Here is a 112194-nt window from a genome sequence, read left to right on the forward strand (position 1 = left end):
ATCCACCCGCTCGTCTGCACCGCGTTCAACGCGGACTTCGACGGTGACCAGATGGCCGTGCACCTGCCGCTCTCCGCGGAGGCGCAGGCCGAGGCCCGCATCCTGATGCTGTCCTCGAACAACATCCTGAAGCCGGCTGACGGCCGTCCCGTCACCATGCCGACCCAGGACATGGTGCTGGGCCTCTTCTTCCTCACCACGGACGAAGAGGGCCGCAACGTCAAGGGCTCGGACCGCGCGTTCGGCTCCACGGCCGAGGCCACCATGGCCTTCGACGCCCGCGAGCTGTCGCTCCAGACGAGGGTCGACATCCGCTTCCCGGTGGGCACCATCCCGCCGCGTGGCTGGGTGCCGCCGGTCGCCGAGGAGGGCGAGCCCGAGTACCAGCCGGGTGACACCTTCCGGCTGCGTACGAGCCTGGGCCGCGCGCTCTTCAACGAGCTGCTGCCCGAGGACTACCCGTTCGTCGACTACTCGGTGGGCAAGAAGCAGCTCTCCGAGATCGTCAACGACCTGGCCGAGCGCTACCCCAAGGTCATCGTGGCGGCGACGCTCGACAACCTGAAGGCGGCCGGTTTCCACTGGGCGACCCGCTCCGGTGTGACCGTGGCCATCTCCGACGTCGTCGTGCCCGAGGCCAAGAAGGCCATCGTCAAGGGCTACGAGGAGCAGGACGAGAAGGTCCAGAAGCAGTACGAGCGCGGTCTCATCACCAAGGACGAGCGCACGCAGGAGCTCATCGCGATCTGGACCAAGGCGACCAACGAGGTTGCCGAGGCGATGAACGCGAACTTCCCGAAGACGAACCCCATCTTCATGATGGTCGACTCGGGTGCCCGAGGAAACATGATGCAGATGCGTCAGATCGCGGGTATGCGTGGTCTGGTGTCGAACGCCAAGAACGAGACGATTCCTCGTCCCATCAAGGCGTCCTTCCGTGAGGGCCTCACCGTTCTGGAGTACTTCATCTCCACGCACGGTGCCCGTAAGGGTCTGGCGGACACCGCCCTGCGTACCGCCGACTCGGGTTACCTGACCCGTCGTCTGGTGGACGTCTCGCAGGACGTGATCATCCGCGAGGAGGACTGCGGCACCGACCGCGGCCTCAAGCTGAAGATCGCCGTCAAGGGCGCCGACGGCGTGCTCCGCAAGACGGAGGACGTCGAGACCTCGGTCTACGCCCGCATGCTCGCCGAGGACGTCGTCGTCGACGGCAAGGTCATCGCGCCTGCCAACGTCGACCTCGGTGACGTCCTGATCGACGCCCTGGTGGGCGCCGGCGTCGAGGAGGTCAAGACCCGCTCGGTCCTGACCTGTGAGTCCGCGGTCGGCACCTGTGCCTTCTGCTACGGACGCTCGCTCGCCACCGGCAAGCTGGTCGACATCGGTGAGGCGGTCGGCATCATCGCCGCCCAGTCCATCGGTGAGCCCGGCACCCAGCTGACGATGCGTACCTTCCACACCGGTGGTGTGGCCGGTGACGACATCACCCAGGGTCTGCCGCGTGTCGTCGAGCTCTTCGAGGCGCGTACGCCCAAGGGTGTCGCCCCGATCTCGGAGGCCAAGGGCCGTGTCCGGATCGAGGAGACCGAGAAGACCAAGAAGCTCGTCGTCACGCCGGACGACGGCAGCGAGGAGACGCCGTTCCCGATCTCCAAGCGTGCCCGTCTGCTGGTCGGCGAGGGCGACGCGGTCGAGGTGGGCCAGAAGCTCACCGTCGGTGCCACCAACCCGCACGACGTGCTGCGGATCCTCGGTCAGCGCGCGGTCCAGGTCCACCTGGTCGGCGAGGTCCAGAAGGTCTACAACTCGCAGGGCGTGTCGATCCACGACAAGCACATCGAGATCATCATCCGGCAGATGCTGCGCCGTGTGACGATCATCGAGTCCGGCGACGCGGAGCTGCTGCCGGGCGAGCTCGTCGAGCGGTCGAAGTTCGAGACCGAGAACCGTCGTGTGGTCCAGGAGAGCGGTCACCCCGCCTCCGGCCGACCGCAGCTGATGGGTATCACCAAGGCCTCGCTGGCGACGGAGTCGTGGCTGTCCGCGGCTTCCTTCCAGGAGACGACCAGGGTCCTGACGGACGCGGCGATCAACGCCAAGTCCGACTCCCTGATCGGCCTCAAGGAGAACGTCATCATCGGTAAGCTCATCCCGGCCGGTACGGGTCTGTCCCGCTACCGCAACATCCGGGTCGAGCCGACCGAGGAAGCCAAGGCCGCGATGTACTCGGCCGTCGGCTACGACGACATCGACTACTCGCCGTTCGGCACGGGCTCCGGCCAGGCCGTTCCGCTGGAGGACTACGACTACGGTCCGTACAACCAGTAGAAGTGAGTGAGAAGGGCGCCCACCCCGTCGAGTACCGCGACGGGGTGGGCGCCCTTCTGTGTGGCTGGCGCAGGAGGCCGTGAGGTCGGTCACCCCGGGTGACCGGAGACCGGAGGGTGACCTTCGGGGCGTATGACCTGATGCGGGCTGCCGTCAGGTCGTTCAGGCTGGTCGGAGGGGTTGTGCCGGCCCTGCGGCCGCCGCCCGGGGTGGTCCGTGCGTCCGGTCGCGCCGAGTCATCAGGGCCGGGGGCTCGGGGTGGACGGCATTTGTTTTGACCCAGCTCCGTGAGGTAGGTACGCTCAAGCCTTGTGCCTGGGGTGTGCCTGGGCTCGGGTGCGTGTCCTCAACCGCATGGCGAGTCCGTAAGTGGCCACCGCAATCTGTCATTCTCCTGCCGTTCGGCAGGGGCTTGCAGTATTCGACACACCCGACCGCGTGGGTCGGCGAGTGTTCCAGGTTAGTTTCACGAACGGCACACAGAAACCGGAGAAGTAGTGCCTACGATCCAGCAGCTGGTCCGGAAGGGCCGGCAGGACAAGGTCGAGAAGAACAAGACGCCCGCGCTCGAGGGTTCGCCCCAGCGGCGTGGCGTCTGCACGCGTGTCTTCACGACCACCCCGAAGAAGCCGAACTCGGCGCTCCGTAAGGTCGCGCGTGTGCGTCTGACCTCCGGTATCGAGGTCACGGCCTACATCCCGGGCGAGGGACACAACCTGCAGGAGCACTCCATCGTGCTCGTGCGTGGCGGCCGTGTGAAGGACCTGCCGGGTGTTCGTTACAAGATCATCCGCGGCTCTCTCGACACCCAGGGTGTCAAGAACCGCAAGCAGGCCCGCAGCCGCTACGGCGCCAAGAAGGAGAAGTAAGAATGCCTCGTAAGGGCCCCGCCCCGAAGCGCCCGGTCATCATCGACCCGGTCTACAGCTCTCCTCTTGTCACCTCGCTGATCAACAAGATCCTCCTCGACGGCAAGCGTTCCACCGCCGAGCGGATCGTGTACGGCGCCATGGAAGGCCTCCGCGAGAAGACCGGCGCTGACCCGGTCATCACGCTGAAGCGCGCGCTTGAGAACGTCAAGCCCTCGCTCGAGGTCAAGTCCCGCCGTGTCGGTGGCGCCACCTACCAGGTGCCGATCGAGGTCAAGCCCGGTCGTGCCGCCACCCTCGCCCTCCGCTGGGTCGTCGGTTACTCCCGCGCCCGTCGCGAGAAGACCATGACCGAGCGCCTCATGAACGAGCTGCTCGACGCCTCCAACGGTCTTGGCGCTGCCGTCAAGAAGCGCGAGGACACCCACAAGATGGCCGAGTCCAACAAGGCCTTCGCGCACTACCGCTGGTAGTCGCTTTCCCCATCGAGACCGAGAGAAGATTGAGCCTTATGGCCACCACTTCGCTTGACCTGGCCAAGGTCCGCAACATTGGGATCATGGCCCACATCGACGCGGGCAAGACGACCACCACTGAGCGGATCCTCTTCTACACCGGCGTTTCGTACAAGATCGGTGAAGTCCACGACGGCGCAGCCACGATGGACTGGATGGAGCAGGAGCAGGAGCGCGGCATCACGATCACGTCCGCCGCGACGACCTGTCACTGGCCGCTCAATGATGTTGACCACACCATCAACATCATCGACACCCCCGGTCACGTCGACTTCACCGTCGAGGTGGAGCGTTCGCTCCGCGTCCTCGACGGTGCCGTCACCGTGTTCGACGGTGTGGCCGGCGTCGAGCCCCAGTCCGAGACTGTCTGGCGTCAGGCGGACCGCTACGGCGTGCCGCGTATCTGCTTCGTCAACAAGCTCGACCGGACCGGCGCGGAGTTCCACCGCTGCGTCGACATGATCGTGGACCGCCTCGGTGCGGTTCCGCTGGTCATGCAGCTTCCCATCGGTGCCGAGTCCGACTTCAAGGGCGTCGTCGACCTCGTGTCGATGAAGGCCTTCGTGTGGTCGGAGGAAGCCGCCAAGGGCGAGATGTACGACACCGTCGAGATCCCGGACACCCACAAGGAGGCCGCCGAGGAATGGCGCGGCAAGCTCCTTGAGGCCGTCTCGGAGAACGACGACCAGATGATGGAGCTGTACCTCGAGGGCGTCGAGCCCACCGAGGACCAGCTGCACGCGGCGATCCGTCGGATCACCCTCGCGTCGAAGGGCACGGCTGACTCCGTCACCGTTTCCCCCGTCTTCTGTGGCACCGCGTTCAAGAACAAGGGCGTCCAGCCCCTGCTCGACGCGGTCGTCCGCTACCTGCCCTCTCCCCTGGACGTCGAGGCCATCGAAGGCCACGACGTGAAGGACCCGGAGAAGGTCATCGCGCGCCAGCCTTCGGACAGCGAGCCGTTCTCCGGCCTGGCGTTCAAGATCGCGAGCGACCCGCACCTGGGCAAGCTCACCTTCGTCCGGATCTACTCCGGTCGCCTCGAGGCCGGCACCGCGGTGCTGAACTCGGTCAAGGGCAAGAAGGAGCGCATCGGGAAGATCTACCGTATGCACGCGAACAAGCGTGAGGAGATCCCCTCGGTGGGCGCCGGCGACATCGTCGCCGTCATGGGCCTGAAGCAGACCACCACCGGTGAGACGCTGTGTGACGACAAGAACCCGGTCATCCTGGAGTCCATGGACTTCCCGGCGCCGGTCATTCAGGTCGCCATCGAGCCCAAGTCCAAGGGTGACCAGGAGAAGCTGGGTGTCGCCATCCAGCGGCTCTCGGAGGAGGACCCCTCCTTCCAGGTGCACTCCGACGAGGAGACCGGCCAGACCATCATCGGTGGTATGGGCGAGCTTCACCTCGAGGTGCTCGTCGACCGCATGAAGCGCGAGTTCCGCGTCGAGGCGAACGTCGGCAAGCCCCAGGTCGCGTACCGCGAGACGATCCGCAAGGCCGTCGAGCGCGTCGACTTCACGCACAAGAAGCAGACTGGTGGAACCGGCCAGTTCGCGAAGGTGCAGATCGCCATCGAGCCGATCGAGGGCGGCGACGCGTCGTACGAGTTCGTCAACAAGGTCACCGGTGGCCGCATCCCCCGGGAGTACATTCCCTCGGTGGACGCGGGTGCTCAGGAAGCCATGCAGTTCGGCATCCTGGCCGGTTACGAGATGGTCGGCATCCGTGTGACCCTGCTCGACGGTGGTTACCACGAGGTCGACTCCTCGGAGCTGGCCTTCAAGATCGCCGGTTCGCAGGCGTTCAAGGAGGGTGCCCGCAGGGCGTCCCCCGTGCTCCTCGAGCCGATGATGGCCGTCGAGGTCACCACGCCCGAGGACTACATGGGCGATGTGATCGGCGACCTCAACTCCCGCCGTGGCCAGATCCAGGCCATGGAGGAGCGCAGCGGCGCTCGCGTCGTGAAGGGCCTCGTGCCCCTCTCGGAGATGTTCGGCTACGTCGGAGACCTCCGCAGCAAGACCTCGGGTCGCGCAAGCTACTCGATGCAGTTCGACTCCTACGCCGAGGTTCCGCGGAACGTCGCCGAGGAGATCATCGCGAAGGCCAAGGGCGAGTAACTCTTCCGAGCTCACGCTTTAGGCTTGTCACCGGAGACCGGTCGGGCATTCGTCGCAGCGCGTAAGCAGCGTGGCGGTTGCCCCCGGCACCGGCATTCCAGCAAAGATCACCTGGCGCCGATGAAGCAAGGCGTACAGAACCACTCAGGAGGACCCCAGTGGCGAAGGCAAAGTTCGAGCGGACTAAGCCGCACGTCAACATCGGCACCATCGGTCACATCGACCACGGTAAGACGACCCTCACGGCCGCCATTACCAAGGTGCTGCACGACGCGTACCCGACCCTGAACGAGGCCTCGGCCTTCGACCAGATCGACAAGGCTCCTGAGGAGCGTCAGCGCGGTATCACGATCTCGATCGCGCACGTCGAGTACCAGACGGAGTCGCGTCACTACGCGCACGTCGACTGCCCGGGTCACGCGGACTACATCAAGAACATGATCACGGGTGCGGCGCAGATGGACGGCGCCATCCTCGTGGTCGCGGCCACCGACGGCCCGATGCCGCAGACCAAGGAGCACGTGCTCCTGGCCCGCCAGGTAGGCGTGCCGTACATCGTCGTCGCGCTGAACAAGGCCGACATGGTGGACGACGAGGAGATCCTGGAGCTCGTCGAGCTCGAGGTTCGTGAGCTCCTCTCCGAGTACGAGTTCCCGGGCGACGACCTTCCGGTCGTCAAGGTCTCGGCGCTCAAGGCTCTTGAGGGCGACGCCGAGTGGGGCAAGACCGTTCTCGACCTGATGAAGGCCGTCGACGAGTCCATCCCGCAGCCCGAGCGTGACGTCGAGAAGCCGTTCCTCATGCCGATCGAGGACGTCTTCACGATCACCGGTCGCGGTACGGTCGTCACCGGCCGCATCGAGCGTGGTGTCCTCAAGGTCAACGAGACCGTTGACATCGTGGGCATCAAGCAGGAGAAGACCACCACCACGGTCACCGGCATCGAGATGTTCCGCAAGCTGCTCGACGAGGGCCAGGCCGGTGAGAACGTCGGTCTGCTGCTTCGTGGCATCAAGCGCGAGGACGTCGAGCGCGGCCAGGTCATCATCAAGCCGGGTTCGGTCACGCCGCACACCGAGTTCCAGGCCCAGGCCTACATCCTGTCGAAGGACGAGGGTGGCCGTCACACCCCCTTCTTCAACAACTACCGCCCGCAGTTCTACTTCCGTACCACGGACGTGACGGGCGTTGTGACCCTTCCCGAGGGCACCGAGATGGTCATGCCGGGTGACAACACCCTCATGGACGTCGCGCTGATCCAGCCGGTCGCCATGGAAGAGGGCCTGAAGTTCGCCATCCGTGAGGGTGGCCGGACCGTGGGCGCCGGCCAGGTCACCAAGATCGTCAAGTAATCACCTGACTGTCTGACCTGGTTGCTCCGCACAGAGCACCGAGAGGGGCCCCGGCCCACCGCGCGAGCGGTGGGCCGGGGCCCCTCTTCTGTCGTGTCTTCTGTCGTGGCGTACGGGCTACGGGCGCCACGCCCAGGGAAGGGCGTCCGTCCCCAGCCCCACCACCACCGGGCGCCCGTCGTCACCGGGGCGGAGTGCGGCTCCGTCCAGCGCGCCGGGCCCGTGCGACCGTACGGAGAGGCGCGTGCCCGTGCGGAGCTGGATCAGGCCGTCCGCGGTGCGGCCGAGCAGGGCGGGGCCGGCGGCGGTCAGTTCTCCGTATCCGTCGAAGCCGGTGAGGTCCGTGGCCGTCCCGCCCCGCACGGCCGTCGTCACGGCCCGCGCCTGGCCCCGGTAGAACAGGTCCACGGATCCGTCGGCCGCCGGCAGCGCTGCGGGGGTGTCGCCGCCCGGCACGGGCCCGGCGTCGATCTGCGTACGGGCGGTGAGTCCGGCACCCGGCGTGTCCTGGGTCCAGTGGTGCACCGCGTGGTGGCCTGCCCCGTACACATGGACCCGGCCGACACTGTCCACCACGGCGCTCAGGCCGTCCTGGACCTCTCCGCCGCCCAGGTCGCGCCATCCGCCCCAGGTCCGGTCCGCCTCCCGTACGCGCGCGCTGAGCCCCTTCTCCGCGTTGCGTACGAAGAGGTGGACGCGGCCGTCCGGCGCCGTGACGGCGACGGGTACGCCGATGCGCCGTCCGTCGTCCCGGCCGGGCGAGGGCGTGCCGAGACCGCGCCAGGCGCGGAAACCGCCGCCAGGGGCGCTCTGCTCCAGCAGGACGATCTCGCGCTCGTTGTCGGCCCCGTGTCCGCCGAGCGCCGCGAAGCGCAGCCCGAACAGCAGCAGCGCGCCGTCGGCCGTGGCCGTCGATCCCAGCGCCGGGGCGAGCGGTCCGCCGCCGAGGTCGGCCGGCGGGCCCCAGGTCCCGCCGGCGGCGTCGGTCTCGCGCCACCGGACGAGGCGGAGCCCCACCACCGCGTACGCGGCGAGCGGTCCGCCGGGTTCGGCGGCGACGACGGTACGGGCGCCCGGATAGCGGTGGTGGGTGGAGCGGACCCAGCCCTTCCTGTTGGTCAGTGGCCGGTCGCCGCCGACGTTGTAGTCGCCGCACCCCGATGGGTTGCCGCAGCCCCAGCCGGGCGAGCCACCGTAGGGGACGAGAGGGGCGGCCTTCCCGTCGAGCACGCCGGGCGGCAGGTTCTTCGGCCAGTGCCGGTTGTAGTACCCCCGGAACGAGGTGACGGCGAAGCCCGGTATCCGCCCGCCGTCCCGTGTGCTCCTGGCGACCCAGCGGATCATCGCCGCCCAGGCGAAGCAGCCCGCCGCGGTGTGGTCGGCGTGGTCGGAGTACCCGCGTTGCTCACTGTCCGCCCGCCGGACCGCCTCGGTGCTGTGCTGGATGTCCGGATCGGGGTCCAGGGTGTGCACGACGGTGGGTCGGCAGCGTTCCAGCAGCCCGGCGATGACGTCTATCAGCCCGTCGTACGTGTACGAGCCGGCGCGCCGCAGTGGTGAACCGTCGGCGACGACGGTACGCAGCACGAGCCGGCGGTCCTGCCAGAGGCTGGGCAGCCCGAGCCGGTGGTGGCCGGTGTGCATGGCCGTGTTGAGGAAGATCAGTTCGACCCGGCGGTCCCCGGCGGTCAGGGTGTTGACCTCGGCCCGGTGCCCGTCACCGAGCTCGGCGACCGATATCTCCCAGGGGGTGAACTTCTCCAGCCCGAGGAGGGTCGCGTACGCCTGTCGTAGCCCCTGGTGGCGTGCCGAGGAGTAGGCGGCCTTGTCCGGGGCGGGTCGGGCGCGGCCGGGGACCTTGTTGACTCCGTCGGCCTCTCCGGCCGTGAGGTACACGCAGACCAGCGGTGTCCCGTCGTCGAGGGCGCGCCGGGTGTCCGGGTTCATGAAGTACAGGTCGTCGTCCGGGTGGGCGAGTATCTGCATGACCAGCGCCCGCCGCGCGGTGCTGACGGGCAGGCCGGGTGCGGGATCCGGGGCGGGGTCCGTGCGCCGGGGTGCCGGGACGGAGCAGGCGCTGAGCGCCGCGCCGGCGGCGGCCATGGTCATGACGGTGCGTCTGCGCACACCGTTTCCGGGCAGGGCAGGTCCATTCGTCACGCCACGCACTCCGTCCGCGTCCCCCCGCAGCGGGCGGGCGGGTGCCCAGAGCTGCGTGCTGTCGGTCAGCGCAGGTCAGGGCTTTGCGCCTCTTCCTGCGGGGGGATAGACGGGGATCCGGGTGGCGAGGTTGCCCGGCGAGATGCGCGGTGCCCCCACGGGACGATCACAAGAGCGTCACGGAATGCTGAGTTCTCTTGTCCGTGTTCACACGCCCCGGATGAAGTTGCCCTGACAACTGCATGGGGGAGTGGGCAGAACGATGAGCACGAGCACGCCAGAAGGATCTCCTGATCACGGGGAGGGCGCGGTTCCCGTCTCCGACGAGCAGTGGGCGGAGCTGATCCGGCGGGCGGAGGAGGGTGGGGCCGACGCTCCGAAGGAGCCCTCGGCCCGCGCCCGGATGGTCACCGCGCGGCTGCGCGCGCTGGACGAGCAGGCGGCGGGCGGGCGGCGCCGGAGCCGTAAGGGCAAGCCGGCCGAGCAGTGGCAGCCGGAGGGCTGGCGCACGGGCCCGCCGACCGGGGGCGGCCGTTCCCGGAAGAGACGGCGCCTCGCGGCGGTCCTGGGGTTCCTCGTGGTCCTGGGGATCTTCGTGGTCGCCATGCGGCCGAGCCTCCTGACCGATCACCTGCCCGGCGGGGACGACGAGCCCGGCCGGGCCGGGCCGACCCCGGAGCAGCCGTTCCTCGGGTCGCCCGCGGCCGACTGGGCGGACGGGGCGACGGGGATCGAGCTCCCCGAGGCCGAGGCCGTCGGAGGGATGAGCAAGGACGAGGTCGAGCAGGCCCTGCGGGCGACCCGGCAGCTGATCATCGCCGCCAACCTCGACCCGGCCACCCTGCGGGGCGAGAAGCCCGACAGGGCGCTGGAACTCCTCGATCCGATGCAGAAGGGGGAACGGGAGCGGCTGGAGCGGTCGTTGGCGGAGCCCTCCGAGGAACAGGACCCGCTGATGCTGTTCAGCCGGTTCGACCCGGGCGAGACGCGGCTGGTGGGGGAGGTCGTCAAGACCCTCGGGCAGACGACCTTCGAAGCGGGCGACGCGGGGTCCGTGGAGGTGCACTCCGACTACACCTTCGTCTATCCGCTGGTGCGGCCGGGCGGTGACGAGGTGGCGCGCACGATCGTGCGGCGGCGGCTGACGACGGTGCTGCACGACCCCCAGCGGTTCGAGGCGACGCGCGGCAAGCTCTCCGTCCTCACGTCGGAGCAGAACTTCGGTAACACCGCCTGCGAGATCAACGACGGCTTCCTGCACCCGTCCTTCCCGAGCGACACCCCGGCCCCGGGCCCCACCGGAGACGACGTGGACCCGTACGACCGGGGGGAGTGGCAGCCGGACGGGGCCTGCGGCACGCTCACGCGTACGTGACGCACGCGTGGGCCCGGGTCACTCGTCGCCGAAGATCTCCTCGGCGGAGGTGGCGGTGACGGCGCGGCTGAACCACCGGTCCAGAAGTCCTCCAGACGCAGGTCGCGATCCTCGGGGTAGACGGTGTGCAGGACGGGGCGCCGCCACCGCAGGCAGGGCCCCAGGTTCCGGAGGACCCCCTCGGCCCCGTGGGCGAGGACGGCGCGGGCGCGGGCGGAGCGCTCCGCCTCTACGCGGGCCTGGGCGTGGTCGCTGTGCGGCGCGATGATCGTGTCGTAGTAGGTCCGCATCGCCCGGACCAGCTCCTCCCGCATGTCCGGCTCGGCCAGGCGCGGCGCCCACGCAGGGGCTCCGGTGCGCCCGAGTACGCCCACCTCGTCCAGGACGCGGCGTGGCGGGGTGGCCCGGATGGCTTCCAGGCCGCTGTCGAGGCCTTCGGATGCCTCGGGCGGGGTCAGGAAGTCCGGGAAGTAGGCGGCCCGGGGGACCAGAGGCAGCAGGAGCGTGCGCAGGGTGCGGGTGAACTGGCCGGCGTGCAGCCGGTCGCGGGACGTGCGGTACCAGTCGGCGTAGGCCCAGCGGCCGTGGCGGGTCTGTAATCGGTGCAGGCTCGTGCAGATCTCCCACAGCGGGTCCGGCCCGGCGGCCATGCGGGTCCTGATCAGGTCGGCGTCGGTGAAGTGGATACGGAGCACGGCATCTCCCCCTGATGCGGCGGGCCCGTCGGTCCGTACGAGGAGCCCCTGTCGGTCATGCTCCCGCCGGGCAGGGGCACCGCGCAAAGCGGCGCGAGGGGGATCGTGCGACCACCTGCGGGACCGGCAGACGCGTGCCCGGCCCGCGTACTGCTCAGCGGGCCGGGCACGCGTGCGCTGTCGGTGTCAGGTCAGCAGGCAGGGCAGGCGTTGGCCGCCCGCTTGAAGGCGGCCTGGGTCCCCGATCCGGCGACTCCGTCGATCGCGCCGGTGTAGCCGAAGTGCTTCTTGAGGTAACGCTGCAGAGCCTTCACGGTGTTGGGGCCGACGACTCCGTCGATCGCGCCGGTGTAGCCCCAGCTCTTCTTGAGGAAGCGTTGCAGCGCCTTCCAGCTGTTCGTGCCGAGCTGCCCGTCGATCGCCCCGGTGTAGCCCCAGTTGGCCTTCAGGACACGCTGGATGGCCTTGGCCTGCGTGGAGCTCAGCCCGAGGTTGACCGTCGCGAGCACACCGGCCTCGGCGCTCGCCGCCGTCGTGCTCTGCGCGGGTGCCGCGAAGCTCGCGCTCGCCCCCGCCAGGCTCCCGGCGGCGATCCCGACGACGGTGGTGAGGCTGACGAGCGTCCTTGTCAGAACCTTCTGTCGCATGCGTTCCCCCATGGGTCCGTGAAGCGGCCGCACCGTGCACCGGCCCCGCCCGCTCCGTGGTGCGGCAGGGGCGGCGTTCCCCCTGCGGCGCTGGACCTGAGCTTCCCCGGAACAGCGGGACCGGACCAGGTTCTTCGGCGCCGCCCGAAAAGCCCAGAACAGGGGGGAGGAGGCGCATGCTCCGGGTCTACGGCGTCCGCACCATGAAGACGTCCACCGCGTCCTCGCGCTCCAGGGTGAAGCCGTGCCGTTCGTACAGCCGGCGGGCGGCGCTGCCCTGGAGGACCTGGAGGCGGACGGGCACGCCCTCGGCGTCCGTACGCGCCAGGAAGCCGGCCAGGACGGCGGTGCCGATGCCCCTGCCCTGGAGCTCCGGGGCGAGGTAGAAGTGCTCCAGCAGCCGGCCGTCCTCGAAGGGCCGCAGGGCGACACATCCGGCCGGGGCCCCGCCCGCCTCGATGACCGAGGTGTGCTCGGGGGCGTAGGCGTCACGCAGGCGCTGCCGGACGCGGTGCTCGGCGTACCGCCCCAGTCGCTCCAGGTCGGGGCGCATGACGACGGCCCGGAGCTCGGCTATGGCCTCGATGTCATCGGGGACGGCGGGCCGCAGGGACCACACTTGAGTGGTACGTACAGACATGACGGGAGTCTCTCAGAGGCGAACGCCGGGCCCCCGTCCGACCGGATGGTGGACAGGTTCAGGCTCGGCGGAGCCCGTCGGGCCCGGTCAGCCAGCGCATGTGGTCGACCAGCCTGCCGACCGCGCCTGAGTCGCGAAGGATGACACCGATCTCGACATTGCGGCTCAGACCGCGACCCGTAGGTTCGCGCTGCCCAACAGGGCTGTATGGCGGTCTGCCGCGATCACCTTGGCGTGAAGGCTCGTGCGCCCTCCGTAAGCCGGACGCGCGCGGAGACTTCGGACGGTAGCGGCGTGGCAGGGCTCCCCGCTACCGTCCGGGCAAGCCGGTCAGTGACCCTCGGCGAAGACTTCTTCGGCGGTGGTGACGGTGGTGGCGCGGTGGAGCCACTGGTGAAGGAGCTGGGGATCGGTGCAGGTGGTGATCTTCTGCCGGAGCTCGTCGGTGAGGGCGATGCCGCGTGCTTCGAGGATCAGCAGGAGGCCTTCGGCTCGGCCTTGGGCTCGGCCTTCGTCCCGGATTTCTTCGGACATGAAGGACTTGTAGAAAGACGTGTCCACGGCCACCAGGTGCCTCCACTGTTGTGCGGCCGGGCGGTTGCCCAGGCCCTGTGCGATCAGTTCAGCGATGGGTTCGGCGATGCTTTCCGGTGTGTCGCGTAGTGCGGCGGAGAGCGTTTTCAGTATGGCATCGACGTCCGGATTGTCGGCGTGTGTGATGGCCGCGAGAGTGGCGAGCGCGAGGTCCTTGCGGGCCTCGGCGACGTTCTTGATGACGGGCATGTTGTGCGGGCCGGCGACGAGTGGGTTGAGGGTGAGTGTCTGCCATTGGCGGAGGCCGATGGTGATGGGGCGGGCGGCCCATTGGGCGGTGGCGTGGTCCTGGCAGACGACCAGGAGCAGGACGGGCAGGGCGCCGTATCTGTTGTGGAGATAGCTGACGTAGTAGGGCCAGCTTGCGGTCTTGCGTGGGTCCTTCTTGCCCTGGGCCTCGATGGCGAGGAGGAAGGGGCCGTCGCCCTGCGTTTCGATGCGCAGGAGGGTGTCGACACGGCGTTCGACAGGGCTGTTCTCGGTGAGGTCGGTGGCAAGGACGGTGGCTGAGGTGGGCGTCGGGATGTTGACGCCGAGGACTTCGGATACGCGGGAGAAGAGGCCGGGGTACTCCTGGAAGATGCGGTGCATTGCTTCGTGGGGTGAGCTGACCATGTGGGTCCGTTCGGGGTGAGGGTGGCCGTGGCTGTCAGGCTGCGGCTGTGTGCAGGTCTTGGCGTGCGTCGATTCGGCAGTCGCGGCAGTGTCCTGGCTCGGTGGCGCGGAAGGCGCGGTCGCAGGTGTCGCAGTTCTGGAGCGGGATCACGATGACCTTGCGACGGGGCGGCGGGGTGAGGTCTGCGGTGCCGGGGAGTGGGGGCGGCAGGAGCGTGGTGATGCGGCTGCGGACGAACTTCGCCGGGTGTTTGACGGGAGTCGGGAGGTCGCTGGTGAGGGCGTGGCGGATGGTGTCGGGGTGGGCGTCGCGTTCGAGCCAGACGGCGACACCGGGGGTGAGTGCTTCGATGTCCGCTTCGGCGAGGGTTAGTTGGGGCGCATGGCGGCGGAGGTCGGCGAGGAGCGCTGTGGCGGCCCGGCGGAGTTCCTCGGTGGGTGCGTGGGGGTGGGGGAGCGGCGCGGGCTGTCTCCTCGGGGCCGTGGGAGCCGGTACGTGGACGGGGGTGGCCGGCGGCAGGAGTGCCGGGGCTGCGGGTGGGGCAGCAGGCGGCGGAGGTGGTACCTCGACGGCAGCCGGGGGTGGGGCCGCTGCCTCGCGGGGCGGTGCGGGCGTTGGCAGGACGGCGAGGACGGATGGTGGCTCGCTGTGGCGGGGCTGGGGGCGCGGCGCGGTGGCCGTGGCGCCGGGCCGGTTGTACGAGACCGTGCGCGTGACCAGGCGGCCGTCGGGGAGGCGTACGCGGCTGCGGTGGAGGTAGCCGGTGGCTTCCAGCTCGTGCAGGGCGGCGGCGATGCGGGCTTCGCTCTCCGGGAAGCGGGCGGTCAGGGCCTTGATGCCGACCTTGGCCCCGGCGGGCAGCGACTGGATGTGGGCGGCGAGCCCGATCGCGACGAGGGAGAGGCCGCGGTGCTGGGCGAGGTGGTTGCCGATGACCGTGAAGCCGGAGACGTGGCGGACGGTGACGTGGAGGACGCCGGATGTCGGCGTGACGTCGGGCTGAGCGCCGGGGGAGCCGGGCTGGGCGCACGGGGGCGCGGTAACCTGCGGGGTATCCATCGGGAAGGTGATCTCTTCCTCGTGGTCAGGCCTCCGGTTGAGATTTGCCGTCTCGGTCGGGGGCCGTCTCGTGTCTGTGGTTGTCGCGGCGAGCATATGCCAGCCAACCCGCCCCAAATCCAGCCCTGTTGCGATATGTCACCCGTGCGAGTGATGCAGGTCAGGACGGGGGTGGGGTGGGGTTTGGTCGGGTTTCTTTCCCGAGTTCTTTAAAAGCCTTTAGACGTCGTGGGTGGCCGCGTCGCGGGTCACCGGGTCGTGGCCGACCGGGTCGTGGGTGCCCGCGACCCGGTGGAGCCGGTCACGGCGTGAGGTCGAGCTCCGCCCAGACCTTTTTGCGCGGGACCGGGCCCGGGGTGACGCCCCAGCGGTCGGCGAGGGCCTCGACGATGAGCAGGCCGCGCCCGCCCCCGGCGGGTGGGGGAGAGCAGCACCGTGAACGTGCGTTCGGTGGCCGGGAGTTGAGGGGTGGCGGTTTGTTGGTTCATGTCACTCAGCGTGGCCGGGTCTGCGTACCGTGCCCAGTGACTGAGCCCTTGCGTACGGTGATTGTCCCGGGCTTGTCCAGTGCTGTCCCAGCTGTCCGGAGTGACGTGCGGGGAACAGAGGCGGTTGAGGGAGAACGGCACGCACGTCGGAAGTGGGGCACGGATGAGTGTGGACGGGGTCGGTACGGAGCAGGGTGGCGGCGGGGCGGACGAGCCCGGCTGGGATGTCGATCCCGATGACGAGTCGGGCGTTGCGGTGGTCGCCGCCGTGGGGCGCCAGATCAAGGCGTGGCGGGAGGCGGCCGGGATGCGGGCTTGTGAGTTCGGAGCCGCGATCGGGTACGGGGAGGACCTGGTCCGCAAGGTGGAGGGCGGGCGGCGGATCCCTCGGCCGGAGTTCCTGGACAGGTCGGACGAGGTCCTGGGAGCGGGCGGCAAGATCGCCGCGATGAAGCGCGATGTGGCGGCGGTCCGGTACCCGAAGAAGATCCGGGAGCTCGCGAAGATGGAGGCGCAGGCGGTGGAGCTCTCTGCTTACGGGAGTCACAACCTCCACGGCCTGTTGCAGACGGAGGAGTATGCACGGGCGCTGTTCGGGATGCGCCGGCCCGCCTTCTCGCCGGATGAGGTGGAGAGGCTGGTGGCTGCCCGTATGGCCCGGCAGTCCATCTTTGACCGCTCTCCCGGACCGGAGCTCAGCTTTGTCCAGGAAGAGGTGACGCTGCGGCGGCACCTCGGGGGCAGAATGGTGCTACGGCCACAGCTCGAACGGCTCTTGGAGGTGGGGCAGTTGCGGAACGTCGAGATCCAGGTGATGCCGACCGGCCGCGACGATCACGCCGGAATGGGCGGGGAGATGCAGGTGCTGAAGTTCAAGGACGGCTCGGCGGTGGGGCGCTCCGAGGGCGACTTCGGCAGTCGCCCGGTCTCGGACCCGAAGCATCTCCGGATCGTTGAGCTGCGCTGTGGCATCATCCGGGCTCAGGCTCTCACGCCTCGGGAGTCGCTGGCCTTCATCGAGCAAGTGCTGGGAGAGACATGATCAGCGAGACCTCTGCTGGAGACGCTTCCCGGCTGGAGTGGTTCAGGAGCAGCTACAGCGACAGCAGCAACAGCAACGAATGCGTAGAGGTTGCGGCTGCGCCTGACTCGGTGCACGTGCGCGACTCCAAAGACGTGCAGGGGGGCCGTCTCGCCTTCGCCCCCGACGCATGGGCGGGCTTCGTCCCGTACGCCGCCGGGCGCTGACCCCCCTATATACGTACCGGGACCAACGACGCGTCCCGGATCCCCCGCAGCGCCTCCGCCCCGATCTCCGCCAGCCGGTGGGCCGATGGCGGGGTTGCGCCGAGCCCGATCGCGTACCCCGTGCGGCCGTCGGCCGTGAGAGGGCGCGGCCAGATGCGGCAGTCGGCGGCGCCCGCCTCGGTGAGGGCGGCGGCCAGGGTGAGGAGGCGGCCGCGCAGGCGCCCCTCGGCGGGTCCGCCCGTGGGTACGGAGGCGAGGGCCCAGGACGGGTGCAGTTCGGGGAGGCTTGACGGCGCGCACAGCAGGGGACGCGGGTCGTCCCCGTCCCCGGCCGACTCCAGGATCTCCCAGGCGCGGTACAGCTCGGCTGAGAGAAGATCGCGGCCTGCGGCGGAGACCTGCGTGGTGCAGGAACGTACGGGGGGAGTCGGGGCCAGCACCGTGACGGGGGCCCCGGTGGGGGCAGCAGGGCCCACTGGCTCTACCCAGTCCCATGCCGCCCAGATCGCGAAGAAGTGCCGGAGCAGCGCGCGCGGCGGAAGGTTGCCCGCCTCGTGTGCGGTACGGGCCGCGAGCACCGCGTCGGCGTCGCTCACCGCGCTGAGCGCGATCGCCGCCGAGTGCGTCCGCATGTTCCGTGCCCCCGGTGAGTAGCCGTCCCGGCCGGTCACACCAGGGGCGGTGGCGTGCGGCCCCCGACCGAATATCGCGGCACGGTGCACGAGCCGGCCGTCGCGGGTCGCGCCCGCGTTTGAGCCGTCCCTCGCAGGGGGTAAGATCCCCGGCCCGATTGGCCAGCGCCACAGCCCGTGTGGCACACTAGCCAGGTTGCTCGGTTGAGTGTCAATGCTGCGCGCCTCCCGCCGGGAGGACCGGAAGCGAGTCCCACAGTACTCGTCGACCCCCAGGGCCGGACGTACGGGAATCTTTCGGGAAGTTCAGCAGGGCGCAGACCAGGCACCCGGTGGGTGTTCTACCCCCGGCCGCGAGGTCTCAGGCCCGCACCCCCTTGGTTGGGATCTCCTTCGGGAGATCTTCGTAGAGGGGATGCGACACGCCCGACCGCGTGGGTCGGAGGTGGAGTTACGAGAACTCCCGGGTTCCAGAGCGTTATGAGAGACAGGACTACTAGTAGCCATGGCGGGACAGAAGATCCGCATCCGGCTCAAGGCCTACGACCACGAGGTCATCGACTCCTCGGCGAAGAAGATCGTCGAGACGGTGACGCGCACTGGTGCGTCGGTCGCGGGCCCGGTGCCGCTGCCCACTGAGAAGAACGTGTACTGCGTCATCAAGTCGCCGCACAAGTACAAGGACTCTCGCGAGCACTTCGAGATGCGCACGCACAAGCGCCTCATCGACATTCTCGACCCCACGCCGAAGACGGTTGACTCGCTGATGCGCCTCGACCTGCCGGCGGGCGTCGACATCGAGATCAAGCTCTGAGGGGACGGGCCGAGATGAGCAAGAACATCAAGGGCGTCCTGGGCGAGAAGCTCGGCATGACCCAGGTCTGGGACGAGAACAACCGGGTTGTCCCGGTGACCGTCGTCAAGGCCGGGCCGTGCGTCGTGACGCAGGTTCGTACGAACGACAGCGACGGCTACGAGTCGGTCCAGATCGCCTTCGGCGAGATCGACCCGCGCAAGGTGAACAAGCCCCTCAAGGGCCACTTCGCCAAGGCCGACGTGACCCCGCGCCGCCACCTGGTGGAGCTCCGCACCCCTGACGCCAGCGAGTACACGCTGGGCCAGGAGGTCACTGCCGAGGTGTTCGAGTCCGGCGTCAAGGTTGACGTCACGGGCAAGAGCAAGGGCAAGGGCTTCGCCGGTGTCATGAAGCGTCACAACTTCAAGGGCCTCGGCGCCGGCCACGGCGTCCAGCGCAAGCACCGTTCCCCCGGTTCGATCGGTGGCTGTGCCACCCCTGGGCGTGTCTTCAAGGGCATGCGCATGGCCGGTCGTATGGGTAACGAGCGCGTCACCACCCAGAACCTGACCATCCACGCGGTTGACGCGGAGAAGGGTCTGCTGCTCATCAAGGGCGCGGTCCCCGGTCCGAACGGCGGCCTCGTCCTGGTCCGTACCGCGGCCAAGGGGGCTTGAGGTAATGAGCACCATTGACATCCTTTCGCCGGCAGGCGACAAGGCCGGTACCGTCGATCTCCCCGCGGAGATCTTCGACGCGAAGACCAGCGTTCCGCTGATCCACCAGGTCGTTGTCGCACAGCTGGCAGCTGCCCGTCAGGGCACGCACAAGACCAAGCGCCGCGGCGAAGTCCGTGGTGGTGGCCGCAAGCCGTACCGCCAGAAGGGCACCGGCCGCGCCCGCCAGGGTTCGACCCGTGCGCCGCAGTTCGCCGGCGGTGGCGTCGTCCACGGCCCGCAGCCGCGTGACTACTCGCAGCGCACCCCGAAGAAGATGAAGGCCGCCGCCCTGCGCGGTGCCCTCTCGGACCGGGCGCGTCACTCCCGCATCCACGTCGTCACCGGCGTGGTCGAGGGTGGGATCTCCACCAAGGCCGCCAAGACGCTGTTCGGCAAGATCTCGGAGCGCAGCAACCTGCTCCTGGTCGTCGACCGCGCCGACGAGGCCGCGTGGCTGTCCGCGCGCAACCTGCCCCAGGTGCACATCCTGGAGCCGGGCCAGCTGAACACGTACGACGTGATCGTCTCTGACGACGTGGTCTTCACCCAGGCCGCTTTCGAGTCCTTCGTGTCTGGCCCCCAGACCGCTGAGACCGAAGGGAGCGCCGCCTGATGAGTGAGGCGACCGTTACCAGCAAGACCTACTCGGACCCGCGTGACGTTCTCGTCAAGCCGGTTGTCTCCGAGAAGAGCTACGCACTGCTCGACGAGAACAAGTACACGTTCATCGTCGCGCCCGGCTCCAACAAGACCCAGATCAAGCAGGCCGTGGAAGCGGTCTTCTCGGTCAAGGTCACCGGGGTCAACACGATCAACCGGCAGGGTAAGCGCAAGCGCACCAAGACCGGTTTCGGCAAGCGCGCCGACACGAAGCGCGCCATCGTGACCCTCGCCGAGGGCGACCGTATCGACATCTTCGGCGGCCCGACCTCCTGACGGAGGTCGAGTCGTCCGGAATCGGACGAGGACTGAGAAATGGGTATCCGCAAGTACAAGCCGACGACCCCGGGCCGTCGTGGCTCCAGCGTCGCCGACTTTGTCGAGATCACGCGGTCCACGCCGGAGAAGTCGCTGGTCCGCCCCCTGCACAGCAAGGGCGGCCGTAACAACGCCGGTCGTGTGACCGTTCGCCACCAGGGTGGTGGCCACAAGCGCGCCTACCGCGTGATCGACTTCCGTCGTCACGACAAGGACGGCGTGCCGGCCAAGGTCGCGCACATCGAGTACGACCCGAACCGCACCGCGCGCATCGCGCTGCTGCACTACGCGGACGGCGAGAAGCGTTACATCCTCGCCCCGCGCAGCCTGACGCAGGGTGACCGCGTCGAGAACGGTCCGGGCGCAGACATCAAGCCGGGCAACAACCTGGCGCTGCGCAACATCCCGGTCGGTACGACCATCCACGCCATCGAGCTGCGGCCCGGCGGCGGCGCGAAGTTCGCCCGTTCCGCGGGTGCCTCCGTGCAGCTGCTGGCGAAGGAGGGCACGATGGCCCACCTTCGTATGCCTTCCGGTGAGATCCGGCTGGTCGACGCACGCTGCCGCGCCACGATCGGTGAGGTCGGCAACGCCGAGCAGTCGAACATCAACTGGGGCAAGGCCGGCCGTATGCGCTGGAAGGGCGTCCGCCCGACCGTCCGCGGTGTCGCGATGAACCCGGTTGACCACCCGCACGGTGGTGGTGAAGGCAAGACCTCCGGTGGACGTCACCCGGTCTCGCCGTGGGGTCAGAAGGAGGGTCGTACTCGCTCGCCGAAGAAGGCATCGAGCAAGTACATCGTCCGCCGCCGCAAGACGAACAAGAAGCGCTAGGAGCGGGTTTAGATGCCGCGCAGTCTCAAGAAGGGGCCCTTCGTCGACGGCCACCTCGTCAAGAAGGTGGACGTACAGAACGAAGCAGGCACCAAGAACGTCATCAAGACCTGGTCCCGTCGCTCGATGATCATCCCGGCCATGCTGGGTCACACCATCGCGGTGCACAACGGCAAGATCCACGTCCCGGTGTTCGTCACCGAGTCGATGGTCGGCCACAAGCTCGGCGAGTTCTCGCCGACTCGCACCTTCCGCGGCCACGTCAAGGACGACCGGAAGTCGAAGCGCCGCTAGCGCGGGGTGGAAACGACTATGACTCACACCGAAGGGACAACCATGGAAGCCAGGGCCCAGGCGCGGTACATCCGCGTCACGCCCATGAAGGCCCGCCGAGTGGTGGACCTCATCCGTGGCATGGACGCCACGGAGGCTCAGGCGGTCCTGCGTTTCGCCCCGCAGGCCGCGAGCGTGCCGGTTGGCAAGGTGCTTGACAGCGCCATCGCCAACGCTGCACACAACTACGACCACCCTGACGCCTCTTCGCTGGTCATCAGCGAGGCGTTCGTGGACGAGGGCCCGACCCTGAAGCGGTTCCGTCCGCGTGCTCAGGGCCGTGCCTACCGGATCCGTAAGCGGACCAGCCACATCACCGTGGTCGTCAGCAGCAAGGAAGGAACCCGGTAATGGGCCAGAAGGTTAACCCGCATGGGTTCCGGCTCGGCATCACCACGGACTTCAAGTCCCGTTGGTACGCCGACAAGCTGTACGCGGACTACGTCAAGGAAGACGTCGCCATTCGTCGCATGATGACGAAGGGCATGGAGCGGGCCGGCATCTCGAAGGTCGAGATCGAGCGCACCCGCGACCGCGTCCGTGTTGACATCCACACCGCCCGCCCGGGCATCGTCATCGGTCGCCGTGGCGCCGAGGCCGACCGCATCCGTGGCGAGCTGGAGAAGCTGACCGGCAAGCAGGTCCAGCTGAACATCCTCGAGGTCAAGAACCCCGAGGTGGACGCTCAGCTGGTGGCCCAGGCCGTCGCCGAGCAGCTCTCCTCCCGCGTCTCCTTCCGTCGTGCCATGCGTAAGAGCATGCAGAGCACGATGAAGGCCGGCGCAAAGGGCATCAAGATCCAGTGCGGTGGCCGCCTCGGCGGCGCCGAGATGTCCCGCTCGGAGTTCTACCGCGAGGGCCGCGTGCCCCTGCACACGCTCCGTGCGAACGTCGACTACGGCTTCTTCGAGGCCAAGACGACCTTCGGCCGTATCGGTGTGAAGGTCTGGATCTACAAGGGCGACGTCAAGAACATCGCCGAGGTCCGCGCCGAGAACGCAGCGGCTCGTGCCGGCAACCGTCCGGCCCGTGGCGGCGCTGACCGCCCGGCCGGCCGTGGTGGCCGTGGTGGCGAGCGTGGCGGTCGCGGCGGCCGCAAGCCGCAGCAGTCCGCGCCGGCAGCGGAGGCCCCCAAGGCCGACGCTCCCGCCGCCGCTGCTCCGGCTGAGAGCACCGGAACGGAGGCCTGACCGAAATGCTGATCCCCCGTAGGGTCAAGCACCGCAAGCAGCACCACCCGAAGCGCAGCGGTATGTCCAAGGGTGGCACGCAGGTTGCGTTCGGCGAGTACGGCATCCAGGCGCTGTCCCCGGCGTACGTGACGAACCGCCAGATCGAGGCAGCTCGTATCGCGATGACCCGCCACATCAAGCGTGGCGGCAAGGTCTGGATCAACATCTATCCGGACCGCCCCCTGACGAAGAAGCCTGCCGAGACCCGCATGGGTTCCGGTAAGGGTTCTCCCGAGTGGTGGATCGCGAACGTCAAGCCCGGTCGGGTGATGTTCGAGCTGTCCTACCCGAACGAGAAGATTGCTCGTGAGGCGCTCACCCGCGCTGCTCACAAGCTTCCGATGAAGTGCCGGATCGTTCGGCGCGAGGCAGGTGAGTCGTGATGTCGGCCGGTACCAAGGCGTCCGAGCTGCGCGAACTGGGCGGCGAGGAGCTTCTCGACAAGCTTCGCGAGGCCAAGGAAGAGCTGTTCAATCTCCGCTTCCAGGCGGCGACGGGCCAGCTCGAGAACCACGGTCGGCTCAAGTCCGTCCGTAAGGACATCGCCCGGATCTACACCCTGATGCGCGAGCGCGAGCTGGGCATCGAGACGGTGGAGAGCGTCTGATGAGCGAGAAGACTGTGACTGAGACCACTGCAGACAAGAGCGGTTCCACCGTGGGTGACCGCGGATTCCGCAAGACCCGTGAGGGTCTGGTCGTCAGCGACAAGATGGACAAGACCGTCGTCGTCGCTGTCGAGGACCGTGTCAAGCACGCGCTGTACGGCAAGGTCATCCGCCGTACGAACAAGCTCAAGGCACACGACGAGCAGAACGCTGCAGGCGTCGGCGACCGCGTTGTCATCATGGAGACGCGTCCGCTGTCCGCCACGAAGCGCTGGCGCATCGTCGAGATCCTCGAGAAGGCCAAGTAATTCCTGAGGGGCATCCCCCGCAGGTAAGTTCCGCCAGGCTCGGTGGGGACTCCTTCACCGGAGTCCCCGCCGGGAACCGGCAGACGATCAGGAGATAGACGTGATCCAGCAGGAGTCGCGACTGCGCGTCGCCGACAACACGGGTGCGAAGGAAATTCTCACCATCCGTGTTCTCGGTGGCTCGGGTCGCCGCTACGCGGGCATCGGTGACGTCATCGTCGCCACCGTCAAGGACGCGATCCCCGGTGGCAACGTGAAGAAGGGTGACGTCGTCAAGGCCGTCATCGTTCGCACCGTCAAGGAGCGTCGTCGTCAGGATGGCTCGTACATCCGCTTCGACGAGAACGCCGCTGTCATTCTCAAGAACGACGGCGACCCCCGCGGCACCCGTATCTTCGGCCCGGTGGGCCGTGAGCTGCGCGAGAAGAAGTTCATGAAGATCATCTCGCTCGCGCCGGAGGTGCTGTAAGCATGAAGATCAAGAAGGGCGACCTGGTTCAGGTCATCACCGGTAAGGACAAGGGCAAGCAGGGCAAGGTCATCGTTGCCTTCCCCACGCAGGACCGTGTCCTCGTCGAGGGTGTCAACCGGGTCAAGAAGCACACCAAGGCCGGTCAGACGGCTCGCGGTTCGCAGACGGGTGGCATTGTCACCACCGAGGCCCCGATTCACGTCAGCAACGTACAGCTGGTTGTGGAGAAGGACGGCAACAAGGTCGTCACCCGCGTCGGTTACCGCTTTGACGACGAGGGCAAGAAGATCCGCGTTGCCAAGCGGAACGGTGAGGACATCTGATGACGACCACCACTGCGCCGCGTCTCAAGACGCGCTACCGCGAGGAAATCGCCGGCAAGCTGCGTGAGGAGTTCTCGTACGAGAACGTCATGCAGATCCCCGGTCTGGTCAAGATCGTGGTCAACATGGGTGTGGGCGACGCCGCCCGCGACTCCAAGCTGATCGACGGGGCCGTCAAGGACCTCACCACGATCACCGGCCAGAAGCCGGCCGTCACGAAGGCCCGCAAGTCGATCGCGCAGTTCAAGCTGCGCGAGGGGCAGCCGATCGGCTGCCACGTCACCCTCCGTGGTGACCGCATGTGGGAGTTCCTGGACCGTACGCTGTCGCTCGCGCTTCCGCGTATCCGTGACTTCCGTGGCCTGTCGCCGAAGCAGTTCGACGGCCGTGGCAACTACACCTTCGGTCTCACGGAGCAGGTCATGTTCCACGAGATCGACCAGGACAAGATCGACCGGGTCCGGGGCATGGACATCACCGTGGTCACCACGGCGACCAACGACGACGAGGGTCGTGCCCTGCTTCGTCACCTCGGCTTCCCGTTCAAGGAGAACTGACCGTGGCGAAGAAGGCTCTGATCGCTAAGGCCGCCCGTAAGCCGAAGTTCGGCGTGCGCGGTTACACCCGCTGCCAGCGCTGCGGCCGGCCCCACTCCGTCTACCGCAAGTTCGGTCTCTGCCGCGTGTGCCTTCGTGAGATGGCTCACCGTGGCGAGCTTCCGGGCGTGACCAAGAGCTCCTGGTAATTCTTCTTCGCCCTTTGGGCGTTGGAGGACCAGGAGGCTCTCGGTAAGTATCTGGTCGGCAAGGGCCCCGCTCTTCATGCCGTAGGCTTGAAGGGTTGGGCGCCTGCCGCCCTGACCGACTTACTACGCCGTAGGTCCCCGCACCGCACCCGTCCCGCCACTGAGTGGGGAGAGGGATGGCGCATACAGGAAACCCCGGCGAGAGAGGCCGAAGGCCAACTCATGACCATGACTGATCCCATCGCAGACATGCTCACGCGTCTGCGTAACGCGAACTCGGCGTATCACGACGATGTCGCGATGCCGCACAGCAAGATCAAGTCGCACATCGCGGAGATCCTCCAGCAGGAGGGCTTCATCACCGGCTGGAAGGTCGAGGATGCCGAGGTCGGCAAGAGCCTCGTTCTCGAGCTGAAGTTCGGGCCGAACCGCGAGCGTTCGATTGCCGGCATCAAGCGCATCTCGAAGCCGGGTCTGCGTGTATACGCAAAGTCCACCAACCTGCCGAAGGTCCTCGGCGGCCTGGGCGTGGCGATCATCTCCACGTCCCACGGTCTCCTGACCGGCCAGCAGGCAGGCAAGAAGGGCGTAGGTGGGGAAGTCCTCGCCTACGTCTGGTAGTCGGGAAAGGAAGGAAAGCTCATGTCGCGAATCGGCAAGCTCCCCATCCAGGTTCCCGCCGGTGTGGACGTCACCATCGATGGCCGCACGGTCGCGGTGAAGGGCCCCAAGGGTTCCCTCTCCCACACCGTCGCAGCGCCGATCGAGGTCACCAAGGGTGAGGACGGCGTGCTCAGCGTCGTCCGCCCGAACGACGAGCGTCAGAACAAGGCCCTTCACGGCCTGTCCCGCACGCTGGTGGCGAACATGATCACCGGTGTGACCCAGGGATACACCAAGGCGCTCGAGATCAGCGGTGTCGGTTACCGCGTCCAGGCGAAGGGCTCCAACCTGGAGTTCGCCCTGGGCTACAGCCACCCGATCCTCATCGAGGCTCCGGAAGGCATCACCTTCAAGGTCGAGTCGCCCACGAAGCTCAGCGTCGAGGGCATCGACAAGCAGAAGGTCGGCGAAGTGGCCGCCAACATCCGCAAGCTGCGGAAGCCCGACCCGTACAAGGCCAAGGGCGTCAAGTACGCCGGCGAGGTCATCCGGCGCAAGGTCGGAAAGGCTGGTAAGTAGCCATGGCATACGGTGTGAAGATCGCCAAGGGCGACGCGTACAAGCGTGCCGCTCTCAAGCGGCGCCATATCCGCGTCCGCAAGCACATCTCCGGTTCGCCGGAGCGTCCGCGCTTGGTCGTGACGCGTTCCAACCGTCACATCGTCGCCCAGGTCATCGACGACATCGCGGGCCACACGCTCGCGTCGGCGTCGACCCTGGACACGTCGATCCGCGGTGCGGAGGGTGACAAGAGCGCCCAGGCCAAGCAGGTCGGCGCGCTTGTCGCCGAGCGTGCCAAGGCCGCAGGCGTCGAGGCCGTCGTGTTTGACCGCGGTGGTAACCAGTACGCCGGGCGGATTGCCGCTCTGGCTGACGCCGCCCGTGAAGCCGGGCTGAAGTTCTAAGCCCCGGTTCCAACGCACAGCGGACGTAACAGAGAGAGGTAAATCCAATGGCTGGACCCCAGCGCCGCGGAAGCGGTGCCGGTGGCGGCGAGCGGCGGGACCGGAAGGGCCGTGACGGTGCTGCGGCCGAGAAGACCGCGTACGTCGAGCGTGTCGTCGCGATCAACCGCGTCGCCAAGGTAGTGAAGGGTGGTCGTCGCTTCAGCTTCACCGCGCTGGTCGTGGTGGGCGATGGTGACGGCACCGTCGGTGTCGGATACGGCAAGGCCAAGGAAGTTCCCGCGGCCATCGCCAAGGGCGTCGAGGAAGCCAAGAAGAGCTTCTTCAAGGTCCCGCGTATCCAGGGCACCATTCCTCACCCGATCCAGGGCGAGAAGGCTGCGGGCGTCGTTCTGCTCAAGCCTGCTTCCCCCGGTACCGGTGTGATCGCGGGTGGCCCGGTGCGCGCCGTTCTGGAGTGCGCCGGCGTCCACGACATCCTGTCGAAGTCGCTCGGTTCTTCGAACCCGATCAACATCGTGCACGCGACCGTGGCGGCCCTCCAGGGCCTGCAGCGTCCCGAGGAGATCGCGGCCCGCCGCGGTCTGCCCCTCGAGGACGTCGCCCCCGCGGCTCTGCTTCGTGCACGTGCGGGAGCGGGTGCGTAATGGCTCGCCTCAAGATCACGCAGACGAAGTCGTACATCGGCAGCAAGCAGAACCACCGCGACACCCTGCGTTCGCTCGGGCTCAAGCGCCTGCACGACGTGGTTGTCAAGGAGGACCGCCCCGAGTTCCGCGGAATGGTTCACACCGTCCGCCACCTCGTGACGGTTGAGGAGGTTGACTGACATGGCGGAGAACAGCCCGCTGAAGGCCCACAACCTCCGGCCTGCCCCGGGCGCCAAGACCGCCAAGACCCGTGTGGGTCGTGGTGAGGCGTCCAAGGGTAAGACCGCAGGCCGTGGTACCAAGGGTACGAAGGCTCGTTACCAGGTTCCGGAGCGCTTCGAGGGTGGCCAGATGCCCCTCCACATGCGTCTCCCGAAGCTCAAGGGCTTCAAGAACCCGTTCCGCACGGAGTACCAGGTCGTGAACCTGGACAAGCTCTCGACGCTCTACCCCGAGGGTGGAGAGGTCACGGTGGCCGATCTGGTCGCCAAGGGCGCTGTGCGTAACAACCACCTCGTCAAGGTCCTCGGACAGGGCGAGATCTCCGTGGCGCTGCAGGTTTCGGTTGACGCCGTCTCCGGCTCCGCCAAGGAGAAGATCGCCGCTGCCGGCGGCACCGTCACCGAACTCGTCTGAGACAACTCGGACAGGTCTGTGGCCTGAACACCCGACCGGGGATGCCTCTCATTTGGGGCATCCCCGGTTGGTCGTTCCTAGGGGGGCATGTACGCCGGTAAGGTGGCGTGCGCTGTGGTAAGCCCTGGGCAAACGCCCCGGGTCCTTTGACTGTTACGTAATCGTCGATCCTCAAGACCGTCACCTCACGCTTTTGCGCGGGGGTCGCAGGAGGCACCGTGCTCACCGCGTTCGCCCGGGCGTTCAAGACGCCCGACCTGCGCAAGAAGCTGCTCTTCACGCTCGGCATCATCGTGCTCTACCGTCTCGGTGCGCACATTCCCGTACCGGGGGTGAGCTACGAGAACGTCCAGACCTGTGTTGACCAGGCCAGTCAGGGCAACAACAGCCTGTTCGGTCTGGTGAACATGTTCAGCGGTGGTGCACTGCTGCAGATCACGATCTTCGCGCTCGGCATCATGCCGTACATCACGGCCAGCATCATTCTCCAACTGCTGACCGTGGTCATCCCCCGACTCGAAGCCCTCAAGAAGGAGGGGCAGTCGGGCACGGCCAAGATCACGCAGTACACGCGTTATCTGACCGTCGCGCTCGCCATCCTCCAGGGCACCGGCCTGGTGGCCACCGCTCGCAGCGGTGCGCTGTTCAGCGGCTGTTCCGTCGCCGACCAGGTCGTCCCGAACCAGTCGATCTTCACGACCATCATCATGGTGATCACCATGACCGCGGGTACCGCCGCCGTCATGTGGCTCGGTGAGCTCATCACCGACCGCGGCATCGGCAACGGCATGTCGATCCTGATGTTCATCTCGATCGCCGCCAGCTTCCCCGGCGCCCTGTGGGCCATCAAGAAGAGCGGCAAGCTGGCCGAGGGCTGGATCGAGTTCATCACCGTCATCCTCATCGGCTTCGTGATGGTCGGCCTCGTCGTCTTCGTCGAACAGGCCCAGCGCCGGATTCCGGTGCAGTACGCGAAGCGGATGATCGGACGCCGGTCCTACGGTGGTACGTCCACTTACATCCCGCTGAAGGTGAACCAGGCGGGTGTGATTCCCGTCATCTTCGCTTCTTCGCTGCTCTACATTCCTGCTCTAATCGTTCAGTTCTCCAACTCCACCGCGGGCTGGGCGACCTGGATTCAGGACCACTTCGTCAAGGGCGACCATCCGTACTACATCGCCACGTACTTCCTGTTGATCGTGTTCTTCGCATTCTTCTATGTGGCGATCTCGTTCAACCCCGAGGAAGTCGCGGACAACATGAAGAAGTATGGTGGCTTCATCCCGGGTATCCGGGCAGGTCGACCTACTGCCGAGTATCTGAGCTACGTGCTCAACCGGATCACTTGGCCGGGCTCGCTGTACCTGGGTCTGATCGCTCTGGTGCCGACGATGGCGTTGGCAGGCTTCGGTGGCGCTAACCAGAACTTCCCGTTCGGCGGGACGAGCATCCTGATCATCGTGGGTGTGGGTCTGGAGACCGTGAAGCAGATCGAGAGTCAGCTCCAGCAGCGCAATTACGAAGGGTTCCTCCGCTGATGCGAATCGTCCTCGTCGGGCCGCCCGGTGCCGGCAAGGGTACGCAGGCTGCGTTCCTTGCCAAGAATCTGTCGATTCCGCACATCTCCACGGGCGACCTCTTCCGCGCCAACATCAGCCAGGGCACCGACCTTGGCAAGCAGGCCCGCTCCTACATGGACGCGGGACAGCTGGTGCCGGACGAAGTCACCATCGCGATGGCCAAGGACCGCATGTCCCAGCCGGACGCCGAGAACGGCTTCCTGCTGGACGGCTTCCCCCGCAATGTGGGGCAGGCCGTGGCGCTCGACGAGATGCTGCACAGCGAGGGCGTCGACCTCGACGCGGTTCTTGACCTCGAGGTCCCCGAGGACGAGGTGGTCAAGCGCATCGCCGGCCGCCGTATCTGCCGTAACGACAGCGCGCACGTCTTCCACGCGGCGTACAACCCGCCGAAGACCGAGGGTGTCTGTGACACCTGCGGCGGCGAGCTGTACCAGCGGGACGACGACACCGAGGAGACGGTCCGCACCCGTCTCGAGGTCTACCACACGCAGACCGAGCCGATCATCGACTACTACAGGTCCCAGGGCCTGGTCGTGACGATCTCCGCGCTCGGCAAGGTCACCGAGGTGACCGAGCGGGCCATGGAGGCCCTCAAGAAGTCCGACGAGAGCTGACCCTCCCGTCTCATGTCACTGCGGCCGGCCGCGGCGCCCTCGGGCGTCGCGGCCGACTGTTTGTGCGCCGTATCGTGGAGTACGGCTTCAACCGTTCCCCTTCGTACCCAGAGAGGCGCCCAGCGATGGTGCAGATCAAGACCCCCGAGCAGATCGCGAAGATGCGCGAGGCGGGCCTCGTGGTCGCTGCCATTCACGCCGCCACCCGCGAGGCGGCCGTCCCCGGCGCCACCACGAGTGACCTGGACGAGGTCGCGCGCAAGGTGATCGCCGACCACGGCGCGAAGTCGAACTTCCTGGGCTACGGGGGATTCCCCGCGACGATCTGCACCTCGGTCAACGAGGTGGTGGTGCACGGCATCCCGGACGAGAAGACCGTCCTCAAGGACGGCGACATCATCTCGATCGACGCCGGTGCGATCATCGACGGCTGGCACGGCGACGCGGCGTACACGGCCTTCGTGGGCACCGGTCACGCCCCGGAGCTCGTCGAGCTCTCCCGGGTGACCGAGGAGTCCATGTGGGCCGGGATCGCCGCGATGAAGGTGAACAACCGGCTCGTCGACATCTCGAAGGCCATCGAGTCCTACATCCGCCGCCAGCCCCGTCCGGCGACCGGCAAGTACGGGATCATCGAGGACTACGGCGGCCACGGCATCGGCACCGAGATGCACATGGACCCGCACCTGCTGAACTACGTGTCCCGCAAGCGGGGCAAGGGCATCAAGCTGGTCCCCGGTGTGTGCCTGGCCATCGAGCCGATGGTCTCGCTGGGCACGGCGCAGACGAAGGTCCTCGCCGACGAGTGGACGGTCCTGACGACCGACGGCACCTGGTCCTCGCACTGGGAGCACTCGATCGCCCTCACCGAGCAGGGCCCGCTGGTCCTGACCTCCCCGGACTGCGGCCGGGCGAAGCTCGCCCAGCACGGTGTCGAGGCGGCGCCGGACCCCTTGGGCTGACCGTCGCCGACAGGACTGTCCGGCTGATCTGTGTCTAAGGATCAGCGGAAGTGGGCAAACTTGACGGATTCGTCTTTTGGAGTCCGCTGACGTAGACTGACTCGTCGGCTCTCGTGCATCCGTGTGTCTTCATGCGGCGGCGTGAGTCGATCAAGGTAGCCGATTCGAAAGGCGAAGCGTGGCCAAGAAGCAAGGTGCCATCGAAATTGAGGGCACCGTGATCGAGTCTCTCCCTAACGCCATGTTCAGGGTGGAGCTCCAGAACGGTCACAAGGTCCTCGCGCACATCTCCGGCAAGATGCGGATGCACTACATCCGTATCCTCCCGGATGACCGGGTCGTCGTGGAGCTGTCTCCGTACGACCTGACGCGTGGCCGGATCGTCTACCGGTACAAGTAGATCTTGTCGCCACCCCGCTTCGGCGTGGTGAGGGGCACTGACCCGGAGAACCTGACATCCCATGAAGGTCAAGCCGAGCGTCAAGAAGATCTGCGACAAGTGCAAGGTGATCCGCCGTCACGGCCGGGTCATGGTCATCTGCGACAACCTGCGCCACAAGCAGCGCCAGGGCTGACGCACGACCCCCTGCATCTCGCAGTTCTTCGCGCGACGCACGTAAACGTACATACGCAGAGCCCGTCCAAGCTTCGGCTGACGACACCTCCGGCGGGGGCCGGGGACCTGGGCGTACCACCTCCTCGCACACGGGTGAGGTCGGCGGTCGGGAGTGGCACTGTGGAAGACCCCCGAAATAACAACTGGAGCCATTGAATGGCACGCGTTTCAGGTGTTGACATCCCGCGCGAAAAGCGCGTGGAGGTTGCCCTCACCTACGTCTTCGGCATCGGGCGTACCCGGTCCAAGGAGATCCTCGCCAGCGCCGGCGTGAGCCCCGACACCCGCGTTCGTGACCTGGCCGAAGAGGACCTGGTCAAGATCCGCGAGTACGTGGACGCCAACCTGCGCACCGAGGGTGACCTTCGTCGCGAGATCCAGGGCGACATCCGCCGCAAGATCGAGATCGGCTGCTACCAGGGCATTCGTCACCGCCGTGGTCTGCCGGTGCACGGCCAGCGCACCAGCACGAACGCTCGTACCCGCAAGGGCCCGCGTCGCGCGATCGCCGGTAAGAAGAAGCCGGGCAAGAAGTAGTCCTCAGCGGACGCACTGCGGGTGTCCGGGCCACCGGACGTTCGCGGAAACCAGCGGTCTTCGCTGTAGGACCGATCACCTCCCCTCTCCATCTGGAGTAAAGACATGCCCCCCAAGGGTCGTCAGGGCGCAGCCAAGAAGGTGCGTCGCAAGGAAAAGAAGAACGTCGCTCATGGGCACGCCCACATCAAGAGCACGTTCAACAACACCATCGTCTCGATCACGGACCCCTCGGGCAACGTGATCTCCTGGGCCTCCGCCGGCCACGTCGGCTTCAAGGGCTCGCGCAAGTCCACCCCCTTCGCCGCGCAGATGGCCGCCGAGTCGGCCGCCCGCCGCGCGCAGGAGCACGGCATGCGCAAGGTTGACGTCTTCGTCAAGGGTCCCGGCTCCGGCCGCGAGACCGCGATCCGCTCCCTCCAGGCCACGGGCCTCGAGGTCGGTTCGATCCAGGACGTCACCCCGACGCCGCACAACGGCTGCCGTCCGCCGAAGCGTCGCCGCGTCTGATCCGCTACGGCCGGTGACGGCCGTGCGTCAGTAGCGCCGGATGCGGGCGGCATGTCCCTTCGGGGGTGTGCCGCCCGTACCCTTGTCTTATCTGTCGGGCATCAAATAGCGGGTGCCCACGACTGAAGGATCACCACATGCTTATCGCTCAGCGTCCGTCGCTGACCGAAGAGGTCGTCGACGAGTTCCGCTCCCGGTTCGTGATCGAGCCGCTGGAGCCGGGCTTCGGTTACACCCTCGGCAACTCCCTGCGTCGTACCCTCCTCTCCTCGATCCCCGGTGCCGCTGTCACCAGCATCCGGATCGACGGCGTCCTGCACGAGTTCACCACCGTGCCCGGCGTCAAGGAGGACGTGACCGACCTCATCCTCAACATCAAGCAGCTGGTCGTCTCCTCGGAGCACGACGAGCCGGTCGTGATGTACCTGCGCAAGCAGGGCCCCGGCCTGGTCACCGCTGCTGACATCGCCCCGCCGGCCGGTGTCGAGGTCCACAACCCGGACCTGGTCCTTGCCACGCTCAACGGCAAGGGCAAGCTGGAGATGGAGCTGACCGTCGAGCGCGGTCGCGGCTACGTCTCCGCGGTCCAGAACAAGCAGGTGGGCCAGGAGATCGGGCGTATTCCGGTCGACTCCATCTACTCCCCGGTGCTCAAGGTCACGTACAAGGTCGAGGCGACCCGTGTCGAGCAGCGCACCGACTTCGACAAGCTGATCGTCGACGTCGAGACCAAGCAGGCCATGCGTCCCCGTGACGCCATGGCGTCGGCCGGTAAGACCCTGGTCGAGCTGTTCGGTCTGGCGCGCGAGCTCAACATCGACGCCGAGGGCATCGACATGGGCCCGTCCCCGACGGACGCCGCGCTCGCCGCCGATCTGGCGCTGCCGATCGAGGAGCTCGAGCTCACGGTCCGTTCGTACAACTGCCTCAAGCGCGAGGGCATCCACTCCGTGGGTGAGCTCGTGGCCCGCTCCGAGGCGGACCTGCTCGACATCCGCAACTTCGGTGCGAAGTCGATCGACGAGGTCAAGGCGAAGCTGGCCGGTATGGGCCTCGCGCTCAAGGACTCGCCTCCCGGCTTCGACCCGACCGCCGCGGCGGACGCCTTTGGTGCGGACGACGACGCGGATGCGGGTTTCGTGGAGACCGAGCAGTACTGAGTCGCCTCCCGGCTGGGGGTGCCCGGATTTTTGGGTGCCCCCGTGCCGGGGCTGAGGCTTTGTCCTCAAACGCCGGACGGGCTTGATTTTGGCTGACGTCCGGTGAGAGTCGGACGGGCTTGAATTTGGTGACGTCCGGTGAGAGTCGGACGGGCTTGATTTTGGCTGACGTCCGGTGAGAGTCGGACGGGCTTGATTTTGGTTGACGTCCGGTGAGAGTCGGACGGGCTTGAATTTGGCCGATGTCCGGCTGACGTCTGAAGACTTCCGCGGGGCGGCCGCCTCGCGGGAACTGACACCGGTACCTGATACGGCCGGTGCAGCACACAAGGAGAAAACCATGCCTCAGCCCGCCAAGGGTGCCCGTCTGGGCGGCAGCGCTGCGCACGAGAAGCTTCTTCTCATCAACCTTGCGAAGTCGCTGTTCGAGCACGGCCGCATCACGACGACCGAGGCCAAGGCTCGCCGCCTGCGTCCGGTCGCCGAGCGTTTCATCACCAAGGCGAAGAAGGGCGACATCCACAACCGTCGCCTGGTGCTGCAGTCGATCACGGACAAGGGCATCGTGCACACGCTCTTCACCGAGATCGCCCCGCGGTACGAGAACCGCCCCGGTGGCTACACCCGCATCACCAAGATCGGCAACCGTCGTGGCGACAACGCCCCGATGGCCGTCATCGAGCTGGTCGAGGCACTGACCGTGGCGCAGGCCGCCACCGGTGAGGCCGAGGCCGCCACGAAGCGTGCCGTCAAGGAAGACGCCCTCAAGAAGGACGAGGCTCCGGCCGAGTCCGCCGAGGACGCCAAGCCGGCTGACGCCGCTGCTGAGGAGTCCAAGGACGCCTGAGCGTCCTGAGACCCCGGTACGGGCCCGCATCACCCTTCGGGGCGGTGCGGGCCCGTTCTGTATTGAGAGGATGCGCTGGTGAGTGATGAGGCAGAACCCGGCTTTGTACGGGTACGGCTGGACCTTTCCTACGACGGCAAGGACTTCTCCGGCTGGGCGAAGCAGACCAGCAGGCGCACGGTGCAGGGCGAGATCGAGGACGCGCTGCGCACCGTGACGCGGTCGTCGGTGACGTACGACCTGACGGTCGCCGGGCGCACCGACGCAGGAGTGCACGCGCGCGGGCAGGTGGCGCACGTCGACCTGCCGGCCGAGGTGTGGGCCGAGCACGCGGAGAAGCTGCTGCGGCGGATGGCCGGGCGCCTGCCGCTGGACGTACGGATCTGGCGGGCGGCCGAGGCCCCGGCGGGGTTCAACGCACGCTTCTCCGCCCTGTGGCGGCGTTACGCGTACCGGGTGGGAGACAGACCGGGCGGTGTGGACCCGCTGACCCGAGGCCATGTGCTGTGGCACGACCGGCCGCTGGACCTGGACGCGATGAACGAGGCGGCGGCCCTGATGGTGGGGGAGCACGACTTCGCCGCGTACTGCAAGAAGCGTGAGGGTGCGACGACCATCCGTACGCTCCAGAAGCTGCACTGGACACGGGACGCGGAGTCCGGCGTGCTGACGGCGACCGTGCAGGCCGACGCGTTCTGCCACAACATGGTGCGGGCGCTGATCGGTGCGGCGCTGTTCGTCGGGGACGGACGCAGGCCGGCCGGGTGGCCTGCCGAGGTGCTGGCGGCGAAGGTGCGGGATCCCGCGGTGCACGTGGTGCGGCCGCACGGGCTGACGCTGGAGGAAGTGGCGTACCCGGCCGACGCGCTGCTGGCGGCCAGGGCCCTGGAGGCCCGGAACGTCAGGACGCTGCCGGGGGCCGGCTGCTGCTGACCGGTCTGCGGCGCAGGGCGCGGAGCAGTCCGGCAGCGAAGTACAGGGCGAGGGCGCTTGACGCGGTGGAGCGGAACCAGCCGATGTCCGGGGCCCACCAGGCGTAGACCGCCGCCGCGGTGAAGAACAGCAGCCCGGCCGCGCGCAGCACCCACCAGCGGGCCGGGTGCGTCTCGTCCGGGGCGGGGGCCTCCGGGTGGACGCCGTCCTTCGTGGTCATGGTGTCCCGCATGCCCGCGAGGAACCCGCGCCTGGTCAGTACCCGGGCGCCGGGGAGCCGGTCCAGGATCTCCAGCTGGCCGCCGTAGCCGGCGGGCAGCGGCGGGAGGCCCAGGGCGGCGACGAGCTCCCCCTGGTGGCGGGCGGGGTCGCCGGTGGCCCGCAGGATGTGGGCCAGGGGCCTTGGGTCGCTCAGCCTGTACACCCGGGCGAGTGCGGCGGCGGCCGTGGTCGCCTCGGCGTGGTCGGTGGCGGGTGCGGCGGTCTCCCAGGTGTGGTCCGTCACCTTCCTGCCCCGGTGCAGCAGGGTGAAGCTGCTGCGTTCCGGCGTGCGGTGCAGGACCAGGGCGGGCCACTCCTCGGCCGTGGTGAAGTTGTCGGCCGCCGAGGTGAGCGGGTCCTCGGGGAGCAGGGCCGCGCGCCTGCCGCGTACGGGTTCCGGGACGATCTCGACGTATGTGTGATGGCTGCCGGCCGGTGCCGTCCGCAGGCTGTGGCCGCAGATCAGGGCGGCCTGGGCCACCTCGGTGGGGCCGGTGGAGACGATGGCGAGCGACCGTGGTGCCAGCTCGCGCTCCCAGTCGGGTGCGCCGGTGGCCGGTGGCTCGGGGGACGGGCGGAAGAAGGGGAGCTTCATCGCCAGCTCGACGCGGGTGTCGGAGCGGGCCTCCAGGAATTCGGCCCGTGCCTCGCCGAAGTAGGTCCACGGGTAGGTCGTGGCGTGTACGCCGATGCTGCGGAAGGCCGTGAGCGCCTCCTCGTAGCGGTTCATCGACCACAGGACCAGGGCCAGGTGGTTGCGGAAGCCGGCGGCCTCGCGGTCTCCCGGGGCGTAGCTGTCGGACAGGGCCTGCGCACGGGTCACCGCCGCTTCGGCGCGGAGGGTGTGGTCGGCGACGGATTTCTCCTCGTCGGCGATCAGGTACTCGACGACGGCCTGGAGCGGCAGGGCGTGCAGCCGCGAGCCGGGAGGTGCCTGGCCGGCCGCGCGCTCCGCGAAGGCGAACATCTCCTCGTGCGAGCCGTACCACTTGTGACAGAGGTACTGGAGCGCCTGGATGTGGCAGCCCTCGTGGTGCGGGTCGCGTGCGTTCGCCTCGGCCAGGTAGGTGTCGAAGATCTCCCGTGGGGCCTGGATGCCCCGGGCCTGGGTCAGTGCGATGCGCCAGGGGACCGGGTCGTCGGGGTTGAGCTCGGCGGCGGCGGAGATCACCGGCACGGAGTCCCGCAGCACCGCGTGGAACGCCTGGAACTGGTCGGACTCCACGTGTTGGGCGCGGGCCCCGGTCCGTATCTGCCACGCCTGGTAGACGTACTGGTCGGCTTTGACCAGCACGGCGTCAGGGTTCTCCGGACAGTCCTCCAGCCAGCTGTCCAGCCACCCGGGGTGATGCAGCGAGGCCCGCGCGAGGCGGGAGACACAGGTGTCCCTGCGCTCCCACTGGGCGTGCTCACGGGTGAGGGCGAGCAGTTCGGCGGCCGGGGCGTGGTCACCGGCCGCCGCGGCGGCGAGGGCCACCCGCAGCGAGGGGTCGGGGGCGTCGAGGACGACGGCTTCGTCCGGGGGCAGGCCGGCGCCTATCGCGTCGCTGTGGCGCAGGACACGCGGGAGGGTGAAGAGAGTGGTCAGACGCACGGCGGCGGGTCCTCGGTCGGGAGGGGGGACGGGGACTGGTGCGTGGGGGGAGCGGACGGTCAGGCGACGGGGGCCCCGGCGGCCGCCGAGGCCTGGAGCTCGCCGCGGTGGACGATCTGGCGGAAGGCGAAGTCGGTGAGGTCGTCCCCGGCCTCGTAGACGTCCTTGGCCGCCGTGGTGACGTCCTTCCCGCTGGTGTAGCCGCCGACCGTGAAGTAGGCGTAGCGGCCGTAGGAGTTGGCGGTACGCCGGCAGAAGGTTCCGCCGCGGCAGAAGGTGGGGACTCCTGAACCGCTGAGGGAGGCGAGGCCGCCGGACGCCTGCTGGGCCGCCTTCCTGGCCTCCGCCTCGGTGCCGAAGACGGCGAGGCCGATGGTGACCGCGACACCGCTCCTGCTGTACGTCGCGCGGATGACCTGGTCGCAGCCGTTGCTGTCGAGGATCGAGCCGAGGGCGCCCTGTGTCGTCGTGGCGCAGTTCGCCGTACGGGCGGTCGCGCCCTTGGCGTAGACACGGTCGCCCATGGTCAGCTTCTTGCCGGGGAAGAAGGCGTCGACCGTGACCGGGGCCTTGTCCTTCTTCTCGTCGGCTATGTAGTCCTTCGGGTCCGGCGGGGGCGGCGGTGCCACCGAGGAGAAGGAGGGCTCCGGCGCGGAGGACTCCGAGGGCAGGTCTGCGGGGGCCGGTAGCTCGCTGGCGTTCTTGTCCGACCCGGAGGCGCCGCCGCCCCCGCCGGTCGTGATGACAGCGGTGGCCACGATCGCGGCCACCGCGGCGGTGGCCAGCGCGCCACCGCCGATCAGCAGCCACTTCCTGCGCCTGCCGCGTGCGGCGGACTCGTCCGCCAGCGCCGTCCAGTCCGGAGTCCGGCTCTCTCCCGGTCCTCCCGGCCCCCAGGAGGGCCCCCCTTGCCCAAAGCTCATGCGGCGAATCCTAGCGCCGTGGCACCGGACCGTAATCCGGTTGGGTCAACGGTTCGCCAGCCGTGACAATGCTCTGCATGGGACATCTTGAAGCGGGCCATCTGGAGTACTACCTACCGGACGGACGGGTGCTGCTCGGCGACGCTTCGTTCCGGGTGGCCGACGGCGCCGTGGTCGCCCTCGTCGGCGCGAACGGGGCGGGCAAGACGACGCTCCTGAAGCTGCTCGCCGGGGAGCTCCAGCCGCACGGTGGCTCGGTCTCGGTGAGCGGCGGGCTCGGCGTGATGGCCCAGTTCGTGGGTTCCGTACGCGACGAGCGGACCGTCCGCGACCTGCTGGTGTCCGTGGCCCAGCCCCGTATCAGGGAAGCGGCGAAGGCGGTCGACGCGGCCGAGGAACGCATTCTCACCGTGGACGACGAGGCCGCGCAGATGGCGTACGCGCAGGCGCTGAGCGACTGGGCGGAGGCGCGGGGGTACGAGGCCGAGACGCTGTGGGACATCTGCACGACGGCCGCGCTCGGCGTCCCGTACGAGAAGGCGCAGTGGCGCGAGGTGCGCACGCTCAGCGGGGGCGAGCAGAAGCGGCTGGTCCTGGAGGCGCTGCTGCGGGGACCGGACGAGGTGCTGCTCCTGGACGAGCCGGACAACTATCTGGACGTCCCCGGAAAGCGGTGGCTGGAGGAGAGGCTCAAGGAGACCCGTAAGACGGTGCTCTTCGTGTCCCACGACCGGGAGCTGCTGTCGCGGGCCGCCGAGAAGATCGTGAGCGTGGAGCCCAGCCCCGCCGGCTCGGACGTCTGGGTGCACGGCGGCGGATTCGGTACGTACCACCAGGCCCGCAAGGAGCGCTTCGCGCGTTTCGAGGAGCTCCTGCGCCGCTGGGAGGAGGAGCACGCCCGGCTGAAGGCGCTCGTCCTGCGGATGCGGCAGCAGGCGGCGAACAGCCCCGACATGGCGAACCGCTACCACGCGATGCAGACCCGCTTCAAGAAGTTCGAGGAGGCGGGGCCGCCCCCGGAGCCGCCCCGCGAGCAGGACATCAGGATGCGGCTGCGCGGCGGGCGGACCGGGGTGCGGGCGGTGACCTGCAAGAACCTGGAGCTGACCGGCCTGATGAAGCCGTTCGACCTGGAGGTCTACTACGGCGAGCGGGTCGCCGTGCTCGGTTCCAACGGGTCGGGGAAGTCTCACTTCCTGCGGCTGCTGGCCGGGGATTCCGTGGCGCACACCGGTGAGTGGAAGCTCGGGGCGCGGGTCGTGCCCGGCCACTTCGCGCAGACCCACGCCCACCCGGAGCTGCTCGGCAAGACACTCGTCGAGATCCTGTGGACGGAGCAGGCCAAGGACCGGGGCGGTGCGATGTCGGTGCTGCGGCGCTACGAGCTGGAGCGCCAGGGTGACCAGGCCTTCGAGAAGCTGTCCGGCGGGCAGCAGGCACGGTTCCAGATCCTGCTCCTGGAGCTGTCCGGCACCACCGCGCTGCTGCTGGACGAGCCGACGGACAACCTGGACCTGGAGTCGGCCGAGGCCCTGCAGGACGGACTTGAGGTGTACGACGGGACGGTCATGGCCGTCACACACGACCGCTGGTTCGCGAAGTCCTTCGACCGGTATCTGGTCTTCGGCTCGGACGGGGTGGTCCGGGAGTCCACGGAGCCCGTCTGGGACGAGCGCAGGGTCGTGCGGGAGCGGTAGGACCGGCGCGTTTTGACCCGTCCCGGGCGGGGCGGGTACTGTCGGTGGTTGTTATACGTATCGGCTCTGTCGTTCTCACGCGCACAGCTCTTACGTAGGTTCTCTGGAGCAGTTACCAGTGGCTCGCATACGGGCACCGTTCCCGGCATTGTGTGCCCCAGCTGCATGATCGCTTCAGGGGTGCCATGTGTTGTCTGGACCTCATCCACTGAAGAAGCGAAGGCTACGAAGTGCGTACGTACAGCCCCAAGCCCGGCGATGTCACTCGCCAGTGGCACATCATCGACGCCGAGGACATCGTTCTCGGCCGTCTGGCCACCACGGCTGCGAACCTCCTCCGAGGCAAGCACAAGGCGATCTACGCCCCCCACATGGACATGGGCGACTTCGTCATCATCATCAACGCCGAGAAGGTTCACCTCTCCGGCAACAAGAAGACCCAGAAGATGGCGTACCGCCACTCGGGCTTCCCGGGCGGTCTCCGTTCCGTGCGTTACGACGAGCTCCTCTCGAAGAACCCCGAGAAGGCTGTCGAGAAGGCCATCAAGGGCATGATCCCCAAGAACACCCTGGGTCGTCAGATGATCTCGAAGCTCAAGGTCTACGCGGGCGACCAGCACCCGCACGCTGCGCAGCAGCCGGTCCCGTTCGAGATCACCCAGGTCGCGCAGTAGTTCCGGCCTCCCCCCTAAGACGTAAAGAAAGATCTGAGGAGAATCGTGGCCGAGACCACTGTTGAGACGCCCGTCGAGGGCACCGAGGGCGAAGAGACCTTCGCCGAGGTGACCACCTTCGAGTCGGAGGTCCCCGTCGAGGGTGAGTACACCTCCGAGTCGCTCGCGGGCCGCTTCGGCGACCCGCAGCCCGCGGCCGGCCTTGGCCGTCGCAAGAACGCCATCGCCCGCGTCCGGATCGTTCCGGGCACCGGCAAGTGGAAGATCAACGGTCGCACCCTTGAGGACTACTTCCCCAACAAGGTGCACCAGCAGGAAGTCAACGAGCCCTTCAAGGTGCTCGAGCTCGACGGCCGCTACGACGTCATCGCCCGCATCTCGGGTGGCGGCGTCTCCGGTCAGGCCGGCGCCCTGCGCCTCGGCGTGGCCCGCGCGCTGAACGAGGCGGACGAGGACAACAACCGCGCCACGCTGAAGAAGGCCGGCTTCCTCTCCCGCGACGACCGTGCGGTCGAGCGCAAGAAGGCCGGTCTCAAGAAGGCCCGTAAGGCCCCGCAGTACAGCAAGCGCTAAATCTCGCCTGCTCGTCTGCTTTACACGTTCGCCCCGGCGGCACACCTCGTGCTGCTGGGGCGTTCGTTTATCAGCCCGTGCGGGCGTATAACGGCTTAAGACGTTTGCACGTTTATAGGGTCAGCGACCTCAGTCGCACCCTTCCTTGTCGTGCCTTGCCTCGCTTTGCCTTGTTTTGATTACTTTGGTTTTGTGGTTTCGGAGCACCTTCGGAGGACACCAGTGGGACGACTCTTCGGCACGGACGGCGTGCGCGGCGTCGCCAACGCGGACCTGACAGCCGAGCTCGCGCTCGGACTCTCGGTCGCGGCGGCGCACGTGCTGGCCGAAGCGGGCACCTTCGCGGGGCATCGGGCGACCGCTCTGGTGGGGCGTGACCCCCGCGCGTCCGGAGAGTTCCTGGAGGCCGCCGTCGTGGCGGGCCTGGCCAGTGCCGGAGTGGACGTGCTGCGTGTCGGGGTGCTCCCCACCCCCGCCGTCGCGTATCTCACCGGAGCGCTGGGCGCGGACATCGGCGTCATGCTCTCGGCCAGCCACAACGCCATGCCGGACAACGGCATCAAGTTCTTCGCGCGCGGCGGGCACAAGCTCGCCGACGAGCTGGAGGACCGCATCGAGACGGTCTACGACCAGCACCGCACCGGTCAGCCGTGGAGCCGTCCCACCGGCGGCGGCGTAGGCCGTGTCACCGACTACACCGAGGGCTTCGACCGTTACGTCGCGCACCTCATCGGTGTCCTCCCGAACCGGCTCGACGGGCTGAAGGTCGTCCTCGACGAGGCGCACGGTGCCGCCGCCCGCGTCTCGCCCGAGGCGTTCGCCCGTGCCGGTGCCGAGGTCATCACCATCGGCGCCGAACCGGACGGCCTGAACATCAACGACGGCTGCGGCTCCACCCATCTGGAGCTGCTGCGGTCCGCCGTCGTCGCGCACGGCGCCGACCTCGGCATCGCGCACGACGGTGACGCGGACCGCTGCCTGGCCGTGGACGCGACCGGCTCGGAGGTCGACGGCGACCAGATCCTGGCCGTGCTCGCCCTCGCCATGCGCGAGTCCGGCCATCTGCGCAAGGACACCGTCGTCGGCACGGTCATGTCGAACCTCGGCTTCAAGATGGCGATGGAGCGGGAGGGCATCCAGCTCGTCCAGACCGCTGTCGGCGACCGCTACGTCCTGGAGTCGATGAAGGCCGAGGGCTTCGCGCTGGGCGGCGAGCAGTCCGGCCACGTCATCGTCCTGGACCACGCCACGACGGGTGACGGCACGCTGACCGGGCTGATGCTCGCGGCCCGGGTCGCCGCCACCGGACGTACGCTCGCCGACCTGGCGGGTGTGATGCAGCGCCTCCCGCAGGTCCTTATCAACGTGCCGGACGTCGACAAGTCCCGTGTGGACACCTCGCCCGAGGTGGCCGCCGCGGTGTCCCAGGCCGAGCACGCGCTGGGCGACACCGGCCGCGTACTCCTGCGCAAGTCGGGCACCGAGCCGCTCGTACGGGTCATGGTCGAGGCCGCCGATCTCGAACAGGCGCGCGCCGTGGCGGGACAGCTGGCCGACGTGGTCAAGTCCGCGCTCGGCTGACAGGCACTCAACTCCCGGAAGGGCCCGGCCTCACGGCCGGGTCCTTCCGACGTTGTGCCGTCCACAGCGCCTTCTGGACCAGCAGCGTCAGAGTCCCCGCCACCACGATGCCGCCCAGGTTGGCCAGCAGCTGCGCCGAGGAGCCCCAGGTCTGCGCGAAGTCCTGGTAGCTGAAGGCGACCGCCGCGTTGGCGGCTGCCGGCACGGTGGTCACCGAGATCGCCACTCCGATCAGCGCCCCGGACTTCGCCGAGGTCAGCGAGAGCGTCCCCGCGACGCCCGCCAGGAGCGCCACCACGAACGACATCCAGTCCGGGTGCCAGATGAAGCCGGTGTTCGGCCGGTCCGCCGTGACCATGCCGGCGTCGAACAGGCCGAACGCGTCCATCAGCCAGGCAAATCCGGCCGTCAGTACCATCGCCGCGGCGAAGCCGCCGATCAGCGCCCACAGCGACCGTGCCACCAGCCGGGGCGCGCGCTGCACCACCGCCGTCGAGATCCCCGCCAGCGGGCCGAACTCCGGGCCGACCGCCATCGCACCCACGATCAGGATCGCGTTGTCCAGCATGACCCCGCAGGCCGCGAGCATCGTCGCGACGGCGAGGAAGGCCACATAGGTGGCGCTGAACGTCGACTCCTCATGGGTCACCTCGCTCAGCTCTTCCCAGAGCACGGCGTCCGCGCCCTCGCCCGGGGCCGCGCGTTCGGCCTCGTCGGCGCGCCTGGATAGGGTGAGGTCCATGTTCTCGACGGTGATGGAGCCGCAGTCGTCGATGCCCATCTTCCGCAGCGCGCCGATGAGTTCGTCACCCGCCTCCCGCGCCACGTCGCACAGGATCACATCTCCCACAGGGCTCCGCGCGGCGCCCGTGAGCACCGCGACATGGGCGGTGCCCACGGTCCGCTCGATCAGCCCGACGACCTCGTCGCTTCGGTCGGCGGGCACGATGAGGCGCAGATGCAGCACGGGCGCACCCTTTCGGAGTCAGAGTTTGCGCAGTGACAGGCGCTGGACCTTGTGGTCCGGCCCCTTGCGCAGCACCAGGGTGGCACGGCCGCGCGTCGGCGCCACGTTCTCCAGCAGATTGGGCTTGTTGATGGTCCGCCACATGGTGCGCGCGTAGTCCAGCGCCTCCGCCTCGGAGACCTGGGTGTACTTGCGGAAGTACGAGAACGGGTTCTGGAAGGCCGTCTCGCGCAGCCTGCGGAAGCGGTTGAGATACCAGGTCTCGATGTCCTCGGCCTTCGCGTCCACGTACACGCTGAAGTCGAAGTAGTCGGCGAGCCCGACCCTGGTCCGGCCGTCCTTGCCGGGCAGCGCGGGCTGCAGCACGTTCAGCCCCTCGACGATCAGGATGTCGGGGCGGCGTACGGTCAGCCGCTCGCCCGGCACGATGTCGTAGATCAGATGCGAGTAGACGGGAGCCGTCACCTCGTCCTTGCCGGCCTTGATGTCGGCGACGAACCGGGTCAGCGCCCGCCGGTCGTACGACTCGGGGAACCCCTTGCGAGACATCAGCCCCCGCGACTCGAGCTCCTTCATCGGCAGCAGGAACCCGTCGGTCGTCACCAGCTCCACCCGTGGGTGCTCCGGCCAGCGCGCCAGCAGCGCCTGGAGGATGCGTGCGCTGGTGGACTTCCCGACGGCGACACTTCCGGCGACCCCTATGACGAACGGGGTACCGCGCTGCTCCCCGTGCCCGTTGCCCGCGTCCCCGAGGAAGGTGTTCAGGGCGCCGCGGAGGCCCGACGTGGCCTGGACGTAGAGGTTGAGCAGCCGGGAGAGCGGCAGATAGACGTCGCGGACCTCGTCGAGATCGATGACGTCGCCGAGCCCTCTCAGCTTCTCGACCTCCTCGGCGCTCAGCGGCAGCGGAGTCTTGTCACGCAGCGCGCTCCACTCGGCCCGGGTCAGGTCGACGTAGGGCGTCGGCGCGTGCTCGGTGCGGCGGGGGGTCCGTGCGGGTGAGGTGATCACGTATTCATTGTTGCGGGAGTTCGAACGGAGTGGGGGGTGGGGTCGGTCACGTACCTGCGGTTCCGCGATGGCGGAGCGCCGGGTACGGGGCTCGCCTACGGTCTTTGTACATGCCCCACATGCACCTGCCGGGAGACGCCGGATGTCCGTGACCCAGATCGACGTAGACGATGACGCGCTGGAGCGGACCATGGCGCTGTCCAAGGCCAGGACCAAGGGAGAAGCCGTCAATCTGGCGCTCCGGTACTACGCGGAACAGCAGGACCGTGCGGCGCGTATCGGTCGGCATTTCGAGCGTGCGCAGCGCTGGGGGGCTGTGGAGGATGCCGAGCGCCGTCACCGCGCGGAGAAGGACGATCGGTGATCTACCTGCTCGACACGTCCGGGCTTGTCCGGTTGCTCAGTGACGCCGAGTTGCAGTCCGCCTGGTACGACACTATCTGTGCCAATGCCGGTGGATGTCCGCCGCGTGGCGGTCGTACAGCCCGGCGAAGAGCTCCGGATCGTCGAGGGACCCGGCGATCATCTCGGCGTCGTCCGGACCGCCTGGTGGCGGTGGTCGTCTTCCGGGCACAGCGCTTCCAGCGGTCCGGTTCGGTGCGTCTGGCACCGACACCGTATCGCCGCAGGCCCCCTGGTCGTACGTCCTTCAACTCCCGCACGACAGCCGGGCGCCCGGGCGGGGGCTCCTCCTCGTGCAGAGCTGCGCCGACAACTGGGGCGGTACCGGCTCGGCGACGACTTCTTCGGCCGCAACGGCAAGCTGCTGTGGTTCGAGCTCGCTCCCAGCCCGGAGATGGTCCCTGCGGCCTGAACGTACGCCTGGTCGAGTACGTGGAGCGGGCCACGGCGCTCGCGGGTGCGACCACCCCATCTGGACGCCCCGTTCCCGCTGGCGATCGATCCGGCTGGGCTCTCCCGGCAGTAGTCGCGGTCCGACGATGACGACCTGTGCACGGCCGGGCCGCTCGGGCATGTCGGAAGCCGGGCGGAGGGGTGGTGCGGGCCTTATGGTGCCGATATGTGCGGAATCGTGGGTTATGTCGGGGTGCAGTCGGCGCAGGATGTCGTCGTCGCGGGGCTGAAGCGGCTGGAGTACCGGGGGTACGACTCCGCCGGGGTCGCCGTCCTCGCGGATGGGGGGCTGGCCTCCGCGAAGAAGGCGGGGAAGCTCCTCAATCTGGAGAAGGAGCTCAAGGACCGGCCGCTCCCGGCCGGGAACACCGGGATCGGGCACACCCGTTGGGCCACGCACGGCGGGCCCACCGATGCCAACGCCCACCCGCATCTCGACAACGCCGGCCGGGTCGCCGTCGTGCACAACGGGATCATCGAGAACTTCGCCGCGCTGAGGGAGGAGTTGGCGGGGCGTGGTCATGATCTGACCTCCGAGACCGACACCGAGGTGGTGGCCCATCTGCTCGCCGAGGCGTACTCGTCGGGCGGTGACCTGGCGGAGGCCATGCGGGAGGTGTGCCGGCGGCTGGAGGGGGCGTTCACCCTGGTCGCGGTGCACGCGGACGAACCGGACACGGTGATCGGGGCCCGGCGGAACTCGCCGCTGGTGGTCGGGGTGGGGGACGGGGAGATGTTCCTCGCCTCCGACGTGGCCGCCTTCATCGCGTACACGCGGGACGCGATCGAGCTCGGCCAGGACCAGGTGGTCGAGCTGCGCAGGGGCGGGGTGACGGTCACCGGCTTCGACGGCCGGCCCGCCGACGTACGCGAGTACCACGTGGACTGGGACGCGTCGGCCGCCGAGAAGGGCGGCTACGCCTCCTTCATGCTCAAGGAGATCGCCGACCAGCCCAAGGCCGTCGCCGACACCCTGCTCGGCCGGATCGACGGCTCGGGCGCCCTCCACCTCGACGAGGTGCGGATCCCCGCGGGTGAGCTCCGTGAGGTCGACAAGGTCGTCGTCGTCGCCTGCGGGACCGCGTTCCACGCAGGGATGATCGCCAAGTACGCCATCGAGCACTGGACCAGGCTGCCCTGCGAGACGGAGCTCGCCAGCGAGTTCCGCTACCGCGACCCGATCCTGGACCAGCGCACCCTCGTCGTCGCCATCTCGCAGTCGGGCGAGACGATGGACACGCTGATGGCGGTCCGGCACGCCCGTGAGCAGGGGGCGAAGGTCCTCGCCATCTGCAACACGAACGGGTCGACCATCCCCAGGGAGTCGGACGCCGTCCTCTACACGCACGCCGGACCGGAGGTCGCGGTCGCCTCCACCAAGGCGTTCCTGACGCAGCTCGTCTCCTGCTACCTCGTCGCGCTGTACCTGGGACAGGTGCGCGGCACCAAGTGGGGCGACGAGATCCGCACGGTCGTACGCCAGCTCTCCGAGATGTCCGGCGCGGTCGAACGCGTGCTGGGGACCATGGAGCCGGTACTCGAACTGGCCCGCTCGCTGGCCGGCCACGACACGGTGCTCTTCGTGGGCCGGCACGTCGGCTACCCGGTGGCCATGGAAGGCGCGCTGAAGCTCAAGGAACTCGCGTACATGCATGCCGAGGGCTTCGCCGCCGGGGAGCTCAAGCACGGGCCGATCGCCCTGATCGAAGAGGGGCTGCCGGTCGTGGTGATCGTGCCGTCCCCGCGCGGCCGTTCGGTGCTGCACGACAAGATCGTGTCGAACATCCAGGAGATCAGGGCCCGTGGCGCACTTACCGTCGTCATCGCGGAGGAGGGCGACGAGGAGGTCGTCCCGTACGCCGATCACCTCATCAGGATCCCGGCTACGCCTACGCTGCTTCAGCCGCTGGTCGCCACGGTGCCGTTGCAGGTCTTCGCCTGCGAGCTGGCGACCGCCCGGGGCAACGAGGTGGACCAGCCGCGCAACCTGGCGAAGTCCGTGACAGTCGAATGAGTGAGTGAGCGCGTGATCATTGGGGTCGGGATCGATGTGGCGGAGATCGAACGCTTCGGCGCGGCGCTGGGGCGCACGCCCCAGCTGGCCGAGCGGCTCTTCCTGGAGCGGGAGTTGCTGCTGCCCGGCGGGGAGCGGCGGGGGATCGCCTCGCTGGCGGCCAGGTTCGCCGCGAAGGAGGCCCTGGCCAAGGCGCTCGGCGCACCGGGCGGGCTGCTCTGGACCGACGCCGAGGTGTGCGTCGAGGAGAGCGGGAAGCCGCGCCTTGAGGTCACCGGCACCGTCGCGGCTCGGGCGGCCGAGCTCGGTGTGCGCAGCTGGCACGTGTCGCTGAGCCATGACGCGGGGGTGGCGTCCGCCGTGGTGATCGCGGAGGGTTGAGGGCATGAGACACGCCTACAGCGTCGAGACCGTACGGACCGCCGAGAAGGCGCTCATGGCACGGCTCCCGGAGGGCGCGCTGATGCAGCGCGCCGCCGCCGGGCTCGCGGTGGCCTGCGGTGACCTGCTCCGCCGCAACGGGCGGGTGTACGGGTCCCGGGTCCTGCTCCTCGTCGGCAGCGGCGACAACGGCGGCGACACGCTGTACGCGGGCGCCCGGCTGGCCCGGCGCGGAGCGGGTGTACGGGCCGTGCTGACCTCGCCGGACAAGGTCCACCGGGCCGCGCTCGCCGCCCTGCTGGCCGCGGGCGGGCAGGTCCTGGACACCCCCGACGGCCTGGGCCCCGTCGACCTCGTCGTCGACGGCATCACCGGGATCGGGGGACGCGGCGGTCTGCGTCCCGGGGCGGCGGAGCTGGTCAGCGCGGTCACCCGGGGGCACGCGCCCGTGCTCGCGGTGGACCTGCCGAGCGGGGTCGAGGCGGACACCGGCCAGGTGCTCGGCGCCGCCGTACGGGCGGACGCGACGGTCACCTTCGGCACGTACAAGCCGGGGCTGCTCATCGACCCGGCCGCCGAACGCGCGGGCGCGCTCCGGCTCGTCGACATCGGGCTCGCGGCGGAGCTGCCGGCACGTCCCGACCTGGAGGCCCTCCAGTACGCCGATGTGGCAGCCCTGCTGCCCGAGCCCGACGCCGAGAGCGACAAGTACCGGCGCGGGGTCGTCGGGGTGGCCGCGGGCTCGGAGCGGTACCCGGGCGCGGCCGTGCTCGCCGTCGCCGGGGCGCTGCGGGGCGGCGCCGGAGCCGTGCGGTACGCGGGCCCCGGGGCCGACGCGGTGATCGCCCGCTTCCCGGAGACGCTGGTGCACCCCGGTCCGCCGTCGAAGGCCGGGCGCGTCCAGGCGTGGGTGGTCGGGCCCGGACTCGGTGACGGCACGCAGGCCGCCACGGCGGTTTCCGACGTGCTGGCCGCGGACGTCCCCGTGCTGGTCGACGCGGACGGACTCCGGCTGATGGACGCCGGCGCCGTACAGGAGCGGACCGCCGCCACCGTCCTCACCCCGCACGCCGGTGAGGCCGCCGCGCTGCTCGGTGTGGAGCGCGAGGAGGTCGAGGCGGGACGGCTCGCCGCCGTACGGGAACTGGCCGCGCGCTACCGGGCCACGGTGCTGCTGAAGGGCTCGACGACCCTCGTAGCCGAGTCCGGGGACACGCCCGTGCGGGTGAATCCGACCGGCACCTCCTGGCTGGCCACGGCGGGCAGCGGCGATGTGCTCTCCGGGCTGACCGGCTCGCTGCTTGCGGCGGGCCTCGATCCGCGCGACGCCGCGTCGGTGGGCGCCTATCTGCACGGGCTCGCGGCACGCCGGTCCTCCGACGGGGCGCCTGTCACCGCCCAGGACGTCGCGGACGCGCTGCCGGCTGCGTGGCGGGACGTGCGGGCCTGATCCAGGCTGGAAGCACGGGAACGGAAGGTGGTCGGTGTGGGCAGCGGCAGCAAGATCCGCGTACGCAGGGTGTACGACCCGCCGGAGGAGGACGACGGCACCCGTGTGCTCGTCGACCGGCTCTGGCCGCGCGGGATCTCCAAGGAGCACGCGGCGGTCGACCTGTGGGCCAAGGACGTGACCCCTTCGACGGAACTCCGCACCTGGTACCACGAGGCCCCCGACGGCCGGTACGACGACTTCGTGGACCGCTACCGCACCGAGCTCGGCGACCCCGCGCACACCGAGGCCGTCCAGGAGCTGCTCGCCCTGCTGCGCCGGGGCGGCGCCGTCACCCTCGTCACGGCCGTGAAGGACGTCCCGGCCAGCCATGTCCCCGTCCTCGTCGAGCATCTGGAGCACGCCCTCGACCACCGCTGACCGCCTCACCGGGCACAGAGGTCGAGGGCACAGGCGTACGGCTCTGAGACACTGGGCGCGATGAACGAGACAGCGACCCTGAGAGCCCGTGCCGAGATCGACCTCGCCGCGTTGCGCGCGAATGTGCGCGAACTGCGAGCGCGGGCGTCCGGGGCACAGCTCATGGCCGTGGTGAAGTCCGACGCTTACGGGCACGGGGCGCTGCCCTGCGCCAGGGCGGCGCTGGAGGCCGGCGCGGACTGGCTCGGCACCGCCACCCCGCAGGAGGCTCTCGCGCTGCGTGAGGCCGGGATCGCCGGCCGGGTGATGTGCTGGCTGTGGACGCCAGGCGGCCCCTGGCGCGAGGCGGTCGAGGCCGACATCGATGTCTCGGTGAGCGGGATGTGGGCACTCGACGAGGTCGTCGCCGCGGCCACGGAGGCCGGGATCCCGGCACGGGTCCAGCTCAAGGCCGACACGGGCCTCGGACGCAACGGCTGCCAGCCCGCGGACTGGCCGGAACTCGTGGGCGCCGCCCGCGCCGCCGAGGACGCGGGCGCCCTGCGCGTCACGGGACTCTGGTCGCACTTCGCCTGCGCCGACGAGCCCGGCCACCCGTCGATCGCCGCTCAGCTGGACGTCTTCCGCGACATGGTGGCCTACGCCGAGAAGGAGGGCGTCCGGCCCGAGGTGCGGCACATCGCGAACTCCCCGGCGACGCTCACGGTGCCCGAGTCCCACTTCGACCTCGTACGCACCGGTATCGCGATGTACGGCATCTCGCCCAGCCCCGAGCTGGGCACCCCGGCCGACTTCGGGCTGCGGCCCGTCATGACGCTCGTCGCCTCCGTCGCCCTGGTCAAGCAGGTGCCCCCGGGGCACGGCATCAGCTACGGGCACCACTACACGACCCCCGCCGAGACGACGCTCGCGCTGGTGCCGGTCGGCTACGCGGACGGCATCCCGCGCCATGCCTCGGGACGGGGCCCCGTCCTCGTCGGCGGCGCCGTACGCAGGATCGCGGGCCGGGTGGCGATGGACCAGTTCGTCGTCGACCTCGGGGGCGACACCCTCGACGCGGGGGCGGAAGCGGTGCTGTTCGGGCCGGGGGACCGGGGAGAGCCGAGCGCCGAGGACTGGGCGCAGGCGGCGGACACGATCGCGTACGAGATCGTCACACGCATCGGTGCGCGCGTGCCCCGCGTCCATCTCCACGAGGGCCCTCAAGACCGGGACTGACAGTCCGGCCTGCGAGGATCATGGTCCGACGACTACGAAGGAGCGCGGCACGGTGAGCGAGACCAGCCCCGAGGACGTGGTGGCGACGGCGGCCGCCGCGGCGGCCGGCTGGCGCCGGGCGGGCGTCGCCGGGGCGGCGATAGGCGTCATCGCCGCGGGCGCGGCCGCCGGCGTCGCCGTCGAGCGGCTCACCGTGGGCCGGGGCATGCGGAAGAGGGCCAGGCTCGCGCTGGACGCCTCCGGTCCGTACGGCTCGCTGCGCGGGCTGCCCGGCCGTGCGGTCGCGGACGACGGCACCGAGCTGTACTACGAGGTCGACGAGATCGAGCCGGACGGCGGGACGGGCCGGGCGGGCGGGCGTGCCCCCGCAGGCTCCGGGCCGCGCCGGCGCAGGCTCTTCGGCAGCAAGGACCCCGCACCCCTGACCGTCGTCTTCAGCCACGGCTACTGCCTCGGCCAGGACTCCTGGCACTTCCAGCGCGCCGCGCTGCGCGGCCTGGTCCGCACGGTCCACTGGGACCAGCGCAGCCACGGCCGCTCCGAGCGGGGCAGGGCGCAGGCCGAGGGTGTGCCGGTCGGCATCGACCAGCTCGGCCGTGATCTCAGGGCGGTCCTCGACGCGGCGGCCCCCGAGGGCCCGCTGGTGCTGGTCGGGCACTCCATGGGCGGCATGACGATGATGGCGCTCGCCGACCGCTACCCGGAGCTGATCCGCGACCGGGTGGCCGCGGTCGCGTTCGTGGGGACGTCGAGCGGCAAGCTCGGCGAGGTGAACTTCGGGCTGCCGGTGGCGGGCGTGAACGCGGTGCGCCGGGTGCTGCCCGGGGTGCTGAAAGCGCTCGGCTCGCAGGCCGAGCTGGTCGAGCGGGGGCGGCGGGCGACGGCCGACCTGTTCGCGGGGCTGATCAAGCGGTATTCGTTCGGGTCGAGGGATGTGGACCCGGCGGTCGCGCGGTTCGCGGAGCGGCTCATCGAGTCCACCCCGATCGATGTGGTCGCCGAGTTCTATCCGGCCTTCACCGAGCACGACAAGAGCGGGGCCCTGCCCGCCTTCCGTGGGCTTCCGGTGCTGATCCTGGCCGGTGACAAGGACCTGGTGACGCCGAGTTCGCACAGCGAGGCCATCGCGGACGAGCTTCCGGAGGCCGAGCTGGTCATCGTGCCGGACGCCGGGCACCTGGTGATGCTGGAGCACCCCGAGACGGTGACCGACCGGCTCGCGGACCTGCTGGTGCGGATCGGAGCCGTTCCGGCGGAGCCGGGCTGATCCTCTACCGTTGGGCTCCATGGAAGCAGCGCACAACGGCCCCGCCGCACCGGGCACCGTCACCCTGGATATCGCGGTCGAGTCCCCCGAGGAGATGAAGGAGCTGGGCCGCCGGATCGCCGGTGTACTGGCCCCCGGCGACCTGGTGATGCTCACCGGTGAGCTCGGCGCGGGCAAGACCACCCTGACCCGCGGCCTCGGCGAGGGCCTCGGGGTACGCGGGGCCGTCACCTCGCCGACCTTCGTGATCGCCCGGGTCCATCCGCCGCTGGGCGAGGGCCCCGCCCTGGTCCACGTCGACGCGTACCGCCTCGGCGGCGGTCTCGACGAGATGGAGGACCTGGACCTCGACGTGTCGCTCCCGGAGTCGGTGATCGTCGTGGAATGGGGCGACGGCAAGGTCGAGGAGCTGTCGGAGCACCGGCTGCGGGTGGTGATCGACCGTGCGGTCGGCGACACGGACGACGAGCGCCGCACGGTGACCCTGACGGGGATCGGCGCGCGCTGGTCGGGACTGGGCGCGGAGCTGGCGGGGAGCTGAGAGCGCGCCGGGGTCCGCTCCGGTACCCCTGAGCCCCGGGCCCCCTGCGCTCCTATACTTTCCGACAGGTCGTCGGTAAAATGTTGCGCGGGAGAGGCCCGCCGTGGTCACATGGGAGACAGGGGCTGGTTAGGGCTACCTAACCACGCCTCTCGCCGAAGCCCGAGGAGGCATCCATGCCGGCACCCGAGCGTGAAGTGCAGCCGCAGTCGTCGCGGTCGTCGCAGGCGTCGCAGGCGGGGCCACCGTCGGTGTCCGCGGTGTCGATGAAGGACCTGCTGGCCTCCTGCGCCGCCGCGACGGCGGTGTCGACGCCGCCCAGCGACGAGCGGGCCGACGAGGACGCCGAGGCCGCCGGGAACACGGAGCGCGACGCGGCGTAGCCGCGGGCGTCAGGGGACGACGACGACCTTCACGCCGACCGTGGCGAAGGTCCACAGCGCGTTGCCGTCGGCCCGCTTCATCCGTACCCCGCCGGTCTTCATCGTGGGGTCGGGGCTCTCCATGGAGTCGTCCTGCGCGGCGCTGAAGCCCACGGACACGTCGTCGACGTTCGCGAAGCGCACCACGTGCTCGATCGGGACGCCGTCCGAACCCTTGATGCTGCCGGAGCGTGACGTGACCTGGTACGCGTCGGGCGGCGGGCTCACGGAGCTCGGCATGACGGTGAACGTCCGGAGCGCCTTCTCCTTGTCGTCCACGATCCACACCCGGCGGTCCTTCAGCGCGTACACGACGCGGGTCCCGGTCCCGGAGCCGTCGGGGACCGCGAGCGGCTTCTTCGCCGGCTTGGGCTTCCTGGTGGGAGGGGCCGTCGTCCCTGAGGCGTCGGCCGAGGGTGCGGCGACCGTCTCGGGTGCGCTCGCCGACGCCTGGTAGGCGAGGAAACAGACCCCGGCCAACGCCGCGGCGGTGAGCCCGGCCACGATTCCCGAGCTGCCCCTTGCCACCGTGAGGTCCCCTTTCACATGCCGTCCGTCGCATGTCGTACAAGCATTTACGTCGTACACGCGTATACCCGGCGACGGTACCAGCAGCGGAAGGGGAGACCGGGACGTTGTGCAGGCTGCCATGACCGGGTCGGCGGAGCCGTAGGCTGTTTGTGTGCTGCTGCTCGCCATGGATACCGCCACCCCCGCCGTCACCGTCGCCCTCCACGACGGGTCCTCCGTCGTCGCCGAGACCGGGCAGGTCGACGCCCGCAGGCACGGGGAGCTTCTGCTGCCTGCCGTCGACCGGGTCCTCGCCGAGGCCGGGGTGAAGCTCGACGCCGTGACCGACGTGGCCGTAGGGGTCGGCCCCGGCCCCTACACCGGGCTGCGCGTCGGGCTCGTCACCGCCGCGACCTTCGGCTCCGCGCTCTCCGTGCCGGTGCACGGCGTGTGCACGCTCGACGCCCTCGCGTACGCCGCCGGCCGGGACGGCCTCGAAGGCCCGTTCGCCGTCGCGACCGACGCGCGCCGCAAGGAGGTCTACTGGGCACGGTACGAGGACTGCCGCACCCGGGACGCCGAACCCGCCGTCGACCGGCCCGCGGACGTCGCGGACCGGCTCGCGGGACTGCCCGTCGTCGGCGCGGGCGCGCTGCTCTACCCCGAGGCCTTCCCGGACGCCCGCGGACCGGAACACGTCTCCGCCGGCGCGCTCGCCGCCCTGGCCGCCGAGCGGCTCGCCGCGGGCGCCGCCCTGCTGCCTCCGCAGCCGCTCTATCTGCGCAGGCCCGACGCCCAGGTCCCGAAGAACTACAAGGTGGTCACCCCCCAGTGACCACCGCGACCGCTGTGCTCCGCGAGATGCGCTGGTGGGACATCGAACCGGTGCTGGAGCTCGAACACGAACTGTTCCCCGACGACGCCTGGTCGGCCGGCTTGTTCTGGTCCGAACTCGCCCGTGCGCGCGGGCCCCGGGCCACCCACCGCTACGTCGTCGCCGAGGACCCCGCCGACGGCCGGATCGTCGGCTACGCGGGCCTCGCCTCGGCGGGCGACCTCGCCGACGTCCAGACGATCGGGGTCAGCCGGGGCCGCTGGGGCAGCGGCCTCGGATCCGAACTGCTCACCGACCTCCTCCGGAACGCCACCGCCCTGGAGTGCACCGCCGTGCTCCTGGAGGTCCGTGTCGACAACACCCGCGCGCAGAAGCTCTACGAACGCTTCGGCTTCGAACCCATCGGCTTCCGCCGTGGCTACTACCAGCCGGGCAACATCGACGCACTCGTCATGCGCCTGACCGTACAAGGAACAGAGACAGACTGATGGCTGACGAACCGCTCGTACTCGGTATCGAGACCTCCTGCGACGAGACAGGCGTCGGCATCGTGCGCGGGACGACACTGCTCGCCGACGCCGTCGCGTCCAGCGTCGAGACGCACGCCCGCTTCGGCGGTGTCGTCCCGGAGATCGCATCCCGCGCCCACCTGGAGTCGATGGTCCCCACCATCGAGCGCGCCCTGAAGGACGCCGGGATCAGCGCCCGCGACCTCGACGGCATCGCCGTCACGGCCGGCCCCGGGCTCGCAGGGGCGCTGCTCGTCGGCGTATCGGCCGCCAAGGCGTACGCGTACGCGCTGAACAAGCCGCTGTACGGGGTGAACCACCTGGCCTCGCACATCTGCGTCGACCAGCTGGAGCACGGCCCGCTGCCCGAGCCGACGATGGCGCTGCTGGTGAGCGGAGGGCACTCCTCGCTGCTGCTGGCACCGGACATCACGAGCGACGTACGCCCGCTGGGCGCGACCATCGACGACGCGGCGGGCGAGGCCTTCGACAAGATCGCCCGGGTGCTCGACCTCGGCTTCCCCGGCGGCCCGGTCATCGACCGGCTGGCGCGGGAGGGCGACCCGAAGGCGATCGCCTTCCCGCGTGGACTGAGCGGCTCGCGCGATCCCGCGTACGACTTCTCCTTCTCCGGCCTCAAGACGTCCGTGGCGCGCTGGATCGAGGCGAAGCGCGCGGCCGGTGAGGACGTTCCCGTACGGGATGTGGCGGCGTCCTTCCAGGAGGCCGTGGTGGACGTCCTCACCCGCAAGGCCGTCCGGGCCTGCAAGGACGAGGGCGTCGACCACCTGATGATCGGCGGCGGCGTCGCGGCCAACTCGCGGCTGCGCGCGCTCGCCGAGGAGCGGTGCGGGAAGGCGGGAATCCGGCTGCGGGTCCCCAGGCCGGGGCTCTGCACGGACAACGGGGCCATGGTCGCCGCGCTGGGTGCGGAGATGGTCGCCCGCAACCGCCCGGTGTCGGACCTGGACCTCTCGGCGGACTCCTCGCTGCCGGTCACCGAGACCCATGTGCCGGGTGTCCACGCGCACGGCCACGACCATGTGCACGAGATCAGCAAGGACAACCTCTACTCATGACCGTCGCCCTGATGTGGGAGGCCCGTGCCGCGGAGGGCCGCGGCGCGGAGCTGCTGGAGTGGGCCGGGGCACGTGCGGCCGAGCTGGCCCGGGAGCCGCTGCGCAGCGAGCTGCTGCGCGCCCCGCAGGACCGGGTGCTCGTGCTGACCTGGTGGGACGCGGCGTATGAGGACGAGCTGCCGGAGCTGCCGGAGCCGGACGCCGGGCTGATCAGCCGCCCGGTGCACCGGTGGCGCTTCGAATCCCTCGGTCCGGCGGGCGGCTGAAGGGCGCCCGGGCCGCGCGTGTTCCGATGAGTTCCCGGCGCGGGACCGGTCTACCTTGCACAGCGAACGACGACGTTCACATGCGAGGAGAAGACCATGCAGAAGATCAGGCCCTGTCTGTGGTTCGACAACCAGGCGCAGGAAGCCGCCGAGTTCTACGTCTCGGTCTTCGGCGGTGATTCCCGCATCGAGAACATCTCCTACTGGAACGAGGGCTCCCCTCAGGCGGGCTCGGTGCTGACCGTCGACTTCGTGCTCGCCGGCCAGGAGTACCTCGGCCTCAACGGCGGCCCGGAGTTCACCTTCAGCGAGGCCGTCTCGCTCAGCGTGGACTGCGCGGACCAGGAGGAGGTCGACACCCTGTGGGCGAAGCTCACCGAGGGCGGCGAGGAGAGCCAGTGCGGGTGGCTGAAGGACAGGTACGGCCTGTCCTGGCAGATCGTCCCGCGCGCACTGCCCGAGCTGCTCGGCGATCCCGACCGCGCCAAGGCGGACCGTGTGATGAAGGCGATGATGGGGATGGGGAAGCTGGACGTCCAGGCCCTGCGGGACGCCTGAGGCCGTCGGGCGGCCTCTGAGCCGCGCGGCGCGCACGCCGTGCGGGGGCGGGGGATCGGGCGCCCGCGCACGCCGTGCGGGGGCGGGGGATCGGGCGCACCCTGGAAGCAGGAATCCCGGGAGGTGACCGACATGATGGAGACCACGGTCGGCTGGCACATCGAGCTGGAGTTCGAGGAGGACACGCACCGGACCCGCGCGGCCGCGATGGTGCGGCTGAGCGACGGGACCGAGGTGCGGGCCCACGGATACGCCAGCCGCCACCCCTCCGACGCGGAGCAGCCGAGGGTCGGCGAGGAGATCGCCGGTGCCCGTGCGCTCAACGAGCTGGCGATGAAGCTGCTCACCAAGGCGCACGACGAGATCGACGAGGCGTCCGGCCGTACGTCGTACCCGCTGGGCTGATCCCCCGGGCTGCTCCACTGCCGGAGACGGAACCGCGCACTCGGTAATGTCTGGGCCATCGGAATGTCTGGGCCATCGGTAATGTCTGGGCCATGCCCAGTCGTTCACCGCTTCCGCCGTCCCCTCCGCCTGTGGAGATACGCACGTGGCCCGACCGCGACGCCCTGCTGAGCGACCGGGGTGTGGTCCTCGGCGAGCTGGTGAAGATGTTCATCGGGCCCGGCCGCCTCGGGATCCTGTGGATGTGGTCGGGGGTCGCCGCGCTGGGCTGGTCCCTCATGGGCTCGGCGTTCCTCATGTTCGAGGACGCCTACGACACCCTCGGTGTGATCCCGGGGGTCATCTTTCTGGCCGTCGGCGCCGCCGTGCTGATCCCCGCGGCCTTTCTCGTGGCCGTGGGCGTGGCCAGGGACCTGCGGATCCACCGCCTCCTCGTGGAGTGGGGCGGGCTGGACCGAGACCCGGAGAGGGACGCGCTCCTGCGCCGGCCGCGGGCGAGCGTGGCCTGGCTGCTGCTGTCGTTCATGCTCTGCGCGACGGGACTCTTCGGCTGCGTGGCCGTCCCGGGGGCAGCCAGGGCGGGCCAGGAGACGTACGGCCTGGTGGCCTGGCTGATGGGGCTCGGATTCCTCGCCTGGCTGACCGGGCTGACCGGCCTCGTCAAGGCGTTCGCCCACCGCCGCTGGGTGCTGCGGGTGCTGGGCGTGACGCCGCCGGAGCCGCTGATCACGGTCGACGTCTGATCAGGCCCGCTTCACCGGCTGCCCGATCAGCATGGTGGGGGCCCCGGCCACCCGGGTCAGGAAGACGGTGGCCGCGTGCGGCCCCTGGAGCTTCATCTTCCGGCGCAGCTCCTCGGGTTCGACCGCCGATCCGCGCTTCTTCACGGTCAGGACGCCTACCTGACGCTCCCTCAGCAGGGCTTTCAGCTTCTTCATGTTGAAGGGCAGCTGATCGGTGATCTCGTACGCGGCCGTGGTGTCGGACTCGTACGGCCTGTCGCTCGTGACGTACGCGATCGTCTCGTCGATCAGCCTGCCCCCGCACGACTCCACGACCTGCGCCACCAGATGGGCGCGGATGACGGCGCCGTCCGGCTCGTACAGATACCGCCCCACGGGACCGACCGGCGGGGCGGGGAGCGGGCCGACCGAGGCGAGGGTCGTGCGGGACGGGAGCAGCGTGGCCCGGAAGGTGCCGGAAGCGAAGCCCTCGCCGAACCAGAGCACGGCCTCCTTCACATCACCGCCGTCCGAGATCCACTCGGCCTCGGCCGCCGGCTCGATGGCCTCGTGCGGGACTCCGGGTGCGATCTTCAGCGCGGCGCGAGGGGCCTTCAGCGCGGCCCCGGTCGCCCAGGAGAGCGGCGGCGAATAGGCCTCGGGGTCGAAGATCCTGCCCCGCCCGCCGCGCCTCGCCGGGTCGACGAAGACCGCGTCGTACGGGGAGGTGTCGACCTCCGTGACGTCGGCGCACCGCACCTCGACGAGGTCCTGGAGGCCGAGCGCCTCGGCGTTGGCGCGGGCGACCTGGGCGGTGAGGGGGTCGCGGTCCACCGCCAGGACCGCGATACCCGCCCGGGCCAGGGCGATCGCGTCCCCGCCGATGCCGCAGCACAGGTCGGCCACGCTCCGTACGCCGAGCTCCGCGAACCGTCCGGCCCGGTAGCCGGCGACCGAGGTGCGGGTCGCCTGTTCCACGCCGTCCGGGGTGAAGAACATGCGGTACGCGTCCGCCGCCCCGAACTTCGCCACCGCGCGCTGGCGCAGCCGCGCCTGGCCGAGCGCCGCCGACACGAGGGCGGCGGGGTGCGTGCGGCGCAGCCGGGTCGCGGTCGCCAGCTCCTGGGCCGGGTCGTGGTCGCGCAGCTCGTCCAGGAGTGCCGCGCCCTCGGGGGTGCGCAGGGCGGCGAAGGCGGCGAGCGGGTCGGCGGGGTCGGCCTGATCGGCGGGGGGAAGGGCGTTCACGAGTCCATTGTGAGCCAGCCGGATGACCTGGCGGGCCGCTCGGAGGTGTCGCGGGAGGCGGCCGGTGGCCCGGTGGCAGGATGCGGCGCCATGCAACTAGTACGACAAAAGGAAAAGTCTGCCATGAACCGGCACAGAACGACCTGCGCCGTCCTGGCCGCCCTGCTGATCGGTGCTGCGGCCTCCGGGTGCGCGGACGGTACGGACGAAGGGGACGCAGGGCGCCACGGGCCGGCCGCCGGGCAGTCGGCCGCCGCCGCCCCGCCGCAGGCGGGTCCCGCGGGGATCGAGGCCAGGACGGCGCGGCTGAAGCAGGAGCTCGCCGCCCGCACCGCCGTCGCGAAGAAGTGGGGCCTGGCGAAGGTCCCGCTGGTCGCGCCCGCACCGCCCGTCGAGAAGCCGCACATCACCACCCGTAAGGGCTTCGAGGTCGAGGGCGGGGAGGAGCTGCCGCCGGTCTTCACCACCGTGCCCACCAAGGAGCGGATCGTCTTCCTGACCATGGACGACGGCGCGGAGAAGGACCCCGAACTGCTGAGGATGATGTCGGAGCTGAAGCTTCCGTACAGCGCCTTCCTCAGCGACTACGAGGTCAGCGACGACTACGGGTACTTCAAGGACATGCAGGCCCGCGGTGTCACCCTCAACAACCACACGCTCAACCACCGTTATCTCCCGGGGCTCTCCGAGGAGGAGCAGCGCCGGGAGATCTGCGGCTCGCAGGACAAGATCGAGAAGCACCTGGGGAAGCGGCCCGTGCTCTTCCGCCCGCCGTACGGCAACTACAACGGTGACACCCTGCGCATCGCCAAGTCCTGTGGCATCAAGGCGGTGCCCCTGTGGGCCGCCGAGGCGTTCCCCGACCACATGGAGTGGCGCGAGTGGGACCGGGACCTGCATCCCGGCGACATCGTCCTCACCCACTTCCGGGGCCGTGAGGACTGGGACGGCTCCATGGCCGACATGATCCGCAACGTCATGAAGACGATCACCGACAAGGGGTACGCCGTGGCCAGGCTGGAGGACTACGTCTGACGGGCCGTCCGTCGCGGAACCCTGTGGAGATCTCCCGCGTTGTCCGGGCGTGCGCCGGTCCCACGGCGCCACGCGAGGGTGGTGAATTGGCACTCCGCTTGACCGAGTGCTAATCGCGGTCATAGTCTCAGTGCTGGCACTCCCCGATGGAGAGTGCCAGCACAACCGCGCGACAGGGCAGGTCCGGCACCCGCGACGACGGATCGACCTGGTCGCCACCCCACAGACTGTTAAACCCCGTGAGATCTCCGAAGGGGGAGACCGGATCGTGTCGACCACCAGCTCCAAGGTTGCGATCAAGCCGCTCGAGGACCGCATTGTGGTCCAGCCGCTCGACGCCGAGCAGACCACGGCTTCCGGCCTGGTTATTCCGGACACCGCCAAGGAGAAGCCCCAGGAGGGCGTCGTCCTGGCCGTGGGCCCGGGCCGCTTCGAGAACGGCGAGCGGCTTCCGCTCGACGTCAAGAGCGGCGACGTCGTTCTGTACAGCAAGTACGGCGGCACCGAGGTGAAGTACAACGGCGAGGAGTACCTCGTCCTCTCGGCGCGCGACGTTCTCGCGATCGTCGAGAAGTAATTCACCCACGTTTGCTTCTGTTCTGCGCCCCTGGCCCCCTGCGAAAAACTAGCCGGGTGGCGAGGGGCGCAGTTCGTTTGAGAGGACACTCAGCCCATGGCGAAGATTCTGAAGTTCGACGAGGACGCCCGTCGCGCCCTTGAGCGCGGCGTCAACAAGCTTGCCGACACGGTGAAGGTGACGATCGGCCCGAAGGGCCGCAACGTCGTCATCGACAAGAAGTTCGGCGCCCCCACCATCACCAACGACGGTGTCACCATCGCGCGCGAGGTCGAGCTCGACGACCCGTACGAGAACCTCGGCGCCCAGCTGGTGAAGGAGGTGGCGACCAAGACCAACGACGTAGCGGGTGACGGCACCACCACCGCAACCGTGCTCGCCCAGGCCCTCGTCCGCGAAGGCCTGCGCAACGTCGCCGCGGGCGCGTCCCCGGCCGCCCTGAAGAAGGGCATCGACGCCGCCGTCAAGGCCGTGTCCGAGGACCTCCTCGCGACCGCCCGCCCGATCGACGACAAGGCTGACATCGCCGCCGTGGCCGCGCTCTCCGCGCAGGACCCGCAGGTCGGCGAGCTCATCGCGGACGCGATGGACAAGGTCGGCAAGGACGGTGTCATCACCGTCGAGGAGTCCAACACCTTCGGGCTGGACCTCGAGTTCACCGAGGGCATGGCCTTCGACAAGGGCTACCTCTCCCCGTACATGGTGACCGACCAGGAGCGTATGGAGGCCGTCCTCGACGACCCGTACATCCTGATCCACCAGGGCAAGATCGGCTCCATCCAGGAGCTGCTCCCGCTCCTGGAGAAGGTCATCCAGGCCGGTAGCTCCAAGCCGCTGCTGATCATCGCCGAGGACGTCGAGGGCGAGGCGCTCTCCACCCTCGTCGTCAACAAGATCCGTGGCACCTTCAACGCCGTCGCGGTGAAGGCCCCGGGCTTCGGCGACCGCCGCAAGGCCATGCTCGGCGACATCGCCACCCTCACCGGTGCGACCGTCATCGCCGAAGAGGTCGGCCTGAAGCTCGACGGCGCCGGTCTCGACGTGCTGGGCACCGCCCGTCGCGTCACCATCTCCAAGGACGACACGACCATCGTCGACGGCGGCGGCAACTCCGCCGACGTCAAGGGCCGGATCAACCAGATCAAGGCCGAGATCGAGTCCACGGACTCCGACTGGGACCGCGAGAAGCTCCAGGAGCGCCTCGCGAAGCTGGCCGGCGGCGTGTGCGTGATCCGTGTCGGTGCCGCCACCGAGGTGGAGCTCAAGGAGAAGAAGCACCGTCTGGAGGACGCCATCTCCGCGACCCGCGCCGCGGTCGAGGAGGGCATCGTCTCCGGTGGTGGCTCCGCTCTGGTCCACGCCGTCAAGGTCCTCGAGGGCAACCTCGGCAAGACCGGCGACGAGGCCACGGGTGTCGCGGTCGTGCGCCGCGCCGCCGTCGAGCCGCTCCGCTGGATCGCGGAGAACGCGGGCCTCGAGGGCTACGTCATCACCTCGAAGGTCTCCGAGCTCGAAAAGGGCCAGGGCTTCAACGCCGCGACCGGCGAGTACGGCGACCTGGTGAAGGCCGGCGTCATCGACCCGGTCAAGGTCACCCGCTCCGCCCTGGAGAACGCCGCTTCCATCGCGTCGCTGCTGCTCACGACCGAGACCCTGGTCGTCGAGAAGCCGGCCGAGGAAGAGGCCGATGCCGGCCACGGCGGCCACGGCCACAGCCACTAGTACGGAACCGAGGCCCGGTACCCCCGTCGCGGGGGCACCGGGCCTCAGTGCTGTCGTGGGGCGCCCGGCCGGCTACCGCGGCCCGTAACTCCGGCCCGCGCGGGAGGTGACTCCGCCGAGAAGACTGCGGGGCGTCAGCTTCACCAGGCCCATCAGCGCCTTGTAGCGCGGGTCCGGGATCGACACCGACCTGCCCCTGGCCAGGTCCTCCAGGGCCGAGGCCACCAGCTTGTCCGCGTCGAGCCACATCCAGTCCGGGATGTTGCCCGTCCCCATCCCCGCGCGCTGGTGGAACTCGGTCCGCACGAAGCCCGGGCACAGTGCCATCAGCCGCACCCCCGAACCCGCGAGGTCCTTCGCGGCGCCCTGGGTGAACTGGACGACCCAGGCCTTCGACGCCCCGTACGTCCCCCGCGGGAGGAAGGCCGCGACGGAGGCCACATTGACGACTCCGCCGCGACCGCGCTCCCGCATCGAGCCGGCGGCGGCCGAGGTCAGACGCAGCACCGCCTCGCAGTGGACCTTCAGCATCATCAGCTCATCGGTCATCGGGACGTCCAGGTAGCGCCCCTTGTTGCCGAAGCCCGCGTTGTTGACCAACAGGTCGACAGGGCTCACACGGTCCGTCAACCGCGCGGCGACCGTCTCGATCCCGGAATCCGTGGACAGGTCGGCCGTCAGCACCTCGGCCTCGATGCCGTGTCCGTCGTGCAGTTCCGTGGCCTGGGCCCGCAGGCGCTCCGTGTCACGGGCCACCAGCACCAGATTGTGCCCGTCACCCGCGAGCCGCCGTGCGAAGGCGGCCCCGATCCCCGCCGTCGCGCCCGTAATCAGTGCAGTCGTCATAGGCGGCACGTTAGTACCCGCTGGTACGGGCGCTGGACCCGCCTTCTTCCACGCGCTCGTACATTTTGCGGGCGGCTACGTCACAGATGGGGGAGCAGCGCGTGCAGCGCCGGGTTGTCGTTGGTGCGCGGATCATCCCCAGGTCCAGGGAGAGCGGTTACGCGGTCGGCATCGTCGAGGCCGGCATGACCGCCATCGGCCACACCGCCGGACCGGTCCGCCCTCCGCTGAGGGACCTCACCGGGGGCGAGCTCGCCGAACTCACCGCGCTCATCGCGGGCATCCCGGCCCCGACCGCCTGCCGCGGCACTAGGAGGCGGCGGCGTTCAGCTTCGCCACGTACGCCCGTGCCGCGTGCAGGGTCTCCGCGTGCAGCGCGTCACCGGCGTCGAGTACACGCGGCAGCAGCTCCCGCTCCGTGGTCGTCGCCCGGAACTCCATGGCCGTGGTGATCCCGTGGCCGGGGACGGACAGCACCTCGACCGGGTCACCGGAGCGGATCGCCCCCGGCTCGATCACCCGGAAGTACGCGCCCGTCGCCCCCTCGCGGGTGAACCGCTTGACCCAGCCCCGCTCGCCCATGTGGCCCGCGAACGTACGGCACGGGATGCGGCCGGACGTCACCTCCAGGACCAGCTCGTCGCCGATCCGCCAGCGCTCCCCGATCAGGGCGTGGCTCACGGTGAGGCCGAGGGTCGTCAGGTTCTCACCGAAGGAGCCGTTGGGCAGGGGCCGGCCGAGCTGCTTCTCCCAGACGTCGAGCTCCTCGCGTGCGTACGCGTACACGGCCTGGTCCGAACCGCCGTGGTGCCGGAGGTCGCACACCGTGTCACCGGACAGGCCACTGCCGCCGGTGCCCTTGGGGCCGGGGTCGGCGACCCGCACGGGACCGTCGGACGGATGCTTGGCGATCCCGGTGAGCCCGTCGGCCCCGTCGGTGTGGGGAGAGGGCGTGGGACGGCCGAGATTCACGGTGAGCACCTTCATAACGGGAAAGGTTAACCGCGATGTCTCAAAGCTGCCCACGATTAATCAGCCGACGCTGCAAGAGTCGCTTATGGTTGAGGGGTGATCGAAGCCCGTCATCTCCGTGTCCTGCGCGCCGTGGCCACCACCGGTTCCTTCTCCGCCGCCGCGCGGGAGCTCGGCTGTACCCAGCCTGCCGTCAGCCAGCAGATGAAGGCACTGGAGAGCTCGGCGGGCACCCCGCTGCTGATCCGTACGGGGCGCGAGATGCGTCTCACCCAGGCGGGTGAGGCGCTGGTGCGGCATGCCTCCGGCATCCTCGCGGGGCTGACCGCCGCCGAGGAGGAGATCGCCGCGATCGCCGGACTGCGGGCCGGCCGGGTCCGGCTCGTGTCGTTCCCGAGCGGGAGCTCCACCCTGGTCCCCGGCGCCCTGGCCGCTCTGCGCGCCGCGCACCCCGGCACCCAGGTCTCGCTCGTCGAGGCGGAACCGCCGCGCTCGGTGGACATGCTGCGCGACGGGGACTGCGACATCGCGCTGGCGTTCCGCTACGGGACGACCGGCGGCGAGTGGGACGACCTGGTCGTGCGCCCGCTGCTCAGTGACCGGCTGGTCGGTCTGGTGCCCGATGGGCACCGGCTGGCGGGGGCGGACGCGGTGGGCATCGGGGACCTGGCCGACGAGCCGTGGATCGCCGGCTGCCCGCGCTGCCGGAGCCAGCTGGTGGAGGTCTGCGAGGACTCCGGATTCACCCCTCGGATCGACTTCGCCACGGATGACTACCCGGCGGTGATCGGCCTCGTCGGAGCGGGTCTCGGGGTCGCCGTCCTTCCCCAGCTGGCTCTTGAGTCCGTACGGCACAAGGGAGTGCGCACCGTGACCGTGGAGCCGGCCGTGGAGCGGGAGATCGTCGCCCTCACCCTGCCCGACCTCTCCCGGGTGCCGGCGGTGGCGGCGACCCTGGAGCAGCTGTCCCTGGCTGCCGCACGCTGACTGCCCCGCCCGCCGCACCCGTGGCGTCAGGTCCGACAGCAGGGGTGCCAGGCGTGAGGAAACGTTTCTGCATTCGGCGGGTCGTGCGGAGTGTCAGGTGTGACCGGCCTCCGGGGCCGATGCCGAGTGGGCGGAGATCAGGCGGTTGCGGGCGCGGCCCATGAGCTCCTCGCGTTCGTCCTCGGTCAGGCCGCCCCATACGCCGTAGGGCTCCCGTACCGCGAGTGCGTGCGCAGCGCACTCGGCGCGGACCGGGCAGCGCATGCAGACCTCCTTCGCCGAGGTCTCACGGGCACTCCGGGCTGCTCCGCGTTCTCCTTCGGGGTGGAAGAAGAGTGAACTGTCGACCCCGCGGCAGGCGGCCAGCAGCTGCCAGTCCCACAGGTCCGCGTTGGGTCCTGGAAGGCGGGAGAAATCTGCCATTGCGTGTCCCCTCGAAACCTTGCTGGTTCGGAAACGGCTTCCTCGACCGTTGGTGCTCGTCGGTGACCTGAGTCCCGACCGTACATCTACGGTGTTAGTAGATGTAAATATGACTGATCGGAAATCTAGCCTCAGACGCCAGCAAAAGGGAAGAAAACCCGCTAAATGGGGCAGGTCGCCGAGAGGGAGATCAGTTGACGGGTGAATGATCCCGTGTCGCTCTCCTCCGTGTACGGGCCCTCACTTAGAGTGCCGAACCGGATGCTTTGGCCCGTAACTCTTTCGAGTGACCGTCGTTGATGGGGGAGAGGCGGTTGACGGAGAACGAGCTCGGGCAGATGTCCGAGGGGGTCAATCGCACAGGTGACGACTTGTATCAGCCTGGAGGCTCAAGGTGACGCGCATCAGCTGCGGAGGGCGGTCATGACATCCGTCCTCGTCTGCGACGACTCCCCGCTTGCCCGAGAAGCGCTCCGCCGCGCGGTTGCGACCGTGCCCGGCGTCGAGCGTGTGACGACGGCGGCCAACGGTGAGGAAGTCCTCCGCCGCTGGGGGGCCGACCGTTCGGATTTGATTCTGATGGACGTACGCATGCCCGGTCTGGGGGGTGTGGAGACGGTCCGGCGGCTGCTCTCGGCGGACCCCGGGGCCAGGATCATCATGCTGACCGTCGCCGAGGATCTGGACGGCGTCGCACTCGCGGTCGCCGCCGGTGCCCGCGGCTATCTGCACAAGGACGCCTCGCGCGCCGAGCTGCGTGCGACCGTGACCCAGGCGCTCGCCGATCCGACGTGGCGGCTCGCCCCGCGCCGGCTGCGGTCCGCCGAGATGGGGGCGGCGCCGACCCTCACCGCCCGGGAGATCCAGGTGCTCGAAGGTATGAGCCACGGTCGTTCCAACGCGGAGATCGGGCGCGAGCTGTTCCTCTCCGAGGACACGGTGAAGACGCACGCGCGACGGCTGTTCAAGAAGCTCGGGGCCTCGGACCGCGCGCACGCCGTCGCGCTCGGATTCCGCTGGGGTCTGGTCCGCTGATGACGCGGCGCGGCCGGTAGCCGTGCGATCCCGTCCGCATGCCGGCGGACGGGGCGACGGTGGCGGGCGGACCTGCGGCCGGGCCCTCCCCACCAGCGCTATGTGACGCTTCCCGGCCGATGCCGCATCCTTGAGGGTGTGGAGTTCCTCGGGGAACATTCGGTCGAGCGGAAGGGGAGGGCGCAGGACATGACATCCGGCGCACCCGCTCAGAACGCTGGAGCACTCGTTCACAACGCCGGCGACGCACATACCGGCGCACGTACGGAGGTGGTCGCCGACGTCCGTGCCGACCGTTCGGAGCCGGCCGCGGAGCGTTCGGGCCCGTCCGCGGGTCCCGTCGGCGTACCCGCTGATAACGCTTCGGTGCACAACTCGGGACGCGATGTCTCGGATCGGACGGCGCCAAGGCACCATGGTCCGATGCGCGAGGACGGGACGACGGTGATCGGTGCTCTGGTGCACCGTGCCGTCGACGGTGACGCGCAGGCCACCCATGATCTGCTGGCCCATGTCCACCCCCTCGCTCTGCGCTACTGCAGGTCCCGGCTGAACCGGCTGCCCGGTGATGCCCGTCACTTCGTGGAGGACCTGGCGCAGGAGGTCTGTGTCGCGGTGCTGATGGCGCTGCCGCGCTACAAGGACACCGGCAGACCGTTCGAGGCGTTCGTCTTCGCGATCGCGGGCCACAAGGTCGCCGACCTCCAGCGGGCCGCGATGCGGCACCCGGGATCGACGGCCGTGCCCTCCGACGAGATGCCGGAGCGGCCCGACGACTCACTCGGCCCCGAGGAGCGGGCGCTGCTCAGCAGTGACGCGGCCTGGGCCAAGAACCTTCTCGCCAATCTTCCGGAGAACCAGCGCGAGCTGCTGGTCCTCCGGGTCGCGGTCGGGCTGACCGCCGAGGAGACCGGGCAGATGCTCGGAATGTCCCCGGGCGCCGTCCGTGTCGCCCAGCACCGCGCACTCAGCAGGCTGCGGGCCCTCGCGGGCCAGTAGGCGGCTCCCTCGGGCTTCTTCGGTGTGGAGGAAGCCACAGAACCACCAGGTGATCTTGCTCGTGGAATGAGACACCCCGCGGGGCCGTTAGCATGGACATCCGCACCGATCAAGGCCATTTGGGGAAGGTGTCATGACTGCAAACGTCGACGGAGTGCCCGAGAAATTCGCGACGCTCGGGCTGACATACGACGACGTGCTGTTGTTGCCGGGTGCGTCGGAGGTCCTGCCCAACGCGGTCGACACCTCGTCCCTCATCTCGCGCAACGTACGAGTGAACATCCCTCTGCTGTCTGCTGCGATGGACAAGGTGACCGAGGCCCGGATGGCCATCGCCATGGCCCGTCAGGGCGGCGTCGGCGTGCTGCACCGGAACCTCTCGATCGAGGGCCAGGTGAACCAGGTCGACCTGGTCAAGCGGTCCGAGTCGGGGATGGTCACCGACCCGATCACCGTGAACCCCGACGCCACACTCGGTGAGGCGGACGCCCTCTGCGCGAAGTTCCGCATCAGTGGAGTGCCGGTCACCGATCCGGCGGGGAAGCTCCTCGGCATCGTGACCAACCGTGACATGGCCTTCGAGTCGGACCGGGGCCGCCAGGTGCGCGAGGTCATGACGCCGATGCCGCTTGTCACCGGGCGCGTCGGGATCTCCGGCGTGGAAGCCATGGAGCTGCTGCGCCGCCACAAGATCGAGAAGCTGCCGCTGGTCGACGACGCGGGCATCCTCAAGGGCCTCATCACGGTCAAGGACTTCAAGAAGGCCGAGCAGTACCCGAACGCCGCCAAGGACGCCGAGGGCCGTCTGCTGGTCGGAGCGGCCGTCGGCGCCAGCCCCGAGGCGCTGGACCGTGCGCAGGCGCTCGCGTCCGCGGGGGTCGACTTCCTGATCGTCGACACCTCGCACGGACACAACAGCAACGCCCTCGACTGGATGGCGAAGATCAAGTCGAGCGTCGGCATAGACGTCATCGGCGGCAACGTCGCCACTCGCGACGGTGCCCAGGCGCTGATCGACGCCGGTGTCGACGGCGTGAAGGTCGGTGTCGGCCCCGGCTCGATCTGTACCACCCGCGTGGTCGCCGGTATCGGCGTCCCGCAGGTCACCGCGATCTACGAGGCCGCGCTCGCCGCGCGTGCCGCGGGCATCCCCGTGATCGGCGACGGCGGCCTGCAGTACTCCGGCGACATCGGCAAGGCGCTCGCCGCCGGGGCCGACAGCGTGATGCTGGGCAGTCTCCTCGCGGGCTGCGAGGAGTCCCCGGGCGAGCTGATGTTCATCAACGGCAAGCAGTTCAAGTCGTACCGCGGCATGGGCTCGCTGGGCGCCATGCAGTCCCGTGGACAAGGGCGGTCGTACTCCAAGGACCGCTACTTCCAGGCCGAGGTGTCCTCGGACGACAAGCTGGTACCCGAGGGCATCGAGGGGCAGGTGCCCTACCGCGGCCCGCTGGCCAACGTCCTCCACCAGCTGGTCGGCGGCCTCCGCCAGACCATGGGCTATGTCGGCGCCGCCGCCGTCGACGAGATGGAGAGCAAGGGCCGCTTCGTCAGGATCACCTCGGCGGGTCTCAAGGAGAGCCACCCGCACGACATCCAGATGACGGTCGAAGCGCCGAACTACAGCAGGAAGTAAGACCGACCGGCAACTGGGGGGCGGACCGGGGTTCCCGGGACCGCCCCTCATCCGCGTGTCGGGGATACTGGTCAGCGCAGACGTAGAGGGAAAGGCCACACATCGTGACTGAGATCGAGATCGGGCGCGGCAAGCGCGGCCGCCGGGCTTACGCATTCGACGACATCGCTGTCGTACCGAGCCGCCGCACCCGGGACCCGAAGGAGGTCTCGATCGCCTGGCAGATCGACGCCTACCGCTTCGAGCTGCCCTTCCTGGCCGCCCCCATGGACTCGGTGGTCTCCCCGCAGACCGCCATCCGTATCGGTGAGCTCGGTGGCCTCGGCGTCCTCAACCTCGAGGGGCTGTGGACCCGGCACGCCGACCCGCAGTCGCTCCTCGACGAGATCGCCGAGATGCCCGTCGAGACCGCCACCCCGCGGCTCCAGGAGATCTACTCCGCCCCCATCCAGGAGGAGCTGATCGGGCAGCGCATCAAGGAGGTGCGCGACTCCGGTGTCGTCACCGCCGCCGCGCTCTCGCCGCAGCGCACCGCGCAGTTCTCCAAGGCCGTCGTCGACGCCGGCGTGGACATCTTCGTCATCCGCGGTACGACGGTCTCCGCCGAGCATGTCTCCGGTGCCGCCGAGCCGCTCAACCTGAAGCAGTTCATCTACGAGCTGGACGTCCCGGTGATCGTCGGCGGCTGCGCCACGTACACCGCCGCCCTGCACCTGATGCGTACCGGCGCGGCCGGTGTCCTCGTCGGCTTCGGCGGCGGCGCGGCGCACACCACGCGCAACGTCTTCGGCATCCAGGTCCCGATGGCGACCGCGGTCGCCGACGTGGCCGGGGCCCGCCGCGACTACATGGACGAGTCGGGCGGCCGTTATGTGCACGTCATCGCGGACGGCGGCGTCGGCTGGTCCGGAGACATCCCGAAGGCCGTCGCCTGCGGCGCGGACGCCGTGATGATGGGCTCCCCGCTGGCCCGCGCCACGGACGCGCCCGGCCGCGGCCGGCACTGGGGCATGGAGGCCGTCCACGAGGACGTGCCGCGCGGCAAGCTGGTCGACCTCGGTTCCGTCGGTACGACGGAGGAGGTCCTCACCGGGCCCTCGCACAACCCCGACGGCTCGATGAACATCTTCGGCGCGCTGCGCCGGGCGATGGCCACCACGGGGTACAGCGACCTCAAGGAGTTCCAGCGCGTCGAGGTGACGGTGGCGGACTCGCAGCACCGCCGCTGATCTCTCCTCCGCACGCACGGCGGCCCGGACCATTTCCCTGGTCCGGGCCGTCGTGCGTGTGCGAGAGATCAGGCCGCGCGCTTGGCGCCACCGAAGGCGGCCACCGGGCCGAGGACGAGGAAGAGGTACGTCATGAAGTCGGCCTCGTCCTTCCAGATGTCGAGGACATCGCTGAAGTGGTCGAAGAACACCTCGGAGAAGCCGACGCCCAGACCGTCCGCGAGGATCATCGACATGCCGACGAGCTGGCCGAGGAAGACGGCGACCAGGGAGAAGACGGCACTGGCGCCGAGGACGGCGGGGTTGGCGCCGCCGACCTTGCTCCCGACGAAGCCGACGAGGAAGCCGACAGCGATGGCCGCGTAGCCGACCTCACGCTCGATGGACCCGGCGAGGACGCCGTAGAGGATCGCGGCCACGATCGCGGTGCCCAGTGCGGCCAGGACGCCGAGTCCGACCTTGTTGGCGGCCGCCGGAGGGGCGGGCTGGAACGGGGCGCCCGCGAACTGGCCCTGCTGACCCGCGAACTGGCCCGGCTGCTGGCCCGGCTGACCCGCGAACTGGCCCGGCTGCTGACCCTGCTGACCCGCGAACGGGTTGCCCGTCGGCGCCGGAGGCTGCTGACCGGCGTACGGGTTGCCGGGCTGGGCGGGCTGCTGACCGGCGTACGGGTTGCCGTCGGCCGGCTGTCCGCCACCGTAGGGCTGCTGAGGCTGGTTCGGCGGCTGCACGGGCTGGCTCATGGTTGATCTTCCCCCTGTGACGGTTACGCGCACGACTGTGCGAGACGTGACGCCGCAGGCTAGCAGTCCATGCCGACACAGCCCACCGTAATCCTTGGGGGCACTGGCCTCGGAGGCACTTCCTACAGTCGGTGCGCTGCGCCCGCCGGGGTCGCTCCCCGTGTGTCCAGGAGAAGTTGGGCCTTCACGGCGAGACCCTGGAGGTCGTACGTACGGTGGTGCTGGAGCAGCACCGTCAGATCGGCCCCGGCGGCGGCCTCGTAGAGCGAGTCGGCGCGGGGGACGGGCAGATCGCGCACCCGCCAGTCCAGGACGTGCGGATCGTGGTAGCCGATCTGGGCACCCATGTCCATCAGCCGGGTCGCGATCTCGCGGGCGGGCGAGGCCTCCTGGTCGGCGAGGTCCGGTTTGTACGTGACGCCGAGCAGCAGGACCCGGGCCCCCCGGACGGACTTGCCGTGCTCGTTCAGCAGGGTCGCGCTGCGCTGGATCACATAGCTCGGCATCCGGTCGTTGATCTCCTTGGCCAGCGAGACCATGCGCAACGGGTGGCCGGGAGTACGGCTGTTGTACGGGAAGTAGCCGGGGTCCACCGGGGCGCCGTGGCCGCCCACACCGGGGCCGGGACGGAACGGCTCGAAGCCGAACGGCTTGGTCTCGGCGCACCTGATGACGTCCCAGAGGTCGACACCGAGGTCGTGGCAGAGCACCGCCATCTCGTTGACCAGTGCGATGTTGACGTGCCGGAAGTTGGTCTCGAGGACCTTCGTCATCTCCGCCTCGCGCGGCCCGCGGGCCCGGACGACCTTGTCGGTGAGCCTCCCGTAGAAGGCGGCGGCCGATTCGGTGCACGCGGGGGTGAGACCGCCGATGACCTTCGGGGTGTTGCCGTACACATGGGTGCGGTTGCCGGGGTCGAGGCGGCCGGGGGAGTGGGCGAGGTGGAAGTCCCTGCCGGCACGCAGCCCGGAGCCCTCCTCCAGCAGGGCGCGCACGACGTTCTCGGTGGTGCCGGGCGGCACGGCCGACTCCACCAGGACGGTGGTGTGCGGCCGCAGCCGGGCGGCGAGTGCCCGGGCCGCGTCGATGACGGCGCCGAGGTCGAGGGTGCGGTCCGGTCCCAAGGGGGTGGGGGCGCAGATCGCGGCGGTGCGCACCCGGCCCAGCTCGGCCGGGTCGGCGGTGGGCCGGAAGCCGCCCGAGACCATCCGCCGGATGTCGGACGCGCTGAGGGATCCCTCGACCGGAGTACGGCCGGCCGAGAGTTCCGCGAAGGGGCGCGGGTCGGTGTCGTAGCCGACGGTGTGGATTCCCGCCCCGACGGCTGCTTGGGCGAGGGGCAGGCCGAGGTGACCGAGTCCGATGACGGCGAGGTCTGCGGGCATGTGGGCCGTCCTTTCCCTAAGGCCAAGTGGCAGAAAGCGCAACTGCTGGGGACAGTGCTATGTCAGACTAGGCGTAAATATGACCTATATGTCGCATTCCGTGACTCGTGTGGGGTGGGTGTTGTCCACAGGCGGTGGCTGAAGTCGTGGACCGCGGACAGAATCGAGGGGTGGGCACGGGCGCCCGGCCCTCCGGCCGGTCTCCGCTCACGTGCCGTACGACCCCCGATGCACCGGGATTATTACCGGGAGGCAGCAGTGAGGACAGCGACACTGGGACCCGCGGAGCGCGCAGATGCGCTGACCGCGATGGCCGAGCGCGAACTGGACGTGCTGGTCGTGGGAGCGGGCGTGGTCGGCGCCGGGACCGTGCTGGACGCCGCCACCAGAGGACTATCGACGGGACTGGTCGAGGCGAGCGACTGGGCGTCCGGCACATCGAGCAGGTCGAGCAAGCTGATCCACGGCGGGCTGCGCTATCTGGAGATGCTGGACTTCGCGCTCGTACGGGAGGCACTGAAGGAGCGCGGGCTGCTGCTGGAGCGGCTGGCGCCGCATCTGGTGAAGCCGGTGCCCTTCCTCTACCCGTTGCAGCACAAGGGCTGGGAGCGGCTCTACGCGGGCTCCGGCGTCGCGCTGTACGACGCGATGTCCGTGTCGTCCGGCCATGGCCGCGGGCTGCCCATGCACCGGCACCTCTCCCGGCGCCACGCCCTGCGGGTCGCCCCCGCGCTCAAGAAGGACGCCCTGGTCGGCGCCCTGCAGTACTACGACGCCCAGATGGACGACGCGCGCTATGTGGCGACCCTGGTGCGCACGGCCGCGGGCTACGGCGCGCATGTGGCCAACAGGGCACGGGTGACCGGCTTCCTCCGGGAGGGCGAGCGGGTCGTCGGCGCGCGGGTGCAGGACGTCGAGGGCGGCGAGGAGTACGAGATCAGGGCCAAGCAGGTGGTCAACGCGACAGGGGTGTGGACGGACGACACCCAGGCGCTGATCGCTGAGCGCGGCCAGTTCCACGTCCGTGCCTCGAAGGGCATCCACCTCGTGGTGCCCAAGGACCGCATCCACTCCTCGACCGGGCTCATCCTGCGGACCGAGAAGTCGGTGCTCTTCGTGATCCCGTGGGGGCGGCACTGGATCATCGGAACGACCGACACCGACTGGGACCTGGACAAGGCGCATCCGGCCGCGTCCAGTGCCGACATCGACTATCTGCTCGAACACGTGAACTCGGTGCTGAACACCCCGCTGGGCAGGGACGACGTCGAGGGCGTCTACGCCGGGCTCCGTCCCCTGCTGGCAGGCGAGTCCGACGCCACGAGCAAGCTCTCGCGCGAGCACACGGTGGCCCACCCGGCGCCCGGGCTCGTCGTCGTCGCGGGCGGCAAGTACACGACGTACCGCGTGATGGCGAAGGACGCCGTCGACGAGGCGGTGCACGCGCTGGACCAGCGGGTGGCGGACTGCGTCACGGAGGACATCCCGCTGCTGGGTGCCGAGGGGTACCGCGCGCTGTGGAACGCCCGGGCCAGGATCGCGGCCCGCACCGGTCTGCATGTCGTCCGGGTGGAGCACCTGCTCAACCGCTACGGCTCGATGACCGAGGAACTCCTGGAGCTCGTGAAGGGCGATCCCTCGCTGGGTGAGCCCCTGGCGGGCGCCGAGGACTATCTGCGGGCCGAGGTCGTCTACGCCGCCTCGCACGAGGGCGCCCGGCACCTCGACGACGTCCTGACGCGGCGCACCCGGATCTCCATCGAGACCTTCGACCGGGGCACCCGCTGTGCCCGCGAGTGCGCGGACCTGATGGCGCCGGTGCTCGGCTGGGACACCAGCCAGGTCGAACGGGAGGTGGAGCACTACCGCAAGCGCGTGGAGGCGGAGCGGGAGTCCCAGCGGCAGCCGGACGACCTCACGGCGGACGCGGCACGGCTGGGGGCCCCGGACATCGTGCCTCGCTGAGGGCGTTTCAGGAAGCCGCGTCAGGGGCCCTGCCCGGGCCCCTGACGCGGCTTCGGCCTGATCAGGGGCGGGTGGCCGCAGTCTGCCCGGACGCGGTCGGCCGCCGGGGTTCCGGGCTCGCGGAGTCGTGTTCCTCCTCGCCGCCGGGGTGTTGCGGCGTGCCGGAAGGGCGGCCACCGGGGCATGGCCCTCGACGGCGGGCCGGGGCAGGTAGGACGATGCGGTCGTGAGGTGTGGTTCGCTTGGCAGGCTCGCGCTTCCCAGGGCGAGCGGCGTAAGCACCAGCGGGGCGGACAGCAGTGCCCTGAATGTCGGCATGGCCGGGGGTTCCTACCTCCGTCGCATCACGGCCGACCCCGGACCCGGCACCATGACCGGTCCAGGGGTGAGGGACAATGAACGCTCTGCCAGGGCGGGTTGATCGCAGAGGGGACGCATGTCGGAGGCGGAGCAGGCGCGGGAGCCCCAACGGGACAAGGACGGACGTCTCCTCGCGGGGCGGTACCGTCTCGGGGAGGTGCTCGGCCGGGGCGGCATGGGCACGGTCTGGCGTGCTGCCGACGAGACGTTGGGGCGTACGGTCGCGGTCAAGGAACTGCGGTTCCCGTCGGCCATCGACGAGGACGAGAAGCGGCGTCTCATCACACGGACCCTGCGTGAGGCGAAAGCGATCGCGAGGATCCGCAACACCAGCGCGGTGACGGTCTACGACGTGGTCGACGAGGACGACCGCCCGTGGATCGTCATGGAGCTCATCGAGGGCAAGTCCCTCGCCGAGGTGATCCGTGAGGACGGGACTCTGACGCCGAGGCGCGCGGCGGAGGTCGGACTCGCCATCCTCGACGTGCTGCGCTCGGCGCACCGCGAGGGCATCCTGCACCGCGACGTGAAGCCGTCCAACGTGCTGATCTCGGAGGACGGCCGGGTCGTCCTGACCGACTTCGGGATCGCCCAGGTCGAGGGCGACCCCTCCGTCACCTCGACGGGCATGCTCGTCGGCGCCCCCTCCTACATCTCGCCCGAGCGGGCCCGCGGCCACAAGCCGGGGCCGCCCGCCGACCTGTGGTCGCTGGGCGGGCTGCTGTACGCGAGCGTCGAGGGCCGCCCGCCGTACGACAAGGGCTCGGCGATCGCCACGCTGACCGCGGTGATGACGGAACCGGTCGAACCGCCGGCGAACGCGGGCATGCTGGAGGAGGCCATCTACGGCCTGCTGGCCAGGGACCCCGACGAGCGACTGGACGACGCCGGGGCGCGTGTCCTGCTCAACGCGGTGGTCAACGCCCCGGATCAGCCCGTCGCACCGCCGGCCGACTCCACCCAGATCATGGCGCTGCCCACGATCGGTGACGCCAGGAGCGACAAGAGCAAGAGCAACAAGAGTGACAGGGGAGGCCGGAGCGGCAGGGGCGACACCAAGAGCGGTGGCAAGAAGGCCGCTGCTGCTGCCGCCGCCGCTGCTGCCGTGTCCACCACGGCCGGCGAGGGCGGCGGGTCCAAGGCCGCCACGGGCTCCGGGAGACCGGCCACCGGCGGTTCGGTCCCGGCGGAACAGGCTTCCGGCTCCGCCTCCCCGGCGGCTTCTCCGGGCGTCATGTCCGGGATCGCCGAAGGCACACGGGACCGGCTGCGCGGCGCCCTGCGGTCCGTACGCAACGCGAAGTCCCCGGGTGCCGCCGTTCCCCCGGCGCCCTCGCACGCGCCGGGCACCACCGCCACCACGGCATCGGCCTCCGGGCCCGCCGCGGGACCCGGGCGTCCGGCCGTGACCCGTGCGTCGATCACCGATGTCGTGCCGCGCCGCACGCTGGCGGTCATCGCCGGTGTCGTCGTGCTCGCCGTCCTCGGCACGGTCCTGGCGCTCACCCTCGGCGGCGACGAAACCGGCAACGAGGGCGGTGGCTCCAAGGGTGACACCGCCGCGTCGGCCGGCGGCGACGGAGAGCCCGCCACCGGCGGAGGCTCGGGCAAGGACGACGACAGCAAGCAGGACGGCGGCAAGGACGCCGGCGATGACGGCCAGGGGCAGGGCAAGGGGGAGGCGTCCGGCGACACCTCCCCCTCGCCTGAGACCGGCGATCCGACACCGGACCCGGACGCCCTGCCCGCGGGATTCAAGACAGTCACCAACAAGCAGTTCCACTTCTCCATGGCGATGCCGGGGACCTTCAAGTTCGACAAAATAGCGGGACAGAACTCCGGCGCCATCTACAACGCCGACGGTGGTTTCCCCCGCGTCCAGATCGACTACAACTCATCGCCCCAGGACGACGCGGCAGCCGCCTGGGCAGGGGCGGTCGCGGCCACCAAGAGTCTCAGCAACGGCTACAAGCACATCGGCATAAGGAAGGTCGAGTACAACGGCTACCCGACCGTCGCCGACTGGGAGTTCACGCGCGATCAGCAGGGCATGCGGATCCGGGTCCTCAACCGGGGCTTCAAGGCCGACGCCACCCACGGCTACTCGATCATGATCAGCTGCAAGGCGGACGCCTGGGACGACGAGGAGTGCCGGACGCTGCGCGAGACGGCGTTCGCCACGTTCGAGCCGACCGACTGATCCGGCGGTCCGGCCCGGTCGTCCGGCCTGGCCGGCGGCCCGTCCGGGCCAACCGGGCCGCCCGCCGGGCGGGCGGGTTGCCGTGACACGGACGCGTGTCCGCGACTTGCCACGTATTGTGAGAGGCCGAGGACCGTACGCAGCCGGAATGGTGGGTCAATTGCACAGCAAGTGACCGCAATTGATGGATTCATGCGGTCTCGGTGACCGGGGGACAGCGCGCTCTGGGGAGGCGTCGTGGACGACTACGCGGGTCGGGTGCTTGCCGACCGCTACCGCCTTCCGCTGCCCCCGTCCGATGCCTTCGAGCTGGTCGAGACGCGGGCCTTCGACACATACAGCGGTCAGGAAGTCCTGGTACGGCAGGTGCCGTTGCCGGAGGTCGTGGACGCGGAGGTGCTCGACGCCGACGGTCTGACCTCGGCCAGGCGTGCCACCGGGCGCACGGCCCGGCGGCCCACGGATCCCGCGGTCCGGCGGGCGATCGAGGCCGCACAGGCGGCCGCCCAGGTGCCCGACCATCCGCGTCTGGACCAGGTCTTCGACGTGTTCGCCGAGGCGGGATCGCTCTGGATAGTGAGCGAACTGGTCGCCGCCCGGTCGCTCGCCGCGCTTCTCGCCGAGCGGCCCCTCAATCCCTACCGGGCCGCTGAGATCGGCTCCGACGTACTCACGGCGCTGCGGGTGCTGCACGCCCACGGCTGGACGCACCGCAACATCACGGTCCGCACGGTGCTGGTCTGTGACGACGGCCGCGTCGTGCTGACGGGGCTCGCGGCGGGCGCCGCCGAGGAGGCGCTGTGCGGATACGTTCCGGCGCCCCAACCGGATCCGGACGAGGAGAACGCCTACGGCCCGCCGGCGGTCGAATCGGGCCCCACCGGCCCGTACGAGCCCCCGGCTGCGGAGTCCGCCCCGTACGAGCCCCCGGGCGTGGAGTCCGCCCCGTACGAGCCCCCGGGCGTGGAGCCCGGCCCGTACGAGCCCCCGGCCGTCGGGTCAGGCCCGTACGAACCCCAGGCGTCGCTCGAACCGGATGCCGCCCCGCCCGCACCCGAGGCCCTGCCCGCCCCCCGGACGTCCACCGACGGAGTGCCGGTCCCCGGTGCCGAGATCGAGGTCGCGCCACCCGCCGCCCTGCCCGTGGTGGAGCCCGGGGCGGGGAGCGCGGCGCAGCTGCGCGCAGCCCGCGCCGGAGCCATCGCCGCCTACCGTGCGGGCGCCCGTGCGGCGGCCCGCGCCGGCGAGGACCGGAAGCACGAGGAACACGACCGCGACGACGGCCCGGACACGGACGAGCGCGAGGAGCCCACAGCCTCTCCCGTCGCACCTCCCGCCCCCGGTCCACCGCAGCTGACCGGCACCTGGGGCCGGGCGGCCGACGACCCGTACACCTACGCGTACGACGACGAGGACGACGAGGACGACGACGAGGACCCCGGTCCCACGCCCCCCGGCCGGCGTGTCCACCTCGCCGGCACGTGGGACGACGGCCCCGGCTCCGGCCGCCCCGTGCCCGCGGGCGGCTCCGGAGGATCGGGCGGCTCCGGGGAGGACGCGTTGCGCGCCGACGCCCGGCGCCTCGGCAGCGGGCCCGTGGAGCGCCAGGACCGGCTGCCGCAGCCGGCGGCCGCCCGTACACCCGCCGGTGGGTGGGACGAGGTCGTCGCCGGAAGCGGCACCACCCCCGCCTACCGGGGCCCCGCCACGCCCCTCGCCGCCGAACGTGCCCGGCAGGCCCGGATCGCCGTGGTCGGCGCCGTCACCGAGCGGTGGGCGCCCGAGCAGGCGGGACCGGTCCACGACAACTGGCAGCTCGCCCCGCCCATCGGCCCCTCCACCGACCTGTGGGCGCTCGGCGCGCTGCTCTACCGCGCCGTGCAGGGCCACGCGCCGTATCCGGAGGAGAACGCCGCCGAGCTCGTCCAGATGGTCTGCGGCGAACCGCCCGCCTTCGCGGAGGAGTGCGGCCCCCTGCGGCCCGTCGTGGAGTCACTGCTGCGCCAGGACCCCACGGAGCGCCCCGACTTCGAGGAGCTGCGCGGCTGGCTGCGCTCCCTCGTGCGCTCGGCCCCTGAGCCCGAGGCAGGCGCCGACATCGTCGCACTGCCGCCCGCCGACGCCACCCGCCTTCCGGTCGTACGCCGCCGGGGCGAGCTGGTCCGCCGCCGTCGGGGCCGCGGGGGCGTGGCGCACGGCCGGCACCGCCAGGGAAAGCCGCAGCGCCGCGAGAAGCAGCAGACTTACGAGCAGCCGCAGGTGCACGAGAAGCCGGCGCGCGCGCCCCGCGAACCCAAGGGGCCCAAGGTGCTGCGCCAGCCGCCGCCCGGCGGCCGGCCGCCGCGACGGCTGGGGCGGCTGCTGCTGGTGCTGGTCCTGCTGGTGATGGCTGCCGCCGTGGCCTACGCCATGCTGTTCATGCCCGAGTCGGGACCGGGGACAGGCGCGGGGGCCTCGCCCTCGGACTCCGCCGCACCGGGCCCCGGCAACAGCCCGTCCGACGGCGCGACGGCATCCGGCGGGCCGTCCGAATCGGCTTCGTCGGGCTCGTCGGGCTCGTCGGGCTCGGAGAAGCCGCAGACCAGCCGCTCCGCCGCCGCTCTCGCGCCGGGCTACGAGCTGCGCAAGGACCCCGAAGCGTTCGAGGTCGGGGTGCCGAAGGGCTGGCAGCGCGGTGCGTCCGGGACCAACCGTCAGGTCCGTTACGGCAGCGACGGGTTCACCGTGCTCGTCGTGCCGGGACGGGACACCGTCAAGGCCAACGGGAGCGACCCGCTGGACTACCAGCGGACGGCGGAACCCGAGCTGAAGCCCTTCCGGGAGTCCAGCTGGGCGACGTCCACGGGTCTTCGCCGTGTCGACATCGGGCGACAGGCCATGGCGGAGGGGCAGTTCACCTGGCAGGAGAGCGACGGCCGTCAGGTGTACGTCCGTAACCTCGCCATGATCGTGGACGGCAGGTACCACATCGTCCAGGTCATCGGCCCGGAGAACGAGCGGGACAAGGTGTCCGAGATCTACGAACAGGCCATATCCACCTACCGTGCGGGCTCCTGACAACGCGACAGCGGCACGCGAGAAGCATCACAGTGCGGTCTCGTGGGCGATGTGAGGTTTCGTGGTACGGCCTCCCGTCCGTACCCTGTCGTCCCAAGGAACGGGGCGAACACACGTGGAACACGCGCAGGGTACGAACGCGGGAATCGTGCTGGCCGGACGGTACCGGCTGGGTGAGGTCCTCGGCCGGGGCGGCATGGGCAAGGTGTGGCGCGCCCAGGACGAAGTGCTCCACCGGACGGTCGCCGTCAAGGAGTTGACCGCCGGACTGTACGTCGCCGAGGCGGACCGGGCCGTGCTGCACGCCCGCACGCAGAAGGAGGCGCGCGCGGCGGCCCGGATCACGCACCCGGGGGTCGTCACCGTCCACGACGTCATCGAGTACGACAACCGCCCCTGGATCGTCATGCAGTACGTCGACGGGCCCTCGCTCGCCGACGCGACGAAGGAGTCGGGCGAGGTCGATCCGCGCGAGGCGGCCAGGATCGGGCTCTACGTGCTGAGCGCCCTGCGGGCCGCCCACAGCGCCGGTGTCCTGCACCGGGACGTGAAGCCGGGCAACGTCCTGCTGGCCCGGGACGGCCAGGTCCTGCTGACCGACTTCGGGATCGCCGCGATCGAGGGCGACTCCACCATCACCAGAACCGGTGAACTGGTGGGTTCCATCGACTATCTGGCACCCGAGCGGGTGCGCGGCGGCGACCCGGGCCCCGCGTCCGACCTCTGGTCGCTGGGTGCCACGCTCTACGCGGCCGTCGAGGGAAGTTCGCCCTTCCGCCGCACGTCCCCCATCTCCACCATGCAGGCCGTCGTCACGGAGGAGCCGCCCCCGCCGCTGCGCGGCGGTGCGCTGGCGCCCGTGATCACCGCCCTGCTGCGCAAGGACCCCGCGGACCGCCCGACGGCCGAGGAGACCGAGCGCATGCTCCTGGACGCGATGGAGGGGCGGAAGCCGCGTGCCGCGCAGGCGCACGTGCCGACTCAGCGGGTCTCCGAGGACGATCTGCGGGCCTTCTCCGCCCCGGACGGTTCCACCGCGCAGCTCTCCCAGCCCCTGCCCCCGCCGGCCGCGCCCCCGTACAACCCGCCGCCCGCCACCCGGCGTGGCCGGGGCCGGTGGCGCACCGTCCTGCTGGTCGTGGTGGCGGCCGCCCTGATCGGCGGTGCGGCGGGCCTGATCGCGATGAAGGGGCAGGGGAGCGGCGGCGGCACGGCCGGAGGCGCGAAGGAGCGGACCACCGCCGGTCCGGCTCCCACCCCCACCCCCTCCGAGGACTCCTCCGGCAAGGGGGAGGAGACCGCCCCGCCGGAGATACCCGACGGCTGGAAGAAGATCACCGCCCCCGAGGGCTTCAGCCTCGCCGTGCCCGAAGGCTGGGAACGGCAGACGGACAGCGAGCAGATCGACTACTCCCCGGACAACGGCGCGCACAGCGTGCGCATCAGCCTCGATCCGGATCCCGACTTCGGTAACTCCTACGCGCACATGCAGAGCATCGAGAACGACCTGTCCGTACGCCTGCCGGACTACGAGCGGCTGGTCCTCGAGGAGAACGTCTTCCGCGACCGGCCGGGATCCCGCTGGGAGTTCACCTGGGTCGAGTCCAAGGACCAGCCTGGCCCGCGCCACGGCATCGACCAGATGTACTTCGCCGAGGCGGGCGGGCCGGAGTACGCGCTCTACATGACCGGGCCCGAGGAGGACCAGGCCGAGGACCAGGAGCGCTTCGAGACGATGCTGCGAAGCTGGGAACCGCCGGAGCAGACGGACTGAGGGCCGGATTCACGATTTCTGACACCCGATCCCCCGAACGGCGGCGGATCGCCCCTGATCAGCAGTTATGCCGCCAGTGATCACTGGCTGTATGGCCGGGCGAGGAAGAAGTCCCTGGCGGGGTTGGTGAAACCTGTTACCCACGGGTACCCAAAGTGGGCGGGTGGACATACTCTCGCCCTCATGACGGACTCGCAGGCATCCACGACCACCTCCGCCGCCTCCGGCACCCGCGTCGGTACCAATCCGGTGGCCGCGGCCCCGGCGGGCGCGCGCACCGCCGCCGACGTGGTCACACCCGAGGTGATCGCGCAGCTGACCCGTGACGTCGTCGGTTCCGGCCGCACGGCCAACCACAGCCCCTTCACCGGGGAGAAGCTGGCCGACCTGCCCGAATCCACCCCCGAGGACGTCGCGTCCGCCTTCGACCGGGCCGGGGCCGCCCAGCCCGCCTGGGCCGCGACGCCCGTCCGGGCCAGGGCCGCCGTGCTGCTCCGCTTCCACGACCTGGTCCTGCAGCGACAGTCCGAGGTCCTCGACCTCATCCAGCTGGAGACGGGCAAGGCCCGGCTGCACGCCCACGAGGAAGTGCAGGCCGTCGCCGTCTCGGCCCGGCACTACGGGCGCAGGGCCGCCTCCTACCTCAAGCCGAAGCGGCACACCGGGGTCGTCCCCACGCTCACCAAAGTCACCGAACTGCGCCAGCCGCGCGGGGTCATCGGCCAGATCGTCCCCTGGAACTACCCGCTGGCACTCTCCGTCGGCGACGCGCTCCCCGCCTTCGTCTCCGGCAACGCCGTCGTGATGAAGCCCGACACGGAGACCGCGCTGACCGCGCTGTGGGCCCGTGACCTGCTGATCGAGGCCGGACTGCCCGCCGAGGTGTTCCAGGTCGTCATCGGCGAGGGACCCGTCGTCGGACCCGAGGTCGTCAGCCGTGCCGACTACGTCTCCTTCACCGGCTCCACCCGGACCGGCCGTGAGGTCGCCCGGGGCGCCGCCGCCCGGCTCGTCGGCGTATCCCTCGAACTCGGCGGCAAGAACGCCATGCTCGTCCTGGAGGACGCCGACGTGGAGAAGGCCGCCGCGGGCGCCGTCCGCGCCTGCTTCTCCTCCGCGGGGCAGCTCTGCATCTCCATCGAGCGGCTGTACGTCCACGAGTCGGTCGCCGACGAGTTCGTGGAGCGCTTCGCGGCCCGCACGAAGGCCATGCGGCTCGGTAACTCCCTCGCGTACGGCGCCGACATGGGCTCCCTCGCCGGCGAGCGACAGATGGAGACGGTCAGCCGGCATGTGGCCGAAGCCGTCGAGAAGGGCGCCACGCTCGTCGCGGGAGGCGTCGCCCGCCCCGACATCGGCCCGCTGTTCTACGAGCCGACGATCCTCGACGGTGTCGAGGCACCCATGGCCGTCTGCGGCGAGGAGACCTTCGGCCCGGTCGTCTCGATCTACCGCTTCGGCGACGACGACGAGGCCGTGTCCCTCGCCAACGCCACCCCGTACGGCCTCAACGCCAGTGTCTGGACGAAGAGCGCCGGACGCGGGCACCGCGTCGCCGCGCGGCTGCGGACCGGCACGGTCAACATCAACGAGGGGTACGCACCCGCGTACGGCAGTGTCCAGTCGCCCATGGGCGGCATGAAGGACTCCGGCCTCGGCCGGCGGCACGGCTCCGAGGGCATCCTGAAGTACACCGAGGCCCAGACGGTCGCCCAGCAGCGGCTGATGCCCCTCGCGCCGGCCTTCGGGATGGACGACGAGAAGTACGCCGCCTTCATGAGCCGCAGCCTCAAGGCGATGAAGGCCTTCCGGCTGCGCTGACCCCTCTCGACCCGCCCTTTACCTGTCCTTTTCGTACGGAGGAGAGCCATGTCCCAGGACAGCCCTGCCCAGAACCAGGCCGGCCCGGCCGTGCCGGCGGCGGACGACGACGCGTACGACTACGACGTCCTCGTCGTCGGCTCGGGCTTCGGCGGCGCGGTCTCGGCCCTGCGGCTGAGTGAGAAGGGATACCGGGTCGGCGTCCTGGAGGCGGGCCGCCGCTTCACGCGCGCGACGCTGCCCAAGAACTCCTGGGACATCAAGAACTACCTGTGGGCCCCCGCGCTCGGCCTGTTCGGCATCCAGCGGGTGCATCTGCTGGGCAAGGTGATGGTGCTGGCCGGCGCGGGTGTCGGCGGCGGCTCCCTCAACTACGCCAACACCCTGTACGTGCCGCCCGCGCCGTTCTTCGAGGACCGCCAGTGGGCGGACATCACCGACTGGAAGGCCGAGCTGGCGCCGTACTACGACCAGGCGCAGCGGATGCTCGGGGTGCGGCTCAACCCGACCATGACCCCGGCGGACGTCCACCTGAAGTCAGTGGCCGAGACCATGGGCGTCGGCGACACCTTCCATCTCGCCCCGGTCGGCGTCTTCTTCGGCGACGGCAAGGACGCCGACGGCACGGCGCACACGAAGCCCGGCGGGGAGACCGCCGACCCCTACTTCGGCGGCGCGGGCCCCGCGCGCAAGGGCTGTTCCCAGTGCGGCGAATGCATGACGGGCTGCCGTCACGGCGCGAAGAACACACTCAACGAGAACTACCTGTACCTCGCGGAGAAGGCCGGTGCCGTCATCCACCCGATGACGTCCGTCGTCGCGGTCACGGACGGCCCTGACGGCGGCCACCGCGTGTCGACCGTCCCCACGAACCGGCGCCGCAAGGCCGCGCCGTCCGTGCTGCGGGCCCGGAAGGTGGTCATAGCCGCGGGCACGTACGGCACCCAGACCCTGTTGCACACGATGAAGGACGAAGGGCTGCTGCCCCGGCTCTCGTCCCGGCTCGGCGAGCTGACCCGCACCAACTCCGAGGGTCTGGTGGGGGCGCAGACCAGCGACCGCCGCTACCGCAGGAAGCACGGCACCGAAAAGGCCGACTTCACCCAGGGCGTCGCCATCACCTCGTCGATCCACCCCGACGAGAACACCCACATCGAACCGGTGCGTTACGGCAAGGGCTCCAACGCCATGGGCGCGCTGACCATCCTCCAGGTGCCCTACAGCACCCACCGGGTGCTGAGCTGGTTCGGCAACGTGGCCAGACACCCGTGGCTCCTGATGCGCTCGCTGTCCAACCGGCGCTGGTCGGAGCGGACCATCATCGGGCTCGTCATGCAGTCGCTGGACAACTCGCTGACCGCGTACCGCAAGCCCGGCGGCCTCGGCAAGGGCCTGCTCACCGCCCGGCAGGGCCACGGCTCGCCCAACCCGACCCAGATAGCCGAGGCAACCCAGGGTGCGACGCTGCTCGCCCAGGAGATCAACGGCTTCGCCGGTTCGAACGTCGGCGAGCTGATGGGCACCCCGCTCACCGCGCACTTCCTCGGCGGCTGCCCGATCGGCGCGAGCCCGGAGGAGGGCGTCATCGACCCGTACCACCGGCTGTACGGGCACCCGGGCATCTCCGTGGTCGACGGCTCCTCGGTCTCCGCCAACCTGGGCGTCAACCCGTCGCTGACCATCACGGCGCAGGCGGAGCGCGCGATGTCCTTCTGGCCCAACAAGGGCGAGCCGGATCCGCGTCCGGCGCAGGACACGGCGTACGAACGGCTCGCCGCCGTCGAGCCGAAGGCGCCCGCCGTGCCTGAGGAGGCGTTCGGCGCGCTGAAGCTGCCGTTCCTGGGGATGCCGACGGTGCCGCCGAAGAAGACCGCGTCGGACGCCTGAACCCAACTGCCCCGCAGGAACGCGAGGGAACGCCAAGGGGGGCTGCACCGCCCTCCGAGTGCAGCCCCTCACGGTCCTACGGGCGAGGCGCCCTACGCGGCGGCGTCACCGTTCCTGCGGCGCCGCAGGACGAACATCGCACCGGCACCCAGCACAGGAATGAACGGGCCTGCCGTTGTGGGGCACGGAACGAGCCGGTGTGTTCGCCATGCGCGACCTGTGAAGTGGACTGACTTTTGTCCCCGGCTTCACAGAATCTTTATGTGGTGCCCGCCACATCCGCACACCGTGCTCAATCCGTGATCTTGGCCGGAGCAACTGTTCGTACCGCTGCGCGGTCGAACCCGTACTGCGTCACAGCAGTCACACAGCTCCGCCGATCCCCAGAGGTTCGCGATGACACGTCTTTCCCCGAGAACAGCGCTGCGCCGTACGGCAGGCGGCATCGCCGCCGCCGGGCTGCTCGCCGCCGGTTCGCTCGCCGTCGCCGCCCCCGCGCAGGCCGACGGCCCGGTCTTCACGCTCGGCGGCCCCGCCGAAACGGCCCTCCACCCCTATCCGGACAGCGGGAGCCCGCAGAGGTCCTCGCTCGGACTCACCGTCCACAACCCGGACCCGGACGAGGAGAGCATGGGTTACGAGGGCGAGGTGACCTACACCCTGGACCTCAGCGGCATCGCAGGCGTCGCACAGCTCTCCCCGGCCGAGGACACGGGATCCGACTGCGAGATCACCGGTGCCACAGCCGTCTGCCACGACTACGGCGTCTACGCGGGCCTCAGCTCCATCGCCGACTTCGACCTCGCCGCGGCCAAGGGCAGCGAGGACGGTGCGTCCGGCACCATCGAGGTGACCGGCTCGGCCGACGGGGTCACCTTCACCCCCTTCTCGGCGAAGGTGACCGTCGGCGGCCCCGACCTGGTCATGAAGCAGCTCCCCTTCGAGCAGGAGCTGAAGCCGGGCGACGTACAGCCCGCGCCGGTCACCTTCACCAACAAGGGCACCACGGCCGCCGACGGCGTCCTGCTGACCCTGATGTACTCGCGCGGGCTGGACATCCCCGAGCGCTACTCCAACTGCGAGTACAACGGGGACGCCGGGGAAGAGCCGTTCGACGGCTTCGTCTGGGCCACCGCCCTGTGCTCGTTCGAAGGCTCCTACGAACCGGCCGCCACGTACACCCTGGCGGACCCGCTGTCCGTCGAGGCCACCGAGCGCGCGTTCTACGACACCCTCATCTACCGCATCAACGAGGACAGCTCCGCACAGCGCTCCGCACAGCGCGCCGCCGCGTCCTTCGCCCGGGGCACGGGCCCCGAACTGAGCCTCAGGAAGGTCACGTCCTCCGCCCGGAGCGCGGACCTCGACCCCTGGGACAACCAGCAGGAGGCCGACTTCCGTACGGAGAACACCGCGAACTTCGTCGCGGTGGGCGGCAAGGCCGAAGGCGCCGTCGGAGAGACCGTCACGGCGGACATCGGCTTCCGTAACGACGGGCCGGCCTGGATCGGCTACATCCGGTCCGGCGAGCCTGTCGCGTCCTTCGACTTCACCGTCCCCGAGGGCGCCGAGGTCACCGGCAAGCCGGAGTCCTGCCGGGGCGTGACGGCGGAGGGCAAGTACCGCGAGGACCAGAAGAGCGCGGCGCCCCGCTATGTCTGCAACACCACCATGACCGTGCGCGACGGCGCGGAGGCCTCGCTGCCGTTCGAGCTGAAGATCACCGAGCTGGTGCCGAACGCCGAGGGCGCCGTCCGGATCCGCTCCACCTGGCTGAGCGACCCCGAGCTGCCCTTCGACCCGAAGCCCGCCGACAACACCGCGCGCCTCGTGCTCAACGACGACGGCTCCGGCTCGGAGGACACGGGCGGCACCTCGGACGGCACCACCGGAACGGGCGGTGCCACGGAGGGTTCCGCCGGGGGTGACACAGAGGGCCGGGACTCGCAGACGTCCGGCACCCCGGGCACGTCGTCCGGTGCGGGATCGAGCGGGAGCACGGGAACATCCGGCTCCGCGTCGCCCGGCACGGGCGGCGGCCTCGCCTCCACCGGCTCGGTCGCGCTGATGGCCTCCGGTGCGGCGGTGATCGCCCTGGCCGCCGGCGGCGTGCTGTACGCGACGAACCGGCGCCGCGCCCGGCAGGTCTGAGACCGCCGTTCACGACGGTTCCGTAGGCGGCCGGTCCCGGGCGTCCCCGGAACCGGCCGCAGATGGGGTGACCGGGTTGCTGTCCCCTGCCGCCCGGTCACACGCGCCGGGTCGTGGTCCCACGGCGTACCTGAGGTACGCCACACGTCCCGGCGGAGCCACGCGTGGATTCCTACCGCTGCCGCCCCTGGCTGGCACGGACACACGGATCAACGAAGCGGCCCGGGCCCCGGTCACGCGCCGTACGGGTGAGACCGGGCCCGAACGCGGGTGCGGCCGTACAGCCTTCCCGTACGTCACACCCGGCCGCGGCACAGCTCCAGCAGCGTCATGGCGAGTGCCGTGCCCGGCCTTCCCAGGGCGTCGCTGTAGTGGCTGAGGACGTCCATCTCGCGGGAGAGGTTCACCCGGCGGCCCCCGGACGTGATCCTGGCCTCCTGGATGACCGCCGAGACGGCCATCCGTTCCTGGACGAGACCGATGATCCGGTCGTCCAGCGCGTCGATGCGCGTCCGGGCGCCCCCGATCAGGGACGCGGCCTCGTCGGTGTGCGCGCCGGTGCGCTCGGCGGCCGTCTTCGTGGGTGCGGTGCTGGTCATCTGTGACTCCCGGTGGGCTGAGGCCCCCGGAGCCACAGGCCCGGAACGCCAGAACGCCCCGGGCCTGTCGGCCCGGGGCGCCTGGAGAAGTTGCTCGTCAGTTGCTCAAGCAGCACGACCATGGCAGCCGGCGGGCCGGGTGCCATAGGTAAAGACGAAGGTCGTGTGCTGACGCATGAGGGCAAGTATGGCCCCCGCCCCCGGCCGGGTCCACGCCGGGCCCGGATGGTGAGACGGGAGCCCGGCCGGGCTGTGTTCCACGGCCGGTAGAATTGGGAGGACCGACCCCTCTCCACCGCCGGAAGGCCGCCCCCGTGCCAGCAGCACCCCCCGCCGCCCCCGACACCACGACCGACGTCGTCCTGGTTGTCGACTTCGGCGCCCAGTACGCCCAGCTCATCGCCCGACGCGTCCGTGAGGCCCGGGTCTACAGCGAGATCGTCCCGTCCACCATGCCGGTGGCCGAGATGCTGGCCAAGAACCCCCGGGCGATCATCCTGTCCGGCGGACCGTCCTCGGTGTACGCGGAGGGCGCGCCCAGCATCGACCGTTCGCTGTTCGAGGCCGGGGTCCCGGTCTTCGGTATGTGCTACGGCTTCCAGATCATGGCCACCACCCTCGGCGGCACGGTCGACGACAACGGTGCCCGCGAGTACGGCCGCACCCCGCTCACCGTCTCCAAGGCCGGCTCCACCCTCTTCGAGGGCACGCCCACCGAGCAGCCGGTGTGGATGTCGCACGGCGACGCCTGCTCCGCGGCCCCCGAGGGCTTCACCGTGACCGCGTCCACGGACGTCGTGCCGGTCGCCGCCTTCGAGAACGACGAGAAGAAGCTCTACGGCGTCCAGTACCACCCCGAGGTCATGCACTCGACCCACGGCCAGCAGGTCCTGGAGCACTTCCTCTACCGGGGCGCGGGCATCGAGCCGAACTGGACGATGACCAACGTCGTCGAGGAGCAGGTCGCCCTGATCCGCGAGCAGGTCGGCGACAAGCGCGCCATCTGCGGCCTCTCCGGCGGTGTGGACTCCGCGGTCGCCGCGGCCCTCGTGCAGAAGGCCATCGGCTCCCAGCTCACCTGCGTGTACGTCGACCACGGTCTGATGCGCAAGGGCGAGACGGAGCAGGTCGAGAAGGACTTCGTGGCCGCGACCGGCGCGAAGCTGAAGGTTGTCGACGCGGAGAAGCGCTTCCTCGACGCCCTGGCCGGTGTCTCCGACCCGGAGCAGAAGCGGAAGATCATCGGCCGCGAGTTCATCCGCGTCTTCGAGCAGGCCCAGCTGGAGATCCTCCAGGAGGACGGCCCCGAGGTCGCCTTCCTGGTCCAGGGCACCCTCTACCCGGACGTCGTCGAGTCCGGCGGCGGCACCGGCACCGCCAACATCAAGTCCCACCACAACGTGGGCGGTCTTCCCGACGACATCGAGTTCCAGCTCGTCGAGCCGCTGCGCCAGCTGTTCAAGGACGAGGTCCGGATGGTCGGCCAGGAGCTCGGCCTGCCGGACGAGATCGTCCAGCGTCAGCCGTTCCCCGGCCCCGGCCTCGGGATCCGTATCGTCGGCGACGTCACCAAGGAGCGCCTCGACCTGCTGCGTGACGCCGATGCCATCGCCCGCGAGGAGCTGACGGCGGCGGGCCTCGACCGCGACATCTGGCAGTGCCCCGTGGTCCTGCTCGCGGACGTCCGCAGCGTCGGGGTCCAGGGCGACGGCCGCACCTACGGCCACCCGATCGTGCTGCGCCCGGTCTCCTCCGAGGACGCCATGACGGCCGACTGGTCGCGCCTGCCGTACGAGACGCTGGCGAAGATCTCCACCCGCATCACCAACGAGGTCGCCGACGTCAACCGCGTGGTGCTCGACGTGACGAGCAAGCCGCCGGGGACGATCGAGTGGGAGTAGCCCTCCCGGCAGGGTCAATGCCGATGCCGTCGCTCATTCGTTTGGGCGGCGGCATCGTCGTATCGGATGGGTACGCTGGCCGAGGAGACGAGACTCTGCCCCATGGGAGCAATCATGAGTGCCGCACCCGACGATGAAGTGACCGAGCACTACCACTACCCCGTGCCCCCGCCCCAGGGCTGGGTGGCGGAGGACCTCGATCGGCTTCCGGATCTGCCGCGGCACACCGAGCTGATCGACGGGGGTCTCATCTTCATGAGTCCGCAGACCAGGTTTCACATGCGGACCATGCGTCTGCTGGAGAACTCTCTCCTCGACCAGGCACCGGACGAACTCGATGTATTTCGTGAGTTCAGCGTCAAGCTGGACAGCCGGAACCGGCCCGAGCCGGACGTGCTCGTGGTCTCGTTGGACGCGGATACAGGCCCCAAGGAGACTTGTCTCCGACCGGAAGACGTCCTTCTGGCGGTGGAGGTCGTCTCGGAGGAGTCCGCGGTCAGGGACAGGGATGTCAAACCCCGGAAGTACGCCGCCGCCGGTGTCCTGCACTTCTGGCGGGTCGAGCAGGGTGCCGACGGTCTGCCCGTCGTGTACGTCTACGAACTCGATCCGACTCTCAGGGCGTATACCGCGACGGGGATCTACCACAACACCCTCAAGCTCGACGTGCCCTTTTCCTTCGACATCGACCTCACCGCGATCCACCGGCGGCACACCCGCTAATTCGGTGGCAGCGTTCCTTCGCCGGTGGCATGGTGCACCCCCATGTCCGCCGAAGAAGTCCGCGCCCTCATGTCCGCCCCCGGCAATGACCGCCTCACCTGGAACACCCCGCTCTCCGAGGAGCACGCCGCCCACCTGATCTCGGCCTGCGCCCCCGCTCCCGGTGCCCGGATCGCCGACTTCGGCAGCGGCTGGGGCGAGCTGCTGATGCGCCTGGTCGAGGCCGCGCCCGGCTCCACGGGGGACGGCATCGAGACCGACCCGGAAGCCGTCGCGCGAGGTCTGCGACTGGCGGAGGCGCGGGGGCTCACCGACCGGGTGCGGTTCCACGAGGCCCCGGCCGCCGAACACCCGGGGGACGGCTACGACCTCGCCGTCTCCATCGGTTCCTCGCACGCCTGGCCGGGCTCCACCCCGGAGGCGCTGAAGGCGCTCCGGGCCGCCGTACGCCCCGGTGGCCGGGTGCTGTTCGGGGACGGGTTCTGGGAGCGCGAGCCCTCGCCCGCCGCGCTGGAGGGTCTCGGCGCCGAACCGGACGACTTCGGCACGCTCCTGGAGCTGATCCGGCAGGCGGAGGCGGCCGGACTCAGGCCGCTCCAGGTGACCGTCGCCGACCAGCGCGAGTGGGACCTCTTCGAGTCCGCCGCCAACATCGGCCGGGGTGAGCGCTGGGCGCCGGCCAACCCCGGGCACCCGCTGCACGCCGAAGTGACCGAGGCCGTGGACCTCCGCCGCACCGGGTATTACGGGGGATACCGCGGCACACTGGGCCTCGCCTACCTCGTACTCAGCGCCTGAAAATCGCACATTTCCACGACACGCGCCCCCGGCCCGCCCCGATGCGGGACGAGCCCGCTCCGTACGGCACAATTCGCAGAAATCAGAGGCGAGTTGGTTGTACCAGAGCAGGAAAGGGCGGCGTTCTCCGTGGCGTTGGACGAGGCGAGGGCGAAAAGCACGCACGGCGGTGGCTGTACGTGCGGCGACTGCCCGCACGGAGCACGCGAAGGGCACCGGCGGGCCGTGGCGGCCTTCCTCACGAAGCGGGACGAACTCGCCGCCGGGCAGGGGCTGCCCGGCGGTGTCGCCCAGTCGGTGTCCGCGTCCCGGCAGTGGGTGTCGGACGAGCTCACCGAGTCGGCCCGCACCGTCGCCGACCGCAGCCGCGAGGCCGGTGACGCCTGGCTCCACGCCCTCTGGCGGCGCACCCTGGCCGTGGTCTGGGGCGGCGTGGTCCTCCTGGTCATCGGCGAGGCGGTCACCGCCATCGGGGCCGGCTGGTCCACCGCCCGCACAGCGGGCCTGCTCGGAGCCCTCGTCACCGCGGGCCTGCTGACAGGCGCCGCCCGCGTCCACCGGGCCCGCGGCGGCCTTCTCGCCCCGATGATCGGCGAGGACAACCGGCTCTCCACCTCGCGTACGGTCGCGGCCGGCTGGGTGCTGCTCGCCGTCTTCGCCGTGCTCGTCCTCGCACTGCAACTGGCCGGCGCGTCCGACCACGATGACCGCGACGCCCTGATCGAGGGCCTGGACCTGGTCCGCTCGGCCGGGGTGCTGTCCGTGCTCGCGCTGGTGTGCGCCGTCACGGTCCTCGTACGCCGGGTGGTGACCGTACGCATCCTGGGGCAGCGACTGCAGAAGCTGCGGGCCGACCGGCCCCGGGCAGCCGATCTGCTGACGGACGACTCCGGACGCGGAAGCTTCACCGATGTGCAGTACGTGCTGGTCAGTACCGTCGCCGTGCTGTTCGCGGCGGTCCGTCTGGCCCGCCGCCCCGAGCAGTTGCCGGACCTGCCGTGGGGCCTGGCGGTCCTGGTGGCCGTCTCGGCGGCGACATATTTCGCGGGGAAGTACGTGGAGGGCGGCCGGCCGGTCATCCTGTCGGTCGTCCGGGCCAGGGAGGCCGGGGACCTGGACGCTCCGATCCGTACCGGCGACGACATCGAGATCCGGGGCGCCGGATTCGTGCCGCCGGGCGCCGGAAGCCCTGACCGGCTGGCGCGGGTGGTCGTCAGGATCGGGCGCGTCCATGTGCACGTACCCCTGATCCCGGTCGCCGGAGGCTTCGCCAACCCGGCGGACACCGTGCTCACCGTGCCCGTGCCCGTCGAGGTCGAACCCGGGGCCGTGGAGGTGCAGGTCGTCACGGCTGCGGGGGTGGAGACCAACTCCTGTCTCATCGATGTCACGGACTGATCCGCACACCTGGTGAGCCGCACCGAACCGGCGTACGTATGGTCTGTCGGAAGGCCAACGGAAAGCGGGACAGTGATGCATGGGTACAGGGGCGGTTCCTACGGGCTGGACGAGCCGCGAAGTCTCCGCGACCGGGCGGGGAAGTACGCGCTCCTTCCTCCGAGGATCTTTCTCGGCGTCACGTTCGTCTACGCGGGGCTCGACAAGCTGACCGACAGCGCCTTCCTGTCCGCGAGCGGGACCGGCTCCATCGGCGAGATGATGAACGCCGTACGCGACGGCGCGGCGATCCCGGGCCTCGTCGACCTGGCCCTGAAGAGCCCCGAGGGCTTCGGCTACGCCATCGCGATCGGTGAGCTCCTCGTCGGCCTCGGCACCCTGGCCGGCCTGTGGGCCCGGCTCGCGGCGTTCGGCGGGGCGCTGATCTCGCTGAGCCTGTGGCTGACGGTGAGCTGGCAGAGCACGCCGTACTACTACGGCAACGATCTGGTCTACCTCATGGCCTGGCTGCCGCTGCTGCTGGCCGGCGCGTCCTACTGGTCACTGGACGCCCTGAGGGGGCACCGGCGCCGCAGGGGACTCTGAGACCGGTCGGCGGGCCGGGTCGGGCATATCGCATATGGGCGGGCACTTCGATGTGAGCGTTCTGAACCCTTGTCCCTCCAGTGCGTTCACCCCGCACGCAAGTTGTTAGCGTGAGCGCAGCGGCGGCGTCCACACAGGTCTGCCGACGTACGGGGAAGGGGCAAGCGCCATGGCATGGGACGAATGGGAACAGCTCAAGAGCGACGCCGCGGAGAGGAGCTCCGCGCGCATGCAGCTCAACGAGGCTCCCGCGGCCGGGGGCGGCGGCAGCGCGTCCAGCGGTGACCTGGTCGTGCACGACGACCAGCTGGGGAAGCTGGGCAACACGGCGTACGAGCTGCGCCAGCAGTTCGGCACGGCCAGTGACTTCGCCCGCCCCAGTACGTTCACCGCGTCGATCGACCTCTTCAACGACGGTCTCGACATGGGGTCCGCGCTGACCGAGCTGCACGACGCGTGGAACAGCCAGACCGGCACCTTGAAGGAGGCGTGCGCGCACATCTCGAACCACTTCGACTTCACGCGCGCACAGCACTCCAAGGACGAGGTCCACATTCAGACGGATATTTCGGTGTCGAAGATCGACGATTACATCAAGTAACTCATCGGCACCGATCGTCGACCGACAACCACGGGGCTGGGCAGCGTTATGGCGGCAGAGATGATGACGGCGCAGGAACTCACCAACCTGCGTCTGGGCACGCTGGACACCGCGGTGTCCGACTGGGAGAAGATGCACGGCAAGCTGGACACCCTGGCAACCGGGGGCGGCGGCGGTGTGAGCGGCAAGGCGCTGGAGACGCAGGCGAAGGCGGCCGACTGGTCGGGCGCCAACGCCACCATCTCCAAGGAGTTCGTCACCAAGATCGCCGTCGAGTTCCAGGACGTGGCCGGCCAGGCCAAGAGCGTGCTCGGAATCCTGCGTGACGCCAGTGCCGCCTTCAAGAAGCACAAGACGGCCCTGGAGACGATCATCGACGACGTCGCCAAGCACAACATCTACATCAACGACAAGGGCGGGGCGATCGCCTCCGTCCCCTCGGGTGCGGCAGCAGGCAAGGGTGACATCCCGCCGCCGACCGACGAGGAACTCGCCGTGGCGGAACGCCGGGTGAAGCGGGTGCTCTGGGAGGCGAGCGAGACCGACCGCATCGCCGCACGGGCCCTGCGCGCACTCGCGAAGAACAAGCACGACTTCACCGGTGACGGCCCCGGCGGGCTCAAGGAGGCCGACGACCGTCAGGGCAAGGCGGACGCCGACTACTGGGCGAAGAAGGCCCAGGAATCCAACCCCGGGGAGTGGAGCGACGAGGACGTCGCGCGCTTCAACGAGACGCTCAAGGACCAGCGGGACAACCCGGGCTTCAGCGAGCGCTTCGCGACGACCCTCGGCGGCGAGGGAACACTCCAGTTCTGGCGGGACATGGCGGCCCCGCCCGGCGGCGCGGTCGAGGGCGACCGGGCCAAGACCCTCGCAGAGGTCCAGGACAACCTGAGCATGACGCTGGCCACGGCGACCCAGAGCGACAGCCCCGCCATGGACACCTGGAAGCGCGAGGTGATCGCGGCCGGCGACAAGCCGTTCCCGATCCAGGGCCTGCCGATGGGACCCAACGGCTACCAGGTCATGAGCAGCCTGATGGACAAGGGCAAGTTCGACGACGAGTTCCTGAACGACTACGGCGACAGCCTGCTGAAGTACGAGCGCGAGTACCCCGGAGACCCGGAAGTCGCCTGGCGCGACACGGCCAACCTCAACTACCCGCCCACGGACGAGCCCAACGACCCGTTCGTCGGCTTCATGGAAGGCCTCGGCCACAACCCCGAGGCGTCGCTGGACTTCTTCAACGACTCGACGACCGCGGACGGCAAGGAGATGGACAACTGGGACTACCTGGTGGCCAAGGGCGACGACGCCCGCGAATGGCCGCCGGGCGAGGACGGCAAGCCACTGGGTCACGACGCCATGGGGCACGCCCTCGAGTCGGCCACCATCGGCGTCCCGCACGACTCTGACGCGACACCGCCGAAGCACTCGGCCGGCAGCTCGGACCTGGTCAACAGGATCGTCGCGGAGTACGGCAAGAACCACGACGTGCTCAAGGACTCCCCGCTGAGCGACAGCCTCGGCAACATCACGGCCGAGTACATGCGTGACGTCCAGGACGGGATGAACGGCGACCGCGATATCAAGACCTACGGCAGCAACGCCAACCTGGGCGACCTGTCGCCGGGGCTGCTGAAGGACTTCCTCGGCGGGGTGGGCAAGGACCCCGATGCCTACGGGGCCATCATCAACTCCCAGCAGGCGGTCACCACCGAGCTCATCAACGAGGGCTACCACGACAAGGCGAAGTACGAGGAGTTCTCGGAGGAGATCGGAAACCGCATCAACCCCGGCGCCGAGATCGCGGGGATCATGGCGGAGTCCCGTACCCAGGCCGTCTACGACGACAAGATCGCCGCTGACGCCGAGTTCAACGAGAGTCTGGCCACCACGGACAAGTGGGCGGACCGCGCCATCGACATGGGGCTGTCCAGGTTCCCCGTCGCAGGAGATGCCGCCGGAATGATCATCGGGGACATCAAGGAAGCAGTCGTGGACCACTACACCCGCGACTCCAGCGACGAGGCGGGGCAGGACCGCAGCGATTTCCTGGAGAGCCAGCGGGTCAAGTCCGCGGATGCCGTTTACGACGCCACTTACCAGGCGGCACGAGAAGCCGGGACCGACCCGGAGAACGCCGCAAGCCAGGCCGACGCCGCCGCCCGCGAGGTCAAGCAGGGCTACGGCATGGGCCGCCAACGGGCAGGGAGCTGAGAAGGACCGTGCAGAACGATGGGACGGCGACGCCGTCGAGCGGCAACAGGCGGAAGAAGACCGCGTTCGGCGCGCTGGGCGTTCTCGTGGTTGCCGGAGTGGGCGTCGCTCTGTTCCTGCCGGATCAGGAGCCGGCCCTCTCCGTGCCCGGCCGGGTGTGCCAGGAAGCGGTGCCCGGTACCCACGTGAAGTCTCTGCTGCCGGAGAAGGGCGAGGCCTTCGAGGAGGGTTCCACGAACTTCATGGCCGATGCGCCGAAGGGGTCGGGGAAGTGCGACCTGTCCGGCGGGGGCAGGGATTTCGAGATCAGGTACAGCAGGATCCAGGACCCCGAATTCACAAGGGAGACGGTGGAGGGCAAGGCCGCGAGGCCCGGCTACACCCCGATCTCGCTCGGGACCGCTGAAGGGTACGTCGGTAGCAACGACAGGGCCGCGCTGTTCGTCGACTGCCCGTACTCCAAGGGGCGTAAGGACCTTCTGGAGGTCTCGGTCGGTGTCGGGGGCCTGCCCGAGGCCGATGCCGAGGACAGCACCAGGGCGGCGGAGCTCTCCGCGCTGACGGCCGACGTCGCCCGTGCGGTCGCGCGCGACGTAGAACGCTGCGAGGGCGCCGCAGACCTCCCCGACAGCGCCCCGAAGATCGGCTGATCCGGGGTGGTCAGCGCACTCCGGTGGAACCACGCGCTGACGCCTCCGCCGATGCCTTCCGCGCCCCGCGCCGTCGCCGCAGCCGGTAGCTGATCCACGTCACCGTGGCCGCCAGCCAGAGTCCGCCGAGGAACACGGGGGCGAAGAACGTCCACGGGGCGTTCCACGCCCCCGCCGCGTCCGCCGCGTAACCGGCCGCCAGGGTCAGCATGACGAGGCCTGCCACCGCGCGGCCCGGCCGGATCTCATGACGCAGCACGGGTGACCTCCAGCTGTCCGATGCCGATTTCCATGCCCAGTTCGACGGTGCCGGCGGGCTTGCTGTTCTCGGCGGGCCCGATGGTCTGGCGGGCCCGCCGGTCGGGGGCGATGTCGATGTCCTTGCGTCGGCTGGACGGGAACTGGATGTCTCCGAGACCCGCTTCGGCGTCCACCTTCACCGTCACCCCGGCCGGTACGACGACGAGTGCGCGGCCCGCTCCGACCTCGATACGGGTGCGCAGGGTCCCGCCCTCCGGGACGGTGATCCCGGAGAGGTCGAGCTCGGCGACACCGGTGCCCAGCTTGTACTGCGGCTGGACCGTGGCCACCGTGGCGGGATGCCACTCCTTGCGGACCCAGTCGGTGCCGATGTCGTCCGGGACGCCTGAGGCTCCCGCCAGCAGTCCCGCGGTGATCACCGCCAGCACGATCGTGCCGAAGCCGGTTCTGCCGAGGACGGAGGCGACGAGCAGGCCGAGGCCGAAGACCCCGAGTGCGGCGGCGAGCCCGATCTGCAGGCTGGGCCCCAGCGGATGGGTCTCCCAGCTCAGGCCAGTGCCGAGGCCGCCCGCGACCAGGGCGAGCAGGAAGACGAGGCCGCCGATCGACCGCGGGCCCCGGGTGCCCTGCGGGCGGTGGGGCGCGCGGTACGGGTCGGCCGGGGTCGGCATGCTCCTGCCGGCCTCCGCCGCCTCGGACACCGCGTCCGCGGGGCCCCACAGATAGCCGGTCCCCGCCGGGCCGGTCGTGCCGTCCTTGACGATCGGGTCGCGCCACCAGGACGGGCTGCCCCGGGTGGGCGGTGCCTTCACCTCGGGCGGCGCTCCGTGGCCCGAGGTGTGCGCCGCGCTTTTCGGGGGGTGCGGCGGCGAGCCCGGCACGTCCTCCGGCGGGGCCGTCCGGCGGTGCTGGGTCCAGACCGAGAAGCCGATCACGGTCAGCGACAGCATCGCGGCGAAGGCGAGCATCCCGCCGTTGTGCAGCATCGTCAGCAGCAGCCCGCACCCCACCAGCGCCAGCAGCAGTGCGATCAGCGAGGCGCCCTCGACCCGGCCCGACAGCAGCCGGCGCGCCTCGTTCTGTTCCTCGCCCTCCACCGGGAGCAGCAGCCACGCGAAGCCGTAGAAGATCAGGCCGATGCCGCCCGTCGCCGCGAGTACGCCGAGCACGATGCGGAAGATCACCGGGTCCACGTCGCAGTACCGGCCGAGCCCGCCGCACACCCCGGCCACCACTTTCTGCCGTGGGCTGCGGTGCAGCCGCGGTGCCGGCTCGGGGGGCGGAGTGACACCGGGGGAGGTGTCCTGGGGAACGGTCATGACTCCATGGTGACGGCCCGTACGCCTTCGTGGGGCCCGCGACGACCCTGGCCGATCCCTGATATTGCGTCCCGGAGACCACTGGGGGGCCGCGTCCTCAGGGTCGAGTCCGGGCAGACCCTGATGCCACGGGCCCCCGGAACGTGTGACGATCGGTGCATGCCAGCAGCCACGACCCGAGCTCCGAGCTCCCATGCCCAGGACCCGGAGGAGCCGGCGCCCCGCAAGCTGTACCGCAGCGCCGACGGGCGGATGCTCGGCGGCGTCGCGCGCGGGCTCGCCGGGCATCTCGGGCTGCCCGTCGCCTGGGTCCGGTTCGTCTTCCTCGGGCTGTTCTTCGCGGACGGCCTGGGCTCGCTGCTCTACGCGGTGTTCTGGATCGTCGTGCCTCTCGGGGTGGGTGGTGTCGCCGGGGCCGGCGGGGTGGAGAGGTCCCTCTTCGAGACCGCCCCCGACGGCCGGCGCAGACTCCGCAAGCCCGACCGGGGCCAGGTCTTCGCCCTGGTCGCGTTGCTCGTCGGCGCCGTGACCTTCGTCGGCAACGTCGACATGGGCAGCAAGGCGGACCGTTACATCTGGCCCGCGCTGCTGATAGGCGCGGGCTCGGTCCTGGTCTGGCGCCAGGCCGACAACGCGCGCAGGGCCCGGTGGATGGAGGTCGGCCGCCGCCGCCGTGTGCTGCACCTGGCCCGAGGACTGGCCGGCGTCGCGCTCGTCGGCCTCGGTCTCGCCGCCTTCATGGTGGTGCGGGGTTCGGCCGCCCAGCTCGGCACCGCGCTGACCGCCGCCATCGCCGTACTCACCGGCATCGCGCTGCTCGCGGGCCCCTATCTCGTACGGATGACACAGGACCTCTCCGAGGAACGCCTGATGCGTATCAGGGCCCAGGAGCGTGCCGAGGTCGCCGCCCATGTCCACGACTCCGTCCTGCACACGCTGACACTGATCCAGCGAAACGCGGACGACGGCGGCGAGGTCCGAAGGCTCGCCCGCGCCCAGGAGCGCGAGCTGCGCAACTGGCTGTACAACCCGGAGGGCACCGGCAAGGAGGAGGCCGAGGAACCGACGAGCCTCGCCGAAGCGGTCAAGCGGGCCGCCGCCGAGGTCGAGGACAAGCACGGAGTCCCGCTGGAGGTCGTCGTCGTCGGTGACTGCCCGCTCGACGAGAAGCTGACGGCACAGATGCAGGCCGCACGCGAGGCGATGGTCAACGCCGCCAAGTACGGTGGCGAGGGCGGTGCCGTCCAGGTCTTCGCGGAGGTCGAGGGCACCACGGTCTTCGTCTCCGTACGGGACCGGGGGCCGGGATTCGACCTGGACGCCGTTCCGGGCGACAGGATGGGCGTACGAGAATCAATCATCGGCCGGATGCAGCGCAACGGCGGCACCGCGCGGCTGCGTTCGGTGCCCGGTGGCGGCACGGAAGTCGAGCTGGAGATGGAGAGGGCGAGCCAATGACCGAGAACACCGAAGCGACCGGGGGCCCGGAGCGCCGGGTACGGGTCGTGCTCGTCGACGACCACCGGATGTTCCGCACCGGGGTCCAGGCCGAGATCGGCCGTACCGAGGAGACCGGGGTCGAGGTCGTCGGCGAGGCCGCCGACGTCGACCAGGCGGTCACCGTGATCACCGCGACCAGGCCGGAGGTCGTGCTCCTCGACGTCCACCTCCCGGGAGGCGGCGGCGTGGAGGTGCTGCGGCGCTGCGCCCCGATGATGGGCGCTGTCGAGAACCCGGTGCGCTTCCTGGCGCTGTCCGTCTCGGACGCCGCCGAGGACGTCATCGGTGTCATCCGCGGCGGCGCCCGTGGCTACGTCACCAAGACCATCACCGGCACCGACCTCGTCGGCTCCGTCTTCCGGGTCCAGGAAGGCGACGCGGTGTTCTCACCGAGGCTTGCAGGGTTCGTCCTGGACGCCTTCGCCTCGACGGACGCCCCGCCGGTCGACGAGGACCTGGACCGGCTGACGCAGCGCGAGCGCGAGGTGCTGCGGCTGATCGCCCGGGGGTACGCGTACAAGGAGATCGCCAAGCAGCTGTTCATCTCGGTGAAGACGGTCGAGTCCCATGTCTCGGCGGTGCTGCGCAAGCTCCAGCTCTCCAACCGGCACGAGCTGACCCGGTGGGCCACGGCGCGGCGGCTGGTCTGAGCCGGCCCGTGTTCAGGCGGGGGCGGCGCTCAGCGAGATGTTGAGCTTCTCGCCGGTCCTGCGGTAGCCGATGGCCGCGTAGATCCGCTCGACGTCGGGGCCGCCCGGCTCCAGCCACACGGTGTGGAAGCCGCGCTCGAAGGCGGTGCGGGTCACCCAGGCGGAGAGCGCCGCGCCCACGCCCCTGCGGCGGAAGGTGTCGGCGACTGCCAGGCCGGCCAGTTCGCCGATCCCGTCGAGCGGGGCCGAGCAGCCGCCCGCGCCGGCGGGCCGGCCGTCCAGGGTGGCCAGGGCCGAGACGCCGCCGCCCGCCGTCGCCGCGCGCAGCCAGGCGATCTCGCCGTCGTCGGGGCCGCCCTCCCCGCCGAATCCGGTGTGCTGGACGGCGGCGGCGGAGGTGAACTCCGTGTCGGTGACGGGCTCGGCGACACGGAGGCCCTCCACCGGCTTGGGCGCCAGGAGGTCGTCGGCCGTGCAGGCCATGACGGGCGCACGGCCCTCCACCGTGAAACCGGCGGCCAGCAGGGCTGGTTCGACGGCGGGCGCCCAGGCGGGCAGGAACTCCAGCCGGGGCAGCCGGTCGTGCTCACGGAACGCCGTGACCAGGTCGGCGATGTCCTGTGCGGTGGGTTCGGCGCCCTGGTCGGGAATGGCGTAGTTGGCGAACTTCAGCTCCCAGCCCGGATTGTGGCGCACCGTGAACGGGCCTACCCGGTAGTGGTCCGGGGACCGGAGGGCGAGGGAGCGGGCGTAATGCTGAATGGCAGTGTCCATGAGGCCCGGAGCCTATGCGACCCGGGTCGCTCCCGCGAAGGGCATTTCGCTGATGGGCGCGATGCGGACCGGGGCGCCGGGGCGCGGAGCGTGGATCATCTGGCCGCCGCCGATGTAGAGGCCGACGTGGGTGACCCCGGAGTAGAAGAACACCAGGTCTCCCGGTGCGAGTTCGGAGGGTGAGACACGTTGGCCCGCCTCGATCTGGGTGTAGGTCGTACGCGGCAGGGAGACTCCTGCCGCGCGCCAGGCGGCCTGGGTGAGGCCGGAGCAGTCGAAGGAGGCGGGCCCGGTGGCTCCCCAGACGTACGGCTTGCCGAGAGCCCCGTACGCGAAGTCGACGGCCTGCGCCGCACGGGCGTTGGGGGCGGCGACCGAACCGCGCGGGACGCCCCGGTCGGCGCGGGCTGCGCTGCCGCCGTGCGCGGCGTCGGCCGAGCTCTCGTAGCGGGCGCGCTGTCCGGCGGTGAGGGTGGCCAGGAGTTCGCGGGCGTCGGCGAGCTTGGTGCGTACCGCGTCCTTGTGCTTCTTGAGCTCGGCCCGGCGCGAGGCGAGGACATCGAGCTCGTCCTGGGCGCGGGCGCGCAGCTGGGCGATGTCGCTGATCTGCCGGCGTACGCCGTCGATCGCACCTGCCTGGCGGTCGCCCGCCCGGTCCTCGAAGGAGGCGCGCTCCAGATACTGGTCGGGGTCGGAGGAGAGGGCCAGCCGGACGGCGGGGTCGATGCCGGCGCTGCGGTACTGGGCGGTGGCGAACGAGCCGAGGGCGTCGCGTGCGGTGTTGAGGCGCTCGGTCCTGCGGGCGGCCTCGTCGCGCAGGGCGTCGACGGACTTCTCGGAGGCCGCTGCCTCCTCCTTCGCGCCGTTGTACTTCTCGGTGGCCACCTCGGCGTCGTGGTAGAGCCGGTCGACCTTGGCCTCGACCTGTGCCGGGGTGAGCTGCGGGTCGGCCTGGGCAGCGCCGTCGAGGGCGGTCGCGGTCGCCGCGCCGGCGAGGGCGAGGGTCGCTGCGGTGCGGGCAGCAGGTCCGGTGAGCAGACGCTGCTTGGGCTTGCGGTGAGCGGCTTTGCGATCGGCGGCCACGGGGGTGGTGCGTCCTTCCGTTCGACTGCCCGGCGGTGGGTGCCGCGGGCCCGCCGGGTCCGGCGGCGGGCCACCACAGGGGGATGTGGCCCGCCGCCGGATTCCTGGCGGGGCGACCGGGGAACCGCCCGGTACGGGGGCGGTGGTGCAGAACCGGTCACCTGGGAGGGACGCTAAGCCCGGCGCACAGCGAAGAGGTGTAATGACAGCTATTGCCCTCATATGCTGTTTCGTTTCCGTCGGGTGACCGGAAAAATCAACAGGAGTCCGGCAATTCGCGCAGAGCTCAGAAGGACTCATCAGTAAGTCGTACCTGGCCGAAGAGTGGTGATATGGCCGTGGCTAGGCTGCGGCCATGGACGCACTCATCAATGTCTTCGTGGCCCTGCACATCATCGGTATCGCCTCCCTGCTGGGCGGCTTCCTGACCCAGATGAAGGCCATGGGGGCAGGCACGGCGCGCTTCGTCCCGGCCATGCTGCACGGTGCGCTCACGATGCTCGTCACGGGTGTCGCGCTGGTCGGGCTCAACCAGGCCGACGACCAGAGCGTGAACAACATCAAGATCGGGATCAAGCTGCTGGTCCTGATCGTGGTCCTGGCGCTCGTCTATGTGAAGCGGGACGAGGAGAAGGTGGACAAGGGCGCGTTCGCCGCCGTCGGCGGGCTGACGGTCGCCAACATCTTCATCGCCACGCTCTGGACCTGAGCCGGACGGGCGGGCCCGGGCCCGCCCCGTGCCCGCCCGCCGATGTCCTCGCCCGCGCGTCAGGCGGGGCGCACGCTGCCGTAGATCGGCATGTAGTAGATCGACTCCTCGCGGACGTTCGCGCCCGGCTTCGGTGCGTGGATCATCATGCCGTCGCCCTTGTAGATGCCGACGTGGCTGATGTCGTCGTAGAAGAAGACCAGATCTCCCGGCTGTAGGTCCGCCGTGGCCACCCGGGTGCCGACCTCGACCTGGTCCCAGGTGGTACGCGGCAGATCGACGCCCGCCTCCTTCCAGGCGGCCTGGGTGAGCCCGGAGCAGTCGTACGACGACGGGCCCGTCGCCCCCCAGACGTACGGCTTGCCGATCTGGGCGCGCGCGAAGGCCAGGACCTTCTCCGCCTTCGTGGCGTAGCCGCTGCCGGAGCCCGTGCCGCCGGTCTCCGTGCCGGTGCCGGCCTCCCCCTTCGCGGCCTCCTCCTTGGCCTTCTCCTCCGCGGCGGCCTGCTGCCGGGCCAGCTCCTCGGCCTTGCGCTCGGCCTCGGCCTCCTTCTTGCGCTCCAGCTCCGCGAGCCGCGCCTTCTCCTCGGCGGTCAGCTTCGACAGCAGTGAGCGGGCCTCGGTGAGCTTCGTCTGCACCTGCTGCTTGCTGGTGCGCAGCGTCTCCTGCGACTCGGTGAGCGTCTCCAGGCTCTTCGTCGCCTCGACGCGCTTCGCCGCCGCCTCCTTCTGCTGCGTGCGGAAGTCGGCGACCGTCTTCTGCTGCTGGCTCGTCATCCGCGCCATCAGCTGGTCCTGGTCGAAGTACGACTGGGGGTCGTCCGCGAGGAAGAACGTCGCCGTCGGGGCGATCGAGCCGCTGCGGTACTGCGCGGCGGCGTAGTTGCCCAGCTCCCGGCGCGTCTCGTTCAGCTTGTCGGCCCGCTTCGCCGCGGCTTCCAGCAGCGCGTCGACCTTGGAGCGCTGATCGGCGGACGCGCCCTTCGCCTTGTTGTACTCCTGCGTCGCGGTACCGGCCTGCCGGTAGAGGGCGTCGACCTTCTTCTGCACTTCCTCGATACCGGGCTTGGGCTCGGAGGGGGCGGCCGTCGCGCTCTGCGTGGAGAGCAGGGTGACGGAGGCGAGCGCCGCCGTCGTGAGACCGACGGCGGGGGTGGTGGTGCGCACCCGGGTGCGCGGCTTGCGATGCGACGCCAAGGCCGGCATCTCCTTCCGTGGACCGCCTACTGGGTTAGCGATGGGGGTCCCCCCAGGCCGTTCAGGCACTGGGGGAGGGTTCGGGCGGAACGGAAGGCTGCCCTACGGTCCTGTGGAGAGGGACCGATTCACCCCGGTGCTGCGTGTGGGTCCCCGGTTCCGCGCTCCCTTCGGGGGAGTACGGATTCGGCGGGGGCGCCCGTGCGGCGCGGTTCGCCTCAAGGGGGTACGGGGCACCCGTCGGAGCACGCTAGCCAACCCGTGGTGTCCCTGTGAAGGTTGATGTTCGATATGCCCGATACATTTTCGTGACCTTTTCGGGGTGGCGGTCCGTGCGGCGGGAATTCACCCTGGAATCTCACGTTGCGTGTACGGGCGGTTCCGGTGCGCGCGCGGCCTCGGGTCCTTCTCACCGATGCGGCCCGGGCTGTCGGTGGGGCCGCCTAGACTCGTCAAGCGATGAGCAGCCTCTTTGACGACAGTTTCCTGACCGGCCTCCAGCAAGCGGACGAGGGCCCCCCGCCGCCCCCTGAGGGGCACACGCCCGAAGCGGTGCCGGAGGGCCTCTTCGAGGACGTCTTCGACGTGCCTCCGCCGCCGCGTGACGCCTATTACCGCGACGGGGCCCCGCGCCCCGTCATCGACTCCGCCGCGCTGCTCGACGGGCTGAACACCGAGCAGCGCGCCGCCGTCGTGCACGCCGGGTCCCCGCTGCTCATCGTCGCCGGGGCCGGCTCGGGCAAGACCAGGGTGCTCACCCACCGGATCGCCCATCTCCTCGCCGAGCGAGGGGTGCACCCGGGGCAGATCCTCGCGATCACCTTCACCAACAAGGCCGCCGGCGAGATGAAGGAGCGCGTCGAGGACCTCGTCGGCCCGCGCGCCAACGCCATGTGGGTCATGACGTTCCACAGTGCCTGTGTGCGGATCCTGCGCCGTGAGTCGAAGCGCCTGGGGTTCACCTCGTCGTTCTCGATCTACGACGCCGCCGACTCCAAGCGGCTGATGGCGCTGGTCTGCCGCGATCTGGACCTCGACCCGAAGCGCTACCCGCCGAAGTCGTTCACGGCGAAGGTCTCGAACCTGAAGAACGAGCTGATCGACGAGGAGACCTTCGCCGGTCAGGCGGCGGACGGTTTTGAGAAGACGCTGGCGCAGGCCTACGCGCTCTACCAGGCACGGCTCCGCGAGGCCAACGCCCTGGACTTCGACGACATCATCATGACGACGGTGCACCTGCTCCAGGCGTTCCCCGACGTCGCCGAGCACTACCGCCGCCGCTTCCGGCACGTCATGGTCGACGAGTACCAGGACACCAACCACGCCCAGTACACCCTGGTGCGCGAGCTGGTCGGTCCGTCCGGCGAGGCCGAAGCCCCGGGCGAGCTGTGTGTCGTCGGTGACGCGGACCAGTCGATCTACGCCTTCCGCGGTGCGACCATCCGCAACATCCTCCAGTTCGAGGAGGACTATCCGGACGCGACCACGATCATGCTGGAGCAGAACTACCGCTCCACGCAGACGATCCTCTCCGCGGCCAACGCCGTCATCGAACGCAACGAGAGCCGCCGCCCCAAGAACCTCTGGACGAACGCGGGCGCCGGAACCCGGATCGCGGGCTACGTCGCGGACACCGAGCACGACGAGGCGCAGTTCGTCGCCGACGAGATCGACCGCCTCACGGACGCCGGGGACGCGAAGGCCGGCGACGTCGCCGTCTTCTACCGCACGAATGCCCAGTCCCGTGTCTTCGAAGAGATCTTCATCCGCGTCGGGCTGCCCTACAAGGTCGTCGGCGGAGTGCGCTTCTACGAGCGCAAGGAGGTCAGGGACGTCCTGGCCTACCTCCGGGTCCTCTCCAACCCCGAGGACACCGTCCCGCTGCGCCGCATCCTCAACGTGCCCAAGCGGGGCATCGGCGACCGGGCCGAGGCGATGATCGACGCTCTCTCGATGCGGGAGAAGATCTCCTTCCCGCAGGCCCTGCGCCGCGTCGACGAGGCGTACGGCATGGCGGCCCGCTCGGCCAACGCCGTGAAGCGCTTCAACACGCTCATGGAGGAGCTCCGCACGATCGTGGAGTCCGGTGCGGGACCTGCCGTCGTGCTGGAGGCGGTCATGGAGCGTACGGGCTATCTCGCCGAACTCCAGGCGTCCACCGACCCGCAGGACGAGACCCGCATCGAGAACCTCCAGGAGCTCGCCGCGGTCGCCCTCGAGTTCGAGCAGGAGCGGGCGGAGGAGGAGGGCGCGGGCACGCTCGCGGAGTTCCTGGAGAAGGTCGCGCTCGTCGCCGACGCCGACCAGATCCCCGACGAGGACGAGGACGGCTCCGGTGTCGTCACACTGATGACGCTGCACACCGCCAAGGGCCTCGAATTCCCGGTGGTGTTCCTGACCGGCATGGAGGACGGCGTCTTCCCGCACATGCGCGCGCTGGGTCAGGTGAAGGAGCTGGAGGAGGAGCGCCGGCTCGCCTATGTGGGCATCACGCGTGCCCGTGAGCGGCTGTATCTGACCAGGGCGTCGATGCGGAGTGCGTGGGGCCAGCCCTCGTACAACCCGCCGTCGCGGTTCCTGGAGGAGATTCCGGAACAGCATCTGGAGTGGAAGCGCAAGGGGCCCATGGCCGCCCCGGCGGGACCGACGTCGGGGATCACGTCGTCGCTGTCCTCGTCGCGCTCGAAGTCCGGGCCGTCGGGGTTCGCCACCCGGCGCACCTCCGACAAGCCCGTGGTCACACTGGTGGCCGGGGACCGGGTCACGCACGACCAGTTCGGTCTGGGCACGGTGACGGCGGTCGAGGGGTTCGGCGACCAGGCCAAGGCGACGGTCGACTTCGGCGACGAGCGTCCCAAGAAGCTGCTGCTGCGCTACGCGCCGGTCGAGAAGCTCTGACCCGGTCCGGCGGCGGGGGCCGGACTCAGTTCGGGTTGATGCCGTGGCTGCGTAGCCACGGCATCGGGTCGATCGCCGAGCCGCCGCCGGGGCGTACCTCGAAGTGCAGGTGCGGGCCGGTGGAGTTGCCGGAGCTCCCCGAGTAGGCGATGACGTCGCCGGCCTTGACGGAGCCCGACCGGATCTTGGTCGTGCTGAGGTGGCAGTACCACGTCTCGGTGCCGTCGGCCGAGGTGACGATGGCCATGTTCCCGTAGGCGCTGTTCCACTGGGTGCGCACGGTGCCGTCGGTCGCCGCCATCACGGGGGTGCCGTAGGTGACAGGGAAGTCGATGCCCGTGTGGACGGACATCCAGTTCACGCCGGCCTGGCCGTAGGTGGCGCTGAGACCGTGCTGCTTCACGGGCAGCACGAACTTGGGACGCGCGGCCTCACGGCGCGCGGCCTCCTCCTCGCGCTTCTTCTTCTCGGCTGCCTGGCGCTCCTTCAGGTTGATGCGCTCCTGGGTGCGGCTGGCGCGGTCGGCGAAGTTCTCGGCGTCGGCGCTGAGGTTGGCGAGCTGGGCGTCCAGCTTGTTGTTGGCCACAGCCGGCTTGACCGTGTCGGCGGCCGCCATGGACGTGGTGTCGTCCTTCGTCTCCTCGCCTCCGCCGACGCCGCCCACCGAGGCCGCGGCGATGCCCGCGACGCTCATGACGCAGGCTGAGGGGACGGCGACGGTGAGGAGCGCGGAACGCTTCGCGGGGGTCCGGCGTCGGCCCCGGCCGCCGGAACGGCCCACGGGGCGCGCGGACACCGCCGCGGCGGCGGACTCCGCGGTGACGTCGACGACGTCCGACATCGGCTCGGGTTCGCCGTCGGTGTCGAGGGCCCCGGCATACTCGGCATAAGGGTCCGCCTGCGCGATCCCGTCCTCGGTGGTCACGACGCCGTCGTGGGAGGGGTGGGAGGCGAACTCGGCGGTCTCGTACGGCTCGTAGGGTGCCGACTGGTGTTCGTACGAGGGATACGACGTCTGTTCGGGGGCGTACGCGGCGTTCTCGGGCGTGGCGCCGGTGTTCCAGGCGGTGGCGTCGTAGGTGCCGGTGTCGGCGGCCGCGTAACTCTCGTAACCCGCGGCCTCGAAGGCGGGGGCGGCGTAGGTGCCGGTCGCGTAGGCCGTGGTGTCGAAGGCGGTGGTGTCGAAGGTGGTGGTGGGGAAGGCGCCGGTGTCGCCCGTCGCCCACTGGCCGGCCTGGCCGGTGTGGTCCCAGCCGGAGGTGTCCCACTGGCCCGTCGCGTCGGGGGCCTGCATGGCCGCCTGGGCTCCGGCCTCGGGCATCCAGGTGGCGCCTGTGTCGTAACCCTGGGGCGCCTGCGGGTGGGCCTGGGCGTCATAAGTGGCGTACTGCGCCTGCTGATGAGCTCCGGTGTCCCACTGGCCGCTGTCGTAACCGCTGCCGTAGCCGACGTCGTACGCGGGGGTGTAACCGCCGCCGTACGGCGTGTCGTGGGAGCTGTCGTGCTGACCCGGAAGGGTCCCGAAGAGCGGGTCGGTCTCGAAGCTGCCGGTGGACTGGCTGCTGTCGTATCCGGCATACCCGGCGTGGGGGTGCTGGTCGTTCACCAACTTCTCTCTCGCCTCGGCAGCAGGACCTGTTCCGGGGTCCGGTGGGGGGATCCCAGGGTGAGTAGTGGCCGCGACTGTACCCGGCGGTAGGTGAGGACGACAATCTTCGGCGGCCTTCACCACCTCAGGAAACGGGCAATCGAGCGCCTTTCGGTGGACCGAGGAGACAGCCTTGGCACTATGTTCGAAAATTGTTCTATTCGGTGGGTGTCCATGAGGGCTCCGGGGAGGGAGATCAGGCGACGGAGGCCGCTCCCGGAGCTTCGAGGGCCGCGCCGTCCGACTCGAGTGCCTGACGGATCGCGGACGCGACCGCGGGGTGGACCGGCAGGGCGAGATGGCCGATTCCCGTGACACGCACATTCACCGCGTCGAGGTCGGGGTGGTCGACGCCGGCCGTCTCGACGGGGAGCATCACCCTGTCCAGCTCGCTCCAGAAGCTGATGAACCGTGTCCGGCAGTTCGGAGCGGGGCGGCGGAGCTCCTCGATCAGGTCCGAGCCGCTGCGCATCTGGCGGACGATGGGGTGTGCTCCTGCCAACGGGGCGGCGGAGGTGCCGCCGTGCGGCGTGCCGAGAGTGACCAGCGTGCGTACCCGGCGGTCCCCGCCGAGCCGCTGCACGTAGTACCGCGCGATCAGGCCGCCGAGGCTGTGGCCGACGATGTCGATCTCGCGGTGCCCGGTGCGGGCGCAGATCTCCTCCACATGGCGGTCCAGCAGCTCGGCCGCCGTGCGGATGTCGCAGGTCAGCGGGGAGTAGTTGAGTGACTCCAGATGGTGCCAGCCGTGCCGGGCCAGGGAGCGGCGGAGCAGGACGAACACGGACCGGTTGTCGATGAAGCCGTGCAGGAGCACGACGGGCGGGCGGGTGCCGGCCGCGGTGGGCAGCGCGGTCGTGTCCGCCGTGGCCGCGTCTTCTGCGTCTGCGGTGTCCGCCTTGTTCACCGTGTTTGCGGTGTCCGGGGTTTCCGTCGTGCTCGCCGTGCCCGCCGGACGGGTGATGCGGTCCGGGTCCGGGCGCGGCCTCGAACCGGGCCGGGGCGTGGACGGCCTGCGCTCCGGGGTGAGGCCGGACGGGTAGATGAGCACATGCCCGGCGAGGATCACCAGCTCCAGCGCGGTGGCTCTGACCAGTGTCGACGACAGCCAGGCGGGGCGCAGACACGGCCTCCGCAGCAGTGGGGATAGGAAGGACAGGACCTTCATGGCCGACCTCCTGCACTGGCATGCGGGGTAGGCGGCTCCCTGCCCCGAACGCCCTCACGGGGGTCGCTGCGGAGGTGGCCGGCAGCCCTGATGCGGCCGGGGCCCGAACCACCGTGCCGTGCGGCTGACGGCACGGTGGTACGGCAACCTCGTTGCGGCTCCCTGGCGGCGCTCCCCGTGCGGCCGATGGGCCGCCCGGTGCTGGGAACGACGCCGGCGAACATGTCCCATGTGTGATTTCCCCCTCCCGGCCCACCGCGAAACGACGACGTGCGGGATGCTGTGGATAACGTTCGTTCACATCACCGGCCCTCCGGGCACGGGAGACGCATGTGGAGGCATTGATGGGTGTGACCGGTCCGATCCGAGTGGTGGTGGCCAAGCCGGGCCTCGACGGCCATGACCGCGGGGCGAAGGTGATCGCGCGGGCGCTGCGGGACGCGGGCATGGAGGTCATCTACACCGGGCTCCACCAGACCCCCGAGCAGATCGTCGGCACCGCGATCCAGGAGGACGCCGACGCCATCGGTCTCTCGATCCTCTCGGGTGCGCACAACACGCTCTTCGCCAAGGTCATCGAGCTGCTGAAGGAGCGCGACGCGGAGGACATCAAGGTGTTCGGCGGCGGCATCATCCCCGAGGCGGACATCGCTCCGCTGAAGGAACAGGGTGTCGCGGAGATCTTCACCCCGGGTGCGACGACGGCCTCGATCGTCGACTGGGTGAACGCGAACGTCCGCCAGCCCGCCGAGGCCTGAGCCCGTCGGGCCCCCGCCCCGCCTCCGTGGTCATCCCGTGCCGTCCTGGGCCAGCTCCGCGTCCATGGCGGCGCGCAGGCGCAGGGTGGAGACCAGGCGCTGGAACGCCTCCGACCAGTAGCCACCCGCACCCGGCGAGGCGCCTTCCGGCTCGTCGGGCGTGGTGGTGAGCACCGCGAGCCGGTCCGCCTCGGCCGGGTTCAGGCAGCGCTCCGCGAGGCCCATCACCCCGCTGAAGCTCCAGGGATAGCTCCCCGCGTCCCGGGCGATGTCCAGTGCGTCGACCACCGACCGGCCGAGCGGCCCGTCCCAGGGCACGGAACACACGCCGAGCAGCTGGAAGGCCTCGGACAGGCCGTGCGCGGCTATGAAGCCGGCGACCCAGAGCGCCCGCTCGGGCGGAGGCAGGGTGGCGAGGAGCTTCGACCGCTCCGCCAGCGACGCCGTCCCCGGACCGCTCGCCAGGGGTGACGAGGGAGCGCCGAGCAGCGCCCGCGCCCAGTCGGGATCCCGTTGCCGCACTGCGGCGCGGCACCAGGCGGCGTGCAGCTCACCGGCCCAGCCGTCGGCGACCGGCAGCGACACGAGCTCATGGGCCGTCCGGCCGCCGAACCTCTCCCGCCACACACCGAGCGGGGCCGACTCCACCAACTGGCCGAGCCA

At 69.9% G+C, this 112194-nt stretch carries 113 protein-coding genes and 2 pseudogenes (2 of these 115 running past the window's edge); 87 read left to right on the forward strand and 28 right to left on the reverse strand.

Annotation, left to right across the window (positions count from 1 at the left end):
• From ACIREO_RS10310 to tuf, 5 genes are all read left to right on the forward strand, one after another.
• A protein-coding gene (locus tag ACIREO_RS10310) for a DNA-directed RNA polymerase subunit beta' (RefSeq protein ID WP_404107201.1) crosses the window boundary here: on the forward strand, window positions 1-2331 show its 3' portion. It extends 1569 nt beyond the left edge of the window; the window shows 2331 of its 3900 coding nt (coding positions 1570-3900); its start codon lies beyond the left edge, outside the window; its stop codon occupies window positions 2329-2331.
• Between the two features lie 497 nt (window positions 2332-2828).
• Window positions 2829-3200, forward strand: coding sequence for a 30S ribosomal protein S12 (gene rpsL / locus ACIREO_RS10315; RefSeq protein ID WP_003948652.1), 372 nt, complete (start codon window positions 2829-2831; stop codon window positions 3198-3200).
• A 2-nt stretch (window positions 3201-3202) separates the two neighbouring features.
• Window positions 3203-3673, forward strand: a complete 471-nt coding sequence (rpsG, locus tag ACIREO_RS10320) for a 30S ribosomal protein S7 (protein WP_018101248.1) — start codon at window positions 3203-3205, stop codon at window positions 3671-3673.
• 38 nt (window positions 3674-3711) lie between these two features.
• Complete coding sequence (gene fusA, locus ACIREO_RS10325; RefSeq protein WP_404107203.1) at window positions 3712-5841, forward strand: elongation factor G; 2130 nt, start codon at window positions 3712-3714, stop codon at window positions 5839-5841.
• Between the two features lie 158 nt (window positions 5842-5999).
• Entirely contained in the window at window positions 6000-7193 is a 1194-nt protein-coding gene (gene tuf / locus ACIREO_RS10330) for an elongation factor Tu (RefSeq protein ID WP_404107204.1), read from the forward strand.
• Between the two features lie 117 nt (window positions 7194-7310).
• Here tuf and ACIREO_RS10335 read toward each other — a convergent pair whose 3' ends face one another.
• Window positions 7311-9302: a PIG-L family deacetylase gene (locus ACIREO_RS10335; protein ID WP_404107533.1), complete on the reverse strand. Its 1992-nt coding sequence runs from the start codon at window positions 9300-9302 to the stop codon at window positions 7311-7313.
• Between the two features lie 313 nt (window positions 9303-9615).
• Between ACIREO_RS10335 and ACIREO_RS10340 the strand changes: the two genes are divergently transcribed.
• On the forward strand, window positions 9616-10728 hold the full coding sequence (locus ACIREO_RS10340; RefSeq protein ID WP_404107205.1) for a hypothetical protein: 1113 nt from the start codon (window positions 9616-9618) through the stop codon (window positions 10726-10728).
• Between the two features lie 886 nt (window positions 10729-11614).
• Here the strand turns inward: ACIREO_RS10340 and ACIREO_RS10345 are convergent.
• The 5 genes and pseudogenes from ACIREO_RS10345 to ACIREO_RS10365 form a co-directional block, all read right to left on the reverse strand.
• Window positions 11615-12070: a peptidoglycan-binding protein gene (locus ACIREO_RS10345; protein ID WP_404107206.1), complete on the reverse strand. Its 456-nt coding sequence runs from the start codon at window positions 12068-12070 to the stop codon at window positions 11615-11617.
• 187 nt (window positions 12071-12257) lie between these two features.
• Window positions 12258-12710 (reverse strand): GNAT family N-acetyltransferase, encoded by a 453-nt coding sequence (locus tag ACIREO_RS10350; protein ID WP_404107208.1) that lies wholly within the window; start codon window positions 12708-12710, stop codon window positions 12258-12260.
• A 330-nt stretch (window positions 12711-13040) separates the two neighbouring features.
• Window positions 13041-13919, reverse strand: a complete 879-nt coding sequence (locus ACIREO_RS10355) for a hypothetical protein (RefSeq protein WP_404107210.1) — start codon at window positions 13917-13919, stop codon at window positions 13041-13043.
• 34 nt (window positions 13920-13953) lie between these two features.
• Window positions 13954-14979 carry a helix-turn-helix domain-containing protein gene (locus tag ACIREO_RS10360; RefSeq protein ID WP_404107212.1) on the reverse strand — a complete coding sequence of 342 codons (1026 nt, stop codon included), beginning with the start codon at window positions 14977-14979 and terminating at the stop codon, window positions 13954-13956.
• A 301-nt stretch (window positions 14980-15280) separates the two neighbouring features.
• Window positions 15281-15400, reverse strand: a pseudogene (locus ACIREO_RS10365) (ATP-binding protein); the annotation flags it as partial.
• A gap of 230 nt (window positions 15401-15630) precedes the next feature.
• On the opposite strand from ACIREO_RS10365, the gene ACIREO_RS10370 reads away from it, so the two are divergent.
• Both ACIREO_RS10370 and ACIREO_RS10375 read left to right on the forward strand, forming a co-directional pair.
• Window positions 15631-16509, forward strand: coding sequence for a helix-turn-helix domain-containing protein (locus tag ACIREO_RS10370; RefSeq protein WP_404107213.1), 879 nt, complete (start codon window positions 15631-15633; stop codon window positions 16507-16509).
• Window positions 16506-16715, forward strand: coding sequence for a DUF397 domain-containing protein (locus ACIREO_RS10375; RefSeq protein ID WP_404107215.1), 210 nt, complete (start codon window positions 16506-16508; stop codon window positions 16713-16715). The genes ACIREO_RS10370 and ACIREO_RS10375 overlap by 4 nt, the downstream gene beginning before the upstream one ends.
• A 5-nt stretch (window positions 16716-16720) precedes the next feature.
• Here the strand turns inward: ACIREO_RS10375 and ACIREO_RS10380 are convergent, their stop codons facing one another.
• The gene (locus ACIREO_RS10380) at window positions 16721-17347 is read right to left on the reverse strand and encodes a hypothetical protein (protein ID WP_404107216.1); all 627 of its coding nucleotides are present in this window, start codon (window positions 17345-17347) and stop codon (window positions 16721-16723) included.
• A 505-nt stretch (window positions 17348-17852) separates the two neighbouring features.
• On the opposite strand from ACIREO_RS10380, the gene rpsJ reads away from it, so the two are divergent.
• From rpsJ to truA, 31 genes are all read left to right on the forward strand, one after another.
• Entirely contained in the window at window positions 17853-18161 is a 309-nt protein-coding gene (rpsJ, locus tag ACIREO_RS10385; protein WP_003948644.1) for a 30S ribosomal protein S10, read from the forward strand.
• Window positions 18162-18175: 14 nt separating this feature from the next.
• Entirely contained in the window at window positions 18176-18820 is a 645-nt protein-coding gene (gene rplC, locus ACIREO_RS10390; protein WP_014154591.1) for a 50S ribosomal protein L3, read from the forward strand.
• Between the two features lie 4 nt (window positions 18821-18824).
• The gene (rplD, locus tag ACIREO_RS10395) at window positions 18825-19475 is read left to right on the forward strand and encodes a 50S ribosomal protein L4 (RefSeq protein ID WP_404107217.1); all 651 of its coding nucleotides are present in this window, start codon (window positions 18825-18827) and stop codon (window positions 19473-19475) included.
• On the forward strand, window positions 19475-19798 hold the full coding sequence (rplW, locus tag ACIREO_RS10400) for a 50S ribosomal protein L23 (RefSeq protein ID WP_014154589.1): 324 nt from the start codon (window positions 19475-19477) through the stop codon (window positions 19796-19798). The genes rplD and rplW overlap by 1 nt, the downstream gene beginning before the upstream one ends.
• 39 nt (window positions 19799-19837) lie before the next feature.
• Window positions 19838-20674, forward strand: coding sequence for a 50S ribosomal protein L2 (rplB, locus tag ACIREO_RS10405; RefSeq protein WP_404107219.1), 837 nt, complete (start codon window positions 19838-19840; stop codon window positions 20672-20674).
• A gap of 12 nt (window positions 20675-20686) precedes the next feature.
• Window positions 20687-20968 (forward strand): 30S ribosomal protein S19, encoded by a 282-nt coding sequence (gene rpsS, locus ACIREO_RS10410; protein WP_015610726.1) that lies wholly within the window; start codon window positions 20687-20689, stop codon window positions 20966-20968.
• 42 nt (window positions 20969-21010) lie between these two features.
• Window positions 21011-21358, forward strand: a complete 348-nt coding sequence (rplV, locus tag ACIREO_RS10415) for a 50S ribosomal protein L22 (protein ID WP_073733141.1) — start codon at window positions 21011-21013, stop codon at window positions 21356-21358.
• Window positions 21358-22197 (forward strand): 30S ribosomal protein S3, encoded by an 840-nt coding sequence (gene rpsC / locus ACIREO_RS10420; protein ID WP_404107221.1) that lies wholly within the window; start codon window positions 21358-21360, stop codon window positions 22195-22197. The genes rplV and rpsC overlap by 1 nt, the downstream gene beginning before the upstream one ends.
• Window positions 22198-22202: 5 nt before the next feature.
• Window positions 22203-22622: a 50S ribosomal protein L16 gene (gene rplP, locus ACIREO_RS10425; protein ID WP_014154587.1), complete on the forward strand. Its 420-nt coding sequence runs from the start codon at window positions 22203-22205 to the stop codon at window positions 22620-22622.
• Window positions 22622-22846, forward strand: a complete 225-nt coding sequence (rpmC, locus tag ACIREO_RS10430) for a 50S ribosomal protein L29 (RefSeq protein ID WP_073718386.1) — start codon at window positions 22622-22624, stop codon at window positions 22844-22846. Before rplP ends, rpmC begins: the two co-directional genes overlap by 1 nt.
• Window positions 22846-23154 (forward strand): 30S ribosomal protein S17, encoded by a 309-nt coding sequence (rpsQ, locus tag ACIREO_RS10435; protein ID WP_404107223.1) that lies wholly within the window; start codon window positions 22846-22848, stop codon window positions 23152-23154. The genes rpmC and rpsQ overlap by 1 nt, the downstream gene beginning before the upstream one ends.
• A 100-nt stretch (window positions 23155-23254) precedes the next feature.
• Window positions 23255-23623 (forward strand): 50S ribosomal protein L14, encoded by a 369-nt coding sequence (gene rplN, locus ACIREO_RS10440; RefSeq protein WP_003966950.1) that lies wholly within the window; start codon window positions 23255-23257, stop codon window positions 23621-23623.
• Window positions 23624-23625: 2 nt separating this feature from the next.
• Window positions 23626-23949, forward strand: coding sequence for a 50S ribosomal protein L24 (rplX, locus tag ACIREO_RS10445; RefSeq protein WP_404107225.1), 324 nt, complete (start codon window positions 23626-23628; stop codon window positions 23947-23949).
• Entirely contained in the window at window positions 23949-24506 is a 558-nt protein-coding gene (gene rplE / locus ACIREO_RS10450; RefSeq protein WP_018101220.1) for a 50S ribosomal protein L5, read from the forward strand. The genes rplX and rplE overlap by 1 nt, the downstream gene beginning before the upstream one ends.
• Window positions 24507-24508: 2 nt before the next feature.
• Window positions 24509-24694 (forward strand): type Z 30S ribosomal protein S14, encoded by a 186-nt coding sequence (locus ACIREO_RS10455; protein ID WP_003948630.1) that lies wholly within the window; start codon window positions 24509-24511, stop codon window positions 24692-24694.
• 222 nt (window positions 24695-24916) lie between these two features.
• Window positions 24917-25315 carry a 30S ribosomal protein S8 gene (gene rpsH, locus ACIREO_RS10460; RefSeq protein ID WP_073792868.1) on the forward strand — a complete coding sequence of 133 codons (399 nt, stop codon included), beginning with the start codon at window positions 24917-24919 and terminating at the stop codon, window positions 25313-25315.
• A gap of 21 nt (window positions 25316-25336) precedes the next feature.
• Window positions 25337-25876, forward strand: coding sequence for a 50S ribosomal protein L6 (gene rplF, locus ACIREO_RS10465; protein ID WP_404107226.1), 540 nt, complete (start codon window positions 25337-25339; stop codon window positions 25874-25876).
• Between the two features lie 2 nt (window positions 25877-25878).
• Entirely contained in the window at window positions 25879-26262 is a 384-nt protein-coding gene (gene rplR / locus ACIREO_RS10470; RefSeq protein WP_033297607.1) for a 50S ribosomal protein L18, read from the forward strand.
• A gap of 47 nt (window positions 26263-26309) precedes the next feature.
• A complete protein-coding gene (gene rpsE, locus ACIREO_RS10475; protein ID WP_103514101.1) occupies window positions 26310-26909 on the forward strand; it encodes a 30S ribosomal protein S5 in 600 nt (199 codons plus the stop codon).
• Window positions 26909-27091, forward strand: a complete 183-nt coding sequence (rpmD, locus tag ACIREO_RS10480; RefSeq protein WP_018550611.1) for a 50S ribosomal protein L30 — start codon at window positions 26909-26911, stop codon at window positions 27089-27091. Before rpsE ends, rpmD begins: the two co-directional genes overlap by 1 nt.
• Before the next feature lies 1 nt (window position 27092).
• Window positions 27093-27548: a 50S ribosomal protein L15 gene (gene rplO / locus ACIREO_RS10485; RefSeq protein WP_103514103.1), complete on the forward strand. Its 456-nt coding sequence runs from the start codon at window positions 27093-27095 to the stop codon at window positions 27546-27548.
• Between the two features lie 218 nt (window positions 27549-27766).
• Window positions 27767-29086: a preprotein translocase subunit SecY gene (secY, locus tag ACIREO_RS10490; RefSeq protein WP_404107229.1), complete on the forward strand. Its 1320-nt coding sequence runs from the start codon at window positions 27767-27769 to the stop codon at window positions 29084-29086.
• Window positions 29086-29745 (forward strand): adenylate kinase, encoded by a 660-nt coding sequence (locus tag ACIREO_RS10495; protein ID WP_404107230.1) that lies wholly within the window; start codon window positions 29086-29088, stop codon window positions 29743-29745. The genes secY and ACIREO_RS10495 overlap by 1 nt, the downstream gene beginning before the upstream one ends.
• 125 nt (window positions 29746-29870) lie before the next feature.
• On the forward strand, window positions 29871-30707 hold the full coding sequence (map, locus tag ACIREO_RS10500) for a type I methionyl aminopeptidase (RefSeq protein WP_404107232.1): 837 nt from the start codon (window positions 29871-29873) through the stop codon (window positions 30705-30707).
• A 178-nt stretch (window positions 30708-30885) separates the two neighbouring features.
• Complete coding sequence (gene infA, locus ACIREO_RS10505; protein WP_014047798.1) at window positions 30886-31107, forward strand: translation initiation factor IF-1; 222 nt, start codon at window positions 30886-30888, stop codon at window positions 31105-31107.
• 61 nt (window positions 31108-31168) lie between these two features.
• Window positions 31169-31282 carry a 50S ribosomal protein L36 gene (gene rpmJ / locus ACIREO_RS10510; protein ID WP_003956441.1) on the forward strand — a complete coding sequence of 38 codons (114 nt, stop codon included), beginning with the start codon at window positions 31169-31171 and terminating at the stop codon, window positions 31280-31282.
• A 197-nt stretch (window positions 31283-31479) separates the two neighbouring features.
• On the forward strand, window positions 31480-31860 hold the full coding sequence (rpsM, locus tag ACIREO_RS10515; RefSeq protein ID WP_404107234.1) for a 30S ribosomal protein S13: 381 nt from the start codon (window positions 31480-31482) through the stop codon (window positions 31858-31860).
• A gap of 105 nt (window positions 31861-31965) precedes the next feature.
• Window positions 31966-32370, forward strand: a complete 405-nt coding sequence (rpsK, locus tag ACIREO_RS10520) for a 30S ribosomal protein S11 (protein WP_003956432.1) — start codon at window positions 31966-31968, stop codon at window positions 32368-32370.
• Between the two features lie 137 nt (window positions 32371-32507).
• Entirely contained in the window at window positions 32508-33530 is a 1023-nt protein-coding gene (locus ACIREO_RS10525) for a DNA-directed RNA polymerase subunit alpha (protein ID WP_003966937.1), read from the forward strand.
• A 340-nt stretch (window positions 33531-33870) separates the two neighbouring features.
• Window positions 33871-34377 (forward strand): 50S ribosomal protein L17, encoded by a 507-nt coding sequence (gene rplQ / locus ACIREO_RS10530; protein WP_404107235.1) that lies wholly within the window; start codon window positions 33871-33873, stop codon window positions 34375-34377.
• Window positions 34378-34455: 78 nt separating this feature from the next.
• Entirely contained in the window at window positions 34456-35310 is an 855-nt protein-coding gene (gene truA / locus ACIREO_RS10535) for a tRNA pseudouridine(38-40) synthase TruA (RefSeq protein ID WP_404107237.1), read from the forward strand.
• On the opposite strand, the gene ACIREO_RS10540 is transcribed toward truA, so the two are convergent.
• Both ACIREO_RS10540 and ACIREO_RS10545 read right to left on the reverse strand, forming a co-directional pair.
• Complete coding sequence (locus ACIREO_RS10540; protein WP_404107239.1) at window positions 35279-37165, reverse strand: hypothetical protein; 1887 nt, start codon at window positions 37163-37165, stop codon at window positions 35279-35281. The genes truA and ACIREO_RS10540 overlap by 32 nt on opposite strands.
• 59 nt (window positions 37166-37224) lie before the next feature.
• Entirely contained in the window at window positions 37225-38088 is an 864-nt protein-coding gene (locus tag ACIREO_RS10545) for a hypothetical protein (protein WP_404107240.1), read from the reverse strand.
• Window positions 38089-38165: 77 nt separating this feature from the next.
• On the opposite strand from ACIREO_RS10545, the gene ACIREO_RS10550 reads away from it, so the two are divergent.
• The 4 genes from ACIREO_RS10550 to glmM all read left to right on the forward strand — a co-directional run bounded on the left by ACIREO_RS10550 (window position 38166) and on the right by glmM (window position 42613).
• On the forward strand, window positions 38166-39785 hold the full coding sequence (locus ACIREO_RS10550) for an ABC-F family ATP-binding cassette domain-containing protein (RefSeq protein WP_404107242.1): 1620 nt from the start codon (window positions 38166-38168) through the stop codon (window positions 39783-39785).
• Between the two features lie 230 nt (window positions 39786-40015).
• On the forward strand, window positions 40016-40459 hold the full coding sequence (gene rplM, locus ACIREO_RS10555) for a 50S ribosomal protein L13 (protein ID WP_031096418.1): 444 nt from the start codon (window positions 40016-40018) through the stop codon (window positions 40457-40459).
• Window positions 40460-40504: 45 nt separating this feature from the next.
• Window positions 40505-41032, forward strand: a complete 528-nt coding sequence (gene rpsI, locus ACIREO_RS10560; RefSeq protein ID WP_404107244.1) for a 30S ribosomal protein S9 — start codon at window positions 40505-40507, stop codon at window positions 41030-41032.
• 222 nt (window positions 41033-41254) lie between these two features.
• The gene (glmM, locus tag ACIREO_RS10565; protein ID WP_404107245.1) at window positions 41255-42613 is read left to right on the forward strand and encodes a phosphoglucosamine mutase; all 1359 of its coding nucleotides are present in this window, start codon (window positions 41255-41257) and stop codon (window positions 42611-42613) included.
• A 7-nt stretch (window positions 42614-42620) separates the two neighbouring features.
• On the opposite strand, the gene ACIREO_RS10570 is transcribed toward glmM, so the two are convergent.
• Together ACIREO_RS10570 and coaA are read right to left on the reverse strand one after the other, a co-directional pair.
• Window positions 42621-43580 (reverse strand): DUF389 domain-containing protein, encoded by a 960-nt coding sequence (locus tag ACIREO_RS10570; protein WP_404107247.1) that lies wholly within the window; start codon window positions 43578-43580, stop codon window positions 42621-42623.
• A gap of 18 nt (window positions 43581-43598) precedes the next feature.
• A complete protein-coding gene (coaA, locus tag ACIREO_RS10575) occupies window positions 43599-44591 on the reverse strand; it encodes a type I pantothenate kinase (protein ID WP_404107248.1) in 993 nt (330 codons plus the stop codon).
• Window positions 44592-44733: 142 nt separating this feature from the next.
• Here coaA and ACIREO_RS10580 point away from each other — a divergent pair, with 142 nt between their 5' ends.
• Complete coding sequence (locus ACIREO_RS10580) at window positions 44734-44955, forward strand: type II toxin-antitoxin system VapB family antitoxin (protein ID WP_404107250.1); 222 nt, start codon at window positions 44734-44736, stop codon at window positions 44953-44955.
• A gap of 84 nt (window positions 44956-45039) precedes the next feature.
• Here the strand turns inward: ACIREO_RS10580 and ACIREO_RS10585 are convergent.
• Window positions 45040-45165, reverse strand: a pseudogene (locus ACIREO_RS10585) (RNA polymerase subunit sigma-70); the annotation flags it as partial.
• 447 nt (window positions 45166-45612) lie between these two features.
• On the opposite strand from ACIREO_RS10585, the gene glmS reads away from it, so the two are divergent.
• The 8 genes from glmS (at window position 45613) to ACIREO_RS10625 (ending at window position 53120) form a co-directional block, all read left to right on the forward strand.
• On the forward strand, window positions 45613-47460 hold the full coding sequence (gene glmS / locus ACIREO_RS10590; RefSeq protein WP_404107251.1) for a glutamine--fructose-6-phosphate transaminase (isomerizing): 1848 nt from the start codon (window positions 45613-45615) through the stop codon (window positions 47458-47460).
• A gap of 12 nt (window positions 47461-47472) precedes the next feature.
• Window positions 47473-47841, forward strand: coding sequence for a holo-ACP synthase (locus ACIREO_RS10595; RefSeq protein WP_404107253.1), 369 nt, complete (start codon window positions 47473-47475; stop codon window positions 47839-47841).
• 4 nt (window positions 47842-47845) lie between these two features.
• Window positions 47846-49291, forward strand: a complete 1446-nt coding sequence (locus ACIREO_RS10600) for an NAD(P)H-hydrate dehydratase (protein ID WP_404107254.1) — start codon at window positions 47846-47848, stop codon at window positions 49289-49291.
• A gap of 36 nt (window positions 49292-49327) precedes the next feature.
• Window positions 49328-49711, forward strand: a complete 384-nt coding sequence (locus ACIREO_RS10605; RefSeq protein ID WP_404107255.1) for a DUF488 domain-containing protein — start codon at window positions 49328-49330, stop codon at window positions 49709-49711.
• A 60-nt stretch (window positions 49712-49771) separates the two neighbouring features.
• Window positions 49772-50929 carry an alanine racemase gene (alr, locus tag ACIREO_RS10610; protein ID WP_404107257.1) on the forward strand — a complete coding sequence of 386 codons (1158 nt, stop codon included), beginning with the start codon at window positions 49772-49774 and terminating at the stop codon, window positions 50927-50929.
• Between the two features lie 52 nt (window positions 50930-50981).
• The gene (locus tag ACIREO_RS10615) at window positions 50982-52196 is read left to right on the forward strand and encodes an alpha/beta fold hydrolase (RefSeq protein ID WP_404107259.1); all 1215 of its coding nucleotides are present in this window, start codon (window positions 50982-50984) and stop codon (window positions 52194-52196) included.
• A 19-nt stretch (window positions 52197-52215) separates the two neighbouring features.
• The gene (tsaE, locus tag ACIREO_RS10620; protein WP_404107260.1) at window positions 52216-52737 is read left to right on the forward strand and encodes a tRNA (adenosine(37)-N6)-threonylcarbamoyltransferase complex ATPase subunit type 1 TsaE; all 522 of its coding nucleotides are present in this window, start codon (window positions 52216-52218) and stop codon (window positions 52735-52737) included.
• Between the two features lie 176 nt (window positions 52738-52913).
• Entirely contained in the window at window positions 52914-53120 is a 207-nt protein-coding gene (locus ACIREO_RS10625) for a hypothetical protein (protein WP_404107261.1), read from the forward strand.
• Window positions 53121-53129: 9 nt separating this feature from the next.
• Here ACIREO_RS10625 and ACIREO_RS10630 read toward each other — a convergent pair whose 3' ends face one another.
• Complete coding sequence (locus ACIREO_RS10630; protein WP_404107263.1) at window positions 53130-53687, reverse strand: hypothetical protein; 558 nt, start codon at window positions 53685-53687, stop codon at window positions 53130-53132.
• Window positions 53688-53856: 169 nt separating this feature from the next.
• On the opposite strand from ACIREO_RS10630, the gene tsaB reads away from it, so the two are divergent.
• From tsaB to ACIREO_RS10665, 7 genes are all read left to right on the forward strand, one after another.
• On the forward strand, window positions 53857-54504 hold the full coding sequence (gene tsaB / locus ACIREO_RS10635) for a tRNA (adenosine(37)-N6)-threonylcarbamoyltransferase complex dimerization subunit type 1 TsaB (protein ID WP_404107535.1): 648 nt from the start codon (window positions 53857-53859) through the stop codon (window positions 54502-54504).
• Window positions 54501-54992 (forward strand): ribosomal protein S18-alanine N-acetyltransferase, encoded by a 492-nt coding sequence (gene rimI / locus ACIREO_RS10640; protein WP_404107265.1) that lies wholly within the window; start codon window positions 54501-54503, stop codon window positions 54990-54992. The genes tsaB and rimI overlap by 4 nt, the downstream gene beginning before the upstream one ends.
• A complete protein-coding gene (tsaD, locus tag ACIREO_RS10645) occupies window positions 54992-56092 on the forward strand; it encodes a tRNA (adenosine(37)-N6)-threonylcarbamoyltransferase complex transferase subunit TsaD (protein ID WP_404107267.1) in 1101 nt (366 codons plus the stop codon). The genes rimI and tsaD overlap by 1 nt, the downstream gene beginning before the upstream one ends.
• Entirely contained in the window at window positions 56089-56358 is a 270-nt protein-coding gene (locus tag ACIREO_RS10650; RefSeq protein WP_404107269.1) for a hypothetical protein, read from the forward strand. Before tsaD ends, ACIREO_RS10650 begins: the two co-directional genes overlap by 4 nt.
• 96 nt (window positions 56359-56454) lie before the next feature.
• Window positions 56455-56916: a VOC family protein gene (locus ACIREO_RS10655; RefSeq protein ID WP_404107271.1), complete on the forward strand. Its 462-nt coding sequence runs from the start codon at window positions 56455-56457 to the stop codon at window positions 56914-56916.
• Between the two features lie 132 nt (window positions 56917-57048).
• Window positions 57049-57321 (forward strand): DUF1876 domain-containing protein, encoded by a 273-nt coding sequence (locus tag ACIREO_RS10660; RefSeq protein WP_404107273.1) that lies wholly within the window; start codon window positions 57049-57051, stop codon window positions 57319-57321.
• A gap of 92 nt (window positions 57322-57413) precedes the next feature.
• Entirely contained in the window at window positions 57414-58064 is a 651-nt protein-coding gene (locus ACIREO_RS10665) for a hypothetical protein (RefSeq protein ID WP_404107274.1), read from the forward strand.
• On the opposite strand, the gene ACIREO_RS10670 is transcribed toward ACIREO_RS10665, so the two are convergent.
• Window positions 58065-59288 carry a methyltransferase domain-containing protein gene (locus ACIREO_RS10670; RefSeq protein WP_404107275.1) on the reverse strand — a complete coding sequence of 408 codons (1224 nt, stop codon included), beginning with the start codon at window positions 59286-59288 and terminating at the stop codon, window positions 58065-58067.
• A gap of 123 nt (window positions 59289-59411) precedes the next feature.
• Between ACIREO_RS10670 and ACIREO_RS10675 the strand changes: the two genes are divergently transcribed.
• From ACIREO_RS10675 to groL, 3 genes are all read left to right on the forward strand, one after another.
• Window positions 59412-60323 (forward strand): polysaccharide deacetylase family protein, encoded by a 912-nt coding sequence (locus ACIREO_RS10675; RefSeq protein ID WP_404107277.1) that lies wholly within the window; start codon window positions 59412-59414, stop codon window positions 60321-60323.
• A 268-nt stretch (window positions 60324-60591) separates the two neighbouring features.
• Window positions 60592-60900 carry a co-chaperone GroES gene (groES, locus tag ACIREO_RS10680; protein WP_404107279.1) on the forward strand — a complete coding sequence of 103 codons (309 nt, stop codon included), beginning with the start codon at window positions 60592-60594 and terminating at the stop codon, window positions 60898-60900.
• Between the two features lie 96 nt (window positions 60901-60996).
• On the forward strand, window positions 60997-62622 hold the full coding sequence (gene groL, locus ACIREO_RS10685; protein WP_404107281.1) for a chaperonin GroEL: 1626 nt from the start codon (window positions 60997-60999) through the stop codon (window positions 62620-62622).
• A 72-nt stretch (window positions 62623-62694) separates the two neighbouring features.
• Here the strand turns inward: groL and ACIREO_RS10690 are convergent, their stop codons facing one another.
• The gene (locus ACIREO_RS10690) at window positions 62695-63468 is read right to left on the reverse strand and encodes an SDR family NAD(P)-dependent oxidoreductase (protein ID WP_404107283.1); all 774 of its coding nucleotides are present in this window, start codon (window positions 63466-63468) and stop codon (window positions 62695-62697) included.
• 309 nt (window positions 63469-63777) lie between these two features.
• Window positions 63778-64455 (reverse strand): MOSC domain-containing protein, encoded by a 678-nt coding sequence (locus ACIREO_RS10695; protein ID WP_404107285.1) that lies wholly within the window; start codon window positions 64453-64455, stop codon window positions 63778-63780.
• An 81-nt stretch (window positions 64456-64536) separates the two neighbouring features.
• Here ACIREO_RS10695 and ACIREO_RS10700 point away from each other — a divergent pair, with 81 nt between their 5' ends.
• Entirely contained in the window at window positions 64537-65427 is an 891-nt protein-coding gene (locus ACIREO_RS10700) for a LysR family transcriptional regulator (RefSeq protein WP_404107287.1), read from the forward strand.
• A 93-nt stretch (window positions 65428-65520) separates the two neighbouring features.
• Here the strand turns inward: ACIREO_RS10700 and ACIREO_RS10705 are convergent, their stop codons facing one another.
• Window positions 65521-65850 carry a WhiB family transcriptional regulator gene (locus ACIREO_RS10705; protein ID WP_404107288.1) on the reverse strand — a complete coding sequence of 110 codons (330 nt, stop codon included), beginning with the start codon at window positions 65848-65850 and terminating at the stop codon, window positions 65521-65523.
• A gap of 423 nt (window positions 65851-66273) precedes the next feature.
• On the opposite strand from ACIREO_RS10705, the gene ACIREO_RS10710 reads away from it, so the two are divergent.
• The 4 genes from ACIREO_RS10710 to ACIREO_RS10725 all read left to right on the forward strand — a co-directional run bounded on the left by ACIREO_RS10710 (window position 66274) and on the right by ACIREO_RS10725 (window position 70749).
• Complete coding sequence (locus tag ACIREO_RS10710) at window positions 66274-66885, forward strand: response regulator transcription factor (protein ID WP_003948568.1); 612 nt, start codon at window positions 66274-66276, stop codon at window positions 66883-66885.
• A gap of 423 nt (window positions 66886-67308) precedes the next feature.
• Window positions 67309-67884 (forward strand): sigma-70 family RNA polymerase sigma factor, encoded by a 576-nt coding sequence (locus tag ACIREO_RS10715; protein ID WP_404107290.1) that lies wholly within the window; start codon window positions 67309-67311, stop codon window positions 67882-67884.
• A gap of 133 nt (window positions 67885-68017) precedes the next feature.
• On the forward strand, window positions 68018-69520 hold the full coding sequence (gene guaB, locus ACIREO_RS10720) for an IMP dehydrogenase (protein WP_404107291.1): 1503 nt from the start codon (window positions 68018-68020) through the stop codon (window positions 69518-69520).
• Window positions 69521-69624: 104 nt separating this feature from the next.
• On the forward strand, window positions 69625-70749 hold the full coding sequence (locus ACIREO_RS10725; protein ID WP_404107292.1) for a GuaB3 family IMP dehydrogenase-related protein: 1125 nt from the start codon (window positions 69625-69627) through the stop codon (window positions 70747-70749).
• Window positions 70750-70817: 68 nt separating this feature from the next.
• Here the strand turns inward: ACIREO_RS10725 and ACIREO_RS10730 are convergent, their stop codons facing one another.
• The gene (locus tag ACIREO_RS10730) at window positions 70818-71492 is read right to left on the reverse strand and encodes a hypothetical protein (protein ID WP_404107294.1); all 675 of its coding nucleotides are present in this window, start codon (window positions 71490-71492) and stop codon (window positions 70818-70820) included.
• 122 nt (window positions 71493-71614) lie between these two features.
• Window positions 71615-72877 (reverse strand): nucleotide sugar dehydrogenase, encoded by a 1263-nt coding sequence (locus ACIREO_RS10735; protein ID WP_404107296.1) that lies wholly within the window; start codon window positions 72875-72877, stop codon window positions 71615-71617.
• A 258-nt stretch (window positions 72878-73135) separates the two neighbouring features.
• Here ACIREO_RS10735 and ACIREO_RS10740 point away from each other — a divergent pair, with 258 nt between their 5' ends.
• From ACIREO_RS10740 to ACIREO_RS10770, 7 genes are all read left to right on the forward strand, one after another.
• Window positions 73136-74842 (forward strand): glycerol-3-phosphate dehydrogenase/oxidase, encoded by a 1707-nt coding sequence (locus ACIREO_RS10740; RefSeq protein ID WP_404107298.1) that lies wholly within the window; start codon window positions 73136-73138, stop codon window positions 74840-74842.
• 436 nt (window positions 74843-75278) lie between these two features.
• Entirely contained in the window at window positions 75279-77402 is a 2124-nt protein-coding gene (locus ACIREO_RS10745; protein WP_404107300.1) for a serine/threonine-protein kinase, read from the forward strand.
• A gap of 237 nt (window positions 77403-77639) precedes the next feature.
• Window positions 77640-80459, forward strand: coding sequence for a protein kinase (locus ACIREO_RS10750; protein WP_404107302.1), 2820 nt, complete (start codon window positions 77640-77642; stop codon window positions 80457-80459).
• A 115-nt stretch (window positions 80460-80574) separates the two neighbouring features.
• On the forward strand, window positions 80575-82233 hold the full coding sequence (locus ACIREO_RS10755) for a protein kinase (protein ID WP_404107304.1): 1659 nt from the start codon (window positions 80575-80577) through the stop codon (window positions 82231-82233).
• Window positions 82234-82416: 183 nt separating this feature from the next.
• Complete coding sequence (locus ACIREO_RS10760) at window positions 82417-84054, forward strand: succinic semialdehyde dehydrogenase (RefSeq protein ID WP_404107306.1); 1638 nt, start codon at window positions 82417-82419, stop codon at window positions 84052-84054.
• Between the two features lie 48 nt (window positions 84055-84102).
• Entirely contained in the window at window positions 84103-85941 is a 1839-nt protein-coding gene (locus ACIREO_RS10765; protein ID WP_404107308.1) for a GMC oxidoreductase, read from the forward strand.
• Window positions 85942-86337: 396 nt separating this feature from the next.
• Window positions 86338-88092: a peptidase gene (locus tag ACIREO_RS10770; protein WP_404107310.1), complete on the forward strand. Its 1755-nt coding sequence runs from the start codon at window positions 86338-86340 to the stop codon at window positions 88090-88092.
• A gap of 296 nt (window positions 88093-88388) precedes the next feature.
• On the opposite strand, the gene ACIREO_RS10775 is transcribed toward ACIREO_RS10770, so the two are convergent.
• Entirely contained in the window at window positions 88389-88691 is a 303-nt protein-coding gene (locus tag ACIREO_RS10775; protein ID WP_404107311.1) for a chorismate mutase, read from the reverse strand.
• Window positions 88692-89005: 314 nt separating this feature from the next.
• Here ACIREO_RS10775 and guaA point away from each other — a divergent pair, with 314 nt between their 5' ends.
• The 8 genes from guaA to ACIREO_RS10815 all read left to right on the forward strand — a co-directional run bounded on the left by guaA (window position 89006) and on the right by ACIREO_RS10815 (window position 97567).
• Window positions 89006-90592: a glutamine-hydrolyzing GMP synthase gene (gene guaA / locus ACIREO_RS10780; RefSeq protein WP_404107313.1), complete on the forward strand. Its 1587-nt coding sequence runs from the start codon at window positions 89006-89008 to the stop codon at window positions 90590-90592.
• Window positions 90593-90706: 114 nt separating this feature from the next.
• A complete protein-coding gene (locus ACIREO_RS10785) occupies window positions 90707-91315 on the forward strand; it encodes a Uma2 family endonuclease (protein ID WP_404107315.1) in 609 nt (202 codons plus the stop codon).
• A 42-nt stretch (window positions 91316-91357) separates the two neighbouring features.
• Complete coding sequence (locus ACIREO_RS10790) at window positions 91358-92113, forward strand: SAM-dependent methyltransferase (RefSeq protein ID WP_404107317.1); 756 nt, start codon at window positions 91358-91360, stop codon at window positions 92111-92113.
• 129 nt (window positions 92114-92242) lie between these two features.
• A complete protein-coding gene (locus ACIREO_RS10795; protein ID WP_404107319.1) occupies window positions 92243-93511 on the forward strand; it encodes a hypothetical protein in 1269 nt (422 codons plus the stop codon).
• Window positions 93512-93586: 75 nt separating this feature from the next.
• A complete protein-coding gene (locus tag ACIREO_RS10800; RefSeq protein ID WP_404107321.1) occupies window positions 93587-94096 on the forward strand; it encodes a DoxX family protein in 510 nt (169 codons plus the stop codon).
• 169 nt (window positions 94097-94265) lie between these two features.
• Window positions 94266-94697: a hypothetical protein gene (locus tag ACIREO_RS10805; protein ID WP_404107323.1), complete on the forward strand. Its 432-nt coding sequence runs from the start codon at window positions 94266-94268 to the stop codon at window positions 94695-94697.
• Window positions 94698-94757: 60 nt separating this feature from the next.
• Window positions 94758-96917, forward strand: coding sequence for a hypothetical protein (locus ACIREO_RS10810; RefSeq protein ID WP_404107325.1), 2160 nt, complete (start codon window positions 94758-94760; stop codon window positions 96915-96917).
• Window positions 96918-96925: 8 nt separating this feature from the next.
• A complete protein-coding gene (locus ACIREO_RS10815; RefSeq protein ID WP_404107327.1) occupies window positions 96926-97567 on the forward strand; it encodes a hypothetical protein in 642 nt (213 codons plus the stop codon).
• Between the two features lie 10 nt (window positions 97568-97577).
• On the opposite strand, the gene ACIREO_RS10820 is transcribed toward ACIREO_RS10815, so the two are convergent.
• Window positions 97578-97826 (reverse strand): hypothetical protein, encoded by a 249-nt coding sequence (locus ACIREO_RS10820; protein ID WP_404107329.1) that lies wholly within the window; start codon window positions 97824-97826, stop codon window positions 97578-97580.
• Window positions 97813-99147: a PspC domain-containing protein gene (locus tag ACIREO_RS10825; RefSeq protein ID WP_404107331.1), complete on the reverse strand. Its 1335-nt coding sequence runs from the start codon at window positions 99145-99147 to the stop codon at window positions 97813-97815. Before ACIREO_RS10825 ends, ACIREO_RS10820 begins: the two co-directional genes overlap by 14 nt.
• Window positions 99148-99306: 159 nt before the next feature.
• Between ACIREO_RS10825 and ACIREO_RS10830 the strand changes: the two genes are divergently transcribed.
• Window positions 99307-100605 (forward strand): PspC domain-containing protein, encoded by a 1299-nt coding sequence (locus tag ACIREO_RS10830; protein WP_404107333.1) that lies wholly within the window; start codon window positions 99307-99309, stop codon window positions 100603-100605.
• Entirely contained in the window at window positions 100602-101297 is a 696-nt protein-coding gene (locus tag ACIREO_RS10835; protein ID WP_404107334.1) for a LuxR C-terminal-related transcriptional regulator, read from the forward strand. The genes ACIREO_RS10830 and ACIREO_RS10835 overlap by 4 nt, the downstream gene beginning before the upstream one ends.
• Window positions 101298-101309: 12 nt before the next feature.
• On the opposite strand, the gene ACIREO_RS10840 is transcribed toward ACIREO_RS10835, so the two are convergent.
• Both ACIREO_RS10840 and ACIREO_RS10845 read right to left on the reverse strand, forming a co-directional pair.
• Window positions 101310-102071, reverse strand: a complete 762-nt coding sequence (locus ACIREO_RS10840) for a GNAT family N-acetyltransferase (RefSeq protein ID WP_404107336.1) — start codon at window positions 102069-102071, stop codon at window positions 101310-101312.
• A 12-nt stretch (window positions 102072-102083) separates the two neighbouring features.
• Complete coding sequence (locus ACIREO_RS10845; RefSeq protein WP_404107338.1) at window positions 102084-103154, reverse strand: NlpC/P60 family protein; 1071 nt, start codon at window positions 103152-103154, stop codon at window positions 102084-102086.
• A gap of 355 nt (window positions 103155-103509) precedes the next feature.
• On the opposite strand from ACIREO_RS10845, the gene ACIREO_RS10850 reads away from it, so the two are divergent.
• Entirely contained in the window at window positions 103510-103863 is a 354-nt protein-coding gene (locus ACIREO_RS10850) for a hypothetical protein (protein WP_404107339.1), read from the forward strand.
• A gap of 59 nt (window positions 103864-103922) precedes the next feature.
• Here ACIREO_RS10850 and ACIREO_RS10855 read toward each other — a convergent pair whose 3' ends face one another.
• The gene (locus tag ACIREO_RS10855) at window positions 103923-105068 is read right to left on the reverse strand and encodes an NlpC/P60 family protein (RefSeq protein ID WP_404107340.1); all 1146 of its coding nucleotides are present in this window, start codon (window positions 105066-105068) and stop codon (window positions 103923-103925) included.
• 450 nt (window positions 105069-105518) lie between these two features.
• Between ACIREO_RS10855 and pcrA the strand changes: the two genes are divergently transcribed.
• Entirely contained in the window at window positions 105519-107957 is a 2439-nt protein-coding gene (gene pcrA, locus ACIREO_RS10860; protein ID WP_404107342.1) for a DNA helicase PcrA, read from the forward strand.
• 25 nt (window positions 107958-107982) lie between these two features.
• Here pcrA and ACIREO_RS10865 read toward each other — a convergent pair whose 3' ends face one another.
• Both ACIREO_RS10865 and ACIREO_RS10870 read right to left on the reverse strand, forming a co-directional pair.
• Window positions 107983-109563 (reverse strand): M23 family metallopeptidase, encoded by a 1581-nt coding sequence (locus tag ACIREO_RS10865; RefSeq protein WP_404107343.1) that lies wholly within the window; start codon window positions 109561-109563, stop codon window positions 107983-107985.
• Window positions 109564-109801: 238 nt separating this feature from the next.
• Window positions 109802-110773 (reverse strand): esterase/lipase family protein, encoded by a 972-nt coding sequence (locus ACIREO_RS10870; protein WP_404107345.1) that lies wholly within the window; start codon window positions 110771-110773, stop codon window positions 109802-109804.
• 344 nt (window positions 110774-111117) lie between these two features.
• Between ACIREO_RS10870 and ACIREO_RS10875 the strand changes: the two genes are divergently transcribed.
• Window positions 111118-111531, forward strand: coding sequence for a cobalamin B12-binding domain-containing protein (locus tag ACIREO_RS10875; protein ID WP_404107347.1), 414 nt, complete (start codon window positions 111118-111120; stop codon window positions 111529-111531).
• A gap of 30 nt (window positions 111532-111561) precedes the next feature.
• On the opposite strand, the gene ACIREO_RS10880 is transcribed toward ACIREO_RS10875, so the two are convergent.
• Window positions 111562-112194 carry the 3' end of a DUF5691 domain-containing protein gene (locus ACIREO_RS10880; RefSeq protein ID WP_404107349.1) on the reverse strand. The gene runs 996 nt beyond the window's last position, so 633 of the gene's 1629 nt are visible here — the last part of the coding sequence; its start codon lies beyond the right edge, outside the window; it ends in the stop codon at window positions 111562-111564.

It is taken from the genome of Streptomyces sp. NPDC102441 (assembly GCF_044765585.1).
Taxonomy (GTDB): domain Bacteria; phylum Actinomycetota; class Actinomycetes; order Streptomycetales; family Streptomycetaceae; genus Streptomyces.

Excerpts from the sequence above, each read along its gene's own strand:
- ACIREO_RS10710 (WP_003948568.1), top strand. The coding sequence starts at position 66,274 with ATGACATCCGTCCTCGTCTGCGACGACTCCCCGCTTGCCCGAGAAGCG.
- ACIREO_RS10580 (WP_404107250.1), top strand. The coding sequence starts at position 44,734 with ATGTCCGTGACCCAGATCGACGTAGACGATGACGCGCTGGAGCGGACC.
- ACIREO_RS10665 (WP_404107274.1), top strand. The coding sequence starts at position 57,414 with ATGCCCAGTCGTTCACCGCTTCCGCCGTCCCCTCCGCCTGTGGAGATA.
- ACIREO_RS10715 (WP_404107290.1), top strand. The coding sequence starts at position 67,309 with ATGCGCGAGGACGGGACGACGGTGATCGGTGCTCTGGTGCACCGTGCC.
- ACIREO_RS10355 (WP_404107210.1), bottom strand. The coding sequence starts at position 13,919 with ATGGTCAGCTCACCCCACGAAGCAATGCACCGCATCTTCCAGGAGTAC.
- rplF (WP_404107226.1), top strand. The coding sequence starts at position 25,337 with ATGTCGCGAATCGGCAAGCTCCCCATCCAGGTTCCCGCCGGTGTGGAC.
- rpsK (WP_003956432.1), top strand. The coding sequence starts at position 31,966 with ATGCCCCCCAAGGGTCGTCAGGGCGCAGCCAAGAAGGTGCGTCGCAAG.
- rplQ (WP_404107235.1), top strand. The coding sequence starts at position 33,871 with ATGCCTCAGCCCGCCAAGGGTGCCCGTCTGGGCGGCAGCGCTGCGCAC.
- ACIREO_RS10660 (WP_404107273.1), top strand. The coding sequence starts at position 57,049 with ATGATGGAGACCACGGTCGGCTGGCACATCGAGCTGGAGTTCGAGGAG.
- pcrA (WP_404107342.1), top strand. The coding sequence starts at position 105,519 with ATGAGCAGCCTCTTTGACGACAGTTTCCTGACCGGCCTCCAGCAAGCG.
- ACIREO_RS10370 (WP_404107213.1), top strand. The coding sequence starts at position 15,631 with ATGAGTGTGGACGGGGTCGGTACGGAGCAGGGTGGCGGCGGGGCGGAC.
- rpmD (WP_018550611.1), top strand. The coding sequence starts at position 26,909 with ATGGCTCGCCTCAAGATCACGCAGACGAAGTCGTACATCGGCAGCAAG.
- guaB (WP_404107291.1), top strand. The coding sequence starts at position 68,018 with ATGACTGCAAACGTCGACGGAGTGCCCGAGAAATTCGCGACGCTCGGG.
- ACIREO_RS10760 (WP_404107306.1), top strand. The coding sequence starts at position 82,417 with ATGACGGACTCGCAGGCATCCACGACCACCTCCGCCGCCTCCGGCACC.
- rplB (WP_404107219.1), top strand. The coding sequence starts at position 19,838 with ATGGGTATCCGCAAGTACAAGCCGACGACCCCGGGCCGTCGTGGCTCC.
- rpmC (WP_073718386.1), top strand. The coding sequence starts at position 22,622 with ATGTCGGCCGGTACCAAGGCGTCCGAGCTGCGCGAACTGGGCGGCGAG.
- ACIREO_RS10800 (WP_404107321.1), top strand. The coding sequence starts at position 93,587 with ATGCATGGGTACAGGGGCGGTTCCTACGGGCTGGACGAGCCGCGAAGT.
- ACIREO_RS10790 (WP_404107317.1), top strand. The coding sequence starts at position 91,358 with ATGTCCGCCGAAGAAGTCCGCGCCCTCATGTCCGCCCCCGGCAATGAC.
- rpmJ (WP_003956441.1), top strand. The coding sequence starts at position 31,169 with ATGAAGGTCAAGCCGAGCGTCAAGAAGATCTGCGACAAGTGCAAGGTG.
- rpsC (WP_404107221.1), top strand. The coding sequence starts at position 21,358 with ATGGGCCAGAAGGTTAACCCGCATGGGTTCCGGCTCGGCATCACCACG.
- tsaD (WP_404107267.1), top strand. The coding sequence starts at position 54,992 with ATGGCTGACGAACCGCTCGTACTCGGTATCGAGACCTCCTGCGACGAG.
- ACIREO_RS10340 (WP_404107205.1), top strand. The coding sequence starts at position 9,616 with ATGAGCACGAGCACGCCAGAAGGATCTCCTGATCACGGGGAGGGCGCG.
- ACIREO_RS10335 (WP_404107533.1), bottom strand. The coding sequence starts at position 9,302 with ATGACCATGGCCGCCGCCGGCGCGGCGCTCAGCGCCTGCTCCGTCCCG.
- ACIREO_RS10730 (WP_404107294.1), bottom strand. The coding sequence starts at position 71,492 with ATGAGCCAGCCCGTGCAGCCGCCGAACCAGCCTCAGCAGCCCTACGGT.
- ACIREO_RS10805 (WP_404107323.1), top strand. The coding sequence starts at position 94,266 with ATGGCATGGGACGAATGGGAACAGCTCAAGAGCGACGCCGCGGAGAGG.
- map (WP_404107232.1), top strand. The coding sequence starts at position 29,871 with ATGGTGCAGATCAAGACCCCCGAGCAGATCGCGAAGATGCGCGAGGCG.
- ACIREO_RS10545 (WP_404107240.1), bottom strand. The coding sequence starts at position 38,088 with ATGAGCTTTGGGCAAGGGGGGCCCTCCTGGGGGCCGGGAGGACCGGGA.
- rplE (WP_018101220.1), top strand. The coding sequence starts at position 23,949 with ATGACGACCACCACTGCGCCGCGTCTCAAGACGCGCTACCGCGAGGAA.
- ACIREO_RS10360 (WP_404107212.1), bottom strand. The coding sequence starts at position 14,979 with ATGGATACCCCGCAGGTTACCGCGCCCCCGTGCGCCCAGCCCGGCTCC.
- rpsE (WP_103514101.1), top strand. The coding sequence starts at position 26,310 with ATGGCTGGACCCCAGCGCCGCGGAAGCGGTGCCGGTGGCGGCGAGCGG.
- ACIREO_RS10765 (WP_404107308.1), top strand. The coding sequence starts at position 84,103 with ATGTCCCAGGACAGCCCTGCCCAGAACCAGGCCGGCCCGGCCGTGCCG.
- rpsJ (WP_003948644.1), top strand. The coding sequence starts at position 17,853 with ATGGCGGGACAGAAGATCCGCATCCGGCTCAAGGCCTACGACCACGAG.
- rplR (WP_033297607.1), top strand. The coding sequence starts at position 25,879 with ATGGCATACGGTGTGAAGATCGCCAAGGGCGACGCGTACAAGCGTGCC.
- rplD (WP_404107217.1), top strand. The coding sequence starts at position 18,825 with ATGAGCACCATTGACATCCTTTCGCCGGCAGGCGACAAGGCCGGTACC.
- ACIREO_RS10785 (WP_404107315.1), top strand. The coding sequence starts at position 90,707 with ATGAGTGCCGCACCCGACGATGAAGTGACCGAGCACTACCACTACCCC.
- ACIREO_RS10855 (WP_404107340.1), bottom strand. The coding sequence starts at position 105,068 with ATGCCGGCCTTGGCGTCGCATCGCAAGCCGCGCACCCGGGTGCGCACC.
- rplC (WP_014154591.1), top strand. The coding sequence starts at position 18,176 with ATGAGCAAGAACATCAAGGGCGTCCTGGGCGAGAAGCTCGGCATGACC.
- rpsH (WP_073792868.1), top strand. The coding sequence starts at position 24,917 with ATGACCATGACTGATCCCATCGCAGACATGCTCACGCGTCTGCGTAAC.
- ACIREO_RS10870 (WP_404107345.1), bottom strand. The coding sequence starts at position 110,773 with ATGAAGGTCCTGTCCTTCCTATCCCCACTGCTGCGGAGGCCGTGTCTG.
- ACIREO_RS10380 (WP_404107216.1), bottom strand. The coding sequence starts at position 17,347 with ATGCGGACGCACTCGGCGGCGATCGCGCTCAGCGCGGTGAGCGACGCC.
- ACIREO_RS10375 (WP_404107215.1), top strand. The coding sequence starts at position 16,506 with ATGATCAGCGAGACCTCTGCTGGAGACGCTTCCCGGCTGGAGTGGTTC.
- glmS (WP_404107251.1), top strand. The coding sequence starts at position 45,613 with ATGTGCGGAATCGTGGGTTATGTCGGGGTGCAGTCGGCGCAGGATGTC.
- ACIREO_RS10600 (WP_404107254.1), top strand. The coding sequence starts at position 47,846 with ATGAGACACGCCTACAGCGTCGAGACCGTACGGACCGCCGAGAAGGCG.
- ACIREO_RS10830 (WP_404107333.1), top strand. The coding sequence starts at position 99,307 with ATGCCAGCAGCCACGACCCGAGCTCCGAGCTCCCATGCCCAGGACCCG.
- ACIREO_RS10350 (WP_404107208.1), bottom strand. The coding sequence starts at position 12,710 with ATGTCTGTACGTACCACTCAAGTGTGGTCCCTGCGGCCCGCCGTCCCC.
- ACIREO_RS10735 (WP_404107296.1), bottom strand. The coding sequence starts at position 72,877 with ATGCCCGCAGACCTCGCCGTCATCGGACTCGGTCACCTCGGCCTGCCC.
- ACIREO_RS10850 (WP_404107339.1), top strand. The coding sequence starts at position 103,510 with ATGGACGCACTCATCAATGTCTTCGTGGCCCTGCACATCATCGGTATC.
- ACIREO_RS10840 (WP_404107336.1), bottom strand. The coding sequence starts at position 102,071 with ATGGACACTGCCATTCAGCATTACGCCCGCTCCCTCGCCCTCCGGTCC.
- rpsM (WP_404107234.1), top strand. The coding sequence starts at position 31,480 with ATGGCACGCGTTTCAGGTGTTGACATCCCGCGCGAAAAGCGCGTGGAG.
- ACIREO_RS10775 (WP_404107311.1), bottom strand. The coding sequence starts at position 88,691 with ATGACCAGCACCGCACCCACGAAGACGGCCGCCGAGCGCACCGGCGCG.
- ACIREO_RS10345 (WP_404107206.1), bottom strand. The coding sequence starts at position 12,070 with ATGCGACAGAAGGTTCTGACAAGGACGCTCGTCAGCCTCACCACCGTC.
- ACIREO_RS10810 (WP_404107325.1), top strand. The coding sequence starts at position 94,758 with ATGATGACGGCGCAGGAACTCACCAACCTGCGTCTGGGCACGCTGGAC.
- rpsQ (WP_404107223.1), top strand. The coding sequence starts at position 22,846 with ATGAGCGAGAAGACTGTGACTGAGACCACTGCAGACAAGAGCGGTTCC.
- ACIREO_RS10835 (WP_404107334.1), top strand. The coding sequence starts at position 100,602 with ATGACCGAGAACACCGAAGCGACCGGGGGCCCGGAGCGCCGGGTACGG.
- rplW (WP_014154589.1), top strand. The coding sequence starts at position 19,475 with ATGAGTGAGGCGACCGTTACCAGCAAGACCTACTCGGACCCGCGTGAC.
- alr (WP_404107257.1), top strand. The coding sequence starts at position 49,772 with ATGAACGAGACAGCGACCCTGAGAGCCCGTGCCGAGATCGACCTCGCC.
- ACIREO_RS10655 (WP_404107271.1), top strand. The coding sequence starts at position 56,455 with ATGCAGAAGATCAGGCCCTGTCTGTGGTTCGACAACCAGGCGCAGGAA.
- ACIREO_RS10705 (WP_404107288.1), bottom strand. The coding sequence starts at position 65,850 with ATGGCAGATTTCTCCCGCCTTCCAGGACCCAACGCGGACCTGTGGGAC.
- rplO (WP_103514103.1), top strand. The coding sequence starts at position 27,093 with ATGGCGGAGAACAGCCCGCTGAAGGCCCACAACCTCCGGCCTGCCCCG.
- groL (WP_404107281.1), top strand. The coding sequence starts at position 60,997 with ATGGCGAAGATTCTGAAGTTCGACGAGGACGCCCGTCGCGCCCTTGAG.
- ACIREO_RS10690 (WP_404107283.1), bottom strand. The coding sequence starts at position 63,468 with ATGACGACTGCACTGATTACGGGCGCGACGGCGGGGATCGGGGCCGCC.
- ACIREO_RS10825 (WP_404107331.1), bottom strand. The coding sequence starts at position 99,147 with ATGACCGTTCCCCAGGACACCTCCCCCGGTGTCACTCCGCCCCCCGAG.
- tsaE (WP_404107260.1), top strand. The coding sequence starts at position 52,216 with ATGGAAGCAGCGCACAACGGCCCCGCCGCACCGGGCACCGTCACCCTG.
- ACIREO_RS10875 (WP_404107347.1), top strand. The coding sequence starts at position 111,118 with ATGGGTGTGACCGGTCCGATCCGAGTGGTGGTGGCCAAGCCGGGCCTC.
- ACIREO_RS10675 (WP_404107277.1), top strand. The coding sequence starts at position 59,412 with ATGAACCGGCACAGAACGACCTGCGCCGTCCTGGCCGCCCTGCTGATC.
- rplP (WP_014154587.1), top strand. The coding sequence starts at position 22,203 with ATGCTGATCCCCCGTAGGGTCAAGCACCGCAAGCAGCACCACCCGAAG.
- ACIREO_RS10745 (WP_404107300.1), top strand. The coding sequence starts at position 75,279 with ATGTCGGAGGCGGAGCAGGCGCGGGAGCCCCAACGGGACAAGGACGGA.
- tsaB (WP_404107535.1), top strand. The coding sequence starts at position 53,857 with ATGGATACCGCCACCCCCGCCGTCACCGTCGCCCTCCACGACGGGTCC.
- rplV (WP_073733141.1), top strand. The coding sequence starts at position 21,011 with ATGGAAGCCAGGGCCCAGGCGCGGTACATCCGCGTCACGCCCATGAAG.
- rpsG (WP_018101248.1), top strand. The coding sequence starts at position 3,203 with ATGCCTCGTAAGGGCCCCGCCCCGAAGCGCCCGGTCATCATCGACCCG.
- rpsS (WP_015610726.1), top strand. The coding sequence starts at position 20,687 with ATGCCGCGCAGTCTCAAGAAGGGGCCCTTCGTCGACGGCCACCTCGTC.
- ACIREO_RS10770 (WP_404107310.1), top strand. The coding sequence starts at position 86,338 with ATGACACGTCTTTCCCCGAGAACAGCGCTGCGCCGTACGGCAGGCGGC.
- rplX (WP_404107225.1), top strand. The coding sequence starts at position 23,626 with ATGAAGATCAAGAAGGGCGACCTGGTTCAGGTCATCACCGGTAAGGAC.
- ACIREO_RS10495 (WP_404107230.1), top strand. The coding sequence starts at position 29,086 with ATGCGAATCGTCCTCGTCGGGCCGCCCGGTGCCGGCAAGGGTACGCAG.
- ACIREO_RS10650 (WP_404107269.1), top strand. The coding sequence starts at position 56,089 with ATGACCGTCGCCCTGATGTGGGAGGCCCGTGCCGCGGAGGGCCGCGGC.
- ACIREO_RS10625 (WP_404107261.1), top strand. The coding sequence starts at position 52,914 with ATGCCGGCACCCGAGCGTGAAGTGCAGCCGCAGTCGTCGCGGTCGTCG.
- ACIREO_RS10550 (WP_404107242.1), top strand. The coding sequence starts at position 38,166 with ATGGGACATCTTGAAGCGGGCCATCTGGAGTACTACCTACCGGACGGA.
- ACIREO_RS10695 (WP_404107285.1), bottom strand. The coding sequence starts at position 64,455 with ATGAAGGTGCTCACCGTGAATCTCGGCCGTCCCACGCCCTCTCCCCAC.
- ACIREO_RS10525 (WP_003966937.1), top strand. The coding sequence starts at position 32,508 with ATGCTTATCGCTCAGCGTCCGTCGCTGACCGAAGAGGTCGTCGACGAG.
- fusA (WP_404107203.1), top strand. The coding sequence starts at position 3,712 with ATGGCCACCACTTCGCTTGACCTGGCCAAGGTCCGCAACATTGGGATC.